This is a genomic window from Blautia sp. AF19-10LB, assembly GCF_003461245.1.
Lineage (GTDB): Bacteria > Bacillota > Clostridia > Lachnospirales > Lachnospiraceae > Blautia_A > Blautia_A intestinihominis.
On record NZ_QTWS01000001.1, the window covers coordinates 248182 to 363524 of the forward strand.

The window sequence follows — 115343 nt, forward strand, 5'->3', positions numbered from 1 at the left end:
TAAAAAATATTTGCAAAAGCAGTGATACTGAAAAGTATGTTTACGAACTGAAAGACAACAAATACATTGAAACGGTTTTTATCAAGCGGCGAGATGGTGGAACTGTTTGCGTGAGCACACAAGTCGGTTGTCCTGTTGGTTGTATTTTTTGTGAGTCCGGGCGAAATGGCTTTGTTCGTAATCTAACATCGTCAGAAATCGTACAACAGATTATATTGTTGCGTCGAAAAGTAAACCGTATCGTTTTTATGGGTATGGGAGAGCCTTTATTCAATTATGACAACTTGATAAAAGCAATCCATATTCTCCGAGATAGATATGGGCTCAACTTTCCAACCGACGGCATTACCATATCAACAGTTGGTCCGGTCGATCAATTAAAAAAATTGCGCGAGGAACATCTTAAAATTCAGTTGACAATATCTTTACACGCAGCAACACAATCTGCAAGAAATCGTATTATTCCTCACATGCGCATATATGCTATTGAAGATGTTGTTAAGCAAGCCTTATCCTATTCTGAAAGGCATAATCGCAAAATTGTCTTTGCGTATTTGCTTTTACCGGGTATAAATGACCGGCCCTCAGATGTAAGACAACTTGCAAAATGGTTTCGGGGCAAAAAAGTTATGATTAACGTGTTACAATACAACCCAACAAGCAATTCAAGAATTAAAGCACCACAGAAACGGGAAATAGTTGCATTCAAACATCAATTAGAGCAAGCAGGACTTGAAGTTACTATGAGAGTTTCTCATGGCAGAGAGATTAACGCGGCTTGTGGACAGTTAGCTAACACATATAATAAATTCAAAAAAAAATGATTAAAAGTGCCAGACGCATAGACGCAGAGCCGATAACGCATTAGGTCAAAAAACCTATGTGTTATCGGCTTTTTTATTTAATATTGCGCAAAAGCCGGGTCAGGTAGAATAAGTTTCGCAAAAAGACAAAGAGACATGGTTTGCAGATGTCTGGTAGAATGAAGTTGCGACACCACCATTCGAAAGGAGACAGCAAACCATGTCCGAAAAGATTGTACAGCTAAACGAAGAAGTTATCAAGGGGCAGCTCAAGGAACTTGTGCGCGGAAGCGTAGAGGAAACCCTCAACGAGCTGCTGGAGGCCGAAGCGGAGAAGCTGACCCAGGCGGCCCGGTACGAGCGCAATGAGCAACGCCAGGGCTACCGCAGCGGCCACTACAACCGCAACCTTACCACCACTTCTGGGGATGTCACACTCAAGATGCCCAAGCTCAAGGGGATCTCCTTTGAGACTGCCATCATTGAGCGGTATCGCCGCCGGGAGAGTAGCGTGGAAGAGGCTCTCATTGAGATGTACCTGGCTGGCGTATCCGTCCGGCGTGTAGAGGATATTACCGAGACTCTCTGGGGCAGTAAGGTCTCTCCCTCCACCATCAGTGAGCTGAACAAGAAAGCGTATGTCCACATCGAGGATTGGCGTAACCGTCCTCTGCAAGGCGGGCGGTATCCGTATGTCTATGTGGATGGGATCTATCTGCGCCGCAACTGGGGTGGAGAGTTTGAAAATGTGGCCATCCTGGTGGCAATCGCGGTCAATGAGGACGGATATCGTGAGGTTTTAGGTGCCGCCGAGGGCATGAAAGAGGACAAGGCCAGTTGGATCAACTTCTTCCAGTGGCTGCGTGGCCGTGGCCTGGACGGCGTGAAACTCATCGTTGGAGATAAGTGCCTTGGTATGCTGGAGGCCGTGGGCGAAGTGTTCCCTGAAGCCAAATACCAACGCTGCACCGTCCACTTTTACCGTAATGTGTTCTCTGTCACACCTCGCTCCAAGGTGAAACTGGTAGCCAAAATGCTCAAGGCGATCCACGCCCAGGAGAGCAAAAAAGCCGCTCGTGAAAAGGCCAGGGCCGTAGTGGAGGAGCTGTGTTCCATGAAGCTGAAAGAGGCTGCTAAGAAGGTGGAGGACAGCATCGAGGAGACTCTGACCTATTGTGATTTTCCCAGTGAGCATTGGACCCGTATCCGCACCAACAATGTCATTGAGAGGCTGAACCGGGAGATCCGCCGCCGTACTCGTGTAGTGGGCAGCTTCCCGGACGGCAACTCTGCCCTTATGCTGGTCTGTGCCCGGCTACGCCATGTAGCTGGCTCCCAGTGGGGCAACAAAAAGTACATGAATATGAAGCACCTGGAGGCCGCCATTGAGGATGCCTCCATTGCCGGCTGACTCCATTCATGCCAGAGCTTGCAAACTAAAGTGCGAAAAAATCTTGACACGACCAAAAGCCGCTGTTCCCTATTATAGAATGGATTGCGGGTAGTGTATTAAAGTCGCCCTTTTTTAAGGATACGGCGGTATCGGGGAGGTATCGCCGTGTCCATTTTTATTTACTGTAACCCGCCTAATGCTTTGCGGTCAAAAAAAGCTATGCTCCGCAAGCGGGATATTCCGGCTATGAGTATGAACTGTCAATACATCTAAATACTTCTTACATTTCCTTTGCGCTCGTCCGCGTCTTGCGGACGGGCGCATTTTGCTTTTTTCAACTTTTTTCTGAAAAACGCACTCAAGAGCCATCTCCCGAACGGGTACGGAGCGAAAGGGGCAGAGAGGACAAGCCCTTAACTCCCGTCCTCTACTCCACGCGGGAAGGAGGTGAACTCTATGGAGCTATCTTCTTCCGACAAGGAAAGAATACAACATCAGTACGACGCATTAGCAAAGAAAACTTTGGTTGGCGAAGCGAAAAGCCACCGCCGCACTCTTGCGAAACGCGCAGCACGCGAAGTACCTTTTTCGGATTTGAGCGAAAGCGAACTCGCGCAGCTTTTCACAACGGACGAATACAAAAGCGATTATTTCCGTTTTCAAGTGTCCGGCTTTGATGTACTCGTCAAAAATGAACTGCTTGCCGAAGCCCTTAACGCTTTGCCCGAAAGGAAACGCGACATTATCCTTTTGTCCTACTTCTTGGACATGAGCGACGCGGAAATTGCTGAACTGCTGAATGTTGTACGCACGACGGTTTTCCGGCACAGGAAATCCGCGCTTGCGAAAATCAAACAGTATTTGGAGGGAAAAGCAGATGATGAATACCGTTAGGAAATCTGAAAATCTGTTGCCGTTCCCTGTCATTTCCGCAGCGGCAAACGGCGACACAACCGCCATGTGCGCGATCTTGAAGCATTACGAGGGTTACATAGCGAAACTTTGTACCCGCACGCTGAAAGACGACGCGGGCAATACCTATTCCTATGTGGACGAGGAAATGCGTAACAGGCTGCAAGTGCGCCTTATTACCCGCACTCTTGCGTTTCATGTAGGCTAACTCTTTAAGCCCATGCGGGGAGCGTATACCCCTTTCCACGCTTCCCGTTATGGGCTGTTTGTCGTTCCGTAAAAGCATATCGGAAACGGTATGTTTTTACAGGCTGACAAAGCCTTATTGTTCCTTGACAAAGAAAGCCTTCGGGCAGCATAAGGCAGACGGATACAATTTGTCTGTGTGGAGCCGGTCGGCCGGTGCGCCATGACCCTGTTGCAAGTCCGCAGGACGGGACCCCTACCAAACAGGTGAGCGACAAAACCAGGCCGCAAAACAGGTGTGGCAACCTGTGGGCGAGGATACGCAGACAGGATAATGAGACTCCCGCGTTGAACGCCCTCAAAGCATTGCGCGGCGCACCCATCAGCATGGGCCGGGGTGAGATTCCCGTGGAGCTGCGGCCAGCAGCCGTCCGTTTTCTGCCTCTTTTATGGTTTTAATGAAATGGCATGAAAGGGGCCTTATTATGCAGAAAATTCAATCTGAAAATAAATATGCCCCGCCTATGCGGAGCAAAAAGAAGATCGGCAACACGACCTTTATCGTCAATTCTTTTTTCCCTCAAACGGGAAATCAGACGATAGCCTCCAAACTGGAGAACCTGATAAAAGCCGATGTTCAGAAACAAACTGTGACTTGAAAACCTCTTAACAGGCAGACAGGGAAAAGAAAGCGCGGTATAATGAAGTTGGACTTCAATATCGTGTTTGACTGCCAGATAGGAGGTATTTATGTATTATCAGTCAAACACCGCTGCCGCGCTTCAATTCCCTTACACGGCTATGAGCTCCGAAGAACTTACAGCTTTGTATTGTCGCTTATCCCGTGATGATGAATTGCAGGGTGACAGCAATAGCATTGTAAACCAGAAAAAAATCCTGGAAAAGTATGCCCGTGAGCATGGATACAGCAATTTCAAATTCTATGTTGATGATGGCATCTCAGGTACGACCTTCAACCGCCCAGGCTTTCAGCAGATGATTGCAGACATTGAGGCTGGCCTTGTCAAGAGGGTCATCATCAAGGATATGTCACGTTTCGGACGTGATTATCTGCAAGTCGGCATGTATACGGAAATCATGTTTCCCGAACATGATATTCACTTTATTGCGGTGAATGATGGTGTGGACAGCACTCAGGGTGACAACGAGTTTACGCCCTTCCGCAATATCATCAATGAATGGTACGCTAAAGACACCAGCAAAAAAATCCGTGCCGTTATGAAAGTGAAAGGCAATGCAGGAGAACATTTGACTGTTTTGCCTCCGTATGGATACATGAAATCGTCTGATGACAAAAAGCAATGGGTGAAGGATGAAGAAGCCGCCCAGGTAGTTTATGAAATTGGTCTCTATATCATGGATGGTTTGGGACCCTCGCAGATTGCAAGAAAACTGACGGAAAGAAAAATTCTTACTCCGGCTGCTTACTATGCGAGCAAGGGCAGAACAACCAATGTCACAAAGAAAGGTTCTCCTTACGCTTGGGATTCTTCTACGATTGCCGACATCATGGACCGCTGGCGTGAATACCTGGGGCACACAGTTAATTTCAAAACCCGTAAAAAATCCTACAAGAGTAAAAAGACCTTGCACAATCCAGAAAGCGAATGGAAGATTTTTGATAATACCCACGAAGCCATCTGGACGGAGGCGATTGCCGATGCAGCAAGGCTCGCAAGGCAGACGCGGCGCCGACCCACAAAGATGGGAGAAATGGGTATGTTCTCCGGCATGATGTTCTGTGCCGACTGCGGCTCCATTATGTACCAATGCAGGGCAACCAATTTCCGGCGCGATCAGGAATACTATCTGTGTTCCGGCTATCGGAAAAGCCGTGATGTATGTGGGCAGACACATTCTATCCGAACTGTTATCCTGGAAGAATTGGTTCTGCAAAATCTGCGCGAGATCGTTTCCTTCGCATCACAGCGCAAAGACGATTTTGTGAAGATGGTCATGGATGCGGATATGCGCCAACGTAACCAAGGTTTGGCAAAACGGCAGAAAACATTGGCCGATGCCGAAAAGCGGATTGCAGAGCTGGACACCATTTTCAAGCGGCTCTACGAAGATACTATTTCGGGAAAACTTTCTGACGAGCGTTTTCAAAAGCTCTCTACCGATTACGAGAAAGAGCAGCATCAGCTTCAAGATGTAGCGGCTGCTCTCCGTGATGAAATCGAAGCAGAGGAACAAAAAAGCGCCAATGTGGAAAGGTTTCTCTCCGTTGTAGAACGGTATACGGAAATTCCTGAATTAACCCCATGTATCTTACATGAGTTTGTCGAGAAGATCGTTGTCCATGCCGCCAGCGATCCAAAGGGCAAGAACCGCACCCAGGAAATTGACATCTACTATAAGGGCATTGGAGCCCTGGAAGTATCGAAAGTTACTTCATCAAGGCAAGAATGAGAAAAACGGCATAGCCGAAGCTATACCGTTTCTCTCTTGCCCCACGATGTTTTCTTATCGGGAGGCACCTTTCGAAGCGTTTCTTTTTTTTGTTCTGAAACAGGATTATTTATTGCGTTTACCGCGATATTTCTCCTCACAATACTTACATCTGTAAACTTCCTTCTCCGGGTCAGCGAGGATGAATACGTGATCCAGGCCCTGCTCGATGGAAGTGATGCAGCGTGGGTTCTTACATTTGATGACGTTTGTGATCTGTTTTGGAAGTTTCAGGATCCTTTTCTCAACGATCTTCTCGTCTTTGATGATGTTGACGGTGATGTTGTGATCGATGAAACCGAGGATGTCCAGGTCGAGGTTCTCGATAGGGCATTCTACCTTGATGATGTCCTTGACACCCATTTTGTTGCTCTTGGCATTCTTGATGATGGCAACGGTGCAGTCAAGTTTGTCGAGTTTCAGGTCATGATAAATAGTCATGGCTTTGCCGGCCTTGATATGGTCAAGTACGAAACCTTCGTGAAGTGCTCCAACGTTTAACATTATACTTCCACCTCCAGTAATCTAAGAATCAGTGCCATACGGACATAGACACCATACTGTGCCTGCTTGAAGTATGCGGCACGCGGATCATCATCTACTTCAACAGCGATCTCGTTTACACGCGGAAGCGGATGAAGAATGTACATATCCTTTGGAGCCAGTTCCATTTTCTGTTTGTCGAGGATGTAGAAATCCTTCATGCGTACGTAATCTTCTTCGTTGAAGAAACGTTCTTTCTGTACACGTGTCATGTAGAGGATGTCAAGCTTCGGAAGTGCATCTTCCAGACGCTCTACTTCTTCGAATTCTACGTTATTCTTCTCAAGGATATCTTCACGGATGTAGCTTGGTACACGAAGTTCTTCCGGTGAGATCAGAACGAATTTCACATTGGAATAACGAAGTACCAGCGCCTCGATCAGAGAATGAACGGTACGGCCGAATTTCAGGTCGCCACACAGACCGATCGTAAGGTTGTCAAGTCTTCCCTTGAGGGAACGGATAGTAAGAAGATCAGTGAGGGTCTGAGTAGGATGCTGATGACCACCGTCACCGGCGTTGATAACAGGAATAGAAGAAGCCATAGAAGCTACGAGCGGAGCGCCTTCTTTCGGATGACGCATAGCACAGATATCTGCATAACAGGAAACAACACGAATCGTATCGGCAACACTTTCGCCTTTGGAAGCGGAACTGGAACCGGCAGAAGAGAAACCTAAAACCTTGCCGCCAAGATTCATCATGGCTGCTTCAAAACTTAAACGTGTACGTGTACTTGGTTCATAAAAACAGGTGGCAAGTCGCTTATCATCGCAGACATGCGCATACTTTGATGGATTTTTTTCAATGTCGCTGGCAAGAGTCAGAAGATCGTCAAGTTCTTCTTTGGAAAGATCCAGCGGGCTCATTAAATGTCTCATAAGAAACCTCCCTTATTGATGTTGCGAAAATTCAATAAAATTCTCTCTTGCACAATCATATACTACAAGAATCGATTTTTCAAGCAGATTTCGTAAGTATTTTTTCAAAAATCAATCCTGCGGCAAACCAGAGAGGAGCATAGTCGAGCCGGATGATTCCTCTGTACTGAAAACGGGCAGCGGAGTAATCCCATGGACAGATGCCGATTTCTTTGAGAAAACTGCCGCTTATGAATTCGACCATATAAAATCCCAGCATATAGAGAAGTCCGCGGCAGACGAAAGACAGGGAGGAGATCCGTGCATACAAAGGAGCGATGATGGCAGCACAGCCGTAGATCGGGAACATGAGAAGCGAACTTTTGCCTGTCATTGTCCACTGGCCGGACAAAAGGGAGTGAAGCCCGGTCCAGAAAACCTCCATGCACCATCCGATCGAGCCGCAGAGAAAAAAGTTTGTCAGATTCTGGTTCATAGCGGTTCCTCCTGAAGTAAAAAAGATTTGATCAAAACCAATATTAACGATGCGTTAATTAGTATGGCTGGTCTTGAAAAAAAGATACACAGATGTTATATTTATACAAATAACACATTTAAGAAACAGGAGCATACAACATGGATTATCAGCAAAGCAGGGCATACATCAGAGACGCAGAGCAGTACGCAGGCGGTGCCCTGGATCTTACCAATATAAAGGAAATTATGAAGCGCCTTGGCAATCCCCAGGATCAGCTTAAATATGTTCATGTAGCAGGAACCAACGGCAAGGGATCCGTGATCGCGTATTTATATACGACACTGACCAATGCCGGATATCACGTTGGACGGTATATTTCCCCATCCGTATATTCTTACAGAGAAAAGATCGAGGTGGAGGGAACACCGATCAGCAGAGAGCAATTTGCAAAACATACGACCAGGGTTGCTGCAGTGATCGAAGAAATGACCGCAGAAGGTCTTGCACATCCCACCCCATTTGAAATCGAAACGGCGGTGGCATTTTTATTTTTTGCAGAAGAAAAATGTGATCCGGTCATCCTGGAAGTAGGCATGGGCGGTATCACAGATGCGACAAACCTGATCCGCACGACAGAACTTGCTGTTCTCGTACCGATCAGCATGGATCATCAGTCCTTCCTTGGCAACACGATCGCAGAGATCGCGGAGAAAAAAGCCGGCATCATCAAACCAGGCTGCAGCGTGGCAACGATCGGACAGGAACCGGAGGCACTGAAGGTCATAGAGAACGTAAGTCATGAGGCAGGGACAGACCTCTGCGCGGCAGATATTTCCCAGGCAGAAGTGCTGGAAGCAGATTTTACCGGACAGCGTTTCCTCTACAAAGGAGAGGAATACACACTTTCTCTCGCCGGTTCCTACCAGACGGAGAATGCAGTCCTTGCACTGGAAGCCTTACGTATCCTGGATGAGAGAGGCTATCATACCACGACAGAGCAGCGCAGGGAAGGACTTAAGGCAACCCACTGGAACGGAAGACTGACCATCATCCACAGAGATCCGCTGTTTATCGTGGACGGAGCACACAATCCGGCTGCGGCAGATATGCTCGAGGATTCTGTACGGAAATATTTCAAAGACCGCAGGATGTTTTTTATCATGGGTGTTTTCCGGGACAAGGATTATCCATATATTATCCGGAAACTCTGCCCTTATGCAGAACAGATCATTGCGATCGAGACACCGGATAACCCGAGGGCACTCCCGGCGGAGGAACTTGCCGAAGCGATCTGTCCATGCAACCCACATGTCCACGCGGAGAAAAATATCGCAAAAGCGGTCGAGGAACTGTTTGAGATGGCAGGGAAGGACGATGTGATCCTGTCCTTTGGCTCACTGTCCTTTATCGGGGACATCACCCGGATCGTAAATACAAGAAAAGAGGTATCCGGATCACCGGTATCGGAAGGGAATAACGAATGATAGATTTACAGGAATGCCGCAAGGAGATCGATGTCATCGACAAAGAGATCTTACGGTTATTTGAAAAACGAATGAAAGTCTGCGAGGATGTTGCAGAATACAAGATACATACAGGAAAGCAGGTACTTGACCCGAAGAGAGAACAGGACAAACTGGATGTTCTCAAGAATCAGGCACATGGAAGCTTCAACAGCCTTGGTGCGCAGGAGCTTTTTCAGCAGATCATGGCGATCAGCCGCAAACGCCAGTACCAGCTTCTGACCAAGAATGGTGTCGGAACAGAGCGAAACTACAAGATGGTCGACGAACTTCCGCTCAAAGATGTAAACGTTGTTTTTCAGGGAGTTGAGGGCGCATACAGCTATGCGGCCATGAGAGCATATTTCCCGGAGGAGATCAACAGCTACCATGTCAAGACCTTCCGTGCAGCGATGGAGGAGGTTGCTTTTGGCAAGGCTGATTATGCAGTCCTTCCGATCGAGAATTCCACAGAGGGGATCGTGACGGATATTTATGATCTTTTGACAGAATATCAGCTTTATATCGTCGGGGAGCAGGGGGTCCGCGTACAGCACGTGCTTCTGGGACTTCCGGGCGTGACCGTGGACGAGATCGACACCGTCTATTCCCATCCACAGGCACTTGCACAGTGTAAACATTATCTCGAAGAACATCCGTCATGGAAAACCGTCAAGGCAGAGAACACAGCAGCTTCAGCCAAGAGGATCAAGGAAGAGCAGAAGAGAAACCAGGCGGCGATCGCAAGCCGTGCAGCAGGCGAGCTCTACGGACTTTCTATCCTTGCCGAAAACATCTGCCACAATGATCAGAATGTGACACGTTTCATCATTGTCAGCAGTAAACCGATCTATGAGAAAAATGCAGGAAAGATCAGCGTATGCTTCGAACTGCCGCATGCAAGCGGTACTCTGTATCACATGCTGTCACATTTTATCTACAACAGCCTGAGCATGACAAAGATCGAGTCCAGACCGATCCCGGGACAGAACTGGAAATACCGTTTCTTTGTAGATTTCGAAGGAAACCTGGAAGATCCGGCGGTCAAAAATGCACTTCGAGGTCTTGAAGCAGAGGCGATCGGGGTACGTGTACTTGGAAATTACGGACAGCAGGAGGAAATATAAAAATGACCAGAGTAAAAGAATGCGTATTATACAGAGGATTTGAACATGGAGAGATCCTTGACAAGATGACAGCACTTATGGATGCCTGTGAGAAGTCAGCCGTAAACGCAAAAGAAATGGAAGAAGATTTCTATGAATGTGTCAACGGTCTGATCGAGACAGCAGGTTCCTATGGATTTGCAGGAAACCTGTGGCACAATTATCTGACTCTGCTTCTTGTGAACAACGAGAATGCATTCAGCACCGCGAGCGAGATCCGTGGACATATCGACGGAAGCATCAATGAGCTGGCACTCCATGATTTTGCAATCTTCAAGGAACTGTATGATTTTGACCTGAATCTTCTGGACAAAGTATTCCATACTTCCTGCTGCGGTATCCTCTGCGACTATCAGGCACCGAAGGACAGTGGAAAGATGTTCAACAAACGTATCCGCGACCGTATCTGCGAGATGAGCCGCACACTGGCAGCAGCCAAGGATACAAAGGAATTCATGGAAGATATGGTCCAGTTCTATAAGGATTTCGGCGTAGGCAAGCTGGGACTTCATAAGGCTTTCCGTATCGAGAAAGACGAGAATGGAAAAGCACAGATCGTTCCGATCACAAGGATCGCACATGTACGTCTGGATGACCTGGTAGGCTATGAGATCCCGAAACAGAAACTGATCGAAAACACAGAAGCATTTGTCCGAGGCAGAAAAGCAAACAACTGTCTGCTGTTCGGTGATGCAGGTACAGGTAAATCCTCCAGTATCAAGGGAATCCTGAACCAGTATTATGATGAGGGACTTCGTATCATTGAAGCTTACAAGCATCAGTTCCAGGATCTGAACGAGATCATTGCTCAGATCAAGGACCGCAATTACAAGTTTATCATCTACATGGATGACCTTTCCTTCGAAGAATTTGAAATTGAATACAAATATCTGAAAGCTGTGATCGAAGGTGGTCTGGAGCGTAAACCGGACAATATTCTGATCTATGCGACCAGCAACCGTCGTCACCTTGTCCGCGAAAGAGCAGGGGACAAACTGGAAGTTGGAGATAGTGACGATATCCACTCCTCTGATACCGTACAGGAAAAACTTTCTCTGGTATATCGTTTTGGCGTTCGTATCTACTTCGGCGCACCGGACCGCAAGGAATTCCACACGATCGTCAAGACACTGGCAGCCCGTCATGGCATCCAGATGCCGGAAGACCAGCTCCTTGCGGAAGCTGGCAAATGGGAGATCTCTCATGGAGGACTTACCGGAAGAACTGCACAGCAGTTTATTGATCACCTTCTCGGAAAAGAGGAAAACTAATAGATAAGCAGGAAGGGGTATGGGATATGGCAATTACAACATTTGCAGCGATTGATATCGGTTCTTATGAGATCAGCATGAAGATCTTTGAGTTTTCCAAAAAGATCGGATTCCGTCAGCTGAACGATGTAAGATACCGCCTGGAGATCGGAAAGGGAGCCTATTCATCGGGAAGACTGGAACCTGAGATCGTGGATGCGATCTGTGGGATCTTGAAGGATTTTGACAAGATGATGAAGGAATTCGGAGTTTCCGATTATCGTGCCTGTGCGACCAGTGCATTCCGTGAGATGGTAAATCCGCTGATCGTTCAGGAACAGATCTACCGCCGTACAGGGATCCATGTAGAGATCCTCAGCAATGCCGAGCAGCATTTTCTGGGCTACAAATCGATCGCGGCAAAAGAATCCAGCTTCAAAAAGATGATCCAGAAGGGAACTGCGATCCTGGATGTCGGAGGCGGCGGGCTGCAGGTGTCTCTTTTTGACAAGGATGCACTTGTAACAACACAGAGCCTCAAGATGGGAAGCATGCGTATCCGTGAACGGCTCAAAGAACTTGAGAAGACCACGACGCATTACGACCAGCTGATCATGGAATTTATCCGAAATGACCTAACCGCTTTTCAGCGGCTGTATCTGAAAGACCGGGAGATCAAAAATGTGATCCTGATGGGGGATTTTCTTGCAGATACGATCTTTCAGGAGCATATCGGAGAACATATCCTCACAATGGAAGAGTTTGGGAAGCATTATGAGGAAACGGTATACAAGACAGAGCAGGCACTGGCAGATGAGATGGGGATCGATCTGGAGTATGCGTCCCTGATCGTTCCGACGATGGTCATCTGCAAAAACTTCATCGACATTTTCCAGGCAGAAGCAGTCTGGGTTCCGGGAGTTTCTCTTCTTGATGGAATTGCCTACGATTACGGAGAAAAGAAGAAGTTCATCAAGAGCGCCCACAATTTCGAAAATGACATTCTGGTTGCTTCCAGAAACATTGCCAAACGCTATTCCAGCGGCAAAAACCATATCCAGGGCACAACGGATATCGCACTGACGATCTTTGACAGCATGAAGAAAGTCCACGGTATGGGTGCAAGAGAACGTCTTCTTCTCCAGATCGCCGTACAGCTCCATGACTGCGGTAAATACATCAGCATGGGCGATGTGGCAGAGTGTTCTTACCGCATCATCATGGCGACCGAGATCATCGGACTTTCCACAGAAGAGCGAAGAGTCATTGCCAGCGCGGTACGTTATAATACGACAGAATTCGTTTATTATGGAAATTATGACGATGGTCCGGGACTCGACAAGGAACGTTATCTTCTGGTAGCGAAACTGACCGCGATCCTTCGCCTTGCGAATGCCATGGACCGCAGCCATTATCAGAAAGTGCAGGGGCTCAAGGCTGTGCTCAAAGACAGAGAACTGCAGCTTATGATCGACTCCAGCCGTGACATTTCTCTGGAACTTGGACTTCTCAAGGACAAAGTAGCGTTCTTTGAGGAAGTCTTTGGAATACATCTTGTGCTGAAACGCCGCCGCAGAGCGTAGAGGAGGAAAAATATGGATTTAAGTAAATTTGAAAAACCGGAATACTATGTAAACAGGGAATTAAGCTGGCTGAAATTCGATGAGAGAGTCTTGAGCGAAGCCAGGGATAAATCCCTCCCCCTGTTTGAAAGACTGAAATTCTTAAGCATCACCTCTTCAAACCTGGATGAGTTTTTTATGGTGCGTGTCGCATCCCTCAAGGATCAGGTGCATGCAGGTTACAAGAAAAAAGACATCGCAGGAATGACCTCCGAAGAACAGCTCCGTGAGATCAGCAAACAGACACATGAGCTGGTAAAAGTACAGTATAGCACCTTCAACCGTTCTGTCCTTCCGGCACTTGAGAAAGTGGGACTTCACCTGATTGCAGAGCATGAGGATCTGAACCAGAAACAGCAGGAATTTGTTGACCGGTATTTCGAGGACAATGTGTATCCGGTACTGACTCCGATGGCCATGGATTCTTCCAGACCATTTCCACTCATCCGCAATAAGACTCTGAATATCGGCGCACTGATCGCCAAGAAAAATAACAAAAAACATACCAAAGAGCTGGAATTTGCCACCGTTCAGGTGCCTTCTGTACTTCCAAGGATCGTAGAGATCCCTTCCGCAAAAAAAGGCGACCGTACCGTGATCCTTCTGGAAGAGATCATTGAGCGCAATATCGGCAAGCTTTTCCTGAGCAATGATGTTGTCTGCGCGCATCCGTACCGTATCATGCGTAATGCGGACCTCACGATCGACGAAGATGAGGCAGAGGATCTTCTGGTAGAGATCCAGAAACAGCTCAAGAAACGCCAGTGGGGCGAGGTCATCCGACTTGAGGCAGAAGAAAAGATGGATGCACGTCTTCTTGATATCCTCAAGAAAGAATTTGAGATCAAGGAAGCAGATATTTACAGCATCAATGGACCGCTGGATCTTACCATGCTGATGAAACTTTATGGACTGGAAGGCTTTGACGAGTACAAGAGCCCGAAACATACACCGGCACCTGTGCCGCAGTTCCAGAATGACAAGGATATCTTTGAGGTGATCCGCGAGGGAGATGTCTTCCTGCATCATCCATATATGAGCTTTGATCCGGTCGTAGATTTCGTGCGCCAGGCAGCGAAGGATCCTGGTGTCCTCGCGATCAAGCAGACACTTTACCGCGTCAGCGGCCATTCACCGATCATCGCAGCGCTTGCACAGGCAGCAGAAAATGGTAAACAGGTTTCCGTACTGGTGGAACTGAAGGCCAGATTCGACGAGGAAAATAACATCGTCTGGGCAAAAATGCTCGAAAAAGCCGGCTGTCATGTAATCTACGGTCTTGTCGGTCTCAAGACACACAGCAAGATCACTCTGGTCGTTCGAAGAGAAGAGACCGGCATCCGCCGTTATGTGCATCTGGCAACCGGTAACTACAACGATTCCACAGCCAAACTTTATACAGACTGCGGTATCTTTACCTGCGATGAACGTTTCGGAGAGGATGCGACGGCTGCATTCAACATGCTTTCCGGTTATTCTGAGCCAAAGCGCTGGAACCGTCTGATCGTCGCACCGATCTGGATGAAAAACCGTTTCCTGCAGATGATCGAGAGAGAAGCAGAACATGCGAAACAAGGACTTCCGGCATGCATTGTTGCCAAGATGAACTCTTTATGTGACCCGGCGATCATTTCAGCTCTTTATCATGCTTCTTCCTGCGGCGTGCAGATCTATCTTCTGGTACGAGGCATCTGCTGCATGAAAGTGGGAATCCCGGGAGTGAGCGAAAACATCCATGTGCGCTCCATCGTCGGAGAATTCCTGGAACACAGCAGGATCTTTTACTTCCAGAATGGCGGAGCTGAGGAGATCTACATGGGAAGTGCAGACTGGATGCCGCGAAATCTGGACCGCCGTGTCGAGATCGTATTCCCGGTAGAGGATGAGCAGATCAAGAAAGAGATCAAGCACATCCTGGATCTGGAATTCCGTGACAATGTAAAGGCACATCTGCTTCAGCCTGATGGAACGTATGAGAAACAGGACAAGAGAGGCAAAACTCTCATCAATTCTCAGATGGAATTCTGCGCAGAAGCACAGAAAAAAGCAAAAAAACAGAAAAAAGCCGAGAAAAACCATTCCAGAGTGTTCATCCCGGCAGAGCCGGTCAAAGATCCGGAAGAATAAAAAAGTTCTGGATAACAAATAAACTTTACGAGGGGAAAGAGATTATGAGCAACGAAAAACAAAGCTTTCTGAAGCGGAAGAACGTGATCATATCGTTCAAACGCTACGGGATCGATGCGATGGGTTCCATGGCACTGGGACTTTTTGCGTCACTTCTGATCGGTACGATCATCAACACCATAGGGCAGAATGTATGCCCGGGAAGTTTCGTTTCAGAGAAGCTTCTGGAGATCGGTGGTTATGCGACCAGTGTGACAGGTGCTGCGATGGCACTTGCGATCGGTCATGCGCTCCAGGCACCGCCGCTGGTCATGTATTCCTTGTGTGCAGTAGGAGCTGCCTGCAATGCGATCGGCGGTTCCGGCGGACCACTGGCAGTATTTTTTGTGGCAGTCATCACCTGTGAGATCGGAAAACTGGTTTCCAAGGAGACAAAGATCGACATCATCGTGACACCGGCAGTCACCGTGATCGTTGGCGTAGTTCTGGCGATGCTTCTGGCACCTGTATGCAAGAGTGTCTGCGATGCACTTGGTTCCTTTATCGGATGGGCAACAGATCTAAGACCGTTCTGGATGGGGATCATCGTATCGGTAGTAGTTGGAGTTGTCCTGACACTTCCGATCAGTTCGGCTGCGATCTGTGCCGCAATCGGCATCAGCGGCGGGGCAGTCCTCGTCGGTATTGCGGATGGCAGCGTGACAATGGAAGTCTGGAACGGACTGGCACTGGCAGGCGGAGCAGCAACTGCAGGATGCTGTGCACATATGCTCGGTTTCGCGATCTTGAGCTTTCCAGATAACGGGATCGGCGGGTTTGTTGCACAGGGACTGGGAACTTCCATGCTCCAGGTTCCGAACCTGATGAAAAAACCAGTTCTCTGGCTCCCTCCGGTCATCACTTCTGCGATCACCGGACCGATCGCAACCTGCGTGTTCCATATGCGGAACAATGGCCCTGCGATCTCATCCGGAATGGGAACTTCCGGTCTGGTAGGACCGATCGGCGTGATCACAGGATGGGCACAGATGCCGGAAGGCTATACAACGGGAGCGTTTGACTGGGTCGGAATGATCCTGATCTGTTTTGTGCTTCCATTACTCATTACCTGGGTGATCGGCAAGATCTTCCGTGCAAAAGGGATCATCAAGCCGGGAGATCTCAAGATCGATCTCGGCTGATCTGCACAGGATACAGATCATCTGAATGAAAGAGGACAGGGCTGCTGCCGCAGTTTCATGCGGAAAACAGCCCTGCTTTTTCAGTTTTTCAAAAAAATTTAAAAAAATTAAAAAAAGTACTTGCATTTTTGAAAACACTGGTATATACTAAGCAAGTCGGTTGCGAACAGAGATCGACAGAGCAGTATGGCCAGTTGGTCAAGGGGTTAAGACGTCGCCCTCTCACGGCGAAAACACGGGTTCGATTCCCGTACTGGCTGCTTGAGAAGTTTTGCTTCTCGAATCAAACTACATATTCATCTGTCGAGGTGAGAATGAAGAATCGGCAGAGCAGCGTGGCCAGTTGGTCAAGGGGTTAAGACGTCGCCCTCTCACGGCGAAAACACGGGTTCGATTCCCGTACTGGCTGCTTGAGAAGTTTTGCTTCTCGAATCAAACTACATATACATCTGTCGAGGTGAGAATGAAGAATCGGCAGAGCAGCGTGGCCAGTTGGTCAAGGGGTTAAGACGTCGCCCTCTCACGGCGAAAACACGGGTTCGATTCCCGTACTGGCTGCTTAAGAATAATCAGAGTTTTCTCTGGTTATTTTTTTTTCCAAATCTATCGAAGAATATCGAATCCCCAAAAACTGTCTTGAAAAATTCAGAAGGATACGGTATGATATAGAACAAATGTTTGAGTATCAGGCGTTACTGTTCACTCCGTTCACAGTAACTATCAGGCTCCGAATGGAGCATAAGAAAGGAAATGAATATACCCATGGCAAAAAAGCAAACCTATGATGCTGGCAGTATCTCGGTTCTGGAAGGACTGGAGGCAGTCCGGAAACGACCGGGTATGTATATTGGAAGTGTATCCCGCAAGGGACTGAATCATCTGATCTATGAGATCGTAGACAATGCAGTAGATGAGCACCTTGCCGGATATTGCAGTGAGATCCATGTGACACTGGAGAAGGACGGTTCCGCGACCGTAACAGATAACGGACGAGGAATCCCGGTAGATATGCATGAGAAAGGAATGTCCGCGGAGCGTCTTGTCTTTACGACCCTGCATGCAGGCGGCAAGTTCGACAATGCCGCATACAAGACCAGCGGCGGTCTCCACGGTGTCGGTTCCTCTGTTGTCAATGCGCTTTCTACTTATCTGGATATCAAGATCAGCAGGGATGGATATGTACATCATGACCACTATGAAAGAGGAATCCCGACCATCGAACTGGAGGAGGGGCTTCTCCCGAAACTTGGACGCACGAAGGCGACCGGAACCTGCATCAATTTCCTTCCGGACCCGGAGATCTTTGAGAAGACCCGTTTCTCTGCAACAGAGGTCAAGAGCCGTCTCCATGAGACAGCATACCTGAATCCTGCCCTGACGATCTATTTCGAGGATCTGCGCGGTGCGGAGCCGGAGAAACTGGAATACCATGAGCCGGAGGGGATCATCGGATACATCCGTGATCTGAACCACAGTTCTGAGGCACTTCATGAGCCGGTCTACCTCAAGGGAGAGGCAGACGGCATCCAGGTAGAGGTGGCTTTCCAGTACACCAGTGATTTCCGCGAGAATGTTCTGGGCTTCTGTAATAACATCTACAATGCAGAGGGCGGTACACACCTGACAGGATTTAAGACAACTTTTACGACTGTCATGAACAGTTATGCGCGAGAGATCGGTGTCATCAAGGACAAGGATCCGAATTTTACAGGAGCAGATATCCGAAATGGAATGACAGCAGTTGTTTCCATCAAACACCCTGCACCGAGATTCGAAGGACAGACTAAGACAAAACTCGACAACCAGGATGCTGCCAAAGCGACAGGCAAGGTCCTGGGCGAGCAGCTTGTCCTCTATTTTGACAGAAATCTGGAGACACTCAAGGCGATCCTTTCCTGTGCAGAGAAGGCAGCCAAGATCCGCAAGACCGAGGAGAGAGCCAAGACAAACCTTCTGACCAAGCAGAAATATTCCTTTGATTCCAATGGCAAGCTTGCCAACTGTGAGAAGAAAGATCCATCCCAGTGTGAGATATTTATCGTAGAGGGAGATTCCGCAGGCGGTTCTGCCAAGACAGCCAGAAATCGTAATTATCAGGCGATCCTTCCGATCCGTGGTAAGATCCTCAACGTTGAGAAGGCAACGATCGACAAGGTTCTTGCCAATGCAGAGATCAAGACGATGATCAATGCGTTTGGATGCGGTTTTTCCGAAGGATACGGCAACGACTTTGATATCAGCAAGCTCCGTTATGACAAGATCGTGATCATGGCCGATGCCGATGTCGATGGTGCACATATTTCGACACTTCTTCTGACACTGTTTTATCGTTTTATGCCGGAACTGATCTATGAGGGGCATGTCTATATCGCAATGCCGCCTCTCTACAAGGCAATGCCGAAAAAAGGCCCGGAAGAATATCTTTACGACGACAAGGCACTGGAGAAATACCGTAAGGCGCACAAACCGGGCAGCTTTACGCTCCAGCGATACAAAGGTCTTGGAGAGATGGATGCAGAACAGCTCTGGGAGACAACGCTGAACCCGGAGACAAGAAGGATGAAGCGTGTGGAGATCGAGGACGCGCGTCTGGCATCCAGCGTGACAGAGATTCTTATGGGAAGCGAAGTACCGCCGCGTAAGGCGTTCATTTACGAACATGCAGCAGACGCGGAACTTGACATCTAAGGAAGGGATTTTTTATGGAAACAAAACAGGAAAATGTGATCCGTACAGACTATTCGGAGATCATGCAGAAATCATATATCGATTATGCCATGAGCGTTATCATCTCCCGAGCACTCCCGGATGTAAGAGATGGTCTGAAACCTGTACAGAGAAGAACTTTATATGATATGTATGAACTTGGGATCCGTTATGACCGCCCGTACCGTAAATGTGCCCGTATCGTCGGAGATACAATGGGTAAATATCATCCACACGGCGACAGCTCTATCTATGATGCACTGGTCGTTATGGCGCAGGACTTCAAGAAGGGCAGGACGCTGGTAGACGGACATGGAAACTTTGGCTCCATCGAGGGCGACGGCGCTGCAGCGATGCGTTATACAGAAGCACGTCTGGAGAAACTGACACAGGAAGTTTTTCTTGGAGACCTTGACAAGAATGTTGTTGATTTTGTGCCGAACTTTGACGAGACAGAGAAAGAACCGTCGGTTCTTCCTGTCAAGATCCCGAACATTCTGGTGAATGGTGCAGAGGGAATCGCAGTCGGCATGGCGACCAGCATCCCGCCGCACAATCTCGGTGAAGTCGTAGATGCGGTCAAGGCATACATGAAGGACAATACGATCAGTGTCAAAGGACTGATGCGTTATATTAAAGGACCGGATTTTCCGACCGGCGGACTTGTAGTCAACAAGGATGACCTCCGTAAGATCTACGAGAGCGGAACCGGCAAGATCCGTCTCCGTGGAAGAGTGGAGATCGAGAAACTCAAAGGCGGCAGGAAACAGCTCGTCATCACAGAGATCCCGTATACGATGCTCGGGGCAAATATCGGTAAATTCCTGAATGATGTTGCATCCCTGGTTGAGACGAAGAAGACTACAGACATCGTGGACATCTCCAACCAGTCCTCCAAGGAGGGAATCCGTATCGTTCTGGAACTCAAGAAGGACACTGATGTAGAAAATCTCACCAACATGTTGTACAAGAAAACACGTCTCGAGGATACGTTTGGCGTAAACATGCTGGCGGTTGCAGATGGCAGACCGGAGACATTAAGCCTTAAGCAGATCATCGAGCACCATGTGGAATTTCTGTTTGATGTCACAACAAGGAAATACAGGACCCTTCTTGACAAAGAGCAGGAAAAGAGAGAGATCCAGGAAGGTCTTATCAAGGCATGTGACGTGATCGACCTGATCATCGAGATCCTGCGCGGAAGCAAGAACCGTGAGCAGGTCAAGAAATGTCTGGTGGAGGGCGTGACAGAAGGAATACGTTTCAAGACCAAGGTAAGTGAGAAGGCAGCTTCAAAGCTCAAATTTACAGAGAAGCAGGCAGGTGCGATCCTGGATATGCGTCTCTATAAGCTGATCGGACTGGAGATCGAGGCACTTCAGGCAGATTATCAGGAGACGATGAAGAATATTGCCGAATACAAGGATATCCTGGATAATTATGACTCCATGGCAGCGGTCATCATCAGGGAACTGGACGGCATCAAGAAGGAGTATGGAAGCAAACGCCGCACTTCCATCGAGAATGCCGAGGAAGCTGTCTATGAAGAAAAGAAGATGGAAGAGACAGAAGTCTGCTTCCTGATGGATCGCTTTGGTTATATGAAGCTGATCGACAAAAATGCCTATGAACGAAACAAAGAAGCAGCACACAATGAGAACCGCTGCGTATTCCTGTGCATGAACACGGACAAGATCTGCATCTTTACGGACAAGGGCAAGATGCATACGATCAAGGCAGTCGATATTCCACTGGTACGTTTCAGAGATAAGGGAACACCGGTAGATAACTTAAGCAACTATGACAGCAGCCAGGAGCAGATGCTGTATGTAGCGCCGCTTGGACAGATCAAACAGGATCAGATCCTTTTTGTGACAAAGACATCCATGTGTAAACTGGTTGATGGTGCTGAGTTTGATGTGACCAAGAGAACGATCGCATCCACGAAACTTGCTGAGGATGACGAACTTATTTTTGTCGGCAGTGCAGGTGAGATGGAGCAGGTGGTGTTCCAGAGTAACGGCGGTTATTTCCTCCGTTTCCTGAAACAGGAGATCTCCACCGCCAAGAGAGCAGCTCTCGGCGTACGTGGAATGAAGCTTGCAGACGGAGATCATCTGGAGCATGCATACCTTCTCGGAGGTCATCAGGAATATGCGATCTCCTACCACGACAAGGAGTACTCCCTGAACAAAGTACGCCTCGGAAAACGCGATACCAAAGGCATCAAACCAAGGATATAACAAGAGATTTCAAAAAATCCTTGCTTTTCAGACCTTATGGTGCTATTATATGAGATAACATGATAACGGATGATCAGAGAGTGGACTTCGGTCCACTCTTTTTGCGAGATTGATTACTATAAGCAGTTCCGCGATCATTCTGATGTGCGAAAGGCAGGTGGAAAATATGAGCAGACGAGATGAATATGAACAGAAGGCAGAGGCAATGCTGGCACCGATCGTTGAGGCAGCAGGTTTTGAACTTGTAGATGTAGAATACGTCAAGGAAGCAGGCAACTGGTATCTTCGAGGATACATCGACAAGCCGGGCGGGATCACGGTCAATGACTGCGAAGCAGTAAGCCGCGCGTTCAGCGACAAGCTGGATGAGGATGATTTTATCGAAGACAGCTATATTATGGAGATCAGTTCCCCAGGTCTTGACAGACCGTTAAAGAAAGAGAAGGATTTTGTCAGAAGCATGGGCAAACTGGTAGAGATCCGTACCTATCGTCCGATAGAGAAACAAAAGGAATTCTGCGGGATTTTAAACGCATATGATGATAACAGTGTGACGATCGAGGAGGACGAAAACGGCACCTTACGCACATTTGAAAAGAAAGACATAGCCCTGATCCGGCTGGCAATTGAATTTTAACTGATTAATGAATACGATGCACCTATATGCTTTGATAAAATGAGGAGGAAATAAAAAAAATGAACAAAGAGTTAATGGACGCTCTGAATGTCCTGGAAAAAGAAAAAAATATCAGTAAGGATACACTTCTGGGAGCAATCGAGCAGTCTCTGATCCAGGCATGTAAGAACCATTTCGGTAAAGCTGATAATGTACATGTAATGATCAATCCTGAAACCTGTGATTTCAGTGTTTACGCTGAGCGTGAAGTAAAGGAATTCGTAGAGGATCCTGCACTGGAGATCTCACTTACAGACGCACAGAAGATCAATGCCAACGCAGAACTCGGAGACGTGATCAAAGTTCAGATCCAGTCCAAGGAATTCGGACGTATCGCAACACAGAATGCTAAGAACGTCATCCTTCAGAAGATCCGTGAGGAAGAGCGCAAAGTTCTTTACGATCAGTACTACGGAATGGAGAAAGAAGTCGTTACAGGTATCGTACAGCGTGTCATGGGCAAAAATGTCAGCATCAATCTTGGCAAGGCAGATGCGATCCTCGCTGAGAATGAGCAGGTCAGAGGAGAAGAATTCCATCCGACAGAACATATCAAGGTATACATCCTGGAAGTTAAGGATACTCCAAAAGGACCGCGTATCCAGGTATCCAGAACACATCCGGGTCTCGTAAAACGCCTCTTCGAATCCGAAGTTGCCGAAGTAAGAGACGGCACAGTAGAGATCAAGAGCATTGCCAGAGAAGCAGGTTCCCGTACCAAGATCGCTGTATGGAGCAATGATCCTGACGTAGATCCGGTTGGAGCATGCGTTGGTATGAACGGTGCGAGAGTAAACTCCATCGTAGAGGAACTCCGCGGCGAGAAGATCGATATCATCAACTGGGACGAAAACCCGGCGATCCTTATTGAGAATGCATTAAGCCCGGCCAAAGTCATTGCAGTAATGGCTGATCCGGATGAGAAGACAGCACTTGTTGTTGTTCCGGACTACCAGCTTTCTCTTGCAATTGGTAAAGAAGGACAGAATGCACGTCTTGCAGCCCGCCTGACAGGATTCAAGATCGACATCAAGAGTGAGACACAGGCCAAAGAATCCGGTGATCTTTACGACTATGATGAGGAAGAAGAATTCTACGAAGACGAAGCAGCAGAAGATGCAGAAAACGTAGAAGAGTCTCAGGAAGCAGAAGAAACAGAAGTTTCTGAAGAGGTTTCCGAAGAAGAGACAACAGAAGAATAAGATCTATGAAGACAAAAAATAAAATTCCGATGCGCCAGTGTACCGGCTGCAGAGAAATGAAAAGCAAAAAAGAAATGATCCGTGTCCTTAAGACACCGGAAGACGAGATCGTTCTTGACACCACAGGCAGAAAGAACGGAAGGGGCGCCTATGTATGTCCATCCACCGAATGCCTTGACAAAGCGATCCGCAATCACGGGATCGAACGGTCTCTCAAGACCAGCGTTCCCGAAGAGGTCTACGAAGACCTGAAAAAGGAGTTAAGTAAGATTGAAAAACAACAATAAAGTGTTATCTCTTCTGGGGCTTGCCACAAAAGCCGGCAAGGTTGCCAGCGGAGAATTTTCGACAGAGAAATCTGTCAAGACAGGGAAAGGCTTCCTGGTTCTGGTTGCAGATGATGCATCCCAGAATACCAAGAAAAAATTCCAGAACATGTGTGATTTTTACGAAGTACCGATCTACTTTATTGCCAACAAAGAAGAACTGGGCAGATTCTGCGGAAAAGAATTCCGCGCCAGCCTTGCGGTACAGGATGAAAACTTTGCAAAAGCAATGTTAAAAGAACTCCAGAAATTATAAAGCTGCGGTGTGCAGCAGTGATTGAAGGAGGGATCCATGTGCCGAAGATCAGAGTGCATGAACTTGCCAGTAAACTTGGCAGATCGAACAGAGAAGTCATTGAATTTCTAAAAGCAAACGGGGTAGAAGTCAAAAGTCATATGAGTACTCTTGAGGAACCCAGTATCCGATTAATAAAACAAAAATTTTTAACCAGGGGAAAGGAGCAGATTACCAAGGTGGATAATTCCAGAACAGAAGAAAAGACGGTAACAGCGAGACCAGAAGCAGACAAAGCAGAGGCTCCTAAAAAGAAAAAAAATATCATTCGTGTATATCATGCACAGAATGCAAGTGACGGCGGCAAAAACAGACCGAAACGTCAGAACAACAATACAGACAAAAGACCAGTCGCAAAGCCACAGGCTCAGAAGCCGCAGGCAGCTCAGAAACCGGTAGAGGAAACTGCAAAGAAACCGCAGACTGCACAGGCAGAGGCACCGAAGAGCGCAGCACCGGCACAGAACAATTCTGCAAGACCGCAGAGACAGGAACAGTCCGGTTACAATAACAACAGAGGACAGAACCGCCAGAATAACCGCGACGGAAGAGACAATAACCGCGGTGGTGAAGGTAGAGGCCGTGACTTCCGCGGCGGCGAGAGAAGATTCTCCGACCGCAATGGAAACGGCGGACAGGGTCGTCCGAACCGTGACGGAAACCGTCAGGGAAGACCGCAGGGCGAAGGACGTCCGGCGCGCCAGGGTGACGGGAACGGCCGTCCGATGAGAGGTCAGGGCGGCCGTCCGCAGCAGGGTGGTCAGGGAAGACCACAGCAGGGCGGAAACGGAAGACCAGACGGCAACAGAGGAGGCTTCGGCGGAAATAACCGTGGCGGACAGAGATCCGGTGGCGGAAGAAGAGATAACGATGCTGTATTCACACCAGAACTGACCAAGACATCCAAGGACAGCAAGAGAGAGCGTGACAGAGAGAACAAGAACAAGAAGAAAGACTTCGAGAAATCCAGTGCAGGACATAATCGCCCGAACCAGGGTGGAAGAAGAAACCTTTCCAGGATCCCGAAGGCTCTGCAGAAACCAACTCCTCAGCCGAAACAGGAAGAGAAGAAACCAGAAGTAAAAGAGATCACACTTCCAGAGAAGATGACCATCCGCGAACTGGCAGAAGCAATGAAGATGCAGCCGTCCGTGATCGTTAAGAAGCTCTTCATGGAAGGAACCATGGTAACTGTAAACCATGAGATCGACTTCGAGAAAGCTCAGGAGATCGCTCTGGACTACGATATCATCGCAGAGCCGGAAGAAAAAGTAGACGTTATCGGCGAACTCCTCAAAGAAGAGGAAGAAGACGAAGCAGATATGGTTTCCAGACCGCCTGTAGTATGTGTTATGGGTCACGTTGACCATGGTAAGACATCCCTTCTGGATGCGATCCGTGATACCCATGTAACAAGAGGTGAGGCCGGAGGAATCACACAGCATATCGGTGCATCTGTTGTAGAGATCAACGGACAGAAGATCACATTCCTGGATACACCGGGACATGAAGCATTCACCGCTATGCGTATGCGTGGTGCAAACTCCACAGATATCGCAGTTCTCGTCGTAGCAGCAGATGATGGTGTCATGCCGCAGACAGTAGAGGCGATCAGCCATGCCAAAGCAGCAGGCGTTGAGATCATCGTTGCGATCAACAAGATCGATAAACCAAGTGCAAACGTAGAGAGAGTAAAACAGGAACTTTCCGAGTATGAACTGATCCCGGAAGACTGGGGCGGAAGCACCATCTTCGTACCGGTATCCGCACATACAGGAGAAGGAATCGACACTCTGCTTGAGATGATCCTTCTTTCTGCAGAAGTCCTGGAACTCAAAGCAAACCCGAACCGTGCAGCGAGAGGTCTCGTGATCGAAGCACAGCTTGACAAAGGTAAAGGACCGGTTGCTACGATCCTCGTACAGAAGGGTACTCTCCATGTCGGAGATTTCATCGCAGCAGGTGCATGCAGCGGTAAAGTACGTGCCATGATGGACGACAGAGGAAGAAGAGTCAAAGAAGCAGGACCGTCCACACCAGTTGAGATCCTTGGTCTCAGTGATGTTCCGAATGCAGGTGAGATCCTGATGGCGTTCCCGAGCGACAAGGAAGCCAAGAACTTCGCAGCTACCTTCGTTACAGAGAATAAGAAACATCTGCTTGAAGAAACCAAAGGCAAACTTTCTCTGGATAACCTGTTTGATCAGATCCAGGCAAGTGACCTCAAGGAACTGCCGATCATCGTCAAAGCAGACGTACAGGGATCTGTTGAGGCTGTGAAACAGAGTCTTACCAAACTTTCCAATGAGGAAGTTGTTGTCCGCGTGATCCATGGCGGCGTTGGTGCAGTCAATGAATCTGACGTATCCCTTGCTGCAACTTCCAATGCGATCATCATCGGATTCAACGTTCGTCCGGACGCAATGGCAAAACAGCTTGCAGATCAGGAAGGCGTAGACCTGCGTCTCTACAGAGTCATCTATCAGGCAATCGAAGATGTAGAAGCAGCCATGAAGGGTATGCTTGACCCGGTATTCGAAGAGAAAGTCATCGGTCATGCAGAAGTCCGCCAGCTCTTCAAAGCATCCGGCGTTGGTACGATCGCAGGAAGCTATATCCTCGATGGTATCTTCCAGAGAAACTGTAAGGTTCGTATCACCAGAGAGGGAGATCAGATCTTCGAGGGAGAGCTTGCATCCCTGAAACGTTTCAAAGACGATGTCAAAGAAGTCAAAGCAGGATACGAGTGTGGTCTTGTATTTGACGGATTCAATGATGTCAAAGAAGAAGATAAAGTAGAAGCTTATATCATGGTAGAAGTACCAAGGTAATTGGTAATAGAGAATATCCCGCGAGGTGTTTTGGCATAAATATGCCAAAATCCCGAGACATGCGGGGCAAAATGCTATCACCGAAGGTGATGTGGAATGCATTTTGACCAAGTTACAGCGAATATAATGAGCAGTAACTTACCGAGATAGGAGTAAAATAAATGAGAAAGAACAGCATTAAGAATACAAGGATCAACGGAGAGGTTCAGAAAGAACTTAGTACGATCATCAGAAATGAAGTCAAAGATCCTCGCATTCATCCAATGACTTCTGTCATGGCTGTGGAAGTTGCACCTGACCTCAAGACCTGCAAGGCATTTATCAGTGTCCTTGGCAGCAAAGAGGCCAAGGATGCGACCATCCAGGGTCTTAACAAGGCAGAAGGTTATATCAGAAGACAGCTTGCAAAGAACCTGAATTTAAGGAATACACCGGAGATCCGTTTCATCCTGGACGAATCCATTGAATACGGTGTAAACATGTCCAAGCTGATCGACGATGTAACCAGAAAAGATGCTCAGGCAGGAAAACCGGACGAGGAAGAATAAGCCAGTCCGGATCCTGACCAGAAGAGCAGTGCATACAGAATAAGAGAGGATATCATGAAAAATATTTCAGAAGTGCTGGAAGGCGTGAAAACAATAGGAATTGGTGGTCATGTCCGACCGGATGGTGACTGTGTCGGTTCCTGTATGGCTTTGTATCTGTATATCAGAACTTATTTTCCGGATGTGGATGTAAGCGTATATCTCGACCATCCGAAGCCGATCTTTGGACATATCGATCATATCGATGATATCAAAACAGAAGTAGAAGAGGGCAGAGAATTTGATCTGTTCATTACCTGCGATGTCAGCGCGCGTGACCGCCTGGCAGTTGCGGGAGATGCTTTTGACCATGCGGCAAAAACCGTCTGCATCGATCATCATGTGAGCAATCCGGGATTTGCGGATGTCAACTATATCCGCGGAGAAGTCAGCTCCTGCTGCGAAGTCCTCTACGGACTCCTGGATCCGGACAAAGTAAACCGTCCGATCGCGACAGCAGTCTATACAGGAATGATCCATGATACAGGAGTATTCCAGTATTCTTCCACTTCCCCGGATACGATGCGTATCGCAGGAGAACTGATGAAGCAGGAGATCCCTTTCAGCAAGATCATTGATGAATCTTTTTATGAGAAGACATATCTTCAGCTTCAGGTCATGGGCCGTGTTCTGGCAGAGAGCATTCTTCTCCAGAACGGCAAATGCACCGTAGGCTACCTCCGCAGAAGAGATATGGAATTTTATGGAGTTGAGGGAAGTGACCTTGACGGGATCGTCAGCCAGCTTCGTCTGACAAGGGGCGTGGAAGTCGCGATCTTTATCTATGAGACTGAGACACAGCATTTCAAGGTTTCCCTCCGTTCCAACGGCAAGGTGGATGTGAGCAAAGTTGCCGTATTCTTTGGCGGCGGCGGTCATACAAGAGCAGCGGGCTGTGACCTTGAGGGCTCCATGTATGACGTTATCAATAATCTGACCGCAGAGATCGAGAAACAGTTCTGCGAAGAGGAGGCATAATGGACGGAGTTCTGGTCATTCGCAAAGAGAAAGGCTACACTTCTCATGATGTGGTCGCAAAACTTCGTGGGATCCTCCACATGAAAAAGATCGGTCATACCGGAACACTGGATCCTGATGCGGAGGGAGTTCTTCCTGTTGTTCTCGGCAGAGCGACCAAGCTGGTCGATCTTCTGACCGAAAAGCGCAAGACATACGAGGCACTTCTTCACCTCGGGATCGAGACAGACACACAGGATATGACAGGAACGGTTCTGAATGAAAAGCCGGTCACTGTTTCTGAAGAAGAAGTAAAAGCTGTAATCGAGAGTTTCCTCGGAGAGCAGGAGCAGATCCCGCCGATGTACTCCGCGCTCAAGGTAAACGGAAAGAAGCTGTATGAACTCGCAAGAGAAGGCAAGACCGTCGAGCGCAAAGCCCGCCCGGTCTGCTTTTATGAGATAGAGATCCTTGAAATGGATCTTCCGATGGTACGTTTTTCTGTTACATGCAGCAAGGGAACTTATATCCGGACTCTGTGCCATGATATTGGACAGAAACTGGGCTGCGGTGCCTGCATGGAAGAACTTACCCGTACAGCATCCGGTGAGTATCGCTGGGAAGACAGCATCACACTGGATGAAGTACAGAAAGAAATGGAAGAAGGAATCCTTGAGAAGAGGATTCTTTCTATTTCAGAAGTGCTCAAGGCTTATCCGGAGATCCGCTGCAATAAATTCGGAGACAGGCTTCTTCTGAATGGCAATGCGCTTCCAGATAATATGACAGAAACACAGCACAAAAAAGGCTGGGTGCGGATGTGCACCAGCGAGGGGAATTTCCTGGGGATCTACGAGTGGGACAATAAGAAACACCGTTATCAGCCTCAGAAAATGTTCCTCTGAAACATCGGAGATAAGCAGGAGTCAGAACACATGGAATACATCAAGATCGAAGGACAGTTTCCAAAGTTTTCCAACTGTGCGGTAACGCTGGGGAAATTTGACGGAATTCATCGCGGACACAGGAAACTGATCCAGAAGATTCTGGAACACAAAAAAGAATATGGTACAACTTCCGTAGTTGTAGCTTTTGTGTCCGACCGTCAGACCATCCTCACAGGGGAAGAGAGGAGACTGCTTCTCGAAGATATGGGCGTGGATGTCCTTCTGGAATGCCCGTTGAATGAGCAGATCAGACATATGAAAGCGGATCAGTTTATCCGCCAGATTCTGATCGGTTCTCTGCAGGCATCCTTCGTGGTAGTCGGAGAGGATTACAGATTCGGATATGAACGCAAAGGCACGCCGGACCTTCTTAAGAAAGCCGGTCTGAAATATGGCTATGAAACAGAGATCGTCCCGAAGGAAATGGACGGAAGCCGCAAGATCAGCAGTACCTTCATCCGTGAAGAACTGAAGAAGGGCAATATGCACAAGATCTCAGAGCTTCTCGGAACAGATTTCTTTGTGGCAGGTGAGGTAGAGCATGGCAAAGGTCTGGGACACAAGAAATTTTTCCCGACCACAAACCTGGTCCCGCCGAAACAGAAGCTGATGCCGCCGAACGGTGTCTATGTGACAGTGTCAAAATTTGGCGACACAGAGTATCAGGGAATCACCAATGTCGGATACAAGCCGACCGTCGGAGAGGATTTCCTGGGTGTTGAGACCTATCTTTTTGACTGTGATGAGGATTTGTATGGGAAGGACTGTATCGTTTTCTTCCGCAAATTCCAGCGCCCGGAGCACAAATTTGCTTCTTTTGAGGCGCTCAAAGCACAGATCGCGAGGGACATCGAGGCAGGCCATGCTTTTTTTGAAAAATAAGTTCAAAAAATAAATAATTATGTTGTTTACACGCCAGATGTTTTATGCTATACTATTTGAGGTGTAAATCAGCCCATATTCAGAGATTGGAATCTCCAACCGTTTCTTAATATGCGGCGGTTCATTAATAATAATATTTTTAAGGAGGAAATCACAATGATTTCAAAAGAAAAAAAACAGGCAATCATGAAAGAATATGCAAGATGCGAGGGTGACACAGGTTCACCGGAAGTACAGGTAGCAGTTCTTACAGCAAGAATCCAGGAGCTGACAGAGCATTTACAGACACATCACAAAGATCATCACTCCAGACGTGGTCTTCTGAAGATGGTTGGTCAGAGACGTGGACTTCTGGCATACCTGAAGAAAACAGACATCGAAAGATACCGTGCACTGATTGAGAAATTAGGTTTAAGAAAATAATTAGTATACGGACGGGGCGGATAAACCATCCGCCCCATTTTTAAATCACAAAACAAAATAGACAGAAGTTATTTCCGAGACTACTGAAAAGTTCATCAGGAAAGATCCGGGTGGTTTTTTCAGTTGTTTCGGACTTCTGTAAAATTAAAACGCAAGAAATAAAAGGAGAAAAAGTATGTACAAAAGTTATTCTATGGAATTAGCCGGCAGAACACTGACTGTAGATATCGGTCGTGTTGCAAAACAGGCTAACGGCGCAGCTCTGATGCATTATGGTGATACAACTGTGCTTTCTACTGCAACAGCATCCAAGGAGCCAAGAGAAGGAATCGATTTCTTCCCTCTGAGCGTTGAATATGAGGAAAAAATGTATGCAGTAGGCAAGATTCCAGGAGGATTCAATAAAAGAGAAGGAAAGGCAAGCGAGCATGCGATCCTGACATCCCGTGTTATTGACCGTCCGATGCGTCCGCTGTTCCCGAAGGACTACAGAAATGACGTAACTCTGGTAAACATGGTTATGTCCGTAGATCCTGAGTGCAACCCGGAGATCCCGGCTATGCTTGGTTCTTCCATCGCAACCTGCATTTCCGATATCCCGTTTGACGGTCCGTGCGCTACCACGCAGGTAGGTCTGATCGACGGCGAGTTTATCATCAACCCGTCCCTGGCTCAGAAAGAACTTTCTGACCTTCAGCTGACTGTTGCTTCCACAAGAGAGAAAGTTATCATGATCGAAGCCGGCGCAAATGAAGTACCGGAAGATACCATGATCGAAGCAATCTACAAAGCTCATGATGTAAACCAGGAGATCATCCGTTTCATCGACAAGATCGTAGCAGAGTGCGGCAAAGAGAAACATCTCTACGCTTCCTGCGCAGTTCCGGAAGAACTGTTCGAGGCGATCAAGAAGATCGTTCCGTCCGAAGAGATGGAAGAAGCTGTCTTCACAGACGATAAACAGACAAGAGAAGAAAACATCCGTGAGATCACAGCAAGACTTCAGGAAGCATTTGCAGACAATGAAGAATGGCTGGCTGTTCTCGGAGAAGCAGTATATCAGTATCAGAAGAAAACTGTCCGCAAGATGATCCTTAAGGACCACAAACGTCCGGACGGCCGTCAGATCACACAGATCCGTCCTCTGGCAGCAGAAGTAGACATCATCCCGAGAGTTCATGGTTCCGCTATGTTCACCCGTGGACAGACACAGATCTGCACCATGACAACTCTGGCTCCGCTTTCTGAGGCACAGAGAATTGACGGACTTGACGAGTTTGAAACATCCAAGAGATATATGCACCACTACAACTTCCCGTCCTACTCTGTAGGTGAGACCAAACCATCCAGAGGACCGGGACGTCGTGAGATCGGTCACGGTGCACTGGCAGAGAGAGCTCTTGTTCCGGTACTTCCGTCAGCAGAAGAGTTCCCATATGCGATCCGTACTGTATCTGAGACATTTGAATCCAACGGTTCTACTTCTCAGGCAAGTATCTGTGCATCTACCATGTCCCTTATGGCAGCAGGTGTACCGATCCGCAAACCGGTTGCCGGTATCTCCTGTGGTCTTGTTACAGGTGCAACAGACGATGATTACATTGTACTGACAGATATCCAGGGACTTGAGGACTTCTTCGGAGATATGGATTTCAAGGTTGCAGGTACACATGACGGTATCACAGCAATCCAGATGGATATCAAGATCCATGGTCTGACAAGACAGATCGTAGAAGAAGCGATCCGCAGAACAAAAGAAGCAAGAGAGTACATCCTTACAGAGGTTATGGAGAAATGCATCGCAGCTCCTCGTGACCATGTAAATAAATATGCACCGAAGATCGTTCAGATCCAGATCGATCCTCAGAAGATCGGTGATGTAGTCGGACAGAGAGGAAAGACCATCAATGCGATCATTGAGCGTACAGGCGTTCAGATCGATATCACAGATGAAGGTTCCGTATCTATCTGCGGTGTTGACCAGCACGGAATGGATGAAGCCAAGAAGATGATCAAGACCATCGCAACAGATTTCGAGGCAGGACAGATCTTTGAGGGAACTGTCGTAAGCATCAAGGAATTTGGCGCTTTCGTTGAGTTTGCTCCTGGCAAAGAAGGAATGGTCCACATTTCCAAGATCAGTGACCACAGAATCAACAAAGTAGAGGACGTTCTTACTCTTGGCGACAAAGTAAAAGTAATCTGCCTTGGCAAAGACAAGATGGGCAGAATGAGTTTCAGTATCAAGGATGTACCGGAAGAAGCATAAAAATGAGATATCATAATATAACCAAGGACGATATGCTGAACGGAGACGGACTCCGTGTGGTACTCTGGGTTGCAGGCTGCAATCACTGCTGCCGGGAATGCCAGAATCCCATCACTTGGGATCCGAACGGAGGCCTTCCTTTCACCGAAAAAGAAGAAGCAGAGATTTTTGCCGAACTGGATAAGGATTATATCAGCGGAATCACTTTCTCAGGAGGGGATCCGCTTCATCCGTCCAATATTTCAGCCGTAACCGCCCTTGCACGCAAGATCAGAACAAAATATCCAGACAAGACCATCTGGCTTTATACAGGTTCACGCTGGGAAGAAATCCAGCAGGAAGAGATCGTCCGTTATCTGGATGTGCTCGTAGATGGTGAATTCCAGGTGGACAAGCTGGATCAGAGTCTGAAATGGAAAGGATCTTCGAACCAGCGCGTGATCAACGTTCCGGCGACACTTCGGGAGCAGAAGATCGTTCTTCATGCAGACTGAGAGATCCAGGAGGAAAACATGAAGAGAATCGCAAAATTTCACAAAGTAAGTGAAGAGCGTTTTGTGGCAGACTGGAAGGATACTTTTCCGGAGACACAGGAAAGCGCGATCACTGACATTTACAATGAGATTAAACTTCCGGCAAGAGCAACTGCAGGAAGTGCAGGATATGATTTCTATGCACCTGTCGATCTGACACTGAACCCGGGAGAGACTGTCAAGATCCCTACCGGTATCCGCGTCGAGATGGAGCAGGACTGGGTTCTGAAATGCTATCCGAGAAGCGGACTGGGATTCAAATACCGTCTGCAGCTCAACAATACGGTTGGAATCATTGACAGCGATTATTTCTATTCTGACAATGAGGGACATATTTTTGCAAAGATCACCAATGACAGCAACGAAGGCAAATCTGTCAGCATTCAGGCTGGCACAGGCTTCATGCAGGGAATCTTTGTAGAATACGGAATCACTGTAGATGATGACGCAAAGGGTGTCCGCAACGGTGGATTTGGAAGCACCACCCAGAAATAAAGATATAGATACAGCAAATATAAAAGCGGAGTTTCCGGACTTGAATATCCCGAATACTCCGCTTATTTTGTGCTGTGAAATAGTAAATTGAATGAATAGAAGTCTCTGTTATTCTAACGGTGCGCCTGCTGCCTCTGCCTTACGTGCATTGTCAAGAACAATGTCAAAAGCTGTAGCTGCTGCCTGATATTCAGCATCATCATCGATGTTGGCAAGCATCGGATCGCCCTTCTCTGTGCGGGAGAAACGGTACAGATAAACTTCACCGTTCTGGTTCTGACCATTCTCATCCAGTGGAAGGAGTGCAATATACTCCTGTGCATCTACCGGGAAGATCGTAAGGATCGCGCATTCTACTTCGGTATCGTCGTCCAGTGTCAGAGTAATGGTGTTGTGCTGTTCCTCAGAAGCATTACCGCCGCAGTCCAACCCACAGCTTGCACAGTCACTCGGTGCACATGCAGAATTTGTAAATTCGTCACTCATAATTGATATTCCTCACTTTTGTTTTTCTTTTGGTTATTTTATTCATTTTATCAGAAAATACGGGGATTTACAACGGTTGTTCTGTGCAAAAAATAAAAAAATGTATTTCAACTCACTCTGGAATCATGTATAATAAATAAAGACAGACTATGAAGATGGAAATGAAGGAGATACACAATGAAATTTGTTTCATGGAATGTAAATGGAATCCGTGCATGCCTTACCAAAGGCTTTGAAGAGAGGTTTCAGGAACTGGATGCAGATATTTTCTGCCTGCAGGAGACGAAATGCCAGGAGGGACAGGTCAAACTTGAGCTTCCGGGCTATCATCAGTACTGGAACTACGCAAACAGAAGAGGATATTCCGGAACGGCAATCTTTACGAAACAGGAGCCGCTTTCGGTTTTTTATGGAATTGGAATAGAGGAACACGACAAAGAAGGCCGTGTGATCACACTTGAATTTGAGAATTTTTATTTCGTGACAGTATACACGCCGAATTCACAGAGCGAGCTGAGACGGCTTGAGTACCGAATGGAGTGGGAGAGAGATTTTCTTGCTTATCTTCTCGGGCTTCAGGAGAAGAAGCCTGTCATCTGCTGCGGCGATCTGAATGTTGCACATCAGGAGATCGACCTCAAGAATCCTAAGACAAACCGTAAGAATGCCGGCTTTACAGACGAGGAGAGAGCATGCTTTACAAAGGTTCTTGAGAGTGGATTTATCGATACATTCCGCTATTTTTATCCAGATCAGGAAGGAAGCTATTCCTGGTGGTCCTACCGCTTCAAGGCGCGTGAGAAGAACGCAGGATGGAGGATCGACTATTTTATCGTTTCGCCTGCACTGAAGGATAAACTGCAGGATGCATCGATCCACACAGAGATCATGGGCTCAGACCATTGTCCGATCGAGCTGGACATGGAATCATTCTGAGAGTAAATACAAGAAGGAGAAAAAGTTATGTACGATCAAAGCAGGCTTTTGGTGCACGAGGGCAATCCGATGCTGCCTGGTGCTACGAAAGTTTCTGGGGGAATGAATTTTGCGGTGGAGGTTCCCTGTGATACAGAGGCCTCGCTGATCCTGTACCGAAAGGGAGAGAAGGAGCCGGAGGCTGAGATTCCTTTTGCAGAATCAAACAGGACCGGTCGGATGTGTGCGATGATGGTATCCGGGTTTAAGCCGGAGCAGTATGAATATAATTTTCGGATAGATACAAAGATCTGTCAGGACCTATATGCTCGCGGGCTGGCTGGAAGAGAGACATTTGGCAGAGTGTCAGAGGATAAGGACGAGCACAGGATCCGCTGCAGTTTTCCGAATCTGAGAGAATACAACTGGGAAGGCGACGTTTCCCCAGGGATCTCCTATCAGGATATGATCCTCTACAAAGTCCATGTCAGAGGCTACACCAGACAGGCGAAGGTGGCACCAAAGAAAAGAGGTACTTTTGCAGGGCTTAAGGAGATGATCCCTTACTGGAAGGAACTTGGGATCAATGCAGTCGAGCTGATGCCGGCATATGAATTTATGGAGAGGTCCACAGTGGAGCCGGGCAAGGCGATGATCCGCCAGAAACATCACAAGGACAAAGTCAACTACTGGGGCTACCTCCCGGGATTTTATTTTGCACCCAAGAGTGCCTACTGTGCGACGAAGAAACCACACAAGGAATTCTGTGACATGGTGAGAGCTTTCCACGAAGCAGGGATCGAATGCATCATGGAAATGTATTTCCCGGCAGATACCGCTCCGATGAAGGCACTTTATGCGCTGTGGTTCTGGAAGAAATATTACCATGTGGATGGATTTCATCTGCTGGGTGATGGCGTTCCGGGAGAACTGATCGAGAGAGATCCGTTCCTCTATGGTGTCAAAAAGATGTTTTCCGACATTTCCGGACAGCCGGAGAAGGAAAACATGCTGGCAGAGTACAACAGAGGGTTTATGCAGGATATGCGCCGCCTTCTCAAGAGCGACGAGGGAATGGTCGCGGGGGCACAGTTCCATATCAAGCGTAACACAGGCAATTTCGGGACCATCAACTATATGGCAAGCCAGGACGGTTTTACCCTGTATGATACAGTGACTTACAATTACCGTCACAATGAGGCAAATGGTGAGGACAATCACGATGGAAGTGATTATAACTATTCCTGGAACTGTGGAGTAGAGGGTGCGTCCAGGAAGCAGGCCATCCGCCGCCTGCGTGAACAGCAGCTTCGAAATGCGTTCCTGATGCTGCTTCTGAGCCAGGGAACACCGATGATCTATGGCGGAGATGAGTTCGGCAATTCCCAGAACGGAAACAACAATGCCTGGTGCCAGGACAACAGTGTGGGCTGGACGGACTGGAAATGCATGAAGAAGCAGGAGAAGCTTTTTTCCTTTGTCAAAAAGGCAATCGCATTTCGTAAGGATCACCCGATCCTCCATATGCCGAATGAGCTGCGGAGCGTAGACTATATGGCAAAAGGCTTCCCGGATGTTTCCTTCCACGGCGAGCGTGCCTGGTTCTTAAACATGGAAAACACCAGTCGCCTCATTGGCATCATGTACTGCGGAGCATATGCACAGAAGCCGGATGGAACGGATGACGACTTCCTTTATATAGGATACAATTTCCACTGGGAGAAACGAAATATCGCGCTGCCAAACCTTCCGGATGGAATGACCTGGAAAAAGATCGCCGACACCTCAGACCAGGAGGAGAAGAACTGGTTCTGCGAAGGCGAAGAAACTTACAAAAAAACAATAGACATCAATCCACGTACCATTGTGGTACTGGTGGCAAGGCAGGGGGAGATTGAGAATGCATCCGTGGCTGCACTTCAAGACGATAACAAGGCATAAATTACTGGTGATGAAATATTGTTTCCGGATCGGCTTATATAAGCAGGGACTGCTTCACGACCTTTCCAAGTATACACCGGCAGAATTTCTGGTGGGATGTAAATATTATCAGGGAACGAGAAGCCCGAATAATGCAGAGAGGGAAGATATCGGAGTGTCCACTTCCTGGCTCCATCACAAGGGCAGGAACAAGCATCATTTTGAGCACTGGGTCGACTATTCTCTTGATGGGGAGCATGTGATCATGGGGGCGCAGATGCCGCGTAAATATGTGGCAGAGATGGTCATGGACCGGATCAGCGCATCCAGGAATTACCTTGGAGATGCCTATGACGACAGCCAGCCGCTGGATTATTTTCTCAAGAGCAAAGAAAAACTCTGGTTCATCCACCCACAGACAAAGAAGGAACTGGAGGCGCTTCTTCGCATTTTGAATGATCATGGCGAGGAAAAATTACTTCATTATATTAAGCACAGATATCTGAAAGAAGAAACAAGAAAGATCAAATATTGAGATATAGCAGGAATTAGAGTTTAAAAAGCCTTTTTTTCATCGAAACAGATTGAAATTCGATGAGGAGAGGGTTTTTTTATTATAATAAACAGTATATAACAGTTGACAACAGTACTATACTGTTATATACTGTTTGTAGAAGGAGGGATGAAGTTGAATCTTATTATAAACCATACTTCCATGGAACCGATCTACGAGCAGATCATGACACAGATCAAGGCAGAAGTGATCGAGGGGACGCTGACTGCAGGAGATGCACTTCCCTCGGTGCGTGCACTGTCCAGAGAACTGAAGATCAGTGCTCTTACAGTAAAAAAAGCCTACGACAGTCTGGAAGCAGAGGGGATGGTCGTGACTGTCCATGGGAAGGGAAGTTTTATCGCAAATACAAATCAGGAACTTTTGATGGAAGAGCGGCGCAAGGAACTGGAGAAAGAACTGGAAGCCACCGTACGTAAGGCACGTGCCGGAGGACTGACGGCGAAGGAAATCCGTGAGTCGTTTGAGATCATAATGGAGGATGAGATATGTTAGTGCAGCTGGAGCATGTAAGAAAGAAATATGGCAGTTTTACACTGGAACTGAATATGCAGATTCCTGAGGACCGAATCATCGGGCTGATCGGGGCAAACGGAGCCGGTAAGAGTACGACATTCAAGCTGATGCTCGGGCTTATCCGCCCGGATCAGGGAACCGTGGAAGTGCTTGGCAGAAATGCCGCGGATCTTGGCGCAGAGGAGAAACTGGAGATTGGAGCCGTGTTCTCCGACAGTGGCTTTTCCGAATACCTGAAAGTACAGCAGCTTATCCCGGTCATGAGTCGTTTTTATCCGGATTTTCAGGAAAAAGAGTTTCGTGAAAGATGCGAAAGATTTCAGATCCCGCTGAATAAACAGATCAAAGAGTTTTCCACAGGAATGAAAGCGAAGCTGAATGTACTTCTTGCACTCAGCCATGGCAGCAGACTGCTGCTCCTTGACGAGCCGACGGCTGGGCTGGATGTGGTCGCAAGAGAAGAGATCCTTGATCTTCTGCGGGAATATATGGAGATCCCGGGACGCTCTATCGTGATCAGTTCACACATTTCCGGCGATCTGGAGCATTTCTGTGATGAACTGTATATGATCCATGAAGGCAAGATCGTCCTTCATGAAGAGACAGATCGTATTCTTGGGGAATATGGATTCCTCAAAGTATCAGATCAGGAATACGAGGCCCTTGACAAAGAATATCTTCTGCGTGTGAGAAAAGAGTCCTTTGGTTACAGTTGTCTGACAGACCAGAAGAACTATTATCTGGAAAACCACCCGGGGATCGTAGTCGAAAAAGGCAGTGTAGATGAGGTGATTTCCATGCTGGTGAAAGGAGAGAGATTATGAGCGGTTTATTAATGAAAGACCTGGAATTACTCAAGGTAAATATAAAAACGTATTTCATTGTTTTTGCGGTTGGGATCATTTATCTGTTTGTCCAGACAGACGGAAGTATTTTTTTCATAAGCTATATGATCTTTGTAAGTCTCAGTGTCACCGTCGGAACGATTTCCTATGACAGTTATCATCATGGAATGAACTTCCTGATGACCCTGCCATTTACCAGAAAAGAATACGTGATATCCAAATATCTGACCGCAGCAGGCGTCACACTGGCAGCAGGCATTCTTTCCATGATCCCGGGACTTCTCAAAGCGCAGTCTGTCAGTACACGGAAAGAATTCCTCATAAGTACAGGTGCTGTTATGATCTGTGCCGGTATCTTTCTGGCAATCCTGCTCCCGATGCGTCTGAAATACGAAATCGAAAAATGCCGGATCCTCATGGTCGCACTGATAGCAGTCATTTTCCTGCTCGCCGCCGGCGGAAAGAAAGCATTGGAACTCTGCAAAGGAAGTGCAACTCTCCATCTCCTGAATACATTTGCCGGATGGCAGATAGCGGCTGCGATGATCGTGGTCATGGTTGTTTGTATGGCAGTGTCCGTGAAGGTCAGCGAGGGGATTATGGAGAGGAAGGAGTTTTGAGACTACAGTAGGAATAGCTAAAAAAGATATATTCAACACCTAAAAACAATATTAGTAACTAAAATATTGACTAAATAAGGAAAACTGGCGTATAATAAATTAAGAAAATAGAATTGTTCATTAAGGAGGGTCGCAGGATGAACGATATTAATATGATAATTGCCAGAAACATCCTCACAATTCTTAAAAAGCAGAATAAAAAGCAGGTTGACCTTGCAGAAGCGTTGCAGACCAATAAGCAGACAATTAGTAAAATGCTTAACGGAGCACGTATGATCAATGCGATAGAGCTGAAACAAATTTCAGATTTTTTGGGTGTTAAAATGGAAGAGCTGACCAAGATTCCAGCACATATTCCAGACACAGATGTTATACATGTATTTATGGGAAAAGTTGAATCTGAACAGGCAAAAAATGCTCTGCAGATTGCAGATAAACTTTCGGATATGATTCTATTCCACAGCAGAGTAAGGGAAAATGGCACAGAAATGATGGAGGTATGAGATTTCTAATGGGCGATATTATTGACGAAAGCTTATACAAAAAGCAGAACATGCAATTTGAAAGAACCAATGAAACAGCAAAAGCATTTGCGGCTAATTATTGCGGAAATACGATAATAAGAGACTCAATATTTGGAATTGCCTCCAATTATGCAAGAAAACGGGAATTATCCCTGGAAATACTCAGATATCCATTTAAAGATGATGAACTTTGGGCTTTTACATTCATAAAAAAAGGAACTATTTTTCTTTGTGTGAATTCCGATCTGCCTGTGTGTAAACAGATTTTTGCAATGGCACATGAACTGTATCATATTCATTGTTATGCAGAAGATATTAATACTAACACAATTACAGGTGGTTCTTTATTAGATTCAAGAACGGCAGACGAAGAGGCAACTTCGCAAGAAGATCTGGAGGCAAATGCGTTTGCCGGTCTGTTGCTAATGCCAGATGCAAGCGTGATAGAACAGTTCAAAATGTTTGGGCTTTCAAAAGAAAAACTGGACGTTGATGGTGTAATTATTTTGATGGATATTTTTGCACTTCCGTATAAAGCAGTTATTTTGCGATTGGTTGAGAGTGGAATAATTGAAGAAAAAAAGGCTAGGGAATTACTGAAAGCAGATTCAAAATACATCACTGATAGAATAAAATTGACAGGTAAAGCAGAGCGATGGCAAAAAGATAGTAATGATCTGATTTATTATGGAAGTCTGCTCGAAAATTTAAAGTTCAATTCAGAACATGATCTGCTTGTCAATACCAGAGAAAAGTCAGACAGAGCATACTTGGAAAAAATCAGCAGAGAATTTCGAAAGGAAAGATAAGGTGAAGGTATGGCAAATGAAAAATATGCTTTGCTTGACACAGATTTTATCTCCAAGATGCATCTCATACGTAAAGATGACCAAAATAAGCTGATTGATAAGATTATGGTAATGCCAAATTATACTTTTTATTGTCATGAGCAGGTAAGTGTTGAACTTTTGCGTCATAATACTGTTGGACCATTGGAATGGTTTAAGGGTAAGGTTAAGAGTAAATTGATATATCTTTATAATGATGAAATGATTCTGGATGAATTGACAGCTATTTATGGAGATTTAGCATTAGTAATGTATGTTGATATGCTGAAAACCGCCTGTGATGCTTATAAGGATGGATACTTTGAAGAAAATTTCACAGAAATGTCTAAGATAAATGCCTTATATGTAGGCAGAACGGAATTTCTTGAAAAATTAACCTTAGATTGTGAGACTATTGGAGCAGGGAAGAATCTTGGCGAGTTAAAATCATATGTATTACTACAGGCTTTAAATATGAAATTTGGACAACGAGTTTATGTATTCTGCTCAGATGATAAAAATGCCCGAAATGGAATTGTTGCGATGGGAGGAGCTAACTGTATTAGTGTTTTATTCTCTTTTGTAAGACTTCAGAAGGAGATTCATTTCAGCAGGGAAGATGCAGAACCATACATTAAATCATATATGAGCTGTTGTCTGGGGAAAAATCAAACTACATTCAGAATCCAGGATACATCAAAAGAAAAACGTATGTGTAAAGTACCGTGTGAGCAGGTGTTTGATGAGATATTTGCCGGAAAGATTGATGAAATGCGAACTGGAAATTTGAAATATATATAGAGAGAATGAGAAGGATCATGGTAGATATACGTGATCCTTTTGTTATGTAAAATTTAAGAATACAAGCGTAATTTACTTAAAGTACATATTGACAAGCGGGATTTTGAAGTATAATATATAAGTGTAATTTAATTAAAGTACTTGTTTGGGAGGACGAATGATGCTCATATCTTTAGAAGATGTCATTCAATTTACGTTGGGAAAAAATAGAACACGTATAGATCCGCGGATTACAGATATTTATACGCCGGATAATTTTGAAAAAGATTTACATAGTATCACTACATTGGATAGACCAGATGAATGCATTATTAATCTTATGAAATCTAAGGCAGCACCGTTATCTAAAGAGACAAAAGAAAAATGTATAACTTCAAACTTTTTAAGATGCTTCTTTGATACTAATATCCTGGATCCATGGTACTTTTGTTACCAATTTAATATAGGAAAAGAAATAGAAGAACAGATTTATCGTTTCCATCAGGGGAATACACTTAGTGTAAAAAAACTGAATGTCCAGATTGTAGGGAAACTGAAAATTCCATTAATGGATATGCAACGCCAGCGGCTGATTGGAAGTCTTTATAAAAAAGCAATTATTCAAAAAGATTTAATGTTGCAGCAGGCAGAGAATATGGAATCTATGGTATTTACAGTTATAAAGAAAATTGAGGAGGACTAAAATGACAGAGGGAAAAGACTTATTACAGATTTTATGGGATGGGGCAGATGTACTTAGAGGGAAAATGGATGCAAATGAGTATAAAACATATCTGCTTGGCTTAGTATTCTATAAATATTTATCAGATGATTATTTGGCGACAGCATATGATTTACTGAATGACAAAGTTCCAGCTGATTTGGACGAAGCCCAAGCAGCATATGAAGAAGCTTTCCATAGTGACGAAAAAAAAGAATTATTAAATGAATTAAAAAATTCTCTGCATTATACCTTAGATCCGGATATGACATATGTTACTATGCTTAATGCTGCAAAAGAGAATCGCTTTAGCCGTGAAAAGTTGCAGGCAGCATTTAATCGTATTCACGAATCAGATGAGTTGTTTAATGGATTGTTTGCAGATGTAGACTTATATTCTACACGCCTTGGTACTGGAGAACAGAAACAGAGCGATACTATATCCGACTTAATTAAGGTGTTGGCTAATGCAGATCTTATTCATGCAGAGGGCGATGTCTTGGGAAATGCTTATGAATATTTAATTGGGCAGTTTGCATCAGAAACAGGAAAAAAAGCAGGAGAGTTCTACACACCTCATGGTCCTGCGCAGCTTTTATGCAGAATAGCAATGATCGGTCAGGAAAATAAGAAGGGACTTCTGGTATATGATCCTTGTATGGGATCTGGTTCTTTAATGTTGAGCTGCAAGCATTATTCAAATGAACCAGATTATATTCAGTATTATGGTCAGGAATTAATGCCTTCTACTTACAATCTAGCGAGAATGAATATGTTTTTACATAGAGTGCATCCGGAACATCAGCATTTAAGAAATGGAGATACATTAGATGCAGACTGGCCGCATGATGAAGAAACAGAATTTGATGTGGTTACAATGAATCCACCATATTCTGCAAAATGGTCTGCAGCGGAAGGATTTAAGCAGGATGAAAGATTTATGGATTATGGTGGTAAACTTGCGCCTAAGTCAAAAGCTGATTATGCCTTCCTTTTGCATGGCTTCTATCATCTTAAACAGACGGGGACGATGGCGATTGTTCTTCCGCATGGAGTATTATTCAGGGGAGCATCAGAGGGTGCAATCAGACAAAAACTGTTAGAAAATGGTTCTATTTATGCTGTAATCGGGCTTCCATCAAATATGTTTTATAATACTTCTATTCCAACCTGTATCGTAGTATTGAAGAAGCATAGAGATGGAAGAGATGTGCTATTTATTGATGCATCGAAACTGTATGTAAAAGAGAAAAAACAGAATATTATGCAGGAAGAACATATTGACCGAGTTCTGGAACTATATAAAAATAGAAAGCCGGTGGAAAAGGAAGCATATCTGGCTTCTTATGATGATATAGTATCCAATGATTTCAACTTAAATATTCCACGATATGTGGATACCATGGAAGAAGAACCGGAAATTGATATGAAAGATCTGACTCGACGTATTCGCGAGACTGATAAAGCAATTAAAGAAGAAAATGCTTCTCTGCTGAATATGCTCAGGGATTTAGAATGCAGCACTGAAGATACTAAAGATGCTATCTCTGAATTTATTCGAATTTTAGAGGAGGTCTGAAATGTCAAGTATACCAAAGATAAGATTTAAGGGGTTCACTGATGATTGGGAACATCGTAAGTTGGGAGATGCACTGGTTAGCTTGCAGAACAATACACTTTCCAGAGCCGATTTATCGAACGAATCAGGCGTTGCAAAAAATATACATTATGGTGATGTGCTTATCAAATTTGGAGAAGTTTTAGATGTAAGACAAGAGCAGCTTCCAATGATTCAGGACGAAAGTGTTTTGATGAAATATAAGGCTTCATTTTTGCAGAATGGAGACGTGATTGTAGCTGATACAGCAGAGGATACAACTGTTGGAAAATGCAGTGAAATAGCAGGATTAAGCAATGATGTTGTGTTATCTGGATTGCATACTATTCCATATAGGCCATTAGAAAAATTTGCTCCTGGATATTTAGGATATTATTTAAATTCAAGTACATATCACAATCAGTTGCTACCTTTGATGCAGGGGATAAAAGTTACATCAATTTCAAAATCTGCTATGCAAGATACAGATATTATCTATCCTAAATCGGAGGAAGAGCAAGCTAAGATAGGAAACTATTTCTGTAACCTTGACCACCTCATTACTCTTCACCAGCAAAAGTGTAACGACATTAAGCTTCAGAAAAAATATATGCTCCAAAAAATGTTTCCGCAGAATGGAAAGAAAGTTCCAGAAATAAGATTTAAAGAATATACTGGAGATTGGGAACAGCGTAAGTTGCTTGATTTGGTGGAGGTTTTAGATGGAGATCGTGGGAAAAATTATCCGACAAGTGATGATTTTGATATTAGCGGGCATACACTTTTTTTAAATGCATCCAATGTGACTAATGATGGTTTTTTATTTCAGGATAATCAGTTTATCAGCGAAGAAAAATCTAATAGCATGGGCAATGGCAAGCTGGAAGAAGATGATATTGTTGTTACATCCAGAGGTTCACTCGGTCATATAGCTTGGTATAATGCCGAAATTTCAAGCTTTATACCATATGCAAGAATTAATTCTGGAATGCTTATTTTAAGAAACAAAAAAGAGGCAGAAACAGAATATTTATATCATTTTATGAAATCTGATAAAGGACAGTCACAAATTTCCTTCATGAGCTTTGGAAGTGCACAACCACAGTTAACCAAAAAAGGTGTAGAAGGATTAGAAGTGATATTGCCCCCAAAAAGAGAGGAACAAGCTAAATTGGGCAAGTATTTCTCCAACTTTGACCACCTTATTACTCTTCACCAGCGTAAATATATCGAACTCAAGGAACTAAAAAAATACATGTTGCAGAATATGTTTCCGCAGAAAGGATAAACTATGGCAGAATTAGAATCCGCTATTGAGAAAAGTCTGATTGATAAATTATGTCACGATAAATCACAATGGACTTATCGAGCAGATATAAAAACAGAGGAACAACTCTGGAATAACTTCAAATATATATTAGAGCAGAATAATAAAGCCAAGTTAAATGATGTTCCATTATCAGAATCAGAATTTGCCAAGATAAAAAATGACATTTCCCATGCTTCTTTTTATGAAGCAGGAAAGTGGCTTGTTGGTGAAAACGGAAAAGTATATGTGCATATACAACGTGGGAATGAAATGCTGCATTTGTTGGTAATGAACAATGAGCATATATGTGGTGGTACAAGCGTATATGAAGTAATTAATCAATATCAGGCTTTTGCAACTGGTGAGGATGAGGATATTCGTAATCGAAGATTTGATGTTACTCTGCTTATAAATGGTATTCCTGTGATTCACATAGAGCTGAAAAACAAAAATCATTCCTATATGGATGGATACCGTCAAATCAAAAAATATATATCTGAAGGAAAATTCCACGGTATTTTTTCTAATATACAGATGTTTGTGGTAAGCAATGTGGTAGACACCAAATATTTTTCAGCAGCCAGAGATACGGAATTAAATAAGAAATTTATTAGTGGCTGGTTGGATAAAAAGAATAATCCCGTTTGTAATTATATAGAGTTTGCAGATTCTGTACTACATATACCTCAGGCTCACAAGATGGTTGCTCAGTATACCGTACTGGATAATGAGGTCAGAAGATTGTTACTACTTCGTCCATATCAGATTCATGCCATAGAAGCTATGCGTGCTGCTTCACAAGAAGGAAAATCTGGATATATCTGGCACACAACCGGATCAGGAAAGACTATGACTTCTTATAAAGCAACACGAAATCTTTTGATGGATATTCCGGCTATAGAAAAGACGATTTTTCTGATTGATAGAAAAGACTTAGATACACAAACAAAAATGGCGTTTCAGTCATACGCAGATAATGATACAATCGATGTTGACGATACCGATAATGTTAATGCATTAATAAATCGGCTTACTGATGGAAATCGTCAGATGATTGTTACTACTATACAAAAACTGCAAATCATGATAAAAAGACGCTTAAAAGAAGGCGATAGGGCTTATCAGAAAATAAGAAATCTTCGTATTGCTTTTGTTGTGGATGAATGTCACAGGGCAGTAACCCCTGGCACGAAAAGGAAAATCGAAGAGTTTTTCAGTCGTTCTTTATGGTATGGTTTCACTGGAACGCCTATAACGGATGAAAATCCTTATGAGAAAAAAGGAGATCTTCCACAGACTACGAAACAGCTATACGGTGAATGTCTTCATAGTTACACAATCAAAGAAGCTATTCATGATGAAGCTGTACTTGGATTTATGGTTGAGAATCTCGGACCAAAAGAAAACGTTGAGGATTCAGCAGTATTCGAAAGTGAAACTCATATGAGACAGGTATTGGATATTATTCTTAATCGCTCGGCCTCTAAATTTGGACTTCAAAAAGGAAAGGGTAGAACTTTTGAGGGAATTTTAACAGTTAAATCTATTCCAATTGCTCAAAAATACTATAAGTTATTGAAACGCATAAAAGAAGGAAATGATGAATTGAAAATTTCTGATAAAATTCATCAGGCATTGCCGGATTTTCCTAAATTTGCCATTACATATTCTCTGTCTGAAAATAAAGAGGGGTCTGAAGTTAATCAGATTGAAATGCAGGAATCTCTCAAGGATTATGGAGATATGTTTGGAACTTATTATAAAATTGAAGAGATTGCTACTTATAATAAAAATTTGAATAATCGACTGGCACGAAAAGAGAAAAAATATCTGGAAAGAAGTCAGCAGCTTGATTTGGTTATTGTAGTAGAGCGATTGCTGACAGGGTTTGATGCTCCGCAATTATCGGTTTTGTTTATAGACAAGCAACCAATGAAACCTCAAAATATTATACAGGCATTCTCAAGAACCAACAGACTTCTGGATGATACAAAACAGTATGGACAGATTGTGACTTTTCAGTCACCAAATGACTTTAAATCTGCAATTGATTATGCTTTGAGACTCTATTCTCTTGAAAAAGACGGTGCAGATGTAGCCCTTTCAGAAGACTGGGAAAAGGTCAGTCAGGATTTTAAAATATCTGTAAATGCTATTCATGCTTTGGCAGAAAGACCTTCCGATGTTAGTTCATTATCCAAAAAACAAAAACAATCTTTTGTGCATTTATTCCGTACATTGGATCATGACTTTGCTCATCTAAAAGCATTTTCCAGATACTCTGAGGATATATTGAATAGCTATGAGTTTTCAGAAGAGGAGTATGAAGATTATGCAGCTATGTATAGAAATGTAGTAGAGGAGTTTCAATCGGAAAGAGATCCATCTACTAGTGATGGACCGGTTGTGAATGATTATGATTTGATTGCATACCACAAAATAAAGATTGATTTTGAATATCTTGTTGAACTTTTACAGGGATTTGTAGATTCTCTACATCCTGAAACAAATAACCAAAAACAGTCAGATTTTCAGGATAAAATAAAAGAAATTCGTGAAATGGTCAATGAATTTTCACAGTCCAATCAGAAAATGGGAAATCTGTTGAGTATAATTGTTGAGGAAATAGAAAATGACAGCCGTAAATATTTTAGACAGGATATTTCAGCAATTATTAACCGTAGGAGATATGAAGCAATTAATAAAGAAATATTTGCTTTCGCAAAGAAATGGTTTATTAGTCCGGAAGAGGTCTGGTATCATGTGCAACATTTCCAAAATGGAATTATTGCTAACAAAACAAATCTGAAAAAGGCAGCTCAATACTCTGAGTATAAGGTAAGCACTGAGCATCCTATGACAAAATTGCAATTCAATCAATCTATTGTAAAGGAATTCAAAAATGAATTGATGGAAAATATTCTTCCGTTGTTGAGATGATGATGCTAATATTCTACTATTCATTAATCTGGATATAAAGGATTAATGAATAGTAGATAAAGTGTTGGCAAAAGCTATAAATTGTATTGAAAAGAGAGGCTATATGTACGGAATCGGATTTTATGATGAATACATAACACGATTAGGAAATTTAAGGGATAAACCAGATTTAGCTACACCATATAAAATTGCATATTTAAAGAAGCTTATAAAAAATAATGAAGTTTATAAATTTATATCATTTCAAAAAAATGCAGAAACAAAGCTTAAGACATTAAAAGAAGGAAAAATATGGTTTTCTTTTTATAAAACTTTAAATGATGAGACAGAATTTCAGATTGATTATAGAATAAAGAAAATTGTTAATGAAACAGGGTATAAAAAAGGATATATAGAGTTAATCATTAATTATCTTACAGAAATGTATGATGTTTTTTCGCTTACATATACATATGAAGAGTATATGTGGGATGCGTATGCGTCAGAAGGCAATGGTATTTGCGTAGTATATAATGTTGGAAATTATGATCAGTTATATCCTGTAGAGTATTGCGAAAAAAATACACTTGATTTTACGAAAATGATTATAAATGCATTGAAAAGAAAGAGTTTTGAATTGTCGATTATTCCATGGGTAGTGAAAAATCCGTATAATGAAACTGCAAAATTAGATTCCACGAAAGAAAAAGAAGTAAGGATGCTGTATTGTCCATATGATTTGGCTGAGTTTAATGGTGGTCAGATTCAATATAATATAAAAGAACGCAAAGCATATAAAGGAATTGCGAAATCATATACAGATTTTGAATTGAGTATTTCAAGAATAATTATAGGTAGAAAGTGTACAGTGGAGATGAGAAAAGAAGTAATTGACTATGCCGAGAGTAATGATATACAATATTCGGTCATTTAAAGGTAGAAAGATAGGAAGGTATTATGAATAATGATGTGTTAATAATTGGCAATGGATTTGATTTGTATCATAAATTGCCAACAAGATATACAGATTTTTTGGTTGTAGTTGAAAACTGGGCAGAGTTTTGGACGTTATATAGGAATAACATCAAAATAGAAGAAACAGAAAATGAAGTTGAGAGAGAAACATTCAGTGTAAGCTTAGGTGAAAATGGAAGGTTGACACAAAGGGCATTACAAGATTTTGCAAATCATGCTGCTAATTTAAATAGTCGAAATTTAGAAGAATTGAATGATATTATTTTGAAAAATGTTTGGATAAAATACTTTGTAGAAAGTGGCTATTCATCTGATAGTTGGATTGATTTTGAGGCAGAGATAGAAAAGGTACTTATTACGATAGAGGATTTTTTTACAAAAGATATTTTTTCGTGTGAGGGAAAGATGTTGTTGCAACCGTTGCCATCTAATAAAGCTCAGATTATAAAGTTTATGATTACAAATGTACAGTCATTTAGCTTAAATGTAAGAATAGTTTCTAAACGAGATATAGAAAATCTAGTTTATGGGAATTCAAAAACAGAATTATTGAATGTGTTAAAAAATGAATTAGATGGACTAATAAAAGCTTTCAGAATTTATATGACAGAATTTGTATGCAACATAAAACCAATGGTACGTTGTCCTCAAATTGAACAGTTATTGGATGTAAATTTGCTTAGCTTTAATTATACATATACATATAAGAGTATATATGGAAATAGAAACATAAATCAGCATCATCAAGTTCATGGCTCTCTTCAACAAGATGATATGGTATTGGGAGTAAGAGATGATGCATTTGAAAATTGGGATTATATATATTTTCAAAAATTCTTTCAAAGAATTCAGAAACGAACAGGTGCATTTTATAAAGCATGGATACCACAAATACGTAGATCTGTAGAAGATGCCCCGATTAAGGTGTTTATAATGGGACACTCTCTTGGTATGACAGACAAGGAGATATTAAAAGAGTTTTTTTATGGTAAATATGTCTCTGAAATTACAATTTATTATCATAATCAATATGCATATGAACAATTAGTGATTAGCTTAGTTAATATGTTTGGAAAAGAGTTTGTGATTGAACAAACGGGATCTAATAGAATAAAATTTATCCAATTAGATTCTCCAATAAAAGTTTCTGTGGAAAATGAAATGATTTTTTGATGTTAACTAAATTAAAATGGATGATGACGAAATTGAATTGTTGATGAGGTAATTTGTGAATGGCAATGATGACAGTATATCACGGTGGCTATCAGCCGGTAGAAAAACCGGAAATACGAAAAGGACGCAACACAAAAGATTTTGGAACAGGATTTTACTGTACCATTATTAAAGAACAGGCGCAAAGATGGGCGAGACGTTACGACACTAAGGTAGTTTCGATTTATAATGTACGCTTGAATTCCAATCTGAAGATAAAAGAATTTAAGGAAATGACAGAAGAGTGGCTTGATTTTATTATTTCATGCCGAAGCGGACAGGAACATGACTATGACATTGTCATCGGTGCTATGGCTGATGATCAGATTTATAACTTTATTTCAGATTATATAGATGGTGTGATCACACGAGAACAATTCTGGGTTCTTGCTAAATTCAAATATCCGACACATCAAATTGTATTCTGTACAGAGGCAGCGCTGAAATGCTTAAAATATCGAGATTGTGAGGTGCTTTAATGATTGGAATCGGAAGAGAAACACAGAAGGATAACGATTTGTTTTTTATCTGTAGTTTGATTGATTATATTGCAAGAAAGACTAAGAATATCCGTGCATATATCGTGAATCAGCTGGGCAAAGAACGGTTGGAAAAGATATATGATCTTGCAGATGTTTATCATTGTGATAACATTGATCGAGTAAGTGGTGACTTTATAGAAGAAGCACAGATAGGTATTGGTACATTTGACAATGTTGGAGAATGTAAATATTCCATTCCATCTCATTGGGATATCGGAAAAGTATATAAGCGTCTTATAAAACAGGTAGCAGAGTACGAAAATATAAGTATTATTGATGCATTAATTAAAGTTTACAATTCGTTTATCAGCGCTAAGATCGATGATTATAACAGCAGTGTATATTATGAAAATCCTTCATATATATTCGAATCGTACAAAGAAAATAAAATGCTTTAAGAAAAATGATAAAATGAAGGTAATAAACTGTGACAAATTGTCACGAGTTGAAGATAAGGGGAGCAGGATGGATATTCTTGTGCGATGAGATCGCACTTCCGGAAATTTGGAAATCAGATGTCCGGAAGTGGAAATCATCTATGCGAGTTTACTCGTGCATATCATTCTCGTAATTGGGGTAGAATAATAAGGGAATATTCGCTTAAATTATTGAATATTCCCTTATTTTATACTATTATTTAAGGGAAAGGAAGGAGGGGTAAGGGAATGCGAGACTTTAATTATTCAGCGATCAAGGAGCAAAAATGGGATTCAGAAGTCTTGGGGCTGGTTGCTGCGATTTATAAAGAAGCTGGAAAACAGGAATTATATCTGAAGCAGCGTCCGGAGGAACTTGAAAAGTTAGTGGAGATTGCCAAAATACAAAGTACGGAGGCATCTAATGCAATTGAGGGAATTGTTACAACCAGTACGAGGATCCGACAGCTTGTCGAAGAAAAAACTACGCCGAAAAATCGTGACGAGCAGGAAATTGCCGGATATCGTGACGTCTTGAATATTATACATGATAGTTTTGATGCCATTCCCATCACAAGGAATTATATTCTGCAGCTTCATAAGATACTGTATAGCCATATGAATAATCCGATCGCAGGACAGACAAAGAATGTGCAGAATTATATCAGTGCGACTTATCCAGATGGTCATGTTGAAGTCCTTTTTACACCACTTGCACCATATGAAACGCCGGAGGCACTTGACAGGATTTGTGAAGAATATAATCGAGTCATAGGAAATATGGAGTTGGAACCATTGATTGCTATTCCTGTTTTCATTCATGATTTTTTGTGTATACATCCTTTTAATGATGGAAATGGCAGAATGAGCCGTCTTCTTACAACATTGCTTTTATATAGAAATGGATTTTATGTTGGAAAGTATGTTTCATTGGAAGCGAAGATTGCAAAGAATAAGGATTTGTACTATTCTGCGCTTGCTGCATCGCAGACAGGCTGGCGCGAAGGAACAGAAGATGTAGTGCCATTTATTAAATATCTCCTTGGAACGATCCTTGCTGCCTATAAGGATTTTGAAGACAGAATGAGCCTGGTTGAAACGAAACTTCCTGCACTTGAGATGGTACGCAGAGCAAGCCAAAATAAGATCGGACGTTTTAATAAACAGGATATTCGTGAATTGTGTCCTACACTCAGTGACAGTTCTATTGAGGGAGCTTTAAGAAAACTGGTTGCTGCAGGTGAACTGAAAAAAGAGGGAAAAGGAAAAAACACATGTTACTTTAGACTAACTTAATTTGGTCATAATAGGCCAAAATGACTAAATTAAAATGGATGATGATGAAATTAAAAAATAACTGCAGCAACATAAAAGAAAAACTACTCCTCCTCTTAAAATAATTAACTGGCACATTTCCCCAAAATGCGTTATCCTGTAAAAAGAGAAATATACAGAACTACACAAACAGGAGGGCCATTCATGAACAAAAACCAAATTTTCATAAAAACTGGCACGGAATACAAGAAAATCACCAAAGAACTTCTGGAGGAGAGCAATCTTGCGGAGCTGATCGGCGATAAGGATAAGATGGTTGGTATCAAGCCAAACATGGTATCTGCATCTGACCCATCCAATGGCGCCACAACACATACCGAGATCATTGCCGGTATACTAGAATACCTGAAGGAGCATGGCTTCCACAGGATGATGATCCTCGAGGGTTCCTGGGTAGGGGACCGTACTTCAGATGTATTTGAGGTATGCGGTTATCAGCAGATCTGCGATGACTATGATGTGGAATTCCACGACACACAGAAGGACAAAAGCTTCACAAAGGACTGCAGTGGCCTGGAACTCAGGATCTGCAACAGTGTAAAGGATGTTGATTTCCTGATCAATGTACCGGTCATGAAGGGACACTGCCAGACCAAGATCACCTGTGCCCTCAAGAATATGAAGGGACTGATCCCAAACACAGAGAAACGCCATTTCCATTCCATGGGACTGCATAAACCGATCGCACACTTAAATACAGGCATTCATCAGGATTTTATTGTAGTCGACAATATCTGCGGTGATCTGGATTTTGAGGATGGTGGAAATCCGGTTGTGATGAACCGCATCTGGACAGCAATGGATCCGGTGCTCGTAGATGCTTATGTCTGTCAGCAGCTCCACTACAAGGTTTCTGATGTTCCATATGTAAAACTTGCCGGAGAACTTGGCGTTGGCTGCTCTGACATTTCCAAAGCGGACATCCGCGTACTGGGTGAAAATGTTCAGCAGAACATCCCGGAACGCCGCAAAGTTGTAGAAGTAGCTGATGCTGTCGAGGAAGTAGATTCCTGCAGTGCCTGCTACGGATACCTTATCCCGGCACTGGACATGCTCAAACAGGAAGGGCTTCTCGAAAAACTGCACGAAAAAATCTGTATCGGACAGGGATACAGAGGCAAAAATGGAGAACTCGGAGTCGGACACTGCACCAGAAACTTCAAGCATCATGCAGAAGGCTGCCCGCCGACCGAAAACCAGATCTATGAATTTCTAAAAGAATACATCTCGAAATAAAACAGGTGGGGGAATGCAGATACATTCCCCCACCTTTATCTTTCATAAGCTTCTTTCAGGATCTTCACGATCTCTTCCGTAGTAAATTTACTGCTGTCGATACACAGATCATACTGTCCCATATCCAGCCATTTCTCATCGGTAAAGAATTCGTAATAGGATCTACGTTCTTTGTCCATTCTCTTGACCAGTTTGCGGGCACTCTTTTCTTCACGGTCGAGGCGCTCCATGACATTTTTGACACGGGTCTCAAACGGTGCGTAGATGAATACGCTTAAAGTACGATCCTGGAGGATATGGTTGGCACATCTTCCTACGATCACGCAGTCTTCCTTGTCCGAAAGGGAAAGGATGATATCGCGCTGGAGTTCAAACAGAACATCATTCATCGGAATTGCCCGGTAATCCTGGCTTATCTGAATCTCATGATTTACAGGAAAACTCCATGCCCCTGGCCGTTTCTCATCCACATCAGCAAGATCGCCGAAAGGAATATTCTTGTCCCTGGCTGCGATCTCGATCAGTTCTTTATCATAAAAACCGATTTCAAGTTCTTCTGCGAGAGCCTTGCCGATCGCACGTCCACCGCTTCCATACATTCGATTGATTGTGATAATACGTTTACTCATATAGCATCCTCCTTTCGAGGGTTACTGTTCACTCCGTTCGCAGTAACTTTCAATTTTTTCTTGTGAATATTATAACATAATAGTTAGAAAATATCTATAATATACCAAAAATAAATTGAAAATTATTTGTATAAATTAAATAAATCAGATAGAAAAAATGAATTTTAAGGTTCATTTAAGTTTAATTCATCGGGCTTTCACAGATCGCACAATAAGTGAACACACCTTTTTGCTAAAGTATATCCCAGAGACAGAGAACAGGAGATCCGATCACACGGACGGCTTGGAGGGTAAAGATGTTTCATAAGGGAAGAAAAGTGAAAAAATCCAAAAAGAAAAAAATAATAAGTCTGATCGTTGTCGTAGCAGTGGCAGGAACGTCAGGAGCGGTAGTCTACAGGAAAGTGAGACGGCCGGTGGCAGCAGCCACAGAAGTCAGCAAGGTACAGACAGCAGAAGTAAAAAAAGAAAATATCTCAAATACGATCACAGGAACCGGAAATCTGGAGCTGGATGATGCAGAGGCGGTGTCGATCCCATCAGGATTGACGATCGGAGACGTTCTGGTTGAAAGCGGAGACTACGTTTCGGCGGAAACGGTTCTGGCAAACGTTGACAGCGCATCCGTACAGACTGCAATGGATGAGATCCAGAGCGAACTGGAGGAGCTGGATGAGAAAATCCGCACCTGCCAGGAAGACGAGGATGCAAATGCAGTTGTAAGTTCGGTGTCAGGCAGAGTGAAGGCGATCTATGTTGAAGAAGGATCGGATGTTGCAGATATCATAACAGAAAAAGGAACATTGATAGAGCTGTCACTGGACGGATATATGGCAGTATCTATCGAAAAAACAGATTCTGTAGCGGCAGGAGACAGCGTTTCGGTAACTTTATCCGACGGAACCGTAGTTACAGGAACTGTAGATACACAGGAAAGTGGCAGTACGATCATTACCGTCACAGATAATGGAACGACTCTGGGTGATGAGGTGAGTGTATCTGACAGTAACGGAAATGTGCTTGGAAGTGGTACACTTTATATTCATCAGCCATTTGAAGTCACAGCGGCAGGAGGAACCGTATCTTCGGTATCTGTGACCGAAAATGAATCCGTCAGTGCAGATGATGAGCTTCTGGTCCTGGAAGGGACGGAGAGCAGTGCGGAATATGAAAAACTGCTGCTTGTCCGTAAAGCAAGGACAGAAACACTACAGAAACTTGCACAGCTTGCCAGATCGCCGCAGATCATTGCAGAGCAGGATGGAATCGTACAGGACGTAAATGTGGCAGCAAGCGGAACGACTTCCTCAGAATCTTCTGCGCAGAGCAGTACCACCAGCGGTGCGGGAAATGCATCACAGATGGCATATACAGGGCAGGATCTTTCGGATCTTACCTTTACACAGCTCTCTTTTGATGACGGGACAACACCGGTCATTGTGGAGGAAACAGAAAATAATTCCGATGACACGCAGGATACCGTACAGGATCAGCAGATTGCTTTTTCCATAGTGGGAAGTGGAAACTCGACAGGCTCTCTTGCAGTGATTCCGGCGCCGGTGACCGGTCAGACACCAGTGACAGACATTTCTGCTTCAGGCGGTATCTATTCGGGAGTGATCACCTGGAACCCGGCTGACAGTGTCTTTGCAGCAGGGACAGGATATAAGGCATTGGTCGTTCTTTCGGCAGCAGAGGGCTATTGCTTTACCACAGCAAGCATTCAGGGGATTGAGACAGGAACAGTATCCAGTGTGCAGATCTCTGATAATGGAAAAACACTGGAATTTCAGATGGTATTTCCGGAAACTGCAGCGGAAAACAATAATTCAGGTGACCAGATCGGCGATAATGGTAATTCCGGACAGGAATCAGATTCGACTGTAACAGATGAAAGTACATCACAGAGTTCATCGAATGAACAGCAGTCAAATGAACAGCAGGATACAACAGGCAACACACAGAATAACGAAAACAGCAGCACTACACAAAATTCAGCCGCAGCAGGAAACAGTAACAGCCAGAGTGCACAGGCGGGTCAAAGCACCGGAAGCACAGGTGCAAGTGCCAGTGGAACTGCAGGCACAGCAGACAGCACTTCCACATCCAAAGAAGACAGCACGGAGGACGCTGTAGATTCCGCCAGCCAGTACAGCACCGATGTCACAGCTTTTACGATCTCACCGTACGAGAACAGACTTCTTTCGGTAAGTGTGGATGAACTCGATATCAACTCTGTAGAACTCGGTCAGAAAGCGGTCGTGACTTTTGACGCGATCGAGGATCAGGAATTTGAAGGCGAAGTGACAAAGATCGGAAACACAGCAAGCGTCAGCGGCGGAGTTGCCAAATATACGATCACGATCACAATTCCAAAAGATGACGATGGAAATCTTTTCGGCGAGACAGAAGTGACGACGGGGCTTTCTGATGGAAGTACCGTTGAGATCACAGACGGACTGGAAGAGGGTACGACGGTGTATTATCTCCGTTCAGAGAGCAGTTCTTCCGGCAGCAGTACAGATATGCCAGACATGCAGATGCCGGATATGAGCGGAGGCGGCATGGATGGCGGCGGTATGCCGCAGATGGACGGAAACGGCGGTGGTGATATGAGTGGAGGTCCTGGCGGCGGAGGCGGTCAGGGCGGACCGGGAAAGTAGGTGACGGAAAATGAGACTTCTGCAGTCTTTTAAGATGGCATGGCATGCAGTTTCCGCAAATAAGCTCCGTGCTTTCCTGACAATGCTTGGGATCATGATCGGTGTGGTTGCATTGGTGGTCCTGGTGTCCATTGCGGACGGCGCGACAACCTCTGTCACCGATGAGATCTCCGGGATGGGCTCCAGCTACCTGACCGTTACGATCAGCGATGACAAGGAAAATCCACTCAAATTAAGTGAGATTTCCGGTTTTGCCGAGCCGGATGAAGTGGATGCGGCCGCACCGATGGCAAGAACCAGCGTGACAGCAAAAAGCGGCTACACAAGCGAATCCATGACCCTGATCGGAACAACGGGCAGATATCTGGACATCCAGAAGATGGAGATACAATACGGACGTTTCATCAAAAACGCTGATGTGGAAAACAACACCAATGTCGTGGCCCTCACTTACGATACAGCGGTAGAGCTTCTGGGAAGGGCAGATGTCGAAGGCGAAAAGATTTCTCTCAACGGCAAAAGCTTCCTGGTTATCGGAGTGCTGACGGAGGACAGTTCCTCTTCACTTACAAAGGGAACAAATATGATGAGCAGCAGTTCTGACGACGAGGATTCCGGCAGTTCCGTGGTCCTTGAAGGATACATTCCGTTTTCTACCATGACACGCCTTGCAGATAATATCCTGAATGTGACACAGTTCTGTGCTTCTGCGACCAGCGAGGAGACTCTGGATGAAGCCGAAAATGCCCTGACAGAGCTCCTTATGGAGCGGTTTGAATACGATGAGGATGCTTTTTCTATCTCAGATCAGTCGGAGATCATGGATACGATGGAAAGTGTCAACAGCACGATGGCACTGATGATCGGTGGTATCGCAGCAATCTCCCTTCTGGTCGGCGGCATCGGGATCATGAACATTATGCTGGTCTCCGTGACAGAGCGTACCAGGGAGATCGGAATCCGAAAAGCGATCGGGGCCTGCAAGAGAACGATCATGATGCAGTTTCTTCTGGAAGCGCTGATCGTCAGTATCATGGGCTGCTTCGCCGGAATCGGACTTTCGTGGGTGATCCTGAAGCTTGTGGGGATTTTTACCCCGTCCATGCAGTTTACGATGGATATGCGTGTGGTATGTGTCTCCGTAGCATTTACAGGTCTGATCGGTATCATCTTCGGCCTGTACCCGGCCAACAAAGCAGCCAGAAAAAAGCCGATCGACGCACTTCGCTATTCAGGTTAAACAGCGATAAAAATCGTGTCGAACGAAAATTGTTGACCCTCGCAGAGAATACTCTTATAATAATGATATCTGCAGATCGATCCATAACAACCAAGTCTTCCAAAGCCCTATCAAGAAAAAATACTTGACAGGAGCACGATTATTAAATATAATTTTCTTATAAATTACGAAAATATTACAGAAAAAATAATTTCAGAAAAGAAGACATAATGAAATTGCAAGGATTATAAGAGTATGAAGAAATCAGAATTATCAGAGAATCAGAACCCGGAGCCCGTTAAGGGTAAGAATAAGACGAACAACAGGAAGAGACTGCCAGCCTCATTGAGAGCCTTTGTTTCACTGAGCGTATGTGCCGCTACCGTACTGACCGTATCCGGCGGTCTTAAGATCGCGGACAGCCTTAATAAGCAGAACAGAGTCTATGCGGCAGCAGACAGCACAGGAAGCAGTATTTATGAAGGTGCGAATTATGATCTGCCATCAGGGATCGCAGGTGTGGCTTCCGGCGTGAGTGGGACTCCTTCTGCGGGAATGACGATCAACCGTATCGGAACTTCCTGCGAGGACGTGATCGTAGGCCAGCGCGTACAGAAGATCACCAGCCAGGCAGTTGAGATGAATGTCAGTGAATCCATGGCAATGACCATCGACGATTTTGATTCCAAGGTCGTATCTTCTGCGAAGATGATGTCCGATGAGGATTATCAGAACCTTCTGCAGATCGTGGAGGCAGAAGCAGGAACAGAGGATATCAAGGGCAGGGTCATGGTTGCCAATGTGATCATGAATCGTGTGAAATACAGTGAATTTCCAGATAATGTCACAGATGTCATCTGGGAGTATGATAATGGCGTAGCTCAGTTTTCGCCGGTCGAGGACGGACGGATTTCAGAAGTCACTGTTTCACAGGAGACGAAGGATGCCGTCAGACAGGTCCTTGAGGGAACGGATTATTCCCAGGGTGCGCTGTTCTTTATCCAGAAATCAGCCGCGGCCAGGGACAATATCTCCTGGTTTGACAAGAACCTCAAGAAGCTGTTCAAGCACGGTGTACATGAATTTTATACATATCCGGATGAGGTGCTTGCAGCACACTAGAATACAGGGACAACGTATACAGCTCCGAGAGAATGAGAATCTTTCGGAGCTTTTTGAATTTTACTATGGAATTTTACACGTTACCGTGGTATACTATGACAAAAATCAAAAAAGAACCAAAGAAAGGCAGGAAGGATACATGCAGGTATTATATAAGAGCACCAGAGGCAAAGGCGAGACAGTAACAGCGTCTATGGCTATTTTGAAAGGACTTTCCGAAGACGGAGGTTTGTTCGTACCTACTTCTATTCCGAAACTGGATGTTCCTGTAGAGAAACTTGCTCAGATGACATATCAGGAAACAGCCTATGAAGTTATGAGCCGTTTTCTTACAGATTTTACAGAAGAAGAGCTGAAGAACTGTATTGCAAATGCATACGATGAGAAATTCGACACCACAGAGATCGCACCGCTTCATGAGGCAGATGGAGCTTACTATCTGGAACTGTTCCACGGTTCTACCATCGCTTTCAAGGATATGGCACTGTCCATTCTTCCACATCTTATGACAACAGCAGCGAGAAAGAACCAGGTCAAGAACGACATCGTGATCCTGACTGCAACTTCCGGAGATACCGGTAAGGCTGCACTGGCTGGTTTTGCAGATGTTCCGGGAACAAGGATTATCGTATTCTATCCGAAGCACGGTGTAAGCCCGATCCAGGAGAAGCAGATGGTAACTCAGAAGGGTGCCAACACAGCCGTTGTAGGTATCACAGGAAACTTCGACGACGCACAGACCGCAGTCAAGAAGATGTTCAACGATAAGGAACTTGCCGCAGAGCTTAATGAGGCAGGCTTCCAGTTCTCCTCCGCAAACTCCATCAACATCGGCCGTCTGGTACCGCAGATCGTATATTATGTATATGCTTATGCGAAACTGGTCAAGAAAGGTGCCATCAAGGCAGGAGATGAGATCAATGTTGTTGTTCCTACCGGAAACTTCGGAAACATCCTTGCTGCATTCTATGCAAAACAGATGGGACTTCCGATCCACAAACTGATCTGTGCTTCCAATGAAAACAAAGTCCTGTTTGATTTCTTCCGTACAGGAACTTACGACAGAAAGAGAGATTTTATCCTTACAACTTCTCCATCCATGGATATCCTGATCTCCAGTAACCTGGAGCGTCTGATCTACCGTCTCACAGGAGAGAATGCAGAGAAATGTGCAGAACTGATGCAGGCATTAAGTCAGGGTGGTGAATACACGATCACAGACGAAATGAAAGCAGGACTTGCTGACTTCTACGGAAACTACTGCAGCGAAGCAGAGACCAAAGAAGCGATTCATGAGACATTTGAGAAGGCAGACTATGTGATCGATCCGCATACAGCAGTTGCAGCAGGCGTTTACAAGAAATATGTCAAAGACACAGATGACACTCTTCCGACTGTGATCGCATCCACAGCAAGCCCGTACAAATTCACAAGAAGTGTTATGGCTGCAATCTCCAACAAGGGAGAGGGACTGGATGACTTCGCACTGGCAGATGAGCTGACCAAGATCTCCGGTGTCAAGATCCCGAGAGCAGTAGAGGAGATCCGTACAGCACCTGTCCTTCATGACAGAGTTGTAGATGCACCGGATATGCCGGCAGCAGTTAAGGACATCCTTGGAATCCACTGAGAATAAACTATAATCAAATAACGAAGTAATAATAAAAGATATCCTGACAGATCCTCTGTTTTATTGAGCAGTGTGGTCTGTGCAGGATATTTTTTTATGGGGAAAGATGGAAAATTAAGAAACTTTAAGAAATGATTCAGGAAATGTTAAAGAGACTGTGTAAAAATATGACACGTAAGGGCAGGTGAAAGTTAGAAACATGACATACTGAACTTTTGCGATTTTAAATATGGAGGATAACTAATATGGCATATCATCAGGGAATCTACCTGTTCTGCTTTCTTCCTTTTGTTGTACTTGTTTATGCATTGACTCCCAGGAAAATCCGGCGTGCGGTCCTGATACTGGCAGGATACGTCTTTTTCTGGTCTTTCAGCCGCTGGCTTGTCGTTTACCTGATCGGAGTAACGACATTGATCTATGGAATCGGATGTCATATGGATCATCTGAAAGCTGAGGGAAAAAAGAAGGCAAAAGAACAGGGAGCCAGAGAGCCCCGTACTTTCATAAAGAAGCAGTATAAGTCCAGAGAAAAAAGAACGCTGATCGCAGGGATCCTGCTCCTTTTGGGGATTCTTGGATATCTGAAATATTGTAATTTCTTTGTGACAAATATAAATCATATCCTTGAAATGTCAGGAAGATCAGTCTTCCTTCAGCCGCAGACACTGCTGATTCCGATCGGAATCTCTTTTTACACACTGGAAGCTGTCGGATACATGGCAGATGTGTACTGGGGCAGGATCCATGCGGAGAAAAACTGGGCAAAAATAGCATTGTTTCTTGGATTTTTTCCGCAGATCATGGAGGGACCGATCGGTACGTGGAATGAGACTGCTGATGCACTCTGGGAATGTGCACCAGTACGCATGGAAAATCTTGCACAGGGAGCCATACGTATTGTATGGGGAATGTTCAAGAAGATCGTAGTTGCAGACAGACTCTATATGATCGTACAGATGATCTTTGAACATTATCAGAATTACCATGGCGTGATGATCCTGGTCGGGGCAGTTTCCTATACGCTGCAGCTTTATATGGAGTTTTCCGGCTGCATGGATATTGTGATCGGAAGCGGAAATCTGTTTGGTGTGGCTTTGCCCGAAAACTTCCGTCAGCCATTTTTTTCTGGAAATGCTTCGGAATTCTGGAGAAGATGGCACATTACTCTGGGCGCATGGCTCAAAGCCTATGTGTTTTATCCGGTTTCTGTCTCCGGGATCGTAAAAAAATGGAATCATTTTGGAAGAGAACATGCAGGAAAATATCTTACAAAGATGGGCATTTTTGCCCTGACGCTGTTTCCGGTCTGGCTCAGTAACGGTCTGTGGCATGGAGCACAGTGGAATTATATTTTTTATGGAATGTATTATTTTGTGATCCTGCTTGCAGGAGAAGCGGTGGCACCTGTCAGGGAAGGAATCCTTAAGAAGTTTAACCTGAACGAAAAGGCACTGTACTGGAGAGTTCCGCAGATATTAAAAACCTGGGTGATCATTTTTACAGGAGAGATGTTTTTCCGGGCAAATGGACTGAGAGCGGGTCTGCATATGTTTGGAAGTATTTTTCATGGATTTGAATTGCACAGACTCTGGGATGGAAGTCTGCTTCGTTTAGGTCTGTCTGTACCTGACCTTGGAATTACTGTCGTGGGCATCCTTGTGGTCACTGTTTATGATATTCTGAAAGAAAGGGAAATGCTGAACTGGTCAAAACTGCAGCAGATGAAAGTTCCGTCACGGTGGCTTTTGTACTATGTACTTATTTTTGCAGTAATTCTGTTTGGAGCATATGGCACCGGTTATCAGCAGGTAGATTTGATCTATGCAGGATTTTAGGAAAAAAATAGTAAGGCCGGTGGTTTTCTGTGCGATTCTTTTGTGCCTTCTGATGGCAGCTTCTGCGGTGATGTCTGCTCTGGCACGGACAAATACAGATCTGGTACAGAACAGAAACAAGAGTATGGTTGAGCTGGAAAATGAACCGGCAGACACGATCGATGTTCTTGTGATCGGAGACAGTGAGAGCTATACAACCGTTTCTCCAATGGAAATCTGGGACAAGGAAGGCATTCCTTCCTATGTAGGCGGGCAGACCGGTCAGAAAATACAGGAGAGCTACTACATGCTCAAAAAAGCACTCAAAACCCAGAAACCCAAAGTTGTCGCGATCGAGACAAATATGATATTCCGATCGCAGAGCGCAGTGCGTGGTATCAAAGAGACTCTGGTACAGACGATGCTTTATTATTTCCCTGTATTCCGTCTTCATAATTCCTGGAAAGCATGGGTGACAGGAGAAGACAAAAGGAGTCAGACGTTTTATAAAGGATTTGTTCTCAGAGATGTTGTGGAAGCCTATACAGGTGGATCTTATATGAAAAAAACCGCCAAAACGGAACGGATGTCCCGCATTACAAGATTTATGATGGATCAGATCGTCAGCCTGTGCAGAAAAAATAATATTCAGCTCTTTCTGTACAGTGCGCCGTCTCCGAAGAACTACTCTTTCCGGAAACATAATACCATGGAAGCATATGCGAGAGAAAACGGACTTAAATATCTGGATCTGAACCTGAAAATTAAAGAACTGGGTATAAACTGGTCGGAGGACAGCCTTGATAAAGGTGATCATCTGAACATACTTGGGGCTGTAAAAGTATCAGATTATCTTGGCAGATACCTGAAAAAAGAGTATCATCTAAAGAGCAGAAAAAGTGAAAGTACATACAGATCCTGGAATGAATCTCTGATACAGTACCGGGAGGCGGCGCAAAATGCAGAAAAACAGGCAAAAAAGAAAGTAAAGGCGGGGAGCTGAACATTGAGTAAAGAGAGAATATTGATCGTTGAGGATGACGCAGATATCCGAGAGGGTGTCCGGATCCTTCTGGAAAGTGAAGATTATATGGTAGATGAGGCAGAGGATGGCAGAGAGGGGCTTGAGAATCTTCGGGATGACACAGATCTTGTCATTCTGGATATTATGATGCCGGGAATCTCCGGACTTCGTACCTGCGAGGAAATAAGAAAGATATCGAATGTCCCGGTGTTATTCCTGACGGCTAAAGTACAGGAATCTGACAAGCTGATCGGACTGATGGCCGGAGGAGATGACTATCTTACAAAGCCGTTCTCCTATGCAGAACTTCTGGGGAGAGTCAAGGCACTCCTTCGGAGATATAAAGTTTATATGGGCAAAAATGAAACATCAGAGGGTCAGGAGGATAATTACATAAAGATCGGCAATATACGGATCAACCGCAATTATAATGAAGTATTTGTGGATGGAAAGGAGAAAGAGTTTTCGGAACTTGAGTACCGGATCCTGCTTCTTCTGATGGAACATCCGCGTAAAATATTTTCTGCACAGAACATTTATGAAAGTGTCTGGAACGAACCATATTTTTATTCCTGCAACGGTACTGTGATGGTCCATATCCGGAAACTCCGGGTAAAGATCGAAAAGAATCCTCAGAATCCCAGATATATAACGACCGTGTGGGGAAAGGGGTATAAATTTGACGCAAGGTATTCCTAGAAGAAATTCTCTCTATTTTCAGCTTCTGATCCTGCTACTGTTTTCCATGCTGGCTGCAGTAGGCGTGTTTTATGGGGTAGACAGGATTGGCGAAGAAATGGTTTATGAGTACTATGTCAATTCTGATTATTCCGAGCGAAAAGATGAACTGTATGTTTCGAGACTGCAGGAGTATGTTTCACAGGAAAAATTAAGTACGTCTGACGTTCTGGTACTGTCAAAATGGATGGATAAAGAGAAAGTGCTGAGTTCCATGCTGGTGTTTAAGGATGATATCTTGGTTTATGATTCCGATTATCCGGAAGAGCTGAATATTCGCAATGAAAAAATCCCCAAGAACTATTACGGATGGAATGCGTTTTATTCTGTACAGTTTTCAGATGGGGAGGCAGAAATTTCCCTCTCAGGAGTCTATGATTACCAGCTGTACAATTATATGATATTTGCAGCACTGGCTCTTTCAGCGGTAGTATTTGTTATTCTCGTCCTGATGGGGATTCGAAAAAAGATGAATTACATTTGGAAACTGAGCAGGGAAATTGAGATCCTTGAAGGGGGCGACCTTGACTATTCTGTTACTGTTTCCGGGAAAGATGAACTTACAGCTCTTGCACAGGGGCTGGAATGCATGAGGAAATCTTTTAAGAAACAGGTGCAGCAGGAAGCAGAGATCGTGAAGGAAAATCAGAAAATAGTCACACAGATGTCCCATGATCTGCGGACTCCTCTGACTTCGATCATGCTGTATACAGAACTTCTTGAAAAGGGAACCTATAAAGACGAGGAACAGTTTTGCGAGTATATAAAAAAAATCCACCGCAAAACAAGACGGATGAAACAGCTCACAGACAATCTGTTTGAGTATTCACTGGTAAGCAGTGATCAGGAGATTTCCATGGAAGAGCTCGAAAGCGAAAAACTTCTGTTTTATGATCTGTTTTCGGAGACGATCAGTTATCTGGAGCATCAGGGGTTCCAGGTGGATTTTCAGGTAGAATGGTCAGAGTCCAGAATGCAGGTATCAACAGACTATGTTTCCCGTATCCTGGATAACATCACTTCCAATATTCAGAAATATGCAGATAAAAAAGCACCAGTTACAATAGGAACAGCCAGACGTAATGGCATGAGAGGATTTTATTTTGAAAACAGGATTTCCTGTACAGGAGATCCTCAGGAAAGTACAGGTGTGGGAATCCAGAGTATCAAAAACATGATGACAAAAATGGGAGGCAAATGCACTGTCAGCCAGGAAAAAGACATTTTCAGACTGATATTATATTTTCCATATTGTGAGATATCATAACTGTTCAGGAGACATGTCACACAGAGAAGAAAGGCTGTAACTCGGAGAAATGATCTGAGTTACAGCCTTTTTTCTGGTTATTTTCCGGAAGGAACTTCCTGGATCCCTGTGATATCCGGCTCTGCCATCAGGGAGTAGTTCGTATAATAAACGACAAATCCCGGTTTGGCACCGCCAGGTTTTTTGACATGTTTTTTCTGAATGTAGTCGATCTCGACTTTTGGGGCAGTGCGGCCTTTGGAGTAATAAGCTGCAAGGCGGCCTGCTTCCTCAAAGGTGCGGTCCGGAAGCTCTCCGTCCGGAGTTTTGACAACGACATGGGAGCCTGCCATCTTTTTGGCGTGGAACCACCAGTCGTTTCCGGTTGCCTGTTTGAAAGTTAGCTCATCATTCTGGAAGTTGTTTTTGCCGACGAAGATATCAAATCCGTCACTGGAAATATAGTGGAATGGTTTGGACTTGGTCTGCGCCTTTGCACCTTTTTTGCCAGAATAATGTTTTTTGATGTAGCCGTACTCGGTCAGCTCTTCCTTGATCTGGCTTAAATCACTCTCTGCGAGGGCGATATCAAGGGCGTTGGAGATGGATTCCAGATGCTCGATCTCGGATTCTGTATCGGCAAGCTGTTCGGTAAGAGCTTCCTCGGTACGTTTGAGTTTGCCGTAGCGGTCGAAATATTTCTTTGCATTTTCCTGAGGAGTCAGGGTCGGGTCAAGAGGGATCGTGATCTCCTCATTGGTGTAATAATTCAGGGCTTTGAAAGATTTGCAGCCCTCTTCCAGGCCGTAGCCGTAGGTATTGATGAGTTCGCCGTAGACTTTGTATTTGTCCTTCTTGGCAGTGTCTTTCATCTGTTTCTGCTGAAGGGCGTATTTCTTGCGGTTACGCTCCAGGGCAGTTTGTACGATCCTTCGAAGATCAGAAGATTTCTGACGGATACGGTTCAGGGTATCGCGGGATGCGTAATAGGTTTCCAGCATGGAAGAAACGGTCGGGAAAGTTTCACTGTGGTATTCGCTTCCGTACTGTGTCAGAGGAAGTACAGCGTATTCTACCGGCTCGTTGTCACGGTAGATGATGTTCGGTGTGAAATCTCCTTCTACGACCTGATCCATCAGCCGGCGGAAAGTGTGGTAGAGATGTGTGGCAGCAGTCTCGTTCAGAGACTGTGCGGCATCGCTTCCGTCGATGGAGGCACGGTAGCAGATCTCCTCTGCGATCAGCGGGCTTAAGCCGGTGAGAGAGGTGTAGAGTGCCTTGGATATGTTGCATGGTTTATGGCAGATCGTTTCGATGAATTCTGTCTCTGTGATCGTCAGCGGGTCAGATTTCTCCTGTGTGTGCGGAAGAAAATAATCTCTTCCAGGAAGAACCTCACGGACAGAACTCATATGAGAAGAAACGTGCTTGATACTGTCGAGGATCATGCGGTTTTCGTCGCAGAAGATGATGTTGCTGTGCTTGCCCATCAGTTCTACGATCAGGAACTTCTTACAGGGATCGCCCATCTCATTGCGGTGTTCCAGCTCAAATTCTACAACACGTTCCATGCCGGGCTGGCGGATACTGCTGATGCGGGCACTGCCGATATGCTTGCGGAGAAGCATACAGAAGTTCGGCGCGGTGAGCGGGCTTGGTTTGTTTTTGCCAGTAAAATAGATCAGAGGAAGAGAAGCACTGGCAGAGATAAGAAGCCTGCACTGGCCGTTTGCTCCCTTTCCGGTGATCATAAGAGCATCTGATTCAGGCTGGGCGATCTTGTTGAAACGCCCGCCATCGAGATTACGGTGTAATTCCTGAACCATTGCTGCAATGGTAATTCCATCAAAAGCCATAATAAAAATCTCCTTTAATCAAAATCAGACATTATGGAATCCCTTACCGATGATCTCACTGGTGTTGGAGATCAGAATAAAGGCGGTTGGCTGATTTCCTTTTATGTAGTTTCTCAGACGGACTGCCTGAGGACGGTTGAGCGCGGTTAAGACGATGTATTTGTCTTTTCCGGAAAAAGCCCCCTGTGCGTGGACCACAGTTGCGCTTCGGTTGAGATCGTGAACAAGGAAGTCGCAGATATCATCCGGGTTGTCACAGACGACATTGAAATACTTGGAAAGGTTGAAACTCTCGATGAAGTTGTCGATCATGAAAGAACGGACCGCAAGACCAAGGAAAGAATAAAGACCTGTCTCAATGTTGAATACGAAGCAGCCTGCAACCGTGATCATGATATCTGTCACGAGAAGTGCCTTGCCGATATCAAAACTGCTGTATTTCTTGAGGATCATCGCAATGATATCCGTACCGCCGCTGGAAGAACCGATGTTAAAAAGGATCGCAGAACCAAGTGCAGGAAGTGCGATGGCAAAACAAAGTTCCAGCATCGTCTGGTCAGTCAGCGGATGCTCCATCGGACATACACGTGAGAGGAAAGACAGTGCTACGGAAAGCAGGATACTGCAGTAGGCTGTCTTGGCAGCGAATTTACGTCCAAGCACGACGAAACCGAGTGCAAGAAGCAGCATGTTTACAATGAAAGAAAAGTCACTGGCGGAAATGTTTGTCTTATCAGCGACAAGGACCGCCAGACCTGTGATGCCGCCAAAGGTAAAGTTGTTTGTAAATTTGAAAAAATAAGTACCGACTGCCATGATCAGGGTGCTTCCTGTCAGCAGCGAAAAGTGTTTGATTTTTTCATTCATTTTTGTATTTATCTCCTCCGTGAATTAAGTACGATATAGCCATATTGTAACCTTTTAAAGATGGAAATGTCAACGCACCTGCCGGTAGTTGATAAAATATTTATAAAAAAAACGAATTGACTAGAATTTTAGAATGCACTATAATAAATCTGTATGTAGAAAAGACTTGCAAAGTGAGAAAACCTATGATAAAAAGTATGACAGGCTTTGGCCATGCAGAAAAAGTAACAAAGCAGCAGAAGATCACAGTAGAACTGAAATCTGTCAATCACAGATATCTGGATCTGAACATCAAAATGCCGCGTAAATTCAATATGCTGGAGGGACAGGTACGTAACCTGATGAAGCGGTATATGCAGCGTGGCAAGGTAGATGTTTTTATTACCTATGAGGATTATACAGGAGGCAATGTTGCCCTTAAATATAATCATGATCTGGCAGCCGCTTATCTCGGCTATCTGAAACAGATGTCAGAGGAGTTCGGGCTTGAGAATGATATCCGGGTGTCAACACTTTCCCGTTATCCGGAAGTTCTGACGATGGAAGAACAGTCCGTAGATGAGGAGGAACTCTGGAAATCTCTGGAGGAGCCGCTTCGCGAAGCCTGCGAGAAATTTGTGGAGACACGTGCCAGAGAGGGTGCACATCTGAAAGAAGATCTTCTTGCGAAGCTGGATGGTCTGGATGAAATGGTCTGCAAAGTAGAGACCCGTTCACCGGAAGTAGTCCGTGCGTACCGTGAGAAGCTGGAGCAGAAGGTTCATGATCTTCTGGAGGACAGCCAGATCGACGATAACCGTATCGCGGCAGAGGTGGTTCTTTTTTCTGACAAGATCTGCAATGATGAGGAGACCGTCCGTTTGCACAGCCATATCCTTGGAATGAAGAAGATCCTGAATGAACAGGAAGGCGTGGGACGCAAGATGGACTTCATGGCGCAGGAGATGAACCGTGAGGCGAATACGATCCTGTCGAAATCCAGTGATCTTGAAGTTTCCGATATCGCGATCGGACTCAAGACAGAGATCGAGAAGATCCGTGAGCAGATTCAGAATATTGAGTAATGGAGGCAGCTGAGTTTTTGTGGCTAAGTTAATTAATATAGGATTTGGTAATGTGGTAAATTCCCGCAAGATCGTGGCAGTGGTCAGTCCGGATGCCGCACCGGTAAAGCGAATGATACAGAGCATCAAGGGCACACGTTCGCTGATCGATGCGACACAGGGGCGCAAGACGAAGGCAGTGATCGTCACATCCGACGATTATATTGTTCTGTCAGCACTCCAGCCGGAGACGATCGCCAGGAGATTTGCAGAGGCATATGATTATGAGGAGAGGGAAGAAGAACATGAGTAAGGGAGTTTTGACAGTAGTGTCCGGATTTTCCGGAGCCGGCAAGGGCACAGTGATGAAGCGTCTTCTTGAGAAGTATGACGACTGTGCACTTTCTATCTCTGTTACTACCAGGAAACCGCGTGAAGGTGAAGTGGACGGCAGGGATTATTTTTTCAGGACAAAAGAAGAAGTAGAGGCGATGATCGAGGCTGATGAGCTTCTGGAGTATGCGCAGTATGTAGAGAACTATTACGGAACTCCGCGCTCTTACGTAGAGGAGATGCTTTCCAAGGGCAAGAATGTGATCCTGGAGATCGAGATCCAGGGGGCAATGAAGATCAAGGAGAAGATCCCGGATACAGTCCTTATCTTCGTGACACCGCCGACGATCCAGGAGTTGAAAGACCGTCTGGTAGGAAGAGGAACCGAGACACAGGAAGTTATCGAATCACGTCTTAAGAGAGCTTCTGAGGAAGCAGAGGGAATCGAGTCTTATGATTATCTTCTTGTGAATGACGTTGTGGAGGACTGCGTGGATGAACTTCATGAGATCATCCTGAGTGAGCACCGCCGCGCAAGCCGTAACGAGGAATTTATCCGAACGATCCAGAAGGAATCCCGGGAATTTTTTAATTAAGTAAGTAAGGTCACCCTTATAATATAAACTGAAACATGAAAGGAGAATTTTAATATGATACATCCGTCATATACAGAACTGATTCAGGCAATCAACAACAACGCAGAGGAAGACGACAACACAATGATGCTCAACAGCCGTTATTCTCTGGTACTTGCAACCAGCAAGAGAGCAAGACAGCTGATCGCAGGAGCAGAACCGCTTGTTGATGGTGCGGCAGGCAAGAAACCGCTTGCGATCGCGATCGACGAGTTATACAAAGGCAAAGTTAAGATCGTAGCAACCTCTGAGGAAGAAGCAGAGGAAACCACACCGGCTGCTTCCGAAGAAGCTGTAGAGGAGACAGCAGAGACTGCTGCAGAAGAAACAACCGAAGAAAATAACCAGTAAACTATCATGATCAGAAGACAGCTTGTCTTCTGATTATGTGTATCAGGAGATTATATGAAAATTTTATTTATATCACTGGGCTGTGACAAGAACCTTGCGGACTCAGAGGAAATGCTCGGACTTCTTACCGGAAGCGGGCATGAGATCGTGGATTCCGAGGAGGAAGCAGATGCGATCGTGATCAATACCTGCTGTTTTATCCATGATGCCAAGGAGGAGAGTGTCAATACGATCCTTGAGATGGCAGAATATAAAAAAACAGGCAGTTGCAAAGCACTGATTGTAACTGGCTGCATGGCACAGCGCTACAAAGAAGAAATCACACAGGAGATTCCGGAGGTGGATGCCGTTCTCGGAACCACATCTTACGGCGACATTGTAAAGGCATTAAACGAAGCACAGGCAGGAAATGTTTTCCAGGAGTTCCGTGATATCAATGAACTTCCGGAGGACTCCGGCAGACGTGTGCTGACAACGGGCGGCCACTTTGGTTATCTCAAGATCGCAGAGGGCTGTGACAAGCACTGCACCTACTGCATCATCCCGTCCCTTCGTGGCAGATTCAGAAGTGTTCCGGAAGAACGACTTCTTGCACAGGCAGAATACATGGCATCTCAGGGAGTCAAGGAGCTGATCCTTGTAGCTCAGGAGACCACCGTTTACGGTACAGATCTCTACGGCAAAAAAACACTCCACATCCTGCTTAAGAAGCTCTGTCAGATCAAAGGAATCCGCTGGATCCGTGTTCTCTACTGTTATCCGGAGGAGATCTACGATGAGCTGGTCCAGGTCATGAAAGAAGAAAAGAAGATCTGCAATTATCTTGACCTTCCGATCCAGCATGCAAGCGACCGTATCCTTAAGAGAATGGGCCGCCGCACGACAAGGAAGCAGCTCGAAGACATTATCGCGAAACTTCGCCGTGAGATCCCGGACATTGTGCTCCGTACTTCTCTGATCACTGGCTTCCCGGGTGAGACCCAGGAAGATCATGAAGAACTGATGGAATTCGTGGATGAGATGGAATTCGACCGTCTCGGCGTGTTCACTTACTCACCGGAGGAAGGAACACCGGCAGAAACCATGGAAGGACAGGTTCCGGAGGAAGTTAAGGAAGAGAGAAGAGATGAACTCATGTCTCTCCAGCAGGAGATTTCTCTGGAGAAGGGTGATGAGCGGATCGGACAGGAACTTGTTGTTATGATCGAGGGTAAAGTATCCGGCGAGAGCGCCTATATTGCGAGAACTTATGCAGATGCGCCGAAGGTTGACGGATATATCTTTGTTCAGACAGGGGAACTTCTTGTGACAGGTGACTTTGCACGTGTCCGTGTGACAGGTGCGCTGGAATACGATTTAATAGGAGAATTAGCTGATGAATACACCGAATAAACTGACAGTGGCCAGAATGATCATGGTTCCGTTTCTTGTTGTATTTCTGCTGACAGGATGGGGCGGAGAGGCAAATCGCTATATCGCTCTCATTATCTTTGCAGCAGCCAGCATCACAGACTGGTTTGACGGATACCTGGCCCGTAAAAATAATTTAGTAACAAATTTTGGTAAATTTATGGATCCTCTTGCGGACAAACTTCTTGTGTGTTCTGCAATGATCTGTATGATCGAACTTGGCAGACTTCCGGCCTGGTTTGTTATCATTATTATAGGAAGAGAATTTATTATCAGTGGATTTCGTCTGATCGCTGCAGAGAATGGCATTGTCATCGCAGCGAATTACTGGGGCAAATTCAAGACAGCATCACAGATGGTCATGATCATTTTGCTGATCCTGCATTTTGATAACATTGCTGCATTTGTGATCCTGGAGCAGATTTTTATCTGGATCTCTCTTGCACTGACCATCATTTCACTGATCACTTATATCTGGCAGAACCGTTCCGTTCTGTCCATGCAGGAGTAATCCGTTTTTATAATCAGGAGGCAGATATCAAATGATAACAGAGCTGATTTCTGTAGGAACAGAAATACTTCTTGGAAATATTGTGAATACCAACAGCGCATATCTTTCCGAAAAATGTGCAGAGCTTGGGCTTTCTGTCTATTATCAGACAGTTGTGGGAGACAATGAGACACGTATGCGCGAGACCATTCAGACGGCACTGGACCGTTCTGATATAGTGATCCTCACAGGTGGACTTGGACCTACCGAGGATGATCTGACGAAGGAAGTTACCGCTGAAGTCATGGGAATGAAACTGGTGGAGGATCGCCACAGCAGGAAACTGATGGAAGCATACCTCGAGCAGTATAAGAAAAACAACCCTCAGCGCAAGATCACAGCCAACAACTACAAGCAGGCAATGGTCCCGAAGGGAGCAATCGTTCTCGATAACCACAATGGCACCGCACCGGGACTGATCCTTGAGAAAAAAGGCAAGACAGCCATCCTTCTTCCAGGACCTCCAGGTGAGATGAAACCGATGTTTGAGGAGTCCGTTTTTCCATATCTTCGCAAGAAACAGCCGGAGATCATTTATTCCCAGATGGTGAAGATCTGCTCGATCGGTGAGAGTCAGGTTGCAGAGGAGATTGAGGATCTGATCGAAAGCCAGACCAATCCGACGATCGCACCATATGCCAAGACCGGTGAGGTACATCTTCGCATTACCGCCAAGGGCAAGAATGAGAAGGAATGTAAGAAACTCATCAAACCTGTTGTCAAAGAACTTAAGGCAAGATTCGGAAGAAACATTTTTGCGACAGAAGAATCCAAATCTCTGGAGGAAGCTGTGGTAGATATGCTGAAAGAACAGGAAATGACACTTTCTCTGGCAGAATCCTGTACAGGCGGTGCGATCGCCGCAAGGATCGTCAATGTGTCAGGTGCTTCTGAGGTATTTTTGCAGGGCATGGTTACTTACAGCAACAAAGCCAAGAGAAGATGCCTCGATGTCAGCAAGTCCACACTTAAGAAACACGGAGCTGTATCCGAGGAATGTGCAGCAGAAATGGCAAAGGGAGGCCGCAAAGCCTCCAAGACAGATATCTGCCTTTCCGTGACAGGGATCGCAGGCCCGGGCGGTGGAACAAAAGAAAAACCGGTCGGAACCGTCTTTATGGGATGCTCCTATAAGGGCTGCACGCAGGTAAGAGAATTCCATTTCCAGGGCAACCGTGCAAGAGTGAGAGAACAGACCGTTGCACACGGACTGGCATTCTTACGCGACTGCATGATGGAACGCGCTGATAAGGAAAATAATTAAGATCCATATGAGAAATCCCCCGCTGTTGAGCTGGACAGTGGGGGATTTTTTGTCTGATATATTGAGAAGATGTCAGTGGTGTGTCTGCTGCCTATCGGATCATCCGCATCAGGCTGACGATCTGATCAAGCTTTGCCGCCTCTTTTGGCGATTTTCCGGCTTTGAGGACATTCAGTATTGCTCCGATCTCATCAGACGAGAACTGAAGTCCGTTCTGCCGTCCCTGTGCAGCGGCACTCATCAGAAATGGAAGCATATCAGACGGGGATCTGCCTCCGCTCTGGTCTGCGAGGTTCTGTAGGAGGGCAAGTTTTGACGGATCGATATTTTGGAGTTTGGGGTCATTCTGCCATTCCTGGGTCATTTGGATCACCTTCTTCCTGGTCGGAGTGGCTCATAACCTGTATCAGCTGCATCATGACAAGAAAGTTGCTGATCTGGTCAAGCTGCCTGCGGCTCCTGCCATAGCTGAATTTCCGAAGATCATCCAGAAGTTCGGAAGGACTGGAAACAGAAGAACTGCAGATCTGCATATCAGGCTGTCTGCCGCGGAATAATGCCAGGGTGTTTGAGAGTTCTCTGGTTTTGGTGAACACGGAGAGAAGCTGCTGGCCTCTCGGGGAAAGATAAGGAATAAAAGCTTTCAGCATCTGCGACTGGTCGTCGGAAATGAGCTGGTCGAATTTTGTCTGAGCGATAATTTCCTCTTCCATAAGGCAAAGCTCCTTTTTTTATTACGAAGATATGCTTTTTGCTTTTAGATTATGACGTGGGAGGATGATTTGACATAAGATAAATAGTAAGAAAGATCAGAAAGGCAGCAACCATGGAAAATAAAAAAGAAAAGCTTGTGCTGGACGGAAATGCTTTTTATGAACTGGACCTGGAATGTCTTAAGCATAGAAGGGAAAATATGCAGAGAGAAAAAGAGCGACGGGCAGAAAGAAACAGACAAAGGCAGAGGAAATGATCCTCTGCTTTTTGTCTGCAGACTGTAGTTTGTTGAAAGGGGCGGGATCAGCATCCACATCCTCCGCAGCCGTTACCGCAGCCAAAGCCGTTGTTGCCGCAAAGAAGAAGCAGAACCACGATGATCCAGCAGTTGTCATTGTTACCGCATCCACAGCCATTGCCGCAGCCGTTGTTGCCACAGCAGCACATCAGGATGATGATCCAGAGGATACAGTTGCAGGAGCTGCCTCCAAAAAGGCTGGTTCCATTGCCGCATCCGCAGTCGTTGCCGCATCCGCAACCATTGTTGCATCCACAGCCACAGTCGTTGTTACATCCACAGTTTGTAGCAGCCAAATCACTCATTATAAAATCCTCCAGCTTTTTGTCTACAATTCATTTTATGTAGATAGGATGTCCGGTGTGAAAAAATATCCAGTTGCAAAAGAAACGGCCATGGGATATAATACCCGGGTAAACACAGCAGAAAAAGAAAAGGAGAGGATGGAATGGCAGACAGGGGACTGTTTGACATGCACTGCCATATTGTACCGGCAGTCGATGATGGAGCTCAGAGTGTAAAAGAAGCTTTTGCTATGCTTCAGATGGAGTACGATCAGGGTGTGCGTAAGATTATTGTGACGCCCCATTTCAGAAGAGAAATGTTTGAGACTCCTTCGAAAATTATCAAAAAGCATTTTCTGGTATTGAGACGACTGGCGGAAAAGATCGGACCAGATTTCAAAGTGTTCCTCGGATGTGAATTTCATGCAAATGTAGAAATGCTGGATTATCTGCGTTCTGACAAGGTTTATTCGATGGCTGGTTCCAGATATGTGCTCACAGAATTTTCTTCAAGTACAGAAGAAAAGTATATCAGCGACAGGATCTACGAACTGCTTTCCGGCGGATACAGGCCGATCATAGCACATATTGAACGTTACAGATGCATGCATGATCTGGATTTTGTAGAACATCTTGTAAATAAAGGTGCACTGATGCAGGTCAATGCAGACAGTGTGATCGGCAAGAACGGACATGCAGCCAAGAAATACTGCGGGAAACTTCTGGAAGAAGAACTTGTAAGTTATATTGGTTCTGACTGCCATGGAAGCAAACGCCGTGTCACAAGGATCGGAGATGCCTATGCCTATGTCACAAAGAAAATGGGACGGCAGATGGCCGACGAGATCTTTATTGATAATCCGCAGGAGATCCTTGATAATGCGAAGCACTGCATGACGGCAGCTCATAGATAAGTTTTTGTGAATCGTTCTGACAATAACGTTATCGCTTTAAGTTGTTAAACTAATAAGAAAACACCCTTGACAAACAAAAAGCCAATTTGTATACTTTTAGAAGTATATGAAACGGCTTTGAAGGGAAGAAGTAACAGAAGCAACACACACAGAGAGCAGCCGGATGGTGAGAGGCGCGTGCAGTACTTTTGCGAATACATCCCGGAGCTTCGCACCGAACTTTTTTCAGTAGGCTGCGACGGAGTGGCACTCGTTACCGTGCTCAATGAGGCGGGAGATTTTCCGCGAAGTTAGGTGGTATCACGGGACCCGGTTCTCGTCCTAAGAAGGACAGGAACCGGGCTTTTTTGCATATCGAGGAGGCGCCTTTGGACGCACCTGATGATGAATACCGCGACAGGAGGAAATTATTATGACAGTATGGGAAGAACTTAAGGCCAGAGGCCTGATCGCCCAGGTAACAGACGAAGACGAGATCAAAGAAATGGTAAACAACGGTAAGGCTACTTTCTACATCGGATTTGACCCTACCGCAGACAGCCTTCATGTAGGACACTTCATGGCACTCTGCCTGATGAAACGTCTCCAGATGGCAGGCAACCGTCCAATCGCACTTCTCGGCGGCGGTACCGGTATGATCGGTGACCCGTCAGGAAGAACTGACATGCGTCAGATGATGACAAAAGAAACCATCCAGCACAACATTGACTGCTTCAAGAAACAGATGTCCCGCTTCATCGACTTTTCCGATGGCAAGGCACTGATGGTCAACAATGCTGACTGGCTTCTGAACCTGAACTATGTAGATCTGCTTCGTGATGTAGGAGCTCATTTCTCAGTAAATCGTATGCTTACTGCAGAGTGCTACAAACAGCGTATGGAGAGAGGACTTAGTTTCCTTGAATTCAACTACATGATCATGCAGAGCTATGACTTCTATATGTTATACCAGAAATACGGCTGCAATATGCAGTTTGGCGGTGATGACCAGTGGAGCAACATGCTCGGCGGTACAGAACTGATCCGTCGTAAACTTGGCAAAGATGCATACGCTATGACCATCACACTTCTTCTGAACTCAGAGGGCAAGAAGATGGGCAAGACACAGTCCGGTGCTGTATGGCTTGATCCGAACAAGACATCTCCATTTGATTTCTACCAGTACTGGAGAAACGTAGACGATGCAGACGTTATCAAATGCATGCGTCTTCTTACTTTCCTTCCACTTGAGCAGATCGATGAGATGGCCAAATGGGAAGGAAGCCAGTTAAACAAAGCCAAAGAGATCCTTGCATACGAGCTGACAAACCTGGTTCATGGCGAAGAAGAAGCCAAGAAAGCTCAGGAAGGTGCAAGAGCACTGTTCTCTGGCGGCGCAGACACTGCACATATGCCAAGCACAGAGCTGACTGATGAAGATTTCACAGAGGAAGGAACCATCGACCTTATCACAATGCTGATCAAGACAGGCCTCGTTCCGACACGTTCTGAGGGACGTCGTGCGATCGAGCAGGGCGGTGTTTCCATCGACGGTGAAAAGATCACAGACATCAAACACACAGTTGCCAAAGACGCACTCGCAGGTGACGGTGTTGTCCTCAAACGAGGCAAAAAGAAATTCAACAGAGTTTATGCTAAATAATAAGTGTTTTTTTGATAAATACTTTTAGGAGGAAAGAATCATGAAGAAATACGGAGTAAACGAACTTCGTCAGATGTTCCTTGATTTCATGGAGAGCAAAGGACATCTCGCAATGAAAAGCTTCTCCCTGGTACCTCAGGGAGACAAGAGCCTCCTGCTGATCAACGCAGGTATGGCTCCACTGAAACCATATTTCACAGGTGCAGAGAAACCGCCGAGAACAAGAGTCACCACATGTCAGAAATGTATCCGTACAGGTGATATCGAAAACGTTGGTAAGACAGCACGTCACGGTACCTTCTTTGAGATGCTTGGTAACTTCTCTTTTGGAGATTACTTCAAGAGAGAAGCGATCCACTGGTCCTGGGAATTCCTGACAGAAGTCGTTGGCCTGGATGCAAACAGACTGTACCCGTCAGTATATCTGGAGGATGATGAAGCATTCGACATCTGGAATAAAGAAATCGGAATTCCGGCAGACAGAATCTTCCGTTTCGGTAAGGAAGATAACTTCTGGGAGCATGGCGCAGGTCCTTGCGGTCCATGTTCTGAGATCTACTATGACCGTGGAGAGAAATATGGCTGCGGAAAACCTGGCTGTACTGTAGGCTGCGACTGCGACCGTTACATGGAAGTATGGAACAACGTATTCACTCAGTTTGAGAACGATGGAAACGGAAACTATACAACCTTGAAACAGAAGAACATCGATACAGGTATGGGCCTTGAGCGTCTGGCAGTTGTTGTTCAGGATGTTGATTCTATCTTTGATGTGGATACCATCTGTGCACTTCGTAACCTGGTATGCGAGATTGCAGGCAAGGAATATGAGAAGAACTATCAGGATGACGTATCCATCCGTCTGATCACAGACCATATCCGTTCTGCAACATTTATGATCTCCGATGGTATCATGCCGACCAACGAAGGACGTGGATATGTACTTCGTCGTCTGATCCGTCGTGCAGCACGTCATGGACGTCTTCTGGGAATCAAGGGAACTTTCCTTGCAAAACTCAGTGCAGAAGTGATCGACGGATCCAAAGCAGGATATCCGGAATTGGAAGAAAAGAAAGAGTTTATCTTCAAAGTCCTGACAAACGAAGAGAACCAGTTCAACAAGACCATCGACCAGGGTCTCCGCATCCTTGCAGACATGGAAGAAGAGATGAAAGCAGCCGGAGTAAAAACCCTTTCAGGAGAAAATGCATTCAAACTGTACGATACTTACGGATTCCCGCTTGACCTCACCAAAGAGATCCTTGAGGAAAAGGGTTACGGAATCGACGAAGACGGCTTCCAGAAAGCAATGGAAGCGCAGAGAGTCAAAGCACGTACTGCACGTGAAGTGACCAACTACATGGGAGCTGACGCTACCGTATATGATGAGATCGATGTCAATGTAACGACAGAGTTCGAAGGATACGATCACCTCACATATGATTCCGAGATCACAGTTCTCACAACAGAAAAAGAAATCGTAACTTCTCTGATGGAAGGTCAGAAAGGTACTGTATTTGTAAGAGAAACACCATTCTACGCTACCATGGGTGGACAGGAAGGTGATACTGGTGTGATCGAGACTGCAAATGGTAAATTTGTAGTAGAAGATACCATCAAACTTCGTGGCGGTAAATTTGGCCATGTCGGACATATGGAATCTGGAATGCTTTCCACAGGAGAGACAGTAGCTCTTAAAGTTAATGAGCAGGCCCGCCGTGATACGGAGAAGAACCACAGTGCAACACATCTTCTTCAGAAAGCACTCAAGACTGTCCTTGGTTCTCACATAGAACAGAAAGGTTCCCTGGTAACTCCGGACAGACTTCGTTTTGACTTTGCACACTTCCAGGCAATGACACCGGAAGAGATCGCAGAGACAGAAGCTCTCGTAAACAAAGAGATCCAGGCAGCTCTTCCTGTAGAGACAAATGTCATGGACATCGAAGAAGCCAAGAAATCCGGCGCAATGGCTCTGTTCGGCGAGAAATACAACCAGAAGGTACGTGTCGTATCCATGGGCGACTTCTCCAAAGAACTCTGTGGTGGTACACACGTTAAGAACACAAGCTCCATCATGCTCTTCAAGATCGTATCCGAGGCTGGTATCGCAGCAGGTGTACGTCGTATCGAGGCACTGACAGGAAACGGTGTTATTGAATATTATAAGAAACAGGAAGCTATGCTCCACGAGGCTGCCAAAGCACTCAAGGCACAGCCGGCAGAAGTTGCTGAGAAGATCACACATCTCCAGGCAGAGGTCAAATCTCTCCAGAGCGAGAACGAATCCCTCAAGAGCAAACTGGCTCAGGGATCTCTTGGTGATATCATGAACCAGATCGTAGATGTCAAGGGTGTGAAACTCCTTGCAGCTAAGGTTGAGGGCGTTGACATGAACGGACTCCGTGATCTGGGTGATCAGCTCAAAGAGAAGATCGGAGAGGGCGTTGTTGTCCTTGCAGCTGTAAACGGCGGCAAAGTAAATCTCCTTGCCATGGCTACAGATGCAGCTCAGAAAGCAGGAGCACATGCAGGAAACCTCATCAAAGGTGTCGCAGCGATCGTAGGCGGTGGCGGCGGCGGTCGTCCGAACATGGCTCAGGCCGGCGGAAAGAATCCGGAAAAAGCGGACGAAGCAGTTAAAGCAGCAGCAGGAATCCTGGAACAGCAGATCCACTAAAAAGTGCATTTTTTGTCAAAAATAATTTTTTTCTAAATTTAGCCAAAAGATGTTGACGAATGTTATCACTATGTTATATAATAACAGTCGTGCAAGAAAAATACCCAGACAGTTGTATTTTAGCACAATCTACAACTGGAGGGAGGTTAGGTGTGAGTCTATGTCAAACGTTATCGTAAAAGAAAACGAGACTTTAGATAGCGCTCTTCGCAGATTCAAGAGAAGCTGTGCAAAAGCAGGTATCCAGCAGGAAATCCGCAAGAGAGAGCATTACGAGAAACCAAGCGTTCGTCGTAAGAAAAAATCTGAAGCCGCAAGAAAACGTAAATATAATTAATTGTGCGCAAAAAATCCCTGACGACAAGTCCGTCAGGGATTTTTAAGATTTAAAATTGATACTTATTTAACGAGACAGAGGAAAGGGCAACGGGGAAGAGTTTATGGGTCGTATTATGCAGTTTCTTAAGAGAATTTTAAAACTTCTGTTCAACAGGATCTTTTATGTTGCGCTTGCCCTTTTGATCCAGATGGGCTGGCTTTTGATCACCGCATGGAGGCTGGCAGCTTACTCGAAATATATTTCCAATGCGATCGGGATCATCAGTGTTCTGATCGTGCTCTGGATCGTAAACAAAAAGATCAATCCATCCTACAAACTGGGATGGACGATCCTGATAATGACGGTTCCTGTATTTGGTGTTCTCCTGTATGTGCTTTTTGGTAAATCCAGGATCGCGCAGGCGATCCAGGACAAATACACACAGGTTCAGGAAGAAAGCCTTCCTTATATGGAGCAGGATGAGCAGACGTTTCAAGAACTGGAAGAACAGAGCGCGGGAGCGGCGGTGCAGTCCAGATATATCCATCAGTATTCCAGTTTCCCTGTCCATGGGAATACAACGGCAGAATATTTCCAGGTCGGAGATGACATGTTCCCGGTCCTGGTACGTGAGTTGGAACAGGCGCAGCATTATATCTATATTGAGTATTTTATCATCAATGACGGTGTGATGTGGCGGACGATCCTCGATATTCTGGAACGCAAGGCGAAAGAGGGCGTGGATGTCCGGCTGATCTATGACGGATTTGGCTGCCTTACCACGCTTCCGAACAGATACGACAAAGTTCTCAGGGAAAAGAGCATCAAATGTACCATTTTCAACCCGTTTCGGCCGCTTCTGAATATCGTTCAGAATAACCGCGACCACCGCAAGATCTGCGTGATCGACGGTAAGACAGGATTTACCGGGGGAATCAACCTCGCGGACGAATATATCAACCAGAAAGAACGCTTCGGTCACTGGAAGGATACCGCAGTCATGCTCAAGGGCGAGGCTGTCTGGAATATGACGGTGATGTTCCTGCATATGTGGAGTGTGGTCAATAACTCTGCAGAGCCGATGGAGCATGAACTCCATATGCCGCACAAATATCATCCAGAGGCATTTGAGGATGACGGTTTCGTGCAGCCATACAGTGATACGCCGCTGGACGGGGAAGTCCTCGGTGAGAACGTTTACCTGAACATCATCAACCGTGCAAAGAAATATGTCTATATCTGTACGCCATATCTGATCATCGACAATGAGATGATGACAGCCCTCTGTCTGGCTGCCAAGAGCGGTATCGATGTCCGGATCATGACACCGGGTGTCCCGGACAAGAAGATGGTCTTTCTGCTGACACAGTCTTATTATGAGCAGCTTCTGGAGGCAGGAGTGCGGATCTATGAGTACCAGCCGGGATTCCTTCATGCGAAATCTTTTGTCTGTGATGATGAGATCGCGGTTGTCGGAACGATCAATCTGGACTACCGCAGCCTGTATCTTCATTTTGAAAACGGCGTCTGGTTCTACAAGAACAAAGTAGTCGGGGATATTCTGGAGGATTTCAGAGAAACCCTGAATTATTGTGATCCGATCAATATTGAATTCTGCCGTGACAGAAACATCCTGGTGCGCGGATTCCAGAGCATCCTGAGGCTTTTTGCCCCGCTGTTATAAAAATGATACGAAAGGGAATACGACGGTTTTTCGAGAGGGGAACTGCCGCATTCCTTTTTTGTATGCAATGGTATAATTTCACAGGAAAGTTTTTACAATAGTAAGGAAAAGGATTTTGAGGTATTGTATGAAATTCCCTGGAAAAATAAGAAAAACGGCGGCATGTTTTTTATTATTCTGTATTGTACTTGCCTGCATTCCCGTACATGCAGAAGAAAATGAGGCGGTGGAGATCTCGGCACCAAGTGGTGTCCTGATGGAGCCGGAGACAAAAACGATTCTTTATGAGAAAGACAAAGACACCAGAAGGAGTCCTGCGAGTGTCACAAAAGTCATGACGCTCCTGTTGATCTTCGATCACCTGAAAGACGGAAGCCTGAAACTTACCGATACTGTGACGACAAGCGCACATGCGAAATCCATGGGCGGTTCGCAGGTTTTTCTGGAAGAAGGCGAGACGCAGGATGTGGAGACGATGATCAAGTGTATCGTCGTTGCATCGGGAAATGATGCCAGTGTTGCGATGGCAGAACATATCGCAGGAAGTGAGGAAGCTTTTGTAAAAGAGATGAATGCCAGGGCAGAAGGGCTTGGGATGGAAAATACGCATTTTGTCGACTGCTGTGGACTGACGGATTCGGATGAACATTATACGACAGCATATGACATTGCCCTGATGAGCCGGGAGCTGATCCTGAATTATCCGGAGATCTTTCAGTATTCTTCGATCTGGATGGAAAATATCACTCACGTTACCAGACAGGGAAGCAAAGAATTCGGACTCACCAACACGAATCGACTGATCCGTACGTATTCCGGCTGTATCGGACTCAAAACGGGAAGTACCAGCAAAGCGGGATTCTGCCTGAGCGCGGTGGCAGAGAGGAATGAACTTATGCTGATCTCTGTCGTTATGGCAGCACCGGATTATAAGGCAAGGCTCAAAGATGCCGCCTCTCTTCTGGATTATGGATTTGCCAGGTGCTGTCGCTATATCGACAACAAACCGGCAGAACTTCCAGAGCTTTCTGTAAAGAAAGGAAAAGAAGAAACGGTCTCGCTTTCCTACGATGGCACTTTCCGTTATCTGGATACCGAAGGACACAGCATTTCCGATGTAAAAAAAGAAATAAGTCTTCCCGAAAAGACCGAAGCACCGATAAAAAAAGGCGCGAAAGCAGGAGAAGTGATCTATACCGCAGGTGATAAAGAACTTGGACGCCTTACGATCCTTTATGCGGAAGACATTGAACGTGCGGGATATCTCGACTGCCTTCGCAAAACAGCTGGTTATTTATGGCTAACCGCCGGGCAGGAATCTTTTGACAAAGATACACTGTGAGAGGTATAATAATATCCAAATGGTCAAAGCAAAAACTAGGAGAAGAAAACAATGAAAGAAATCAGAACACAAGATGCAGTGGGACATATCCTGTGCCACGACATCACACAGATCATCAAAGATCAGAAAAAGGGAGTTTTATTCAAAAAAGGACATATCGTAAGGGAAGAAGACATACCTGCACTTCTTTCTGTAGGAAAAGAGCATCTTTTCGTGTGGGAGAAAAAGGAGGGGATCCTTCACGAAAACGAGGCAGCAGAGATCCTTTACAAGATTTCCGCAGGAGAGCATATGCATGGAAGTGACATCAAGGAAGGCAAGATCGAGCTGATCGCGGACTGCGACGGTGTGCTTAAGATCCGAAGAGATGCACTTCTTAAGGTAAACTCTCTGGGTGAGATGATGATCGCATCCAGACACGGCGATTTCCCGATCAGAAAGGGCGACAAGATCGCAGGAACCCGTATCATCCCGCTTGTGATCGAGAAGGAAAAAATGGACCGCGCCGAGGAAGTGGCAGGAGAGGAGCCGATCTTTTCCATTCTTCCTTTCAAAAATAAGAAGGCGGGGATCGTGACCACCGGAAGCGAAGTAAAGAACGGACTGATCAAGGATACTTTTACACCGGTCCTTAAAGATAAACTGGAGGAATATGCCTGTCCTGTCATGGGGCAGACCACACCGGGTGATGACCGAAAACAGATCACAGCCGACATTCTGAACTTTATCAAAGAAGGCGCAGACCTTGTGATCTGCAGCGGTGGGATGAGCGTGGACCCGGATGACCGCACACCTGGCGCGATCAAGGATACAGGGGCAGATATCGTCACATACGGAGCTCCGGTGCTTCCGGGAGCCATGCTGCTTCTCGCCTATTATAAGGACGGAGAGCGGACAGTGCCGATCCTCGGACTTCCGGGATGTGTCATGTACGCCAAGAGAACAGTCTTTGACTTGATCCTTCCGCGTGTCATGGCAGATGATCCGATCCGTGCTGAGGAGATCGCAGCCTACGGAGAGGGCGGACTCTGCCTGAACTGTGCATCCTGCACCTTCCCGAACTGCGGTTTCGGTAAATAAAAAATATTGGGGAATTACATGAAAAAAACATTCAGAACCAGAACATATGAGATTCACACAGATAAACTGAAAAACGGACATAAAGTAAGATTTGCATTTCTGACAGATCTTCATGGCCTTATCTATGGCAATAATCATCAGGAATTATATGACGCTGTTCTGAAACATGATCCGGCGGCAGTTCTTGTCGCCGGAGATATGATCGTCAACCGAAAGACTGAGACGCTTCAGGCGGCAGCAGTGCTTCTGAGCCGTCTGAGTGAGAAGATACCGGTTTTTTATACGCTTGGGAACCATGAGTATAAGATGCTTCTGAATCCTGAAGTACGGCAGGAGTACTTGAATTATGAACGGCTGCTCACTAGTGCAGGTGTGTGCTTTCTGCATAATGAGCGCATATCTTCGAATTTTTGTGGAACTGATTTTATCTTTCACGGACTGGAACTTCCAATCGAATATTATCACAAACCGAATTCTCCAAAACTCAGTCTCACAGAGCTGGAAGAACTTCTCGGGACACCGTTCATGTCGGGGATACATATTCTTCTGGCACATAACCCTAAATATGGAAATACGTATCTTTCCTGGGGTGCGGACCTTGTTTTGTCCGGACATTATCATGGGGGAATCCTGCGCTTTGGCGAGAATCACGGGCTGACCTGCCCGCAGTATCTCCTTTTTCCGCCGTATTGCTGCGGCAGATTCCAAAGCGGCAAAAGCACGATGCTTGTCAGTGCAGGGCTTGGAGAGCATACGATACCGATCCGTCTCCACAATCCGAGGGAGCTTCTGGTGATCGAATTCTGTCCGTCTGCCCATAAGGAAGACTCTTACAAAACAGGAAGGAAAACAGCAAATGGCAATACCGGTAAAAATTAACGTCTTTGAAGGACCTCTTGACCTTCTTCTCCATCTGATCGAAAAAAACAAGATCGATATCTATGATATTCCGATCGTGGAGATCACAGATCAGTACATGGAATATATTCACTCCATGGAAAAAGAAGACTTAGGCGTCATGAGCGAATTTCTTGTCATGGCGGCGACACTTCTCGACATCAAGTGTAAAATGCTTCTCCCGAAAGAAGTGAACGAAGAGGGTGAGGAAGAGGATCCGCGAGAAGAACTTGTCCAGAAACTTCTGGAATATAAGATGTATAAATATATGTCCTATGAACTGAAAGACAGGATGGACGGGGCTGTCGGAGTTTTTTATAAGGGAGCTACTGTTCCGGACGAGGTAATGAAGTACAGGGAGCCGGTCGACCCGAGGGAACTTCTTGCGGGACTTACCCTTGAGAAACTGCACAGCATTTATCAGTCGATCCTTAAGAAACAGGAGGACAAGATCGACCCGATCCGAAGCAGATTTGGAACGATCGAGAAAGAAGAAGTCAGTCTTTCCGAAAAAATGCTCGAAATGAAGGAATATGCAGGAAACCACAGGAAATTCAGTTTCCGTCAGCTGCTTGTCGGGCAGAAGTCAAGAGTGCAGCTTATCGTGACTTTTCTTTCTATTCTGGAACTGATGAAGATGGGATATATTCACGTGGAGCAGGACGAGCTGTTCGATGATATTCAGGTGGATGTTGTCAGGGACCCTGTAGAATGGACACATTTGACAGAATTTGCAGACGAATAAATACAGAGATTGAGGAATCATATGGAAATAAAGAAATTAGAAGCGGCGATCGAAGCGGTGCTTTTTACCATGGGAGAATCCGTGGAGCTGACGCAGATCGCCAGTGCGATCCAGCAGGACAAGGAGACAACGCGAAAACTTCTCAACAATATGATGGACCGTTATCAGGAGGAAGACAGAGGGATCCAGATCATCGAACTGGAGCAGTCCTATCAGATGTGCACCAAAAAAGAATACTACGAATGTCTGATCCGTCTTGCCCTGCATCCCAAGAAACCGGCACTGACAGATGTCATGCTGGAGACACTTTCTATTATCGCGTACAAACAGCCAGTCACAAAGGCAGAGATCGAGAAGATCCGCGGGGTAAAATGTGACCATGCGATCAACAAACTGGTAGAATATGAGCTTGTAAAAGAGCTTGGACGACTGGATGCGCCGGGACGACCGATCCTCCTTGGGACGACCGAAGAGTTCCTGCGCTGTTTTGGCGTACAGGGGCTGGAAGAACTTCCTGCTGTAGATCCGGTCCGTCTGGAAGATTTTAAGGCGGAAGCCGAGGAAGAAGTACAGCTTCGCCTGGATGTTTAGGAGGAAAACAAAATGCCGACGACCTATGCACATGACTTATTTGGTAAAAAAATTTATCACAAACTTCCGAAGGAGATGCAGATGGTCATTCAGAGAAATGTTAATCTGTACCGGATCGGACTTCACGGGCCGGATATCCTGTTTTATCACATGCTGAAACCAAAGGTATCCACAACAGGGATCCGCATGCATAAGGAAAAAGCGGCTCCTTTTTTTGAGAGGGGAATGGCGATCGTGCGGGAAACTCACGATGAGAAGCTTCTTGCCTATCTTCTTGGATTCGGATGCCACTATCTTCTGGACAGCGCCTGCCATCCCTATATCGAGGATATGGCAGCGAAGGAAGTGATCACGCATACCCTTCTTGAGAAAGAATTTGACCGGACATTGATGCTGGAAACTCATAAAAATCCATATCATTATTACCCGGCATGCGGTGTATTTCCGAGGATTACCTATGCCAGGGTGATCCACCGTGCGATCCCCAAAATAGCGACAGGAGATATCCTGAAATCTCTGAGGCGCATGAAGCTGATCACAAACTGTCTGGTTTATGATAACAAGGGCAGGCGTAAGAAATTTCTCACGGTGCTTTCGAGGCTTGCCGGCAAGAAGCTGTCTGATTCCATGCTGGAATATTTCATGGCGAAAGACCCGGTCCCGGGGAGCGCAGTTCCGGTCCATGCCCTGCACGGACTGTATGACAGGGAGATAAAGGAAGCACCGCAGTACCTTGAGGAATTATTCAGACTTTCAAAAGAAGACAGACCGCTGGGCGAGAGATGGTATAAGACTTATAACGGCTGACCGGCTTACTGGAACCGGAAGGAACAGAGACATATAATGAGGACAGGTCTGCATAAAATATCCTATAAAGAATAAGAGGTGGGATATGAAACGCAGATATAATATCATGGTCACGATTCTGGTCATAGCAGTTTTTTTGATAAATTCCACAGTCTGTGCTGCTTCCGGGGAAAGCAGTGCGCCCGGAAATCTTTATGCGCTTTCGGCAGTTCTGATGGATGGGGATTCGGGGCGTGTCCTGTATGAAAAAGAGGGCGAAACACCGAGAGCGAATGCAAGCACCACGAAAGTCCTGACCTGCATCCTTGCCCTGGAAAACGGTAAAGGCGATGATTATGTACAGGTTTCTTCCAATGCTGCCGCGCAGCCAGATGTACGGCTTGGTATTCAAAAAGGAGAGCAGTATTATCTGGAAGACCTTTTGTACTCTCTGATGCTGCAGAGCCACAACGATGCCGCGGTCGCGATCGCGGAACATATCGGAGGTTCTGTGGAAGGATTTGCAGCCATGATGAACCAGAAAGCGAAAGAGATCGGCTGTACGGACACACATTTTGTGACACCGAATGGGCTGGATGCGAAGGATGACGGGGGAAGTCATCATACAACAGCGCGGGACCTGGCACTTATCATGCGCTATGCCATACAGAATCCGATGTTCCTCAAGATCACCGAGACAAGGGACTATTCTTTTTCAGATATTGAGAAGAAGCGGACATTTTCTCTCCACAATGCGAATGCGTTCCTGGATATGAGAGAAGGCATCCTGTCAGGAAAAACCGGATACACAGGAGACGCGGGCTACTGTTATGTCTGTGCAGAGGAAAAAGACGGCAGGACTTTCATTGTTGCCCTTCTGGGAAGCGGCTGGCCGAACCACAAGACTTACAAATGGAAGGATACCGCAGCACTTCTTAATTACGGCGAAGAAAATTATAAATACCGCAGCTGGTGGAAAGACCCCGAGATTCCTCTGATCCAGGTCAAAAATGGATTCACGGGAGATCCTGTCGGCAGAAAGAAGATATATCTGCACGGTCTTCTCGATATCTCCGAAGAACAGAAAGAAACCTGCATGCTTCTTTCTGACAGGGAAAATGTGACCTGTCAGGTAAAAGTGCCGTCTTCGATCGAAGCTCCTGTAAGACGGGGAGATGAGATCGGGCAGGTGACATTCCGGCTGAATGGGGAATTGCTCTCTGCTTACCCGGTACTGGCAGAACAGTCTGTCGGGGAGAGAACCTTCACCCGGACCCTGGAATATGTTTCTGATAGATTTTTTCATTAAGGAAATGAAAGAGAGCAAAAAGTCTTTTCCGCGAGGAGAGGGCTTTTCTTTTTTTTGACCAAAATTTTTGCATTGACATAAAATAAATTTTGGGGTTAAAAATTTAACAAAAAAACCGAAATGTATTGAAAAAAACTTGAAAACAGGTTACAATTATAATCGGCTAAAATTTTGGTTATATTTTAAAATTTTATAAACATGGAGGGCAAAAGAGAATGAGTAATGCAACACAAAGCTTAGCGAGCACAAGAATCACTTCTTTGCTTGACGCCAACAGTTTTGTCGAAATCGGGAAAAGCGTAACAGCCAGATCTACAGATTTCAACATGACTGAGAAAAAAGCGCCTTCAGACGGTGTTATCACCGGATATGGTGTAATCGATGGAAATCTTGTCTATGTATACAGCCAGGATGCTTCCGTACTGAACGGAACTGTAGGCGAGATGCATGCAAAGAAGATCTCCGCATTATATGACCTTGCTATCAAGACAGGAGCACCTGTGATCGGTCTGGTAGACTGTGCAGGAATGCGTCTTCAGGAAGCAACAGATGCACTGGAAGCATTCGGTGGAATCTACTTTAAACAGACAATGGCATCCGGAATGATCCCGCAGATCACAGCAGTATTCGGTACCTGTGGCGGAGGAATGGCAGTTGTTCCGGCACTGACCGACTTCACATTCATCGAAGCCAAAAAAGGCAAAATGTTCGTAAACAGCCCGAACGCACTTGATGGAAACTGCACAGAGAAATGTGACACAGCAGCAGCTGATTACCAGAGCAAAGAGACTGGTCTTATTGATGCTGTAGAATCCGAAGAAGAGATCCTTGCTGAGATCCGTCAGCTGGTAAGCCTTCTTCCATCCAACTTCGAAGACAATGATTCTTTCGCAGAGTGCACAGATGATCTGAACCGTGCATGCGAGGATATCGCAGCATGCGCAGGAGACACCTCCATCGCACTTTCCAGAATCGCAGACAACGGAATCTTCTTCGAGACCAAGAGAGACTATGGTAAAGACGTTGTTACAGGACTCCTTCGTGTAAACGGAATGACTGTAGGTGCAGTAGCCAACAGAACAGAAGTTTATGATGCAGAAGGTGAGAAGACAGAAGAATTCGACGGCACTCTTTCCGCAAGAGGAGCAAGAAAAGCAGCCGGATTCGTAAAATTCTGTGACGCTTTTGATATCCCGGTACTGACTCTTACAAACGTAACCGGATTCAACGCAACTGTATGCAGCGAGAAAGTTATGGCTAAATCCATCGGAGAACTGGTTCATGCATTTGCATCCGCAACCGTTCCGAAGGTAAACGTCATCATCGGCAAAGCATACGGAACAGCTTATGTGGCAATGAACAGCAAATCTGTAGGTGCAGATATCGTTTATGCATGGGACAATGCAGAAATCGGAATGATGGATGCTTCCATGGCAGCAAAGATCATGTACCCGGGATCAGAAGCTTCTGTTATCAACGAGAAAGCTGCAGAGTACAGAGAACTGCAGTCCAGCGTAGAATCTGCCGCAGCAAGAGGATATGTAGATACTGTGATCGCTCCGGCTGACACACGTAAATACGTGATCGGAGCATTTGAGATGCTGTTCACAAAGAGAGAAGACCGTCCAGCTAAGAAACATGGCACAGTCTAAGCGAGGTGAGCATATGAATCAGATGTTAAAGAAAGCATCCACTACCTGCGCTGCTTTTGCCTGCGCCGCATCCCTGATGTTCTCTGGTGCAGCAGTTGTTTGGGCAGATGGTGAGATCGACGAAACCGTCAAAAACCAGATTGAAACTTATGCAGAAGGACTGACAGATGAGATCATCGGACTGTCTGATGATCAGATCGAGCAGTACATGGAGTCCGACGATGCGTTTACTTCAAGTGCAATGACAGCCTGGGACGGAACCAAAGACGCCCTGGGTGAGCTGAAGGAAACCGGTGATGTAGAGATCGAATATTCAGGTGATGAATATACAGCAGTTATTCCGGTTGAATTCGAAAAAGAAGACGCTGAATTTACTTATGTATTTGACAAGAACCTGACTCCTACTTCACTGGCAGTCGATATTCAGTATTCTTTTGGAACAACCATGAAGAATGCAGCACTTAACACTCTTATGGGAATCGGTACTGTATTCGTGATTCTGGCCATGCTGATCTTCCTGATCTCCCTGTTCAAATACATTCCGGGTTCAGGAGCACAGCAGGTTAAAAAGAAAAAAGAAGAAGCAGCAGCTCCGGCTCCTGCACCGGTTCCAGTGGCAGCAGCACCTGTTCAGGAAGAAACTGATAACTCAGAGCTGATCGCCGTGATCGCAGCAGCGATCGCAGCATCAGAGGGAACTACAACAGACGGATTTGTTGTACGCTCCATCCGTAAGATCAACCGCAAAAAAAGGTAATTGACAATTTTAGGAGGATTAAAAATGAAAAGCTATACAATCACCGTAAATGGAACAGCATATGAAGTTACTGTAGAAGAAACAGGAAGCGTAAGCGCACCGGCAGCAGCTCCAGTAGCAGCACCGAAGGCAGCACCAGCAGCAGCTCCTAAAGTAGCAGCACCGGCAGCAGGAGCAGGCGCAGTCAAAGTTACCGCTTCTGTACCAGGTAAAGTCCTCAAGATCGTAGCTTCCGCAGGACAGGCAGTAAAAGCAGGAGACAACATCGTGATCCTGGAATCCATGAAGATGGAGATCCCGGTTGTAGCTCCTCAGGATGGTACTGTAGCCAGCATCGACACATCCGAAGGCGCATCCGTAGAAAACGGAGATACTCTGGCTACAATGAACTAGGACGGGAGGTAATCAAATGTCTTATGTAACAGAAACCCTGTCCAACCTGATCCATCAGACAGCATTTTTTAACCTGACATGGGGAAACTATCTGATGATCGCGGTGGCGTGTGTATTCTTATTCCTTGCTATCAAAAAAGGTTTTGAGCCGCTTCTTCTGGTTCCGATCGCTTTTGGTATGCTCCTGGTAAATATCTACCCGGACATTATGGCAAATCCGGAAGACATGTCCAACGGTGTTGGTGGTCTTCTGCATTACTTCTATATCCTCGATGAGTGGAGTATCCTTCCGTCCCTGATCTTCATGGGCGTTGGTGCGATGACAGACTTCGGTCCGCTGATCGCCAATCCGAAGAGCTTCCTCCTCGGAGCAGCTGCACAGCTTGGTATCTATGTTGCATACTTCCTTGCGATCTTCCTTGGATTCAACGGAAAAGCAGCAGCAGCGATCTCCATCATCGGTGGAGCAGATGGTCCTACCTCCATTTTTCTTGCCGGAAAACTTGGACAGACCGCTTTAATGGGACCGATCGCGGTGGCGGCATATTCTTATATGTCACTGGTTCCGATCATTCAGCCGCCGATTATGAAACTCTGTACTACAGAAGCAGAACGTAAGATCAAAATGGATCAGCTTCGTCCGGTAACCAAGATCGAGAAGATCCTGTTCCCGATCGTTATCACGATCGTTGTCTGCTTACTTCTTCCTACAACAGCTCCGCTGGTAGGTATGCTGATGCTGGGTAACCTCTTCCGTGAGTCAGGCGTTGTTAAACAGCTTACTGAGACTGCTTCCAATGCCCTGATGTACATCGTAGTTATCCTGCTTGGTACATCTGTAGGTGCTTCTACAAGCGCAGAGGCATTCCTTAATGTTGATACTCTGAAAATCGTTGTTCTCGGTCTTGCAGCATTTGCATTCGGTACTTTCGGCGGATGTATGCTTGGTAAACTGATGTGCAAACTGTCCGGTGGAAAGATCAATCCGCTGATCGGATCCGCTGGTGTATCAGCCGTTCCTATGGCTGCCCGTGTATCCCAGAAAGTCGGCGCAGAAGCAGATCCTACAAACTTCCTGCTGATGCATGCAATGGGACCAAACGTAGCCGGTGTAATCGGAACAGCCGTTGCAGCCGGAACCTTCATGGCTATCTTCGGTGTTTGATCCCGCTGGGTCAGATGCGTTTAGCTGAATTAATAATATAAGGAGAAAACATAATGGCTGAATTAGAAAAAAAACCTGTAAAAATCGTGGAAACTGTTCTCCGTGATGCTCATCAGTCTCTGATCGCAACAAGACTTACCACAGAACAGATGCTCCCGATCGTAGATAAAATGGACAAAGTCGGCTACCACGCAGTAGAGTGCTGGGGTGGAGCTACTTTCGATGCTTCCCTTCGTTTCCTTAAAGAAGACCCATGGGAAAGACTTCGTAAATTACGTGACGGCTTCAAGAACACAAAACTTCAGATGCTGTTCCGTGGACAGAACATCCTTGGATATCGTCCATATGCAGATGACGTAGTAGAATACTTCGTACAGAAATCTGTAGCAAACGGAATCGACATCATCCGTATTTTTGACTGCCTCAACGATATGCGTAACCTTCAGACAGCAGTTAAAGCTGCCAACAAAGAAAAAGCACACGCACAGGTTGCTCTTTCCTACACATTAGGTGATGCATATACTCTTGAGTACTGGGTAAACATCGCAAAACACATCGAAGACATGGGTGCAGATTCCATCTGTATCAAAGATATGGCAGGTCTTCTGCTTCCATATAAAGCAACTGAGCTTGTCGGAGCACTCAAAGATGCTGTTAAGATCCCGATCGATCTTCATACACATTACACCTCTGGTGTTGCTTCCATGACATACCTCAAAGCAGTAGAAGCTGGTGTTGATATCATCGATACTGCAATGTCTCCGTTCGCTCTGGGAACTTCCCAGCCGGCAACAGAGGTTATGGTAGAGACCTTCAAAGGCACACCATATGATACAGGATTTGATCAGAAACTCCTTGCTGAGATCGCTGATTACTTCCGGCCGATCCGTGATGACGCTCTGGACAGCGGCCTTCTGAATCCGAAGAACCTTGGTGTAAACATCAAGACTCTTCTGTATCAGGTACCAGGCGGAATGCTTTCCAACCTGACATCACAGCTCAAAGAGCAGCACGCAGAAGACAAATTCTACGATGTTCTTGAGGAAGTTCCGAAGGTTCGTAAAGACCTCGGTGAGCCGCCGCTCGTAACTCCGTCTTCTCAGATCGTTGGTACACAGGCTGTATTCAACGTGCTCATGGGTGAGAGATACAAGATGGTCACAAAAGAAACAAAGGATATCCTGTTAGGAAAATACGGTGCAACCGTAAAACCATTCAACCAGGATGTACAGAAGAAGTGCATCGGAGATGCAAAACCGATCACCTGCCGTCCGGCAGACCTTCTCGACAATGAGCTGGACAAACTGGAAACAGAAATGTCCGCTTACAAAGAGCAGGATGAGGACGTTCTGTCCTACGCACTGTTCCCGCAGGTTGCTACTGACTTCTTCAAATACCGTCAGGCTCAGGAGAAAAAAGTAGACGAGAAAGCTGCAGACACAGAAAACGGAGCATATCCGGTATAAAAAATAAAAATCCCTGCTTTGGACAGCGTTCCAAATGAAGGAAAATAATCAGGCCCGCCAGATTTTTCTGACGGGCTTGCTTGCAAGAAAGGATTTCCATGAACAAAGTGATAATTGTCGGGGGCGGAGCTGCCGGTATGCTGTGCAGTATCATCGCCGCCAGAAACGGCTGTGAAGTTTTTTTATACGAAAAAAACGAAAAGCTGGGAAAGAAACTCTATATTACAGGAAAAGGAAGATGCAATGTTACAAATAACTGTGAGGTAGAAGATCTGCTCCGCGCAGTGATGACGAACAGCAAATTTCTGTACAGTGCATTTTATACTTTTAACAGCCAGGATATGATGGCCCTTCTTGAGGAGGCGGGCGTACCACTCAAGACAGAACGGGGAAACCGCGTTTTTCCACAATCTGACCGCTCTTCAGACATCATCCGCGGTCTGGAACGTCTTATGAAGAAATATGGCGTTCACGTAAGATTCAGAAGTGAAGTCAGAGAGATTCTGACAAAGGACGGGGCTGCGACAGGAATTTCCCTGGCAGACGGAGAAGTTCAGAATGCAGATGCAGTAGTCGTTGCGACAGGCGGCCTGTCTTATCCGACGACCGGTTCCACAGGAGACGGATATCGTTTTGCACGGGAGACCGGGCATCAGGTGACGGACTGTATCCCATCGCTTGTTCCGCTTAAGGTCAAAGAAGGTTATATTCTGAGGATGACAGGACTTTCACTCAAGAATGTAGAGCTTACAGTCAGACGCGGCAAAAAGATCCTTTATCGGGATTTTGGAGAGATGATGTTTACACATACCGGTGTTACCGGACCGCTGATCTTAAGTGCCAGTGCCAAACTTGGCAAATATCTTGCCAAAGGAGAAGAACTGAGCGCATTTATCGATCTTAAGCCGGCCCTCAGTCCGGAGCAGCTTGATGAGCGGATACTTCGAGAGTTTGAAAATGGCAAGAATAAGCAGTTTAAGAATGTGATAGGAGTCCTTTTCCCGTCATCACTTACACCGGTGATGCTTGAGATCGGTGGAATCCCGGGAGATAAGGTGATCCATGAGATATCCAGAGAAGAACGCCTTGCCTTTGGCACAGTCGTCAAGAATTTCCCGTTCACGATCACGGAGCCGGGAGAATTCAAGGAGGCGGTCATCACACAGGGCGGTGTTTCCGTCAAGGATATCAACCCGGGAAGCATGGAGTCCAAAAAAATCAAAAACCTGTATTTTACAGGTGAAGTTCTTGATCTTGACGCAGTAACAGGGGGCTACAATCTTCAGATCGCGTGGTCCACTGCATACCTTGCTGCTATAGATATAAGCGAAAAAGAGTAACTAGGAGGAAAACAAAATGGTACACAATATTGCAATTGACGGTCCGGCTGGAGCGGGCAAAAGTACAGTGGCCCAAAAAGTAGCAAAAGAACTTTCTTTTGTATACGTGGATACAGGAGCAATGTATCGCGCCATGGCACTTTATCTTCTCAGAAAGGGAGTAAACCGCGAGGAACCGGATGAGATCGGAGAGGCATGTCAGAATGCGGAGATTTCTATTGAGTATCAGAATGGAGAGCAGATCGTTCTTCTCGACGGAGAAAATGTAAATGCACATCTCCGCACAGAAGAAGTGAGTGCAATGGCGTCTGTAAGTTCTGCAGTGCCGCGTGTGAGAGAGAAGCTTCTTGATCTGCAGCGCAAGCTGGCCAGGACCATGAGCGTTGTCATGGACGGCAGAGATATCGGAACAACGATCCTGCCGGATGCAGATGTCAAGATCTATCTTACCGCAAGCTCGCTGACAAGGGCACGCCGCCGTTATCTTGAATATCAGGAAAAGGGTGAGGCTTGTGATCTTGCCGAGATCCAGAAAACGATCGAGGAGAGAGATCAGAGAGATATGACCAGAGAGATCTCGCCGCTCTGCCAGGCAGAGGATGCTGTTCTCGTGGATTCCTCAGAACTTACGATCGATGAGACTGTCGAGAAGATCCTTTCTGTCTATCACTCCAAAGTATCAGAAAAGGAATAAACGATATGAAGGTTAAAGTAGCAGAGACTGCAGGCTTCTGTTTCGGAGTCAAGCGGGCTGTCGACAAGGTCTATCAGCTGATCGAGGATGGAGTTTCTCCTATTTATACTCTGGGACCGATCATCCACAATGAAGAAGTTGTCTCTGATCTGGAATCAAGAGGCGTGCGTGTGATTGAAGTAGAGGATCTCGATCATATTAAGAGTGGTACCGTTGTGATCCGCTCTCACGGCGTGGGAAGAGAGATCTATGAGAAGCTTAAGGAGAATGGACTTGAATATGTAGATGTCACCTGCCCATTCGTACTCAAGATCCACCGGATCGTCGAGAAAGAAAGCCTTGCTGGGAAACAGATCTTCATTTTCGGAGATCCGAAGCATCCGGAGGTGCAGGGGATCTGCGGCTGGTGCCATGGCCCGTACAGAGTCCTCAAAAACAGAGAAGATGTCGAGAATATGATTCCGGAAGCAGATATGGAAGCATGCGTTGTATCACAGACGACATTTAATTACAACAAATTTAAAGAACTAGTTGAAATTCTCCGCGAAAAGAGGTATTATAATAATGTTTTAAATATTAGCAATATTTTAAACACTATTTGTAATGCTACTGAAGAACGGCAGAAAGAAGCAAAAAACATAGCCGGAGAGGTAGACACTATGCTTGTCATCGGTGGCAGACATAGTTCCAATACTCAAAAGCTGTTTGAAATATGCAAAGAGGAATGTGGAAATACTTACTATATACAAACACCTGTAGACTTGGATTCTGAAATGTTCCATCGCAGTAGTTGTGTAGGTATTACAGCAGGGGCGTCCACCCCAAAGAAAATTATTGAGGAGGTTCAAGAACATGTCAGAATTAAGTTTTGAACAGATGCTGGAGGATTCCGTAAAAACAATCAGAAATGGAGAGATCGTACAGGGTACTGTTATCGATGTCAAAGAGGATGAGATCATCCTGAATATCGGTTATAAAGCAGATGGTATCATCACAAAGAATGAATATTCCAACGATTCTTCCCTGGTACTCACCGATGCAGTCAAAGTTGGTGACACTATGGAAGCAAAAGTCCTGAAAGTGAACGATGGAGAGGGCCAGGTTATCCTGACATACAAACGTCTTGCTGCAGAGAAAGGCAACAAACGTCTGGAAGCTGCTTTTGAATCTCAGGAAGTACTGAAAGCTCCTGTAACACAGGTACTGGATGGCGGACTTTGCGTAAACGTTGAGGAAGCAAGAGTATTCATTCCTGCAAGCCTTGTATCCGATACTTATGAGAAAGATCTTTCCAAATATGCAGATCAGGAGATCGAATTCGTTATCACAGAATTCAACCCAAGAAGACGCCGTATCATCGGTAACCGTAAACAGCTTCTTCTTGCTGAGAAAGCAGAAAAACAGAAAGAACTTATGGAGAGAATCAACGTTGGTGATGTTGTTACAGGCGTTGTTAAGAACGTTACAGATTTCGGTGCATTCATCGATCTCGGTGGAGCAGACGGACTTCTTCATATCTCCGAAATGTCCTGGGGCAGAGTAGAGAACCCGAAGAAAGTATTCAACGTTGGTGACGAAGTTAAAGTTATGATCAAAGAGATCAACGGAGACAAGATCGCACTGTCCATGAAATTCCCGGAAGAGAATCCATGGCTTACAGCTGCTGAGAAATTCGCAGTAGGCAACGTTGTAACTGGTAAAGTTGCACGTATGACAGACTTTGGTGCATTCGTTGAACTGGCACCTGGAATCGATGCACTTCTTCATGTATCCCAGATTTCCAGAGAGCACGTTGCAAAACCATCTGATGTACTTTCCATCGGACAGGAAATCGAAGCAAAGGTTGTTGACTTCAACGGCGAAGACAAGAAGATCAGCCTTAGCATGAAAGCACTGGAAGCTCCTGCACAGGCAGAAGAAGAAACAGAGGCTTAATTAATTCCAAATAATATGAAATCCCGACAGATTTAAGGTCTGCCGGGATTTTTTTGCGTTATTTTCCGAGATTTTTGAGAAGACAGGGGAGAGAATGTGTCAGGTACTGCATCTGTTTCTGTCTGCTGTTGAGGAAACTTTCGTCGCAGCAGAACCAGGTGTAACAGGTCTGGGGCGTGGCTGCTGTCCGCAGGCTCTTGTCCACGTAGCGGCTGAGCGATTTGGGGATTGCCTGATCTTCTCCGGGGAGATATTCATAGTCCTTGTAATTCGGATAATACTGCCGGAGCTTTCCATCCCTGAGATGGAGGAGCAGTTTGGCTTCGGAATCATTAACGGTGAGATAGAATTCCTCTGTGACACAGGAAACGGGAACAGGGACCGGATGCTTTAGCGCCAGCGTGATCACAAGTTCTTCCTGGCCGTGCATACGGACAGCGGAAGGCTCATATTCGCCAAGATAGAGGAATTTGTAGCTCAGAAGCGTATAGACAGATCCAAGCCCGCATAAGTCTTCCTGATTGTGACCCAGAACCGTTTCCAGTGCGGAGGGGTCCTTCTTTTTTATATAGGAGCGGTACAATCGGATGCACTGACCGCCGTCACAGTGTATTCTGTGTATGGAAGGAAACAGATTTTCCAGGTCGGGCTGCTTCATTCGTGATAATTTAAACAAAGTCTGACACGATCTGAGCGACTGATAGAGATCAATCGACGGAAGCTCTCCAAAAGGGGAAGGAAGACCGCTCCTTCGACACCTTTCCTCGAGATAAGGCTGGTCAAAACGGTTTCCATTGTACTGGATCGTACAGGTTGCGCCCTGTATATAGCGGGTAAATTCCTCGATGATCAGAGATTCTTCTTCGGGAGATTCCGCGAGCCACTGTGTCAGGATCCATAGGTTTTGTTCATATCGTACGGCTCCGATCAGATAAACGAAGGTGGAATATCGGGACAGACCTGTAGTCTCAATATCGTAAAAAATAGGTGAAAATTCTGACAACTTTAATTCTGCACTCGACAAAAATTTAACAGTATCAGGCTCTGGAAACCCTTGTAAAATCGGCATTTTTTTAACAATCATGTTATATTTTTCCTTTCTTGATTGTATTTAATTATACACAATATTTTGTGAATTGGGTAGTGAATTTTTAGTGAAAAAGATGTATAGTATAGATAGCGGTTATTGTGAATGGAGTGCACAGTAACTAATCAAGATTTCTACTGCAGAGGGCATCGTCTGCAGCACCAGAAACAAAATAAACATGGGCGGTGGATACCAGCTCATGAAAAAGGAGGAAACGAATATATGGGAAAACTGACCTTTAAGGGCGGAATCCATCCTTACGAAGGTAAGGAACTGGCAAAGAATCATCCGATTGAGAAGTATCTCCCAAAAGGAGACATGGCTTACCTGATGTCTCAGCACATCGGAGCACCGTCTGTTCCATGTGTCAAAAAGGGTGACCAGGTTCTCGCAGGACAGAAGATCGCAGATGCAGGAGGATTTGTATCTGTACCTCTTCACGCATCTGTATCAGGTACTGTTAAGGGGATCGAGAAGCGCCTGAATGCGACAGGCGCCATGATCGATGCGATCATCGTGGAGAACGACCAACAGTATCAGGAAGTGGAGTTCACACCTGCGAAACTGGAAGATCTGACCAAAGAAGAAATCCTGAACCGTATCAAAGAAGGCGGAGTAGTAGGTATGGGTGGAGCCGGTTTCCCGACTCATGTCAAACTGGCACCGAAGGATCCTTCCAAGATCGAATACGTACTGGTAAACGGCGCGGAGTGCGAACCGTACATCACCAGTGACTACCGCAGAATGATGGAAGAACCGGAGAAAGTAGTCGAGGGACTTAAAGTGATCCTGAAACTCTTTGATTCTGCCAAAGGTTATATCTGTATCGAGGACAACAAACCGGACTGTATCGAGAAGATGCAGAAACTGGTCAAGGATATCCCGAGGATTGAAGTCAAAGAACTCATGACCAAATACCCACAGGGTGGTGAGCGTACCCTGATCTACGCGACAACAGGCAGAGAGATCAACTCCAAGATGCTCCCGGCAGATGTTGGATGCGTGGTAGACAACGTAGAGACTGTAGTTGCTGTATACAAGGCTGTTATCCAGGGCAGACCTGTCATGGATCGAGTTGTGACTGTAACAGGTGACGGCATCAAAGAGCCTAAGAACTTCAGTGTTTATACAGGAACCGATATGTCTGAACTGATCGATGCAGCAGGCGGACTGAAAGCCAAGATCGAGAAAATCATCTCCGGTGGTCCGATGATGGGATTCCCGTTATATGACCTTCATATCCCGTGCACCAAGACAACCTCTGCATTCCTTTTCCTGGAGCATGATGCAGTAGCTGAGGCACAGAAGATCCAGACGGCATGTATCAACTGTGGCCGTTGTGTAGGTGTCTGTCCCGGTCATGTTCTTCCGGCTCGTCTGGCTACGCTGGCTGAACGTGGTGATATGGCAGGTTTTGAAGCACTGGATGGTATGGAATGCTGTGAATGCGGATGCTGCAGTTATATCTGTCCGGCGAAGAGACCGCTGACCCAGAGTATCAAATCTATGCGTAAAATGGTTCTTGCCAGCCGTAAGAAGAAATAGGGGGAGGGAACAAAATGGAACAAATGTTAAATGTATCATCTAATCCTCATGTCAGGGACAAAATGACAACAAGCCGGATCATGCAGCTCGTTGCACTTGCGCTGCTTCCTACCACACTGTTTGGTATCTGGAACTTCGGCTTCCGTGCACTTCTTGTTGTACTCGTGACGGTTGCGTCCAGCGTCTTTTTTGAATGGCTGTATGACCGTCTTATGCATAAAAAGAACACAATCAATGATTTCAGTGCAGTTGTTACAGGACTTCTGCTTGCGCTCAACATGCCGCCGCAGATCCCGCTGTGGATGCCGGTACTCGGCAGTGCCTTTGCAATCATCGTTGTAAAACAGCTTTTCGGCGGTCTGGGACAGAACTTCATGAACCCGGCACTTGCTGCAAGATGTTTCCTGATGATCTCCTTTGCAGGCAAAATGACAGATTTCGCAGTGGACAAGCTGAGCGGATATCACTGTATTGATACTGTTACAGGAGCAACTGCTCTTGCAGAACTTAAGAACAGCGGATTCACAGCAGATTCCATCTCTGTAAAGAACCTGTTCATCGGTAATATTCACGGAACCATCGGTGAGACTTCTGCAATCGCGATCCTGATCGGTGCAGTGATCCTTCTTGCATTCAAAGTCATCGACCTCAAGATCCCGCTTACATATATCGGAAGTTTTGCAGTATTTGTAATCCTTTATATGCTTGGGACAGGCAAGGGATTTGATGTAAACTATCTTTTCAGCCATCTGTTCGGCGGCGGTCTGATGCTTGGTGCATGGTTCATGGCAACTGACTATGTAACGACCCCGATCACACCGAAGGGACAGTTACTTTACGGATGCTGTCTTGGTGTTGTCACAGCGATCTTCCGTCTCTTTGGCGGATCCGCAGAGGGTGTTTCCTATGCGATCATCTTCTGTAACCTTCTGGTACCGCTTATCGAGAAAGTGACCAAACCGGTTGCTTTTGGAAAAGGAGGTAAAAAAGCATGAGTATTGTAAAAGATACGATCGCGATTACAGCGATCACGCTTGTTGCCGGTCTTGCACTTGGCGTAGTCCAGGATATCACAGCAGGTCCTATCGCACAGCAGCAGGAGCAGTCCAAACAGGAAGCATACAAGGCTGTATTTGAAGATGCAGACAGCTTTGAAGTATATGATGTAGATGCTGATGCACTGGCAGCAAACCTTGCAGAGAATAATTTCAATGCACAGACGATCAACGAGATCATGGAAGCCAAGGATGCTTCCGGTGAGACGATCGGCTATGCACTCAACGTTACAGATTCTGAAGGATATGGCGGAGACATCCAGTTCACCATGGGAATTCAGAATGACGGAACCTTAAACGGAATCTCCATCCTGTCCATCAGCGAGACAGCCGGACTTGGTATGAAAGCCAAGAACCCGGATTTCCAGGATCAGTTTAAGGATAAGAACGTAGAGAAATTCGAGTATACCAAGACAGGTGCCACATCTGACGACCAGATCGATGCGATCAGTGGTGCCACAATTACTACAAATGCCATGACAAACGGTGTAAATGCCGGCCTTTGTGCATTTCGTTATGTGGAAGGAGGAGCAGAGTCATGAAAGCAAATACACCTGCTGAACGTCTTGTAAACGGTATTATCAAAGAAAACCCGACTTTTGTGCTGGTACTGGGTATGTGTCCTACACTGGCAGTTACCACATCCGCGATCAACGGTATCGGAATGGGACTTACCACAACAGTAGTCCTTGCAATGTCAAACCTTATGATCTCCCTTCTTAGGAAATTCATTCCGGATGGAGTTCGTATGCCGGCATTTATCGTTGTCGTTGCATCTTTCGTAACTATTGTACAGATGCTTTTACAGGGATTTATCCCAAGCCTGTATTCCGCACTTGGAATCTATATCCCTCTGATCGTTGTAAACTGTATCATCCTTGGCCGTGCAGAGGCATATGCTTCCAAGAATCCTCCAATCCCGTCATTATTTGATGGTATTGGTATGGGACTTGGATTTACCTTAAGTATCACCTGCATCGGTGCAGTCCGTGAACTTCTCGGTGCCGGACAGATCTTTGGACATCAGATACTTCCACTCGCAGCAGGCGGAAAGTTCGGATATGAGCCGATCACGATCTTTATCCTTGCACCTGGAGCATTCTTTGTTCTTGCAATGCTTGCAGCGCTCCAGAACAAATTCAAGATCGGTGCTGCCAAGAGAGGCATTGACCCGAGTGAAGGCTGCGGATGCTGCGCAGGCTGTGATACCTGCAACAACACAATGTGCAAAGGAGGCAAGGAAGCATGAAAGAATTATTACTGATCCTGGTAAGCTCTGCGATCGTCAACAACGTAGTCTTAAGCCAGTTCCTCGGACTCTGCCCGTTCTTCGGTGTATCCAAGAGAATCGAAACGGCAGCAGGAATGGGTGGTGCGATCATCTTCGTCATCACATTGTCTTCCTTTGTAACAGGTCTGATCTACAACTTCATCCTGGTACCGACACATATGGAATATTTACAGACGATCGTATTTATCCTTATCATCGCAGCACTTGTCCAGTTTGTTGAAATGTTCCTCAAGAAAGGTATGCCGGCACTGTATCAGTCACTCGGTGTATACCTTCCTCTGATCACAACAAACTGTGCAGTTCTTGGTGTTGCCCTGACAAACGTACAGAAAAGCTACAACATCCTTCAGGGAACTGTAAACGGATTTGCGACAGCAGTCGGATTTACAATCTCTATCACCCTGATGGCTGGTATCAGAGAAAAAATTGAATACAACGATGTTCCGGAATCTTTCCAGGGCTTCCCGAAAGTACTGCTTACAGCAGGTCTGATGGCGATCGCATTCTTCGGATTTTCCGGACTGCTTAAGTAACGAAGGAGGCGTAGATTATGGATATTAATGCAATTATCGTGGCAACTGTCGTTGTTGCAGCAGTGGGCCTCTTTATTGGAATCTTCCTCGGCGTTGCCGGCAAGAAATTTGCGGTAGAAGTCGATGAGAAGGAAGTTGCTGTCCGTGAAGCACTTCCGGGAAACAACTGTGGTGGATGTGGATATCCGGGCTGTGATGGTCTGGCAGCAGCGATCGCCAAAGGAGAAGCACCGGTCAATGCATGTCCGGTAGGCGGCGAAGCAGTTGGAAAAGTGATCGCAGGGATCATGGGACAGGAAGTTGTCGAGAGCGCACGTATGGCTGCTTTCGTAAAATGTACCGGAACTTGTGAAAAAACAAAAGACAACTACACTTACACAGGTGTAGAAGACTGTGAAATGATGGCATTCATCCCGGGCGGCGGTGCCAAAGCCTGTTCCTATGGATGTATGGGATTCGGAAGCTGCGTAAAAGCCTGCCCGTTTGATGCGATCCATATCGTGAACGGTGTTGCAGTCGTAGACCGTGATGCATGTAAAGCCTGTGGTAAATGTATCGCAAAATGCCCGCATCATCTGATCGAGCTTGCACCATACGAGCAGAAGACTTTCGTAGGCTGCAGCTCCCATGCCAAAGGCAAGGCTGTTACAACTGCCTGCGAACTTGGATGTATCGGATGTAAGAAGTGTGAGAAGACCTGTCCGAACGGTGCGATCACTGTTACAGACTTCTGTGCACACATCGATTACGACAAATGTACAAACTGCGGTGCATGTAAAGAAGCATGCCCGAGAAAAGTCATTCTCTAAAACCTCATATCATATGAATAAGATCCCGGCCGTGAGAGGCAATGCTTCTCTGACCGGGATCTTTTCGAATAGATGTTTGCTTTTTGCTTTTTGTTATGTTATGATTGAAAAACAGGAAAAAATTTGATTAGAGCAGGAGTAGAGTTTGCATGATTTCATTCATTTGCGGCCAGGTGGCAGATACAACAGAGAATTCTGTGATCATAGAGACAGGCGGGATCGGATATGAGGTTTTTATGACAGGGACGGCGATCGAGCAGGCGGTCCGTATGGAAGGTAAGGTGAAAGTCCATACATATTTCCATGTGCGTGAGGATGCCATGCAGTTATATGGTTTCTGGAATAAGGACGATCTTCAGATGTTCCGTCTTCTTCTTGGTGTCAACGGGATCGGGCCGAAGGCTGCACTGGGAGTTTTGGCAGGACTTACTTCTGATGAGCTTCGGTTCGCGGTACTCTCTGATGATGTCAAGGCTCTTTCCAAAGCGCCTGGGATCGGTAAAAAAACCGCCCAGAAACTGATCCTTGAACTGAAGGATAAACTGAAACTGGAGGATGCGTTTGAGAAGAAACTGGCACATGAGCAGGAGGCGGCAGTCCTTGCTGGTGCAGATTTCCATGATGGACGCCAGGAGGCAGTGGAAGCCCTGACAGCACTTGGCTACAGCAGTTCCGAGGCACTCAAGGCAGTCCGCAGAGTCACAGATGTAGACCCGGGCGATGTGGAAGCAATCCTCAAGGCTGCCCTCAAACAATTATAATGGAGTAATGATAAATGGAAAAAAGAATGATCACAACAGATGTGACAGAGGAGGATCTGCCTCTGGAGGGAAACCTCCGTCCACAGACCCTCGATGAATACATTGGTCAGGAAAAAACCAAAAACACACTCAAGATCTATATAGAAGCCGCGAAACAGAGACACGATGCCCTCGACCATGTCCTGTTTTACGGACCTCCGGGACTTGGTAAGACTACTTTATCCGGGATCATCGCCAATGAGATGGGAACCCATATGAAGGTAACATCCGGTCCGGCGATCGAGAAGCCGGGTGAGATGGCGGCGATCCTCAATAATCTCCAGGAGGGAGATATCCTGTTTGTGGATGAGATCCACCGCCTGAATCGTCAGGTGGAGGAGGTCCTTTATCCGGCGATGGAGGATTTTGCAATCGACATTATGATCGGCAAGGGTGCTTCTGCGAGATCTATCCGTCTTGATCTTCCGAAATTTACCCTGGTCGGAGCGACAACGAGGGCGGGACTTCTTTCTGCACCGCTCCGGGATCGTTTTGGGGTGATGCACCATCTGGAATTCTATAATAAGGAAGAACTTCAGACGATCATCCTTCGTTCAGCAGATGTCCTTGGTGTTGAGATCGATACGAGGGGTGCGGCAGAGATCGCCAAGCGTTCCAGAGGAACCCCGCGCCTTGCAAACCGTCTTCTCAAGAGAGTCCGTGATTTTGCACAGGTCAAATACGATGGAAAGATCACTTATGATGTAGCTTCTTTTGCACTGGATCTTCTTGAGGTGGATCAATATGGACTGGACAAGATCGACCGGAGGATCCTCAAGACACTGATCGTAAACTTCCAGGGAGGACCGGTTGGTCTGGAGACTCTGGCGGCAGCGATCGGGGAGGATGCAGGCACTCTGGAGGATGTTTATGAGCCATATCTTCTGCAGAATGGCTTCCTCAACAGGACCCCGAGAGGCCGTACAGCGTCCGCACTTGCCTATAAGCATCTCGGAATTGAAAGAAATTCGTAAAAATTCCTATACATTTTTACAAAATTCGATTATAATGGAGTACAGACAAGGCGTGAGGAGTATTACTACGCCATAGATTTGTAAAAATCTGGTCGGCTTCCGTTATGGAAGAAGGATGAAAGTTTAAGATACGGGAGGCTTGTTATGGCAGTCAAAAATACGGCGCAGGTAGTCATCGGAGGGAAGATCATAACTCTTGGTGGTTACGAATCTGAAGAGTATTTCCAGAAAGTGGCATCATATATAAATAACAAAATGTCTGAATTGAGCGAAATGCCGGGATATTCCCGTCAGCCAATGGAGACAAAGCACACCCTGCTCAGCCTGAATGTTACAGATGATTATTTCAAGGCAAAGAAGCAGGCAGAGATCTTTGAGCAGGATCTTCAGCAGAAGGATCAGGAGATGTATGAATTAAAGCATGAACTGATCGCACTCCGCATGAAGATCGAAGAAACTGAGAAGAAAGAACAGGATGCCAGAACACAGAAGGAACTTCTTGAAGGGAAGGTCAAGGAACTGGAAGAAGAGATAGATAAGTTGCTTAAGTAAGAGTAGGGAGGGGATTGCTTCGGTAGTCCTCTTTATTTGTTACAGAATGATCAGATGAAAGGAAAATCTCATTTGAAGAAACAGGAAATAGAATTACTTTCACCGGCAGGTTCCTATGAGGGATTCGAGGCTGCGATCGGAGCCGGTGCAGATGCAGTTTATGTAGGCGGACCGGATTTCGGGGCAAGAGCTTACGCGCAGAATTTTACACAGGAAGAACTGATCCGTGCGATCCGGACAGCGCACATTCATGGCAGGAAGCTGTATCTCACGGTAAACACCCTGCTTAAGAACCGTGAGATCAAGGAGAAACTCTTTGATTCTCTGAAACCGCTGTATGAGGCGGGACTGGATGCGGTCATTGTTCAGGATCTTGGCGTTTTTCAGTTCATCCGCAGAAATTTTCCGGACATGCATATCCATGCCAGCACACAGATGGCAGTTACCGGACCGGAGGGAATGAAATTCCTTGAGGAACAGGGAGCGGCACGTGTCGTTGCGGCCAGGGAATTAAGCCTTGAGGAACTGGCTGCCATGCATAAGAAAAGCAGTATTGAGATCGAAGCGTTTGTCCATGGGGCTCTTTGCTACAGTCTGTCCGGGCAGTGCCTGATGAGCAGTATCCTCGGAGGCAGGAGCGGCAACCGTGGAAGATGCGCACAGCCATGCAGGCTTCCTTACCAGGTCCGTAAGGGAGAAGACAGGAAATTTCCGAAGACAGAGGATTTGTGTCCTCTGAGTCTTAAGGATATCTGTACACTGGATATTCTACCGGAGATCGTAGAAGCGGGTGTGATGTCGCTCAAGATTGAGGGAAGAATGAAACAGCCGGGATATACAGCCGGGGTGACAGGTATGTATCGGAAATATCTGGACATATTGTTAGAGAACAGACAAAATTATCAGGTGACAGACAAAGACAGGAAATATCTTTTGGATATCTTCAACAGAGGCGGTTCCTGCACGGGCTATTATAAGCAGCACAACGGTCCGTCCATGATGGCATTCTCCAATGAGAAGAAGACCGGCGGCGTATCCGGAGAACTTACGAAATGTAAGGAGAAGATCACCGGAAGCCTGATGCTTTACCCGGAGAGCCCGGCAATCCTGCAGGTTTCCTGCGGGGACAGGCAGGTGGTGGTTTCCGATGGAGAAGTCCAGTTTGCCAAGGAACATCCGATGTCAGAGGAGCGTATCCGCAAACAGATGGAGAAACTGAGAAATACTGAATTTGAATGGGAATCCCTGGATATCCAGATGGATGGAAATATCTTTGTTCCGGTGAAACTTCTTAATGAACTCAGGAGAAACGCTCTGGCAGCATTGGGAGAAGAACTTTGTGCGCCGATGTACCGGAAAGCAGCGGACAGACCAGTGTTTGCCACAATGGAAGGGAGTCCTGCCGGAAAGAATGGCAGTATACCAGGCATGTTCATATCGTGCGAAACGATGGAGCAGGCAGAGACAGCATGGCAGAGAGACGAAGTTCAGGGATTGTATCTTCCATATTTTGTTATGGAGCAGGCAATGGTCAGGGGCATTCAGAACCAGAAAGAACTGTATCTTGCATTTCCTTATATCACCAGAGAACAGGCACCGGAGCATTTTTTTGAGACTGCTTTAAGGTGGCTTGAGGAAGGAATGAAGGGATTTCTTGTGAGAAATCTGGAATCCTATGGAATGCTGAAAAAACAGGGCCTTGAGAAATCTGCGGTTCTGGATGCAACGATGTATACCTGGAATAACGAAGCCGTCGATTTCTGGGAGAAACAGGACATTCTTAAGAATACGGTACCTCTGGAACTGAAAGAAGCGGAAATGCGTCACAGGGATAACAGGAACAGTGAGCTTATCGTATATGGATATATTCCATTGATGCAGTCAGCGCAGTGCGTCCGCAAAAATATCGCTTCCTGTGATATGTGCGAGGGCAGTATGGTCCTGAAGGACAGATACGACAAGGAATTTACAGCAGTCTGTGTCTGCCACCCATGGAAAACAGGAACTACAAAAACAAAAGAACGCTGCTATAATATAATCTATAATAGTCTGCCGTATGGACTTCTTAAGGAGTCGAAGCAGGTGCTTGCACTTGGGATGCAGTCCTTACGTATTTCCCTGACTATGGAGACAGCTAAGGAAACAGAGCAGATTCTGGATGAATTTCTGGGGGTATATTATCATAACCGTATACCTGCCGAAAGGAACTTTACCAAAGGACATTTTAAAAGAGGAGCCGAGTAGGGGCATATGATCAATGTAATAGTAGAATTATCCAAATACATCATCCTGACGCTGATGATCGTCTATACGTTTCATTGTTTTTATACCGTGCGTCAGCCGGATGAAGAGGAGAGGAATGAGCTTCTGCGTCAGCAGCTTATCCTGATCTTTTTTATCGACTTCACTGCGTTTCTTGTGATCTACCTCAAGACGTTTGATTACAAGGTGGTACGTTTTTATATAGAAATGCAGATCTTTTTTGCAGTGATCCAGATCCTGTACAGAGTCTTGTACAAGAAAGCATCATTGCTGCTTCTGAATAATATGTGCATGCTTTTGAGTGTTGGATTTATCATGCTGTGCCGTCTTGACATCACGATGGCTACCAAGCAGCTTCTTGTTGCGGCCGGAGCCAGTGCTGTTGCGCTTGTGATACCGGTCATGATCCGGAAGATGCGTTTCCTGCGTAAGCTGACCTGGATATATGCAGGAATAGGCGTTGTACTTCTGGCAGCAGTATTTCTTCTGGCCAGAACCAGCTATGGAGCGAAGTTGACACTTTTGGGTGTGCAGCCATCAGAGGCGATCAAGATTACCTTTGTATTCTTTATGGCATCATTTTTGTCCAGAGATACCAGTCTTAAAGCTGTGGTACAGGTATCGGCAGTTGCAGCTTTCCATGTGGGGATACTGGTGCTTTCCAGGGACCTTGGAAGTGCCGTGATCTTTTTTGTGGCTTATCTGGTCATGGTCTATGTATCTACCAGAAATGTCGGATATCTGGGACTTGGACTTGTAGGCGGAAGCGGGGCAGCAGTGGTCGCCTATCATCTGTTTGGCCATGTCAGACAGAGGGTCAGCGCATGGAAGGATCCGATGGCAGTTTACCAGAACGAAGGCTACCAGATCGTACAGTCACTGTTTGCGATCGGAACTGGCGGCTGGTTCGGCATGGGACTCTGCCAGGGCTCACCGGAGTCCATTCCGGTTGTCAAGAATGACTTTATTTTCAGCGCGATCTGTGAAGAACTGGGAGGGATTTTTGCAATCTGCCTGATCCTGGTGTGCATGAGTTTCTTCCTGATGATCGTCAATATCGCGCTGCGTATCATCAATCCTTTTTATAAGCTGATCGCGCTGGGGCTTGGAACAGAGTATGCATTTCAGGTATTCCTGACGATCGGCGGTGCTACCAAATTTATCCCTATGACAGGTGTTACTCTTCCGCTGGTAAGCTATGGAGGAAGTTCTCTTCTGAGTACGATCCTCATGCTGGCGATCATTCAGGGACTGTATATTTTGAGAGAAGACGAGGACGAGGAATTTGAGAAACGAAAAAAGGAAGCATTACAGAGAATCAGAGCAAGAGAGGAGATTGGCGACAGAACACGCCGCTTCTAAAAGACGTCGGGCAAGAAATAAAGAATATACATTTGTATCTGTCTTCTTTGTGCTTATTTTTCTGGGACTGGCAGGGTATCTGGTGTATTTCAATGCCATAAAGAGAGACAGCTTTATCAACAGCCCTTATAATACAAGGCAGGATACATTTGCAGACAGAGTCGTGAGGGGAAATATTATGTCTTCAGACGGTGAAATACTCGCACAGACGAATGTCAGCGATGACGGAACGGAAGAACGTTCTTATCCGTATTCCAATATTTTTGCACATGTTGTCGGATATGATACCAATGGCAAAAGCGGTCTGGAGTCGGAGGCAAATTTCCAGCTGCTGAGTTCTCATGAATTCTTTCTGACCCAGATCAGAAATGAATTTGCCGGTGCGAAGAATGTCGGGGATACGGTCGTCTCCACTTTGAATGCGGATCTCCAGACAACGGCATACAATTCTCTTGGTGACAGGAGAGGTGCTGTTGTAGTATTGCAGCCATCTACGGGAAAAATCCTTGCGATGGTCAGCAAGCCGGACTTTGATCCGAATACGATCGCAGCAAACTGGGAACAGCTTGTAAATGATGAGACAAACAGCAGCCTTTTGAACCGTGCGACGATGGGACAGTATCCTCCGGGATCTACGTTCAAGATCGTCACAGCGCTGACTTATCTGCGGCAGAATGGGACTTTTAATGGATTTTCCTATGACTGCCAGGGAAGCATCACGAAAGAAGATCATACGATCCGGTGTTATGGCGGGACCGTCCATGGGCAGGAGGATTTTTATGCGGCATTCGCGAAATCCTGTAACTGTGCATTTGCGGAGATGGGAACACAGCTTGGCGGAGCTGCACTTCTTAAGACAAGCGAGAACCTTCTGTTTAATCAGAAGCTTCCGCTGAGATCCTATCGTAAGAGCTCCTTTACTTTAAATGGAAGCTCTGGAGTTCCGCTCACGATGCAGACGGCGATCGGTCAGGGAAATACCCTGGTATCTCCGATGCACATGGCACTGATCACAAGTTCCATTGCAAACGGCGGTGTTCTGATGAAACCATATCTGATCGACAAGGTGCAGAATCATGCCGGTGATGAGGTGGATACCACAGAGCCGGAAGCATATAAACGTCTGATGACAGACAACGAAGCATCTCTCCTCGGAGAACTGATGAAGGGGGTTGTACAGAACGGTACAGCTTCTTCTCTGAATGGAAGAGGCTATACAGTGGCAGGAAAGACCGGTTCTGCTGAATACAACGAAAGTGGTGCAAGCCATTCCTGGTTTGTCGGATATTCTAATGTTGATAATCCGGATATCGTGGTTTCTGTCATCGTCGAGGATGGTGGTACCGGAAGCGAGGCGGCAGTGCCGATCGCGGCGGATGTCTTTGATGCATATTATTTTGACTGATCGAATAACGATTAAGGTTGCCAGTTTGTCCAAAAAGAGTTATACTATTAACAGTTCAGTGTATGAAACTTACAGTTACTGTGAACGGAGTGAACAGTAACAACTCACACGCAGTACAGGAGGAAATTGCAACATGATAGAAGCAACGAGCTGTGGCGGTGTGGTAATTTATCGTGGCAAGATACTGGCACTTTACAAGTCTTATAAGAACCGTTATGAAGGCTGGGTGCTGCCAAAGGGAACTGTAGAACCAGGTGAGACGCATATTCAGACAGCACTTCGGGAAGTGCAGGAAGAATCTGGCGTGAAGGCTACCGTAGTCAAGTATATCGGCAAGAGCCATTATAATTTCACAGTTCCGGAGGATATCGTTACAAAGGAAGTACATTGGTATCTGATGACGGCTGATAATTATCATAGCAGACCTCAGAGAGAAGAGTTTTTTGTGGATTCCGGGTATTACAAATTCCATGAGATCTATCATCTGCTTCGTTTCTCGAATGAGAAGCAGATCGTGGAGAAGGCTTACCAGGAATATCTGGAACTACGGAGTCAGGGACTCTGGGGCAAACAGCGCAGAGATTGAGCATAACTGTTCAGATTCTCTGCATGGAAGATGTACAATAGGGCTGTGTTTCTGACGCAGCCCTGTTTAGATTCCGAAAAAAAGGAAATCCTCTATAATAACAGCCGAAGGAGAAGCAAGCGATGCTGAAATGGTGTAAGGATCTTCGCATTGGCGAGGGCGTAAAGAGAGCAGATAAGATCCGTCGTAAACTGAATCATGGGAAGATCGTGCCGGGTGTCTATCTTATCACTTTTTCAGAAAATCCACGGAACCTTCTGGAGATCATACCGGCTCTGACAATGATCCAGCAGAGTGCTGCAGACATCTGTCCGGAGATCATCGGACTTGCCGGCGATAAGGACGAGGCTGTGGATATGGTTGTGGAGATCATTCAGGAAGTCTACGATGCGACAGGAGATTTTCGGATAGAAGAATATTGGAAGAACAGGTGATGCCATGCTACATATCTTGTGGATGATCATAAAATTTATATTGATCCTTATAGGGATAATACTGGGGCTGATCCTGTTTGCACTGCTGCTGATTTTATTCTGTCCTGTAAGGTATCGGGCAGAAGGGACGAAGGAGGCCGGTTCCTTCCGCACTGCCAGTGGGCGGGCGAAGGTAAGCTGGCTGTTTGGCGGTATCTCATTTTCTCTTGGGTTTCAGAATGGACAGACGGTATCGGATTTCCGGTTATTTGGGATCCCTGTCATGAAAGTCCTGAAGAAACTGAGGAACCGTAAGAACAAGAAGAAAACAGATCCTGACATGGATGATGAGATAGAGTACAGTGAGACTGATGAGGACAGCACTGGAAATGCGACTTATATAGAAGCGAAAGAACTTTCTCGGGATGAGACAAAGCACAGCCGGGAAGTAGCAGAGACCCCGCAGGCATCCTGGCCGGAGATGGAAACATCCGAAGAAGATCTGTCAGATCCGGATATCGAGAAAGAACGCAAATGGCAGCAGACAGCAGAGAAACTTAAGAATCTGTTTTATGATCTGGGGAATAAAGCCAGAAGGATCTGGGACAAAATAAAAGCAGTCTATCGAAGGATCATGAAGATCCCCGCAGATCTGGAGAATCTCTCCCGAAAGAAGGATGCGCTTTGTGACAAGATTGACTGGTGGAAAGCATTTATCGGACATCCACGTACACAGAAAGCCATATCTCTTGTCAAAACCAGGGCATTTCGTCTTTTGCGGCATGTATTTCCGACGAAAGTGGAGGGAGAACTTGTATTTGACTGCACAGATCCGTCGATCACGGGCTCTGTACTTGCAGTCCTTGGAATGACGATCCCGCTTCACAGAAACTGTATCCGTGTCATGCCGCTTTTTGAGAACCGGAATGTTCTCTATGGAAATGTGAATCTGAAGGGCAGAGTATACGGGATCATGCTGGTTAAAACAGCCATAGAGCTGTATTTTGATAAAAATATAAAATACGTCATCAGACGATGGAAACATAAATAAAGGAGGACTGGTGTTATGTCAGGTGAAAACAATTTTAAGGATACTGTAAATTCTCTTTTTAAAGGAATGGATGCATTTATTTCTGCCAAGACAGTTGTCGGAGATGCGATCCATGTCGGAGATACGATCATCCTTCCGCTGGTGGATGTTTCCTTCGGCGTAGGAGCAGGGGCTTTCGAGGGTGACAAGAAGAGCAACGGCGGCGGTGGAATGACCGGTAAACTGACCCCAAGTGCCGTCCTGGTCATCCAGAATGGAACTACCAAACTCGTCAATGTCAAGAATCAGGACGGACTCACCAAAGTCCTCGATATGGTTCCGGATTTTGTAGACAGATTTGCCTCTGGATTCGGCAAGAGTGATGACACAGAAAGTGAGACAGAGATTTAAATAAAAAG

At 45.5% G+C, this 115343-nt stretch carries 110 protein-coding genes, 3 tRNA genes and 1 other annotated feature (1 of these 114 running past the window's edge); of the genes, 102 read left to right on the forward strand and 11 right to left on the reverse strand.

What is annotated here, in order from left to right:
• The 6 genes from rlmN to DWX28_RS01225 form a co-directional block, all read left to right on the forward strand.
• A protein-coding gene (rlmN, locus tag DWX28_RS01190) for a 23S rRNA (adenine(2503)-C(2))-methyltransferase RlmN (protein WP_002584956.1) crosses the window boundary here: on the forward strand, positions 1-824 show its 3' portion. 160 nt of this gene lie to the left of the window's left edge; only the last 824 of its 984 coding nucleotides appear in the window; its start codon lies beyond the left edge, outside the window; its stop codon occupies positions 822-824.
• A gap of 199 nt (positions 825-1023) precedes the next feature.
• Entirely contained in the window at positions 1024-2214 is a 1191-nt protein-coding gene (locus DWX28_RS01195) for an IS256 family transposase (protein WP_044943990.1), read from the forward strand.
• Positions 2215-2652: 438 nt separating this feature from the next.
• Positions 2653-3090 carry a sigma-70 family RNA polymerase sigma factor gene (locus tag DWX28_RS01200; protein ID WP_003502131.1) on the forward strand — a complete coding sequence of 146 codons (438 nt, stop codon included), beginning with the start codon at positions 2653-2655 and terminating at the stop codon, positions 3088-3090.
• Positions 3077-3316 carry a helix-turn-helix domain-containing protein gene (locus DWX28_RS01205; RefSeq protein ID WP_003508283.1) on the forward strand — a complete coding sequence of 80 codons (240 nt, stop codon included), beginning with the start codon at positions 3077-3079 and terminating at the stop codon, positions 3314-3316. The genes DWX28_RS01200 and DWX28_RS01205 overlap by 14 nt, the downstream gene beginning before the upstream one ends.
• A 463-nt stretch (positions 3317-3779) precedes the next feature.
• A complete protein-coding gene (locus DWX28_RS01220) occupies positions 3780-3953 on the forward strand; it encodes a transposon-encoded TnpW family protein (RefSeq protein WP_158565266.1) in 174 nt (57 codons plus the stop codon).
• A 91-nt stretch (positions 3954-4044) separates the two neighbouring features.
• A complete protein-coding gene (locus DWX28_RS01225; protein WP_199611781.1) occupies positions 4045-5727 on the forward strand; it encodes a recombinase family protein in 1683 nt (560 codons plus the stop codon).
• 105 nt (positions 5728-5832) lie between these two features.
• Here the strand turns inward: DWX28_RS01225 and DWX28_RS01230 are convergent, their stop codons facing one another.
• The 3 genes from DWX28_RS01230 to DWX28_RS01240 all read right to left on the reverse strand — a co-directional run bounded on the left by DWX28_RS01230 (position 5833) and on the right by DWX28_RS01240 (position 7665).
• Complete coding sequence (locus DWX28_RS01230; RefSeq protein WP_022214906.1) at positions 5833-6270, reverse strand: aspartate carbamoyltransferase regulatory subunit; 438 nt, start codon at positions 6268-6270, stop codon at positions 5833-5835.
• The gene (gene pyrB, locus DWX28_RS01235) at positions 6270-7190 is read right to left on the reverse strand and encodes an aspartate carbamoyltransferase (protein ID WP_022214905.1); all 921 of its coding nucleotides are present in this window, start codon (positions 7188-7190) and stop codon (positions 6270-6272) included. Before pyrB ends, DWX28_RS01230 begins: the two co-directional genes overlap by 1 nt.
• 79 nt (positions 7191-7269) lie before the next feature.
• On the reverse strand, positions 7270-7665 hold the full coding sequence (locus DWX28_RS01240; protein ID WP_022214904.1) for a putative ABC transporter permease: 396 nt from the start codon (positions 7663-7665) through the stop codon (positions 7270-7272).
• Between the two features lie 140 nt (positions 7666-7805).
• Between DWX28_RS01240 and DWX28_RS01245 the strand changes: the two genes are divergently transcribed.
• From DWX28_RS01245 to DWX28_RS01360, 24 genes are all read left to right on the forward strand, one after another.
• Positions 7806-9131 carry a bifunctional folylpolyglutamate synthase/dihydrofolate synthase gene (locus DWX28_RS01245; RefSeq protein ID WP_118251430.1) on the forward strand — a complete coding sequence of 442 codons (1326 nt, stop codon included), beginning with the start codon at positions 7806-7808 and terminating at the stop codon, positions 9129-9131.
• The gene (gene pheA / locus DWX28_RS01250; protein ID WP_118251431.1) at positions 9128-10276 is read left to right on the forward strand and encodes a prephenate dehydratase; all 1149 of its coding nucleotides are present in this window, start codon (positions 9128-9130) and stop codon (positions 10274-10276) included. Before DWX28_RS01245 ends, pheA begins: the two co-directional genes overlap by 4 nt.
• Before the next feature lie 2 nt (positions 10277-10278).
• Positions 10279-11586: an ATP-binding protein gene (locus DWX28_RS01255; protein WP_022214901.1), complete on the forward strand. Its 1308-nt coding sequence runs from the start codon at positions 10279-10281 to the stop codon at positions 11584-11586.
• A gap of 26 nt (positions 11587-11612) precedes the next feature.
• Positions 11613-13148, forward strand: coding sequence for a Ppx/GppA phosphatase family protein (locus tag DWX28_RS01260; RefSeq protein WP_118251432.1), 1536 nt, complete (start codon positions 11613-11615; stop codon positions 13146-13148).
• 12 nt (positions 13149-13160) lie between these two features.
• Positions 13161-15314, forward strand: a complete 2154-nt coding sequence (locus tag DWX28_RS01265) for an RNA degradosome polyphosphate kinase (RefSeq protein ID WP_022214899.1) — start codon at positions 13161-13163, stop codon at positions 15312-15314.
• Between the two features lie 44 nt (positions 15315-15358).
• On the forward strand, positions 15359-16495 hold the full coding sequence (locus DWX28_RS01270) for a PTS transporter subunit IIC (protein WP_118251433.1): 1137 nt from the start codon (positions 15359-15361) through the stop codon (positions 16493-16495).
• A 188-nt stretch (positions 16496-16683) separates the two neighbouring features.
• Positions 16684-16755, forward strand: a tRNA-Glu gene (locus DWX28_RS01275).
• Positions 16756-16832: 77 nt separating this feature from the next.
• Positions 16833-16904: transfer RNA gene (locus DWX28_RS01280), tRNA-Glu, on the forward strand.
• A gap of 77 nt (positions 16905-16981) precedes the next feature.
• A tRNA-Glu gene (locus tag DWX28_RS01285) sits at positions 16982-17053 on the forward strand.
• Between the two features lie 204 nt (positions 17054-17257).
• On the forward strand, positions 17258-19183 hold the full coding sequence (locus DWX28_RS01290; protein WP_022214897.1) for a DNA gyrase/topoisomerase IV subunit B: 1926 nt from the start codon (positions 17258-17260) through the stop codon (positions 19181-19183).
• Positions 19184-19197: 14 nt separating this feature from the next.
• On the forward strand, positions 19198-21444 hold the full coding sequence (locus DWX28_RS01295) for a DNA gyrase/topoisomerase IV subunit A (protein WP_118251434.1): 2247 nt from the start codon (positions 19198-19200) through the stop codon (positions 21442-21444).
• Positions 21445-21610: 166 nt separating this feature from the next.
• Positions 21611-22081: a ribosome maturation factor RimP gene (rimP, locus tag DWX28_RS01300; protein ID WP_022214895.1), complete on the forward strand. Its 471-nt coding sequence runs from the start codon at positions 21611-21613 to the stop codon at positions 22079-22081.
• A gap of 59 nt (positions 22082-22140) precedes the next feature.
• Positions 22141-23322: a transcription termination factor NusA gene (gene nusA, locus DWX28_RS01305; protein WP_118251435.1), complete on the forward strand. Its 1182-nt coding sequence runs from the start codon at positions 22141-22143 to the stop codon at positions 23320-23322.
• A gap of 5 nt (positions 23323-23327) precedes the next feature.
• Positions 23328-23609 (forward strand): RNase P modulator RnpM, encoded by a 282-nt coding sequence (gene rnpM / locus DWX28_RS01310; RefSeq protein ID WP_118251436.1) that lies wholly within the window; start codon positions 23328-23330, stop codon positions 23607-23609.
• On the forward strand, positions 23593-23904 hold the full coding sequence (locus tag DWX28_RS01315) for a L7Ae/L30e/S12e/Gadd45 family ribosomal protein (protein WP_022214892.1): 312 nt from the start codon (positions 23593-23595) through the stop codon (positions 23902-23904). Before rnpM ends, DWX28_RS01315 begins: the two co-directional genes overlap by 17 nt.
• Positions 23905-23942: 38 nt before the next feature.
• On the forward strand, positions 23943-26774 hold the full coding sequence (infB, locus tag DWX28_RS01320) for a translation initiation factor IF-2 (RefSeq protein WP_118251437.1): 2832 nt from the start codon (positions 23943-23945) through the stop codon (positions 26772-26774).
• Positions 26775-26935: 161 nt separating this feature from the next.
• Positions 26936-27322: a 30S ribosome-binding factor RbfA gene (gene rbfA / locus DWX28_RS01325; RefSeq protein WP_022214890.1), complete on the forward strand. Its 387-nt coding sequence runs from the start codon at positions 26936-26938 to the stop codon at positions 27320-27322.
• Between the two features lie 54 nt (positions 27323-27376).
• Entirely contained in the window at positions 27377-28339 is a 963-nt protein-coding gene (locus DWX28_RS01330) for a DHH family phosphoesterase (protein WP_022214889.1), read from the forward strand.
• Entirely contained in the window at positions 28339-29223 is an 885-nt protein-coding gene (truB, locus tag DWX28_RS01335; protein WP_118251438.1) for a tRNA pseudouridine(55) synthase TruB, read from the forward strand. The genes DWX28_RS01330 and truB overlap by 1 nt, the downstream gene beginning before the upstream one ends.
• 30 nt (positions 29224-29253) lie before the next feature.
• On the forward strand, positions 29254-30147 hold the full coding sequence (locus tag DWX28_RS01340; protein ID WP_118251439.1) for a bifunctional riboflavin kinase/FAD synthetase: 894 nt from the start codon (positions 29254-29256) through the stop codon (positions 30145-30147).
• A gap of 156 nt (positions 30148-30303) precedes the next feature.
• Positions 30304-30570 carry a 30S ribosomal protein S15 gene (gene rpsO, locus DWX28_RS01345; RefSeq protein ID WP_015542977.1) on the forward strand — a complete coding sequence of 89 codons (267 nt, stop codon included), beginning with the start codon at positions 30304-30306 and terminating at the stop codon, positions 30568-30570.
• A gap of 175 nt (positions 30571-30745) precedes the next feature.
• Entirely contained in the window at positions 30746-32839 is a 2094-nt protein-coding gene (locus DWX28_RS01350) for a polyribonucleotide nucleotidyltransferase (RefSeq protein ID WP_022214886.1), read from the forward strand.
• A gap of 2 nt (positions 32840-32841) precedes the next feature.
• A complete protein-coding gene (gene nrdG, locus DWX28_RS01355) occupies positions 32842-33333 on the forward strand; it encodes an anaerobic ribonucleoside-triphosphate reductase activating protein (protein ID WP_118251440.1) in 492 nt (163 codons plus the stop codon).
• A gap of 18 nt (positions 33334-33351) precedes the next feature.
• Positions 33352-33867 carry a dUTP diphosphatase gene (locus DWX28_RS01360; protein WP_022214884.1) on the forward strand — a complete coding sequence of 172 codons (516 nt, stop codon included), beginning with the start codon at positions 33352-33354 and terminating at the stop codon, positions 33865-33867.
• A 108-nt stretch (positions 33868-33975) separates the two neighbouring features.
• Here DWX28_RS01360 and DWX28_RS01365 read toward each other — a convergent pair whose 3' ends face one another.
• On the reverse strand, positions 33976-34353 hold the full coding sequence (locus DWX28_RS01365; protein ID WP_022214883.1) for a DUF1292 domain-containing protein: 378 nt from the start codon (positions 34351-34353) through the stop codon (positions 33976-33978).
• A 177-nt stretch (positions 34354-34530) separates the two neighbouring features.
• Here DWX28_RS01365 and DWX28_RS01370 point away from each other — a divergent pair, with 177 nt between their 5' ends.
• From DWX28_RS01370 to DWX28_RS01460, 19 genes are all read left to right on the forward strand, one after another.
• A complete protein-coding gene (locus tag DWX28_RS01370) occupies positions 34531-35289 on the forward strand; it encodes an exodeoxyribonuclease III (protein WP_022214882.1) in 759 nt (252 codons plus the stop codon).
• A gap of 27 nt (positions 35290-35316) precedes the next feature.
• A complete protein-coding gene (locus DWX28_RS01375) occupies positions 35317-37209 on the forward strand; it encodes a Type II secretory pathway, pullulanase PulA and related glycosidase (RefSeq protein WP_118251441.1) in 1893 nt (630 codons plus the stop codon).
• Positions 37169-37723: a DUF5662 family protein gene (locus tag DWX28_RS01380; protein WP_022214880.1), complete on the forward strand. Its 555-nt coding sequence runs from the start codon at positions 37169-37171 to the stop codon at positions 37721-37723. The genes DWX28_RS01375 and DWX28_RS01380 overlap by 41 nt, the downstream gene beginning before the upstream one ends.
• Positions 37724-37876: 153 nt before the next feature.
• Entirely contained in the window at positions 37877-38257 is a 381-nt protein-coding gene (locus tag DWX28_RS01385; protein WP_118251442.1) for a GntR family transcriptional regulator, read from the forward strand.
• Complete coding sequence (locus DWX28_RS01390; RefSeq protein ID WP_118251443.1) at positions 38251-39102, forward strand: ABC transporter ATP-binding protein; 852 nt, start codon at positions 38251-38253, stop codon at positions 39100-39102. Before DWX28_RS01385 ends, DWX28_RS01390 begins: the two co-directional genes overlap by 7 nt.
• Complete coding sequence (locus DWX28_RS01395) at positions 39099-39743, forward strand: ABC-2 transporter permease (RefSeq protein WP_118251444.1); 645 nt, start codon at positions 39099-39101, stop codon at positions 39741-39743. Before DWX28_RS01390 ends, DWX28_RS01395 begins: the two co-directional genes overlap by 4 nt.
• Before the next feature lie 137 nt (positions 39744-39880).
• Complete coding sequence (locus DWX28_RS01400; protein WP_022214876.1) at positions 39881-40246, forward strand: helix-turn-helix domain-containing protein; 366 nt, start codon at positions 39881-39883, stop codon at positions 40244-40246.
• An 8-nt stretch (positions 40247-40254) separates the two neighbouring features.
• Positions 40255-41076 (forward strand): ImmA/IrrE family metallo-endopeptidase, encoded by an 822-nt coding sequence (locus tag DWX28_RS01405; RefSeq protein WP_022214875.1) that lies wholly within the window; start codon positions 40255-40257, stop codon positions 41074-41076.
• 9 nt (positions 41077-41085) lie between these two features.
• A complete protein-coding gene (locus DWX28_RS01410; protein ID WP_118251445.1) occupies positions 41086-41895 on the forward strand; it encodes a hypothetical protein in 810 nt (269 codons plus the stop codon).
• 157 nt (positions 41896-42052) lie between these two features.
• Complete coding sequence (locus DWX28_RS01415; protein WP_147342069.1) at positions 42053-42577, forward strand: hypothetical protein; 525 nt, start codon at positions 42053-42055, stop codon at positions 42575-42577.
• Position 42578: 1 nt separating this feature from the next.
• Positions 42579-44174 (forward strand): type I restriction-modification system subunit M, encoded by a 1596-nt coding sequence (locus tag DWX28_RS01420; RefSeq protein WP_118251447.1) that lies wholly within the window; start codon positions 42579-42581, stop codon positions 44172-44174.
• Position 44175: 1 nt separating this feature from the next.
• Positions 44176-45480 (forward strand): restriction endonuclease subunit S, encoded by a 1305-nt coding sequence (locus DWX28_RS01425; RefSeq protein WP_118251448.1) that lies wholly within the window; start codon positions 44176-44178, stop codon positions 45478-45480.
• A gap of 3 nt (positions 45481-45483) precedes the next feature.
• Positions 45484-48441: a type I restriction endonuclease subunit R, EcoR124 family gene (locus DWX28_RS01430; protein WP_118251449.1), complete on the forward strand. Its 2958-nt coding sequence runs from the start codon at positions 45484-45486 to the stop codon at positions 48439-48441.
• 103 nt (positions 48442-48544) lie between these two features.
• Positions 48545-49354: a hypothetical protein gene (locus DWX28_RS01435; RefSeq protein WP_118251450.1), complete on the forward strand. Its 810-nt coding sequence runs from the start codon at positions 48545-48547 to the stop codon at positions 49352-49354.
• Between the two features lie 23 nt (positions 49355-49377).
• Complete coding sequence (locus DWX28_RS01440) at positions 49378-50568, forward strand: AbiH family protein (RefSeq protein WP_118251451.1); 1191 nt, start codon at positions 49378-49380, stop codon at positions 50566-50568.
• A 59-nt stretch (positions 50569-50627) separates the two neighbouring features.
• Complete coding sequence (locus DWX28_RS01445; protein WP_118251452.1) at positions 50628-51086, forward strand: DUF3990 domain-containing protein; 459 nt, start codon at positions 50628-50630, stop codon at positions 51084-51086.
• Positions 51086-51547: a hypothetical protein gene (locus DWX28_RS01450; RefSeq protein WP_118251453.1), complete on the forward strand. Its 462-nt coding sequence runs from the start codon at positions 51086-51088 to the stop codon at positions 51545-51547. Before DWX28_RS01445 ends, DWX28_RS01450 begins: the two co-directional genes overlap by 1 nt.
• A 267-nt stretch (positions 51548-51814) precedes the next feature.
• Positions 51815-52861, forward strand: coding sequence for a Fic family protein (locus tag DWX28_RS01455; RefSeq protein ID WP_118251454.1), 1047 nt, complete (start codon positions 51815-51817; stop codon positions 52859-52861).
• A gap of 183 nt (positions 52862-53044) precedes the next feature.
• Positions 53045-54136, forward strand: a complete 1092-nt coding sequence (locus tag DWX28_RS01460) for a DUF362 domain-containing protein (protein ID WP_118251455.1) — start codon at positions 53045-53047, stop codon at positions 54134-54136.
• Positions 54137-54171: 35 nt separating this feature from the next.
• On the opposite strand, the gene DWX28_RS01465 is transcribed toward DWX28_RS01460, so the two are convergent.
• Entirely contained in the window at positions 54172-54765 is a 594-nt protein-coding gene (locus tag DWX28_RS01465) for a cytidylate kinase-like family protein (RefSeq protein WP_118251456.1), read from the reverse strand.
• Positions 54766-55061: 296 nt separating this feature from the next.
• Here DWX28_RS01465 and DWX28_RS19325 point away from each other — a divergent pair, with 296 nt between their 5' ends.
• From DWX28_RS19325 to DWX28_RS01505, 8 genes are all read left to right on the forward strand, one after another.
• A complete protein-coding gene (locus DWX28_RS19325; protein WP_158565267.1) occupies positions 55062-57428 on the forward strand; it encodes an HlyD family secretion protein in 2367 nt (788 codons plus the stop codon).
• A gap of 10 nt (positions 57429-57438) precedes the next feature.
• Complete coding sequence (locus DWX28_RS01475) at positions 57439-58668, forward strand: ABC transporter permease (protein WP_118251457.1); 1230 nt, start codon at positions 57439-57441, stop codon at positions 58666-58668.
• A gap of 234 nt (positions 58669-58902) precedes the next feature.
• Complete coding sequence (locus DWX28_RS01480; protein ID WP_118251458.1) at positions 58903-59769, forward strand: cell wall hydrolase; 867 nt, start codon at positions 58903-58905, stop codon at positions 59767-59769.
• A 139-nt stretch (positions 59770-59908) separates the two neighbouring features.
• Positions 59909-61399 (forward strand): threonine synthase, encoded by a 1491-nt coding sequence (gene thrC, locus DWX28_RS01485; protein ID WP_022214863.1) that lies wholly within the window; start codon positions 59909-59911, stop codon positions 61397-61399.
• 245 nt (positions 61400-61644) lie between these two features.
• The gene (locus tag DWX28_RS01490) at positions 61645-63237 is read left to right on the forward strand and encodes an MBOAT family O-acyltransferase (protein ID WP_022214862.1); all 1593 of its coding nucleotides are present in this window, start codon (positions 61645-61647) and stop codon (positions 63235-63237) included.
• On the forward strand, positions 63224-64219 hold the full coding sequence (locus DWX28_RS01495; RefSeq protein ID WP_022214861.1) for a hypothetical protein: 996 nt from the start codon (positions 63224-63226) through the stop codon (positions 64217-64219). The genes DWX28_RS01490 and DWX28_RS01495 overlap by 14 nt, the downstream gene beginning before the upstream one ends.
• 3 nt (positions 64220-64222) lie before the next feature.
• Positions 64223-64939: a response regulator transcription factor gene (locus tag DWX28_RS01500; protein WP_022214860.1), complete on the forward strand. Its 717-nt coding sequence runs from the start codon at positions 64223-64225 to the stop codon at positions 64937-64939.
• Positions 64920-66245: a sensor histidine kinase gene (locus tag DWX28_RS01505; protein ID WP_022214859.1), complete on the forward strand. Its 1326-nt coding sequence runs from the start codon at positions 64920-64922 to the stop codon at positions 66243-66245. Before DWX28_RS01500 ends, DWX28_RS01505 begins: the two co-directional genes overlap by 20 nt.
• Before the next feature lie 77 nt (positions 66246-66322).
• On the opposite strand, the gene DWX28_RS01510 is transcribed toward DWX28_RS01505, so the two are convergent.
• Positions 66323-68080, reverse strand: coding sequence for an Rqc2 family fibronectin-binding protein (locus DWX28_RS01510; protein ID WP_022214858.1), 1758 nt, complete (start codon positions 68078-68080; stop codon positions 66323-66325).
• Between the two features lie 24 nt (positions 68081-68104).
• Positions 68105-68947 carry a YitT family protein gene (locus tag DWX28_RS01515; RefSeq protein WP_022214857.1) on the reverse strand — a complete coding sequence of 281 codons (843 nt, stop codon included), beginning with the start codon at positions 68945-68947 and terminating at the stop codon, positions 68105-68107.
• 185 nt (positions 68948-69132) lie between these two features.
• Between DWX28_RS01515 and DWX28_RS01520 the strand changes: the two genes are divergently transcribed.
• From DWX28_RS01520 to DWX28_RS01550, 7 genes are read left to right on the forward strand one after another with little or no spacing between them, the layout of a single operon-like run.
• On the forward strand, positions 69133-70011 hold the full coding sequence (locus DWX28_RS01520; protein ID WP_022214856.1) for a YicC/YloC family endoribonuclease: 879 nt from the start codon (positions 69133-69135) through the stop codon (positions 70009-70011).
• Between the two features lie 19 nt (positions 70012-70030).
• The gene (locus tag DWX28_RS01525; RefSeq protein WP_022214855.1) at positions 70031-70303 is read left to right on the forward strand and encodes a DUF370 domain-containing protein; all 273 of its coding nucleotides are present in this window, start codon (positions 70031-70033) and stop codon (positions 70301-70303) included.
• Positions 70296-70919: a guanylate kinase gene (gene gmk / locus DWX28_RS01530; RefSeq protein WP_022214854.1), complete on the forward strand. Its 624-nt coding sequence runs from the start codon at positions 70296-70298 to the stop codon at positions 70917-70919. The genes DWX28_RS01525 and gmk overlap by 8 nt, the downstream gene beginning before the upstream one ends.
• A gap of 54 nt (positions 70920-70973) precedes the next feature.
• Positions 70974-71309 (forward strand): DNA-directed RNA polymerase subunit omega, encoded by a 336-nt coding sequence (gene rpoZ, locus DWX28_RS01535; RefSeq protein WP_022214853.1) that lies wholly within the window; start codon positions 70974-70976, stop codon positions 71307-71309.
• Between the two features lie 54 nt (positions 71310-71363).
• Positions 71364-72701, forward strand: coding sequence for a 30S ribosomal protein S12 methylthiotransferase RimO (gene rimO / locus DWX28_RS01540; RefSeq protein ID WP_022214852.1), 1338 nt, complete (start codon positions 71364-71366; stop codon positions 72699-72701).
• Positions 72685-73230 (forward strand): CDP-diacylglycerol--glycerol-3-phosphate 3-phosphatidyltransferase, encoded by a 546-nt coding sequence (gene pgsA, locus DWX28_RS01545; RefSeq protein WP_022214851.1) that lies wholly within the window; start codon positions 72685-72687, stop codon positions 73228-73230. Before rimO ends, pgsA begins: the two co-directional genes overlap by 17 nt.
• 31 nt (positions 73231-73261) lie before the next feature.
• Positions 73262-74533, forward strand: coding sequence for a competence/damage-inducible protein A (locus DWX28_RS01550; protein ID WP_022214850.1), 1272 nt, complete (start codon positions 73262-73264; stop codon positions 74531-74533).
• A gap of 91 nt (positions 74534-74624) precedes the next feature.
• On the opposite strand, the gene DWX28_RS01555 is transcribed toward DWX28_RS01550, so the two are convergent.
• Together DWX28_RS01555 and DWX28_RS01560 are read right to left on the reverse strand one after the other, a co-directional pair.
• Positions 74625-74897, reverse strand: a complete 273-nt coding sequence (locus DWX28_RS01555) for a hypothetical protein (RefSeq protein WP_022214849.1) — start codon at positions 74895-74897, stop codon at positions 74625-74627.
• Positions 74875-75246 carry a hypothetical protein gene (locus DWX28_RS01560; RefSeq protein WP_022214848.1) on the reverse strand — a complete coding sequence of 124 codons (372 nt, stop codon included), beginning with the start codon at positions 75244-75246 and terminating at the stop codon, positions 74875-74877. The genes DWX28_RS01555 and DWX28_RS01560 overlap by 23 nt, the downstream gene beginning before the upstream one ends.
• A gap of 113 nt (positions 75247-75359) precedes the next feature.
• On the opposite strand from DWX28_RS01560, the gene DWX28_RS19490 reads away from it, so the two are divergent.
• Complete coding sequence (locus DWX28_RS19490; RefSeq protein WP_022214847.1) at positions 75360-75503, forward strand: hypothetical protein; 144 nt, start codon at positions 75360-75362, stop codon at positions 75501-75503.
• A gap of 47 nt (positions 75504-75550) precedes the next feature.
• Here DWX28_RS19490 and DWX28_RS01565 read toward each other — a convergent pair whose 3' ends face one another.
• A complete protein-coding gene (locus tag DWX28_RS01565) occupies positions 75551-75850 on the reverse strand; it encodes a hypothetical protein (protein WP_022214846.1) in 300 nt (99 codons plus the stop codon).
• Positions 75851-75993: 143 nt separating this feature from the next.
• On the opposite strand from DWX28_RS01565, the gene DWX28_RS01570 reads away from it, so the two are divergent.
• The 21 genes from DWX28_RS01570 to rpsA all read left to right on the forward strand — a co-directional run bounded on the left by DWX28_RS01570 (position 75994) and on the right by rpsA (position 99220).
• The gene (locus tag DWX28_RS01570; protein ID WP_022214845.1) at positions 75994-76743 is read left to right on the forward strand and encodes a CpsB/CapC family capsule biosynthesis tyrosine phosphatase; all 750 of its coding nucleotides are present in this window, start codon (positions 75994-75996) and stop codon (positions 76741-76743) included.
• Positions 76744-76851: 108 nt separating this feature from the next.
• Positions 76852-77070: a binding site (T-box leader), on the forward strand.
• An 85-nt stretch (positions 77071-77155) separates the two neighbouring features.
• Positions 77156-78385 carry a tyrosine--tRNA ligase gene (gene tyrS / locus DWX28_RS01580; RefSeq protein ID WP_022214844.1) on the forward strand — a complete coding sequence of 410 codons (1230 nt, stop codon included), beginning with the start codon at positions 77156-77158 and terminating at the stop codon, positions 78383-78385.
• A 40-nt stretch (positions 78386-78425) separates the two neighbouring features.
• Positions 78426-81065 (forward strand): alanine--tRNA ligase, encoded by a 2640-nt coding sequence (gene alaS / locus DWX28_RS01585; protein ID WP_022214843.1) that lies wholly within the window; start codon positions 78426-78428, stop codon positions 81063-81065.
• A 160-nt stretch (positions 81066-81225) separates the two neighbouring features.
• On the forward strand, positions 81226-81402 hold the full coding sequence (gene rpsU / locus DWX28_RS01590) for a 30S ribosomal protein S21 (RefSeq protein WP_004222305.1): 177 nt from the start codon (positions 81226-81228) through the stop codon (positions 81400-81402).
• A gap of 103 nt (positions 81403-81505) precedes the next feature.
• Positions 81506-83068, forward strand: coding sequence for a cardiolipin synthase (gene cls / locus DWX28_RS01595; protein ID WP_118251460.1), 1563 nt, complete (start codon positions 81506-81508; stop codon positions 83066-83068).
• 127 nt (positions 83069-83195) lie between these two features.
• On the forward strand, positions 83196-84410 hold the full coding sequence (locus DWX28_RS01600) for a D-alanyl-D-alanine carboxypeptidase family protein (RefSeq protein WP_022213765.1): 1215 nt from the start codon (positions 83196-83198) through the stop codon (positions 84408-84410).
• A 51-nt stretch (positions 84411-84461) separates the two neighbouring features.
• Positions 84462-85490: a molybdopterin-binding protein gene (locus DWX28_RS01605; protein WP_022213766.1), complete on the forward strand. Its 1029-nt coding sequence runs from the start codon at positions 84462-84464 to the stop codon at positions 85488-85490.
• 18 nt (positions 85491-85508) lie between these two features.
• Complete coding sequence (locus tag DWX28_RS01610) at positions 85509-86369, forward strand: metallophosphoesterase (protein ID WP_118251461.1); 861 nt, start codon at positions 85509-85511, stop codon at positions 86367-86369.
• Positions 86347-87132, forward strand: coding sequence for a segregation and condensation protein A (locus tag DWX28_RS01615; RefSeq protein WP_022213768.1), 786 nt, complete (start codon positions 86347-86349; stop codon positions 87130-87132). Before DWX28_RS01610 ends, DWX28_RS01615 begins: the two co-directional genes overlap by 23 nt.
• A gap of 21 nt (positions 87133-87153) precedes the next feature.
• On the forward strand, positions 87154-87723 hold the full coding sequence (gene scpB, locus DWX28_RS01620) for an SMC-Scp complex subunit ScpB (RefSeq protein ID WP_022213769.1): 570 nt from the start codon (positions 87154-87156) through the stop codon (positions 87721-87723).
• Positions 87724-87735: 12 nt separating this feature from the next.
• Positions 87736-88530 carry a zinc dependent phospholipase C family protein gene (locus DWX28_RS01625; RefSeq protein ID WP_118251462.1) on the forward strand — a complete coding sequence of 265 codons (795 nt, stop codon included), beginning with the start codon at positions 87736-87738 and terminating at the stop codon, positions 88528-88530.
• 85 nt (positions 88531-88615) lie between these two features.
• Entirely contained in the window at positions 88616-89818 is a 1203-nt protein-coding gene (locus tag DWX28_RS01630) for a D-alanyl-D-alanine carboxypeptidase family protein (protein WP_118251463.1), read from the forward strand.
• 215 nt (positions 89819-90033) lie between these two features.
• A complete protein-coding gene (locus DWX28_RS01635) occupies positions 90034-91470 on the forward strand; it encodes an acyl-CoA carboxylase subunit beta (protein WP_022213772.1) in 1437 nt (478 codons plus the stop codon).
• A gap of 13 nt (positions 91471-91483) precedes the next feature.
• Positions 91484-92227, forward strand: coding sequence for an OadG family transporter subunit (locus DWX28_RS01640; RefSeq protein ID WP_022213773.1), 744 nt, complete (start codon positions 91484-91486; stop codon positions 92225-92227).
• Positions 92228-92251: 24 nt separating this feature from the next.
• Positions 92252-92620, forward strand: a complete 369-nt coding sequence (locus tag DWX28_RS01645; protein WP_022213774.1) for a biotin/lipoyl-binding carrier protein — start codon at positions 92252-92254, stop codon at positions 92618-92620.
• 16 nt (positions 92621-92636) lie between these two features.
• Positions 92637-93785 carry a sodium ion-translocating decarboxylase subunit beta gene (locus DWX28_RS01650; protein ID WP_118251464.1) on the forward strand — a complete coding sequence of 383 codons (1149 nt, stop codon included), beginning with the start codon at positions 92637-92639 and terminating at the stop codon, positions 93783-93785.
• 53 nt (positions 93786-93838) lie between these two features.
• Positions 93839-95251: an oxaloacetate decarboxylase subunit alpha gene (locus DWX28_RS01655; RefSeq protein WP_118251465.1), complete on the forward strand. Its 1413-nt coding sequence runs from the start codon at positions 93839-93841 to the stop codon at positions 95249-95251.
• A 98-nt stretch (positions 95252-95349) separates the two neighbouring features.
• Complete coding sequence (locus DWX28_RS01660; protein WP_118251466.1) at positions 95350-96591, forward strand: NAD(P)/FAD-dependent oxidoreductase; 1242 nt, start codon at positions 95350-95352, stop codon at positions 96589-96591.
• Between the two features lie 16 nt (positions 96592-96607).
• Positions 96608-97285 carry a (d)CMP kinase gene (gene cmk, locus DWX28_RS01665; protein ID WP_022213778.1) on the forward strand — a complete coding sequence of 226 codons (678 nt, stop codon included), beginning with the start codon at positions 96608-96610 and terminating at the stop codon, positions 97283-97285.
• Positions 97286-97290: 5 nt separating this feature from the next.
• Entirely contained in the window at positions 97291-98157 is an 867-nt protein-coding gene (gene ispH, locus DWX28_RS01670; RefSeq protein WP_118251467.1) for a 4-hydroxy-3-methylbut-2-enyl diphosphate reductase, read from the forward strand.
• Positions 98138-99220 carry a 30S ribosomal protein S1 gene (gene rpsA, locus DWX28_RS01675; protein ID WP_118251468.1) on the forward strand — a complete coding sequence of 361 codons (1083 nt, stop codon included), beginning with the start codon at positions 98138-98140 and terminating at the stop codon, positions 99218-99220. The genes ispH and rpsA overlap by 20 nt, the downstream gene beginning before the upstream one ends.
• Before the next feature lie 58 nt (positions 99221-99278).
• Here rpsA and DWX28_RS01680 read toward each other — a convergent pair whose 3' ends face one another.
• Positions 99279-100304 (reverse strand): ribonuclease H-like domain-containing protein, encoded by a 1026-nt coding sequence (locus tag DWX28_RS01680; protein WP_118251469.1) that lies wholly within the window; start codon positions 100302-100304, stop codon positions 99279-99281.
• 225 nt (positions 100305-100529) lie between these two features.
• Between DWX28_RS01680 and rsxC the strand changes: the two genes are divergently transcribed.
• The 16 genes from rsxC to DWX28_RS01760 all read left to right on the forward strand — a co-directional run bounded on the left by rsxC (position 100530) and on the right by DWX28_RS01760 (position 115335).
• Positions 100530-101852: an electron transport complex subunit RsxC gene (gene rsxC / locus DWX28_RS01685; RefSeq protein ID WP_118251470.1), complete on the forward strand. Its 1323-nt coding sequence runs from the start codon at positions 100530-100532 to the stop codon at positions 101850-101852.
• A gap of 14 nt (positions 101853-101866) precedes the next feature.
• Positions 101867-102847 (forward strand): RnfABCDGE type electron transport complex subunit D, encoded by a 981-nt coding sequence (locus tag DWX28_RS01690; RefSeq protein WP_022215158.1) that lies wholly within the window; start codon positions 101867-101869, stop codon positions 102845-102847.
• A complete protein-coding gene (locus DWX28_RS01695; RefSeq protein ID WP_118251471.1) occupies positions 102844-103449 on the forward strand; it encodes an RnfABCDGE type electron transport complex subunit G in 606 nt (201 codons plus the stop codon). The genes DWX28_RS01690 and DWX28_RS01695 overlap by 4 nt, the downstream gene beginning before the upstream one ends.
• Positions 103446-104156: an electron transport complex subunit RsxE gene (gene rsxE / locus DWX28_RS01700; protein ID WP_022215160.1), complete on the forward strand. Its 711-nt coding sequence runs from the start codon at positions 103446-103448 to the stop codon at positions 104154-104156. The genes DWX28_RS01695 and rsxE overlap by 4 nt, the downstream gene beginning before the upstream one ends.
• Complete coding sequence (rsxA, locus tag DWX28_RS01705) at positions 104153-104731, forward strand: electron transport complex subunit RsxA (RefSeq protein WP_022215161.1); 579 nt, start codon at positions 104153-104155, stop codon at positions 104729-104731. The genes rsxE and rsxA overlap by 4 nt, the downstream gene beginning before the upstream one ends.
• 17 nt (positions 104732-104748) lie before the next feature.
• Positions 104749-105540 (forward strand): RnfABCDGE type electron transport complex subunit B, encoded by a 792-nt coding sequence (locus tag DWX28_RS01710; RefSeq protein ID WP_022215162.1) that lies wholly within the window; start codon positions 104749-104751, stop codon positions 105538-105540.
• Positions 105541-105689: 149 nt separating this feature from the next.
• Positions 105690-106301 (forward strand): Holliday junction branch migration protein RuvA, encoded by a 612-nt coding sequence (gene ruvA / locus DWX28_RS01715; protein WP_022215163.1) that lies wholly within the window; start codon positions 105690-105692, stop codon positions 106299-106301.
• A gap of 14 nt (positions 106302-106315) precedes the next feature.
• Positions 106316-107314 (forward strand): Holliday junction branch migration DNA helicase RuvB, encoded by a 999-nt coding sequence (gene ruvB, locus DWX28_RS01720; RefSeq protein ID WP_022215164.1) that lies wholly within the window; start codon positions 106316-106318, stop codon positions 107312-107314.
• 144 nt (positions 107315-107458) lie between these two features.
• Positions 107459-107866 (forward strand): cell division protein ZapA, encoded by a 408-nt coding sequence (gene zapA, locus DWX28_RS01725; protein ID WP_022215165.1) that lies wholly within the window; start codon positions 107459-107461, stop codon positions 107864-107866.
• Positions 107867-107938: 72 nt separating this feature from the next.
• Positions 107939-110110, forward strand: coding sequence for a peptidase U32 family protein (locus DWX28_RS01730; RefSeq protein WP_243002285.1), 2172 nt, complete (start codon positions 107939-107941; stop codon positions 110108-110110).
• 6 nt (positions 110111-110116) lie between these two features.
• Complete coding sequence (locus DWX28_RS01735) at positions 110117-111490, forward strand: FtsW/RodA/SpoVE family cell cycle protein (RefSeq protein ID WP_118251472.1); 1374 nt, start codon at positions 110117-110119, stop codon at positions 111488-111490.
• 49 nt (positions 111491-111539) lie between these two features.
• On the forward strand, positions 111540-112895 hold the full coding sequence (locus tag DWX28_RS01740) for a peptidoglycan D,D-transpeptidase FtsI family protein (protein ID WP_118251498.1): 1356 nt from the start codon (positions 111540-111542) through the stop codon (positions 112893-112895).
• A gap of 133 nt (positions 112896-113028) precedes the next feature.
• Positions 113029-113481: an NUDIX hydrolase gene (locus DWX28_RS01745; protein ID WP_022215169.1), complete on the forward strand. Its 453-nt coding sequence runs from the start codon at positions 113029-113031 to the stop codon at positions 113479-113481.
• Positions 113482-113603: 122 nt separating this feature from the next.
• Positions 113604-113915: a hypothetical protein gene (locus DWX28_RS01750; RefSeq protein ID WP_022215170.1), complete on the forward strand. Its 312-nt coding sequence runs from the start codon at positions 113604-113606 to the stop codon at positions 113913-113915.
• A 4-nt stretch (positions 113916-113919) separates the two neighbouring features.
• The gene (locus DWX28_RS01755; protein ID WP_118251473.1) at positions 113920-114945 is read left to right on the forward strand and encodes a DUF2953 domain-containing protein; all 1026 of its coding nucleotides are present in this window, start codon (positions 113920-113922) and stop codon (positions 114943-114945) included.
• A gap of 15 nt (positions 114946-114960) precedes the next feature.
• Positions 114961-115335 carry a GerW family sporulation protein gene (locus DWX28_RS01760; protein WP_022215172.1) on the forward strand — a complete coding sequence of 125 codons (375 nt, stop codon included), beginning with the start codon at positions 114961-114963 and terminating at the stop codon, positions 115333-115335.
• Positions 115336-115343 lie beyond the last annotated feature (8 nt).

Coding starts and splice junctions, on each gene's coding strand:
- DWX28_RS01195 (WP_044943990.1), top strand. CDS start 1,024: ATGTCCGAAAAGATTGTACAGCTAAACGAAGAAGTTATCAAGGGGCAG.
- DWX28_RS01200 (WP_003502131.1), top strand. CDS start 2,653: ATGGAGCTATCTTCTTCCGACAAGGAAAGAATACAACATCAGTACGAC.
- DWX28_RS01205 (WP_003508283.1), top strand. CDS start 3,077: ATGAATACCGTTAGGAAATCTGAAAATCTGTTGCCGTTCCCTGTCATT.
- DWX28_RS01220 (WP_158565266.1), top strand. CDS start 3,780: ATGCAGAAAATTCAATCTGAAAATAAATATGCCCCGCCTATGCGGAGC.
- DWX28_RS01225 (WP_199611781.1), top strand. CDS start 4,045: ATGTATTATCAGTCAAACACCGCTGCCGCGCTTCAATTCCCTTACACG.
- DWX28_RS01230 (WP_022214906.1), bottom strand. CDS start 6,270: ATGTTAAACGTTGGAGCACTTCACGAAGGTTTCGTACTTGACCATATC.
- pyrB (WP_022214905.1), bottom strand. CDS start 7,190: ATGAGACATTTAATGAGCCCGCTGGATCTTTCCAAAGAAGAACTTGAC.
- DWX28_RS01240 (WP_022214904.1), bottom strand. CDS start 7,665: ATGAACCAGAATCTGACAAACTTTTTTCTCTGCGGCTCGATCGGATGG.
- DWX28_RS01245 (WP_118251430.1), top strand. CDS start 7,806: ATGGATTATCAGCAAAGCAGGGCATACATCAGAGACGCAGAGCAGTAC.
- pheA (WP_118251431.1), top strand. CDS start 9,128: ATGATAGATTTACAGGAATGCCGCAAGGAGATCGATGTCATCGACAAA.
- DWX28_RS01255 (WP_022214901.1), top strand. CDS start 10,279: ATGACCAGAGTAAAAGAATGCGTATTATACAGAGGATTTGAACATGGA.
- DWX28_RS01260 (WP_118251432.1), top strand. CDS start 11,613: ATGGCAATTACAACATTTGCAGCGATTGATATCGGTTCTTATGAGATC.
- DWX28_RS01265 (WP_022214899.1), top strand. CDS start 13,161: ATGGATTTAAGTAAATTTGAAAAACCGGAATACTATGTAAACAGGGAA.
- DWX28_RS01270 (WP_118251433.1), top strand. CDS start 15,359: ATGAGCAACGAAAAACAAAGCTTTCTGAAGCGGAAGAACGTGATCATA.
- DWX28_RS01290 (WP_022214897.1), top strand. CDS start 17,258: ATGGCAAAAAAGCAAACCTATGATGCTGGCAGTATCTCGGTTCTGGAA.
- DWX28_RS01295 (WP_118251434.1), top strand. CDS start 19,198: ATGGAAACAAAACAGGAAAATGTGATCCGTACAGACTATTCGGAGATC.
- rimP (WP_022214895.1), top strand. CDS start 21,611: ATGAGCAGACGAGATGAATATGAACAGAAGGCAGAGGCAATGCTGGCA.
- nusA (WP_118251435.1), top strand. CDS start 22,141: ATGAACAAAGAGTTAATGGACGCTCTGAATGTCCTGGAAAAAGAAAAA.
- rnpM (WP_118251436.1), top strand. CDS start 23,328: ATGAAGACAAAAAATAAAATTCCGATGCGCCAGTGTACCGGCTGCAGA.
- rbfA (WP_022214890.1), top strand. CDS start 26,936: ATGAGAAAGAACAGCATTAAGAATACAAGGATCAACGGAGAGGTTCAG.
- DWX28_RS01330 (WP_022214889.1), top strand. CDS start 27,377: ATGAAAAATATTTCAGAAGTGCTGGAAGGCGTGAAAACAATAGGAATT.
- truB (WP_118251438.1), top strand. CDS start 28,339: ATGGACGGAGTTCTGGTCATTCGCAAAGAGAAAGGCTACACTTCTCAT.
- DWX28_RS01340 (WP_118251439.1), top strand. CDS start 29,254: ATGGAATACATCAAGATCGAAGGACAGTTTCCAAAGTTTTCCAACTGT.
- rpsO (WP_015542977.1), top strand. CDS start 30,304: ATGATTTCAAAAGAAAAAAAACAGGCAATCATGAAAGAATATGCAAGA.
- DWX28_RS01350 (WP_022214886.1), top strand. CDS start 30,746: ATGTACAAAAGTTATTCTATGGAATTAGCCGGCAGAACACTGACTGTA.
- nrdG (WP_118251440.1), top strand. CDS start 32,842: ATGAGATATCATAATATAACCAAGGACGATATGCTGAACGGAGACGGA.
- DWX28_RS01360 (WP_022214884.1), top strand. CDS start 33,352: ATGAAGAGAATCGCAAAATTTCACAAAGTAAGTGAAGAGCGTTTTGTG.
- DWX28_RS01365 (WP_022214883.1), bottom strand. CDS start 34,353: ATGAGTGACGAATTTACAAATTCTGCATGTGCACCGAGTGACTGTGCA.
- DWX28_RS01370 (WP_022214882.1), top strand. CDS start 34,531: ATGAAATTTGTTTCATGGAATGTAAATGGAATCCGTGCATGCCTTACC.
- DWX28_RS01375 (WP_118251441.1), top strand. CDS start 35,317: ATGTACGATCAAAGCAGGCTTTTGGTGCACGAGGGCAATCCGATGCTG.
- DWX28_RS01380 (WP_022214880.1), top strand. CDS start 37,169: ATGCATCCGTGGCTGCACTTCAAGACGATAACAAGGCATAAATTACTG.
- DWX28_RS01390 (WP_118251443.1), top strand. CDS start 38,251: ATGTTAGTGCAGCTGGAGCATGTAAGAAAGAAATATGGCAGTTTTACA.
- DWX28_RS01395 (WP_118251444.1), top strand. CDS start 39,099: ATGAGCGGTTTATTAATGAAAGACCTGGAATTACTCAAGGTAAATATA.
- DWX28_RS01400 (WP_022214876.1), top strand. CDS start 39,881: ATGAACGATATTAATATGATAATTGCCAGAAACATCCTCACAATTCTT.
- DWX28_RS01405 (WP_022214875.1), top strand. CDS start 40,255: ATGGGCGATATTATTGACGAAAGCTTATACAAAAAGCAGAACATGCAA.
- DWX28_RS01410 (WP_118251445.1), top strand. CDS start 41,086: ATGGCAAATGAAAAATATGCTTTGCTTGACACAGATTTTATCTCCAAG.
- DWX28_RS01415 (WP_147342069.1), top strand. CDS start 42,053: ATGATGCTCATATCTTTAGAAGATGTCATTCAATTTACGTTGGGAAAA.
- DWX28_RS01420 (WP_118251447.1), top strand. CDS start 42,579: ATGACAGAGGGAAAAGACTTATTACAGATTTTATGGGATGGGGCAGAT.
- DWX28_RS01425 (WP_118251448.1), top strand. CDS start 44,176: ATGTCAAGTATACCAAAGATAAGATTTAAGGGGTTCACTGATGATTGG.
- DWX28_RS01430 (WP_118251449.1), top strand. CDS start 45,484: ATGGCAGAATTAGAATCCGCTATTGAGAAAAGTCTGATTGATAAATTA.
- DWX28_RS01435 (WP_118251450.1), top strand. CDS start 48,545: ATGTACGGAATCGGATTTTATGATGAATACATAACACGATTAGGAAAT.
- DWX28_RS01440 (WP_118251451.1), top strand. CDS start 49,378: ATGAATAATGATGTGTTAATAATTGGCAATGGATTTGATTTGTATCAT.
- DWX28_RS01445 (WP_118251452.1), top strand. CDS start 50,628: ATGGCAATGATGACAGTATATCACGGTGGCTATCAGCCGGTAGAAAAA.
- DWX28_RS01450 (WP_118251453.1), top strand. CDS start 51,086: ATGATTGGAATCGGAAGAGAAACACAGAAGGATAACGATTTGTTTTTT.
- DWX28_RS01455 (WP_118251454.1), top strand. CDS start 51,815: ATGCGAGACTTTAATTATTCAGCGATCAAGGAGCAAAAATGGGATTCA.
- DWX28_RS01460 (WP_118251455.1), top strand. CDS start 53,045: ATGAACAAAAACCAAATTTTCATAAAAACTGGCACGGAATACAAGAAA.
- DWX28_RS01465 (WP_118251456.1), bottom strand. CDS start 54,765: ATGAGTAAACGTATTATCACAATCAATCGAATGTATGGAAGCGGTGGA.
- DWX28_RS19325 (WP_158565267.1), top strand. CDS start 55,062: ATGTTTCATAAGGGAAGAAAAGTGAAAAAATCCAAAAAGAAAAAAATA.
- DWX28_RS01475 (WP_118251457.1), top strand. CDS start 57,439: ATGAGACTTCTGCAGTCTTTTAAGATGGCATGGCATGCAGTTTCCGCA.
- DWX28_RS01480 (WP_118251458.1), top strand. CDS start 58,903: ATGAAGAAATCAGAATTATCAGAGAATCAGAACCCGGAGCCCGTTAAG.
- thrC (WP_022214863.1), top strand. CDS start 59,909: ATGCAGGTATTATATAAGAGCACCAGAGGCAAAGGCGAGACAGTAACA.
- DWX28_RS01490 (WP_022214862.1), top strand. CDS start 61,645: ATGGCATATCATCAGGGAATCTACCTGTTCTGCTTTCTTCCTTTTGTT.
- DWX28_RS01495 (WP_022214861.1), top strand. CDS start 63,224: ATGCAGGATTTTAGGAAAAAAATAGTAAGGCCGGTGGTTTTCTGTGCG.
- DWX28_RS01510 (WP_022214858.1), bottom strand. CDS start 68,080: ATGGCTTTTGATGGAATTACCATTGCAGCAATGGTTCAGGAATTACAC.
- DWX28_RS01515 (WP_022214857.1), bottom strand. CDS start 68,947: ATGAATGAAAAAATCAAACACTTTTCGCTGCTGACAGGAAGCACCCTG.
- DWX28_RS01520 (WP_022214856.1), top strand. CDS start 69,133: ATGATAAAAAGTATGACAGGCTTTGGCCATGCAGAAAAAGTAACAAAG.
- gmk (WP_022214854.1), top strand. CDS start 70,296: ATGAGTAAGGGAGTTTTGACAGTAGTGTCCGGATTTTCCGGAGCCGGC.
- rpoZ (WP_022214853.1), top strand. CDS start 70,974: ATGATACATCCGTCATATACAGAACTGATTCAGGCAATCAACAACAAC.
- rimO (WP_022214852.1), top strand. CDS start 71,364: ATGAAAATTTTATTTATATCACTGGGCTGTGACAAGAACCTTGCGGAC.
- pgsA (WP_022214851.1), top strand. CDS start 72,685: ATGAATACACCGAATAAACTGACAGTGGCCAGAATGATCATGGTTCCG.
- DWX28_RS01550 (WP_022214850.1), top strand. CDS start 73,262: ATGATAACAGAGCTGATTTCTGTAGGAACAGAAATACTTCTTGGAAAT.
- DWX28_RS01555 (WP_022214849.1), bottom strand. CDS start 74,897: ATGACCCAGGAATGGCAGAATGACCCCAAACTCCAAAATATCGATCCG.
- DWX28_RS01560 (WP_022214848.1), bottom strand. CDS start 75,246: ATGGAAGAGGAAATTATCGCTCAGACAAAATTCGACCAGCTCATTTCC.
- DWX28_RS19490 (WP_022214847.1), top strand. CDS start 75,360: ATGGAAAATAAAAAAGAAAAGCTTGTGCTGGACGGAAATGCTTTTTAT.
- DWX28_RS01565 (WP_022214846.1), bottom strand. CDS start 75,850: ATGAGTGATTTGGCTGCTACAAACTGTGGATGTAACAACGACTGTGGC.
- DWX28_RS01570 (WP_022214845.1), top strand. CDS start 75,994: ATGGCAGACAGGGGACTGTTTGACATGCACTGCCATATTGTACCGGCA.
- tyrS (WP_022214844.1), top strand. CDS start 77,156: ATGACAGTATGGGAAGAACTTAAGGCCAGAGGCCTGATCGCCCAGGTA.
- alaS (WP_022214843.1), top strand. CDS start 78,426: ATGAAGAAATACGGAGTAAACGAACTTCGTCAGATGTTCCTTGATTTC.
- rpsU (WP_004222305.1), top strand. CDS start 81,226: ATGTCAAACGTTATCGTAAAAGAAAACGAGACTTTAGATAGCGCTCTT.
- cls (WP_118251460.1), top strand. CDS start 81,506: ATGGGTCGTATTATGCAGTTTCTTAAGAGAATTTTAAAACTTCTGTTC.
- DWX28_RS01600 (WP_022213765.1), top strand. CDS start 83,196: ATGAAATTCCCTGGAAAAATAAGAAAAACGGCGGCATGTTTTTTATTA.
- DWX28_RS01605 (WP_022213766.1), top strand. CDS start 84,462: ATGAAAGAAATCAGAACACAAGATGCAGTGGGACATATCCTGTGCCAC.
- DWX28_RS01610 (WP_118251461.1), top strand. CDS start 85,509: ATGAAAAAAACATTCAGAACCAGAACATATGAGATTCACACAGATAAA.
- DWX28_RS01615 (WP_022213768.1), top strand. CDS start 86,347: ATGGCAATACCGGTAAAAATTAACGTCTTTGAAGGACCTCTTGACCTT.
- scpB (WP_022213769.1), top strand. CDS start 87,154: ATGGAAATAAAGAAATTAGAAGCGGCGATCGAAGCGGTGCTTTTTACC.
- DWX28_RS01625 (WP_118251462.1), top strand. CDS start 87,736: ATGCCGACGACCTATGCACATGACTTATTTGGTAAAAAAATTTATCAC.
- DWX28_RS01630 (WP_118251463.1), top strand. CDS start 88,616: ATGAAACGCAGATATAATATCATGGTCACGATTCTGGTCATAGCAGTT.
- DWX28_RS01635 (WP_022213772.1), top strand. CDS start 90,034: ATGAGTAATGCAACACAAAGCTTAGCGAGCACAAGAATCACTTCTTTG.
- DWX28_RS01640 (WP_022213773.1), top strand. CDS start 91,484: ATGAATCAGATGTTAAAGAAAGCATCCACTACCTGCGCTGCTTTTGCC.
- DWX28_RS01645 (WP_022213774.1), top strand. CDS start 92,252: ATGAAAAGCTATACAATCACCGTAAATGGAACAGCATATGAAGTTACT.
- DWX28_RS01650 (WP_118251464.1), top strand. CDS start 92,637: ATGTCTTATGTAACAGAAACCCTGTCCAACCTGATCCATCAGACAGCA.
- DWX28_RS01655 (WP_118251465.1), top strand. CDS start 93,839: ATGGCTGAATTAGAAAAAAAACCTGTAAAAATCGTGGAAACTGTTCTC.
- DWX28_RS01660 (WP_118251466.1), top strand. CDS start 95,350: ATGAACAAAGTGATAATTGTCGGGGGCGGAGCTGCCGGTATGCTGTGC.
- cmk (WP_022213778.1), top strand. CDS start 96,608: ATGGTACACAATATTGCAATTGACGGTCCGGCTGGAGCGGGCAAAAGT.
- ispH (WP_118251467.1), top strand. CDS start 97,291: ATGAAGGTTAAAGTAGCAGAGACTGCAGGCTTCTGTTTCGGAGTCAAG.
- rpsA (WP_118251468.1), top strand. CDS start 98,138: ATGTCAGAATTAAGTTTTGAACAGATGCTGGAGGATTCCGTAAAAACA.
- DWX28_RS01680 (WP_118251469.1), bottom strand. CDS start 100,304: ATGATTGTTAAAAAAATGCCGATTTTACAAGGGTTTCCAGAGCCTGAT.
- rsxC (WP_118251470.1), top strand. CDS start 100,530: ATGGGAAAACTGACCTTTAAGGGCGGAATCCATCCTTACGAAGGTAAG.
- DWX28_RS01690 (WP_022215158.1), top strand. CDS start 101,867: ATGGAACAAATGTTAAATGTATCATCTAATCCTCATGTCAGGGACAAA.
- DWX28_RS01695 (WP_118251471.1), top strand. CDS start 102,844: ATGAGTATTGTAAAAGATACGATCGCGATTACAGCGATCACGCTTGTT.
- rsxE (WP_022215160.1), top strand. CDS start 103,446: ATGAAAGCAAATACACCTGCTGAACGTCTTGTAAACGGTATTATCAAA.
- rsxA (WP_022215161.1), top strand. CDS start 104,153: ATGAAAGAATTATTACTGATCCTGGTAAGCTCTGCGATCGTCAACAAC.
- DWX28_RS01710 (WP_022215162.1), top strand. CDS start 104,749: ATGGATATTAATGCAATTATCGTGGCAACTGTCGTTGTTGCAGCAGTG.
- ruvA (WP_022215163.1), top strand. CDS start 105,690: ATGATTTCATTCATTTGCGGCCAGGTGGCAGATACAACAGAGAATTCT.
- ruvB (WP_022215164.1), top strand. CDS start 106,316: ATGGAAAAAAGAATGATCACAACAGATGTGACAGAGGAGGATCTGCCT.
- zapA (WP_022215165.1), top strand. CDS start 107,459: ATGGCAGTCAAAAATACGGCGCAGGTAGTCATCGGAGGGAAGATCATA.
- DWX28_RS01735 (WP_118251472.1), top strand. CDS start 110,117: ATGATCAATGTAATAGTAGAATTATCCAAATACATCATCCTGACGCTG.
- DWX28_RS01745 (WP_022215169.1), top strand. CDS start 113,029: ATGATAGAAGCAACGAGCTGTGGCGGTGTGGTAATTTATCGTGGCAAG.
- DWX28_RS01750 (WP_022215170.1), top strand. CDS start 113,604: ATGCTGAAATGGTGTAAGGATCTTCGCATTGGCGAGGGCGTAAAGAGA.
- DWX28_RS01755 (WP_118251473.1), top strand. CDS start 113,920: ATGCTACATATCTTGTGGATGATCATAAAATTTATATTGATCCTTATA.
- DWX28_RS01760 (WP_022215172.1), top strand. CDS start 114,961: ATGTCAGGTGAAAACAATTTTAAGGATACTGTAAATTCTCTTTTTAAA.